The following is a 90,801-nucleotide window of genomic DNA, read 5'->3' as shown; positions in this document are numbered from 1 at the left end:
AGCTACCTCGCCGGTCTCCACCTCCGCGCCGCAATGATCTGGATCGACGACCTGCTCAAGAGCACCCAATGATCACGACATCACACAGGCCCTAGAACCGGCGTCGCAACCTCGTGGAGCCCCTCACCGTCCTACGGTGAGGGGCTCCGTGCGTGCGGGCGTGTAGGTTCGGGGTTCGTCGGGCTCGCCGGGGGTGAGTGGGGGAGTGAGCGGGGGGAAGAGGGAAGGTCATGTCGAGACTGCCAGGATGGCTGGGCCGGCTGGGCGAGAGCCTGAGCCGCATGGGCGAACGCCTTGACGAACGCCGGGCGCGGGCCGAGGCGGACGACGACGACTTGGGCGACCGCGACCACGACCACGACCCCGACCGCCCGTATGGCCCCCCCATCCCCGCCGGCTCCGCCGCCCCAGGCGAGGACGCCGGCCCGAAGGCACCGATTCCGCCGGGCGACGACGACACGGCCGGACCGAAGTCCGCCGACGGCGCCGACTCCGGCCGGTGGCCGGGCCGGCGCGCGCCCGCCCCGCCCGCCGTCCCCGCGCCTCCCGCCTACGCGCCCGCCGTCGCCGCGCGGCCCGAGCCCGCCGACGCCATCCCGTGGGGCATGCGGGTCGCGGCCGAGGCCGGCTGGCGGCTGCTCGTGCTCGCCGGCACGCTGTGGGTGCTGATGAAGGTGATCAGCTCCGTCCGGCTTGTCGTCCTCGCCTTCGTCGCCGCGCTCCTCATCACCGCCCTGCTCCAGCCCACCGTGGCCCGTCTGCGCAAAGCGGGCCTGCCGCGCGGAGTGGCCACCGCCGTCACCGCCGTCTCCGGATTCGTGGTCATGGGGCTGGTCGGCTGGTTCGTGGTCTGGCAGGTCATGGACAACATCGACAACCTCTCCGACCGGGTCAGGGACGGCATCGAGGAGCTCAAGCGCTGGCTGCTCGACTCCCCCTTCCATGTGACCGAGCAGCAGATCAACGAGATCGCGAAGAACCTCAGCGACACCATCGGCGCCAACACCGAGCAGATCACCACCGCCGGACTCCAGGGCGTGACCGTGCTCGTCGAGGCGATCACCGGGATACTGCTCGCCATGTTCTCGACCCTCTTCCTCCTCTACGACGGGAAGAAGGTCTGGAACTGGACACTGAGGCTGCTGCCCGCCCAGGCCCGCCCCGGAGTCGCGGGCGCCGGGCCGCGCGCCTGGCGGACACTGACCGCCTACGTCCGGGGCACGGTCATCGTCGCCCTGATCGACGCCGTTTTCATCGGCCTCGGGCTGTACTTCCTCGACGTCCCGATGGCGGTGCCGCTCGCCGTCTTCATCTTCCTCTTCGCCTTCATCCCGCTCGTCGGCGCCGTCATCTCCGGAGCCCTCGCGTGCGTCGTCGCGCTCGTCACCAACGGGGTCTTCACCGCCCTGATGGTCCTGGTCGTCGTCCTGGCCGTGCAGCAGATCGAGGGCCACGTCCTGCAGCCCTTCATCCTGGGCCGTGCGGTCCGCGTCCATCCGCTCGGCGTCGTCCTCGCGGTCGCGGCCGGCGGGCTGACCGCGGGCATCGGCGGCGCGGTCGTGGCGGTGCCGCTGGTCGCGGTCACCAACACGGCGGTCGGCTACCTCCGCGCGTACAGCACCGAACGGGCCCTGCTCAGCACGCCGGAACCGCGCGGCGCGACGGCGTACGCCGTGGCGCCCACGCCGGCGCCGGGCGCGCGCGACCGGGGTGACGCGTGATCTCCGAACCGGAGCTGGTGGGCGGGACGGCCTTCCCCGCCGGGGAACCCATCCGCCTGGCGCCCCCGGCCGGCGCCCCCGCGGGCGGTGCGCCGACGGCCCGTACGCCCGAACCGGGCGTGCCGGGGCCCCGGCGGCGCTGGCCGTGGGCGCTGGGCGGTGCGCTGCTCGCCTCGGCGGTGTGGGCCGGCGGCCTCTACGCGTACGACCGGTCCCAGGAGGACGGGCCCGACCTCGGCGGATACCGGGCGGTCGAGAACCTCTGCGAGAAGGCCGAGCTCAAGGCGCTCTCGACGGAGCTCGGCAAGAGGTCGGTGGATCCTACGTCGAACGCCCCGACGGCGCGTCACCCCGCCCTCGACAGGGCGCGGTGCACCGTCATCCTGGACTCGCCCGACACCGGCTACTCCGTCGACGTCCAGTACGACCTGCACAGGACGACCGACCCGGGGCCGGAGTTCGAGCCCGGCCTCGGTGACCTCGCGAAGCAGGCCGAGGCCGTGGAGGGCCTGGGGGAACAGGCGTTCGTCCAGAAGCAGCCGGCGGAGTTCTCCGGCGCCTGGATCGCCGTCCTCGACGGTCAGGCGGAGCTGAACATCTGGCTCACCCCGCAGCAGAGCTGGGACCTGGAGAAGAACGAGGCGGTGGAGAGCACACCCAAGGCCGACCTGTCGGGTGTCGAGGCCCTGCTCGTCCAGGACATGAAGGCGCTGATGGCCGCCCTGAAGGAGTGAGGGGCGACGACGGAAGGGCCCGGGGTGCGCACCGCGCCCCGGGCCCTTCCTCGCGTCGTGCGGCCTTACTCGGCCAGCACCGCTTCCGCGTCCAGCGTCACGCCGACCGCCTGGATCACCGAGGCGATCTTGACGGCCTCCTGGATCGTCTCGCGGTCGACACCGGCCTTGCGGAGTACCTGCTCGTGCGAGTCGAGGCACTGGCCGCAGCCGTTGATCGCGGAGACGGCCAGCGACCACAGCTCGAAGTCGACCTTCTCCACGCCCGGGTTGCCGATGACGTTCATCCGCAGACCGGCGCGCAGCGTCCCGTACTCGGGGTCCGACAGCAGGTGCCGGGTCCGGTAGAAGACGTTGTTCATCGCCATGATCGCGGCGGCGGACTTGGCGGCCTGGTACGCCTCGGGCTTGAGGTTGGCCTTGGCCTCCGGCTCCAGCTCGGTCAGCACCTTCGGCGAGCGCGAGGCGATCGCGCAGGCCAGGACGGTGCCCCAGAGCTGCTGCTGCGGCAGCTCGCTGTTGCCGATCACCGAACCGAGGTTCAGCTTCAGGTCCTTGGCGAAGTCCGGTATGGCGGACTTGAGTTCGTCGAGAGCCATGTCAGTTCACCCGTCCTTACTCGCCGGAGAGGAGCGCGACCGGGTCAAGGGTGGTCTCGCCCTTGGTCCAGTTACACGGGCACAGCTCGTCGGTCTGCAGGGCGTCGAGCACCCGCAGGACCTCCTTGGGGTTACGGCCCACGGAGCCGGCGGTCACCATCGTGAACTGGATCTCGTTGTTCTGGTCCACGATGAAGACGGCGCGCTGGGCGAAGCCGTCCTCGCCCTCGACGCCGCAGTCGCGCATCAGCTCGTGCTTGGAGTCCGCGAGCATCGGGAAGGGCAGGTCACGCAGGTCGTCGTGGTCCTTGCGCCAGGCGTGGTGCACGAACTCGGAGTCGCCGGAGACGCCGAGGATCTGCGCGTCGCGGTCGGCGAACTCCTCGTTCAGCTTGCCGAACGCGGCGATCTCGGTGGGGCAGACGAAGGTGAAGTCCTTCGGCCAGAAGAACACCACACGCCACTTGCCCTCGTAGGTCTTGTGGTCGATCTGAGCGAACTCCTTGCCGCTCTCCAGCGACACGCAGGCGGTCAGGTCGTAGGTGGGGAACTGGTCACCGACAGTGAGCACGCGCTCTCCTCGTAGAGGGGGTGGAAGTCCCTTTTGGGGCCTTCCGTGGGGGTTGGACGAGTCACAGCATGGCACGCAGTGCATTGATCAGTGAAATAGCTAGACTGCGGCGTGTTGATTGAAGGTGGTTATCAGTGGGATTCCCGTACACCCCGTACCGAGGCAAGCAGCCCAGCCTTTCCCAGCTCAGGGCGTTCTCGGCGGTCGCCGAGCATCTGCACTTCCGTGACGCGGCGGCGGCGATCGGGATGAGCCAGCCCGCGCTTTCGGGCGCGGTTTCGGCTCTCGAAGAGGCACTCGGTGTCCAGCTCCTCGAGCGTACGACACGGAAGGTGCTGCTCTCGCCCGCCGGGGAGCGGCTCGCGGTGCGCGCCAGGGCCGTCCTGGACGCGGTGTCGGAGCTGATGGAGGAGGCGGAGGCGGCCCAGGCGCCGTTCACCGGGGTGCTGCGGCTCGGCGTGATCCCGACCGTCGCGCCGTATCTGCTGCCCACCGTCCTGCGCCTGGTCCACGAGCGCTATCCGGAGCTCGACCTCCAGGTCCACGAGGAGCAGACGTCCTCGCTCCTGGAGGGCCTCGCGGCGGGGCGCCTCGATCTGCTGCTGCTCGCGGTGCCGCTCGGGGTGCCCGGCGTCACCGAGCTCCCGCTCTTCGACGAGGACTTCGTGCTCGTCACCCCGCAGGGGCACCCGCTGGCCGGCCGCGAGGACATCCCGCGCGAGGCCCTGAAGGAGCTCAACCTGCTGCTTCTCGACGAGGGCCACTGCCTGCGCGACCAGGCCCTCGACATCTGCCGGGAGGCCGGCCGTACGGAGGGGGCGCCCGTCACCACCACCGCCGCGGGCCTGTCCACCCTCGTCCAGTTGGTCGCGGGCGGCCTCGGCGTGACCCTGCTCCCGCGCACCGCGGTGAAGGTGGAGACCGCCCGGGACACCGCCCTGTGCACCGGCCGCTTCACCGACCCGGCGCCCGCGCGGCGGGTCGCCCTCGCCATGCGGACGGGGGCGGCCCGGCACGAGGAGTTCGAGGAGCTGGCGCGCTCGCTGCGGGGTGCGATGAGGCGCCTTCCGGTACGGGTGCTGGGCGCCGGGTCGTGACACCTGCGGTACGCGTGGGGGGCGCCGGTTCCTGAATCCCGACCCGGAACCGACGCCCACGCCTCGCACGCACGGTCGACGGGTTACTCCGTCCGCAGCCCGTCCGCCCGCATCAGACGCCACAGGACCGGCATGCTCAGCAGCGTCACGGCCGCGATCAGCCCGATCCCGACGCCGGCGAAGGGCAGGAAGACCCACCAGTCCAGGACCTCCTGGCCCGTCATCCTCAGCAGGACGGCTCCGAGGCCGAGCCCGCCGGCCACGGCGAGGACGAGACCGAGGGTGATCGGCACCGCCGTCTGCCACAGCACCGACCAGCTCAGCGTGGTGCGCCGGGTGCCGAAGGCGACCAGCGAGGACAGCAGCCGCTTGCGGTCCCTGAGCTGTTCGAGCGTCGTCACCAGAAGCGAGGCCGCCACCAGGAGCATCGTCAGCGTCGAGCCGACGAGGATGCCGGTGCGGACGCTGGCGAACTGCGCGTTCCGCTCGGTGTCCTTCAGTGTGCGGACCCACGACGTCGGGTCGAGCGCCGCGGCCGTGTTCCGTACGTACTCGGCGGCGTCCGGCACGCCCGGGTCGAGCCGCACCATCGCCAGCGCGGCGGGTTCGTCGAGCCGGGACGCGTCGACCGCGGACGGGGTGACGAGGAGCCCGAACTCGTACCTGCCCGTCGGGTCGGGCCGGGAGTCGACGGTCCGCGCGGTGGTCGGGATCCGCCACCGGGGGAGCGTGCCCTTGTGTACCTCCGGATCCCGCAGGACGACCGTGGCGCCCGGCCTCGCGATCCGGGTGACCCGGCTGTCGGGCGGCGCTCCCTGGGCGCCGTGCGCGAGGGCGATGAAGACGTCGCCGTCCGTGCAGGAGGGCAGCGTCGCGTACTCGCGCAGGGAGGCGCAGTCGCCGACCTTGACCGAGGTCAGCGGGGCGTACGACTCGCCCGCCTCCAGGGGTCCCGGCCGCCACACGTACGACGTGATCGTGCCGGAGACACCGCTGACGCCCTCGGTCCGCGAGAAGCGGGCGATCATCTCCCCGGCCTCGTCGCCGTCGCTCGCCTCGGTCTCGGCCACGATCTGGGCCCGCGTGACGTCCTCGCCCGTGGCCAGCGTGAAGTCGTCCTCCATCGCCTGGAAGAGCATCTGGAGCGCGATCGCGCCGGCCGCCGCGACGACGATGCCGCTGACGGCGCGGGCGGCCGTACCGCTGCTCAGCTGAAGCCTGCGGACGGCCAGCTGCCAGGAGACGGGCCCTCCGCGCAGCCGCTTCACGCCCGCCTCGACGAGCCATGGCAGCAGAGTGGTCAGGCCGGTCAGGCAGAGGGTGACACCGGTCGTGACCCCGACGGTGTCGACCGCGGTCCGCGCCGCGTCGACCTCTCCGAAGAGCGGGACGAGCAGGGCCGCGCCCGCCGCCACGAGCAGCAGCCGCCACCACAGCCGGCGGCGGCGCGGCGCGGCCGACCGGACGACGCCGAGCGGCTCGATCCCCACCCCGCGCAGGGCGACGAGGGTGACCGCGACCGAGGCCGCCGGCACCACGGCGAGGACGAGCGCGGCCAGGGCCGGCATCGGCACGACGTCGGACGGGAAGGCGTTGACGTCCCAGATGGTGACCGTCCCCGCGAACTGCCGGGCCACCGCAAAGAGCCCGGCGCCGACCGCGAGGCCCAGGAGCGCCCCGGCGAGGGACTCCCCGGCGGCGATCCGCCGGGTCATGGCCGTGTCCGCGCCGACGAGGCGGAGCGCCGCGAGCCGGCGGTCGCGCTGTTCGCCGCCGAAGCGGACGGCGGTCGCGATGAAGACGAGCACCGGGAGCAGCAGGACGACGCAGGCGACGAGGACGAGGAGGATCAGGAACGCGTTGAACGGTTCCGCGGGCACCGACCAGCCGTAGCGCGACCCGCGTCCGTCGTAGTTGTCGGTGGTGAGGAAGCCGACGTGGGCGACGTAGCGCAGTTCGGCCGGGCCGATCAGGCCGGGGTCGCCGATCGTCCCGACGGCCCGGTAGGGGACCCGTTCCTTGAGGAGGGCCCCCTCGGGGGAGTCGAGCAGCTCGCGCAGCGCGGGCGAGACCAGCATCTCGCCCCGCGCGGGCAGCTTCGCCGTGCCGGGCGGCAGAGGGGTCCTCGTGCCCTCGGGGCGCAGCAGGAGCCCGGTGACGGTGTCGCCCCGGTAGAGCGTGGTCTGCCCGAGGTGGAGGAAGGTGTCGGGGCGGGGGCCGGTCTCCTGCTCGCTGCCGTCGACGGAACGGGTCGCCTCGCGCACCTCCCGCTGGAAGAGCATGCCCGGCAGGGAGGCGGCGGTGAGCAGCAGGGCCACGCCGAAGCCGACACCGAGCGCGGTCAGGAGGGTGCGGAACAGGCCCGAGCGGCCCCCGGTGACCGCGAACCGCGCGCCGAGGGCCAGGTCGTGGGCCCACGTGCGCGGACTCATACCGCCCACTCCGTGTCCCGCACCGCGCCGTCGCGGACGACGACCTCGCGGTCGGAGTAGGCCGCGACGCGGGCCTCGTGGGTGACGAGGACGACGGCGGTGCCGGTGTCCCGGGCCGCGTCGGTGAGCAGTTCCATGACGCGTTCGCCGTTGAGCGAGTCGAGGGCGCCGGTCGGCTCGTCGGCGAAGACGACGCGCGGGGAGCCGACGAGGGCGCGGGCGACCGCGACCCGCTGGCCCTGGCCGCCGGATATCTCGCCGGGACGCTTGGCGGCGACGTCGTCGACCTCCAGACGGGTCAGCCACTCCCGGGCCCTGGCCTCGGCGGCCCGGCGTCGCTCGCCGTTCAGCCGCAGCGGGAGGGCGACGTTCTCGACGCAGCTCAGCTCGGGCACCAGCTGCCCGAACTGGAAGACGAAGCCGAAGTCGGTGCGCCGCAGGCGGCTGCGTTCGGCGTCGGAGAGGGTGGTGAGTTCGCGCCCGTCGTAGGTGACGGTGCCGGCGTCCGGCCGGACGATCCCCGCGAGGCAGTGCAGCAGGGTCGACTTGCCGGAGCCGGAGGGACCCATCACGGCGACGACCTCGCCGGCCCGGACGGCGAAGTCCGCTCCGGAGAGCGCGGGGGTCGGACCGTAGGCCTTGTCGAGGCCCTCGGCGCGGAGCAGGGGAGCGGTGGTCATCGGCGGATCTCCTCGGCGAGCCGGTCGAGACGGGCGGCGGTCAGCTCCAGCCAGCGCAGGTCGGCTTCGAGGTGGAACAGCGCGTGGTCGCAGATCAGCTGGTCGGCGAGGTCGCCGCCCTTCTTGCGCCGGGTGAGGTCGCGCATCAGCCGCAGGTGCTCGGCCCGCTGCACGTCGAGGAGGCCGGCCGCGCCGCGCCCGGTCAGCAGGGCGAGGACGACCTTGGTGTAGAGCGTGGACTGGAGGTACGGCTCCGGCTTCTCGGGCTGCGCCAGCCAGCGCTCGACATCGGTGATGCCGGCCTCCGTGATGGCGTACCGCTTCCGCTCCGGGCCGCCGCCGGCCTCGACGCCGTCCACCACGACCAGCCCGTTCCTCAGCAATCGGGACATGGTCGAGTAGACCTGCCCGTAGTGGAGGGGCCGGTCGTGGCCGAATCTCTCGTCGAAGGCGCGCTTGAGGTCGTAGCCGTGGCGCGGACCGGACTCCAGGAGCCCCAGAAGGGTGTGACCGATGGACATGCCGGTCACTGTACACCCGGTGTATACGCACGGTGTATACCGCCAACGGGGCAGCGTGTGACCGGTGTCGCACAACCATCGCCGTCTCTGGCGCGTCGGTTCCCGTGGAGACAGGTGCTGATTCTCACGTCCGGAAAGACCGGATCGATTGCCCTTTGTCTGCATGAGCGGTGTTAGCTTGCTGAGCTGATTCGGCGCGGACGCCGGGACCGGAACGACGACGAGCGGAGCGACGACGCACATGGGCCGAGCGGACAAACGCCAGGGAAAGAGCGGGCGGATACGCCGTCTCTTCACCTGGAGGAAACTCCTGGGCACGTTCCTCGTCGGCTGCCTGCTCGTCCTGGGAGCCTTCTACGCCGTCTATCTGCTGGTCCCGGTGCCCGTCGCCAACGCCCAGGCCACCATGCAGAGCAACGTCTACAAGTACGCCAACGGCAAGGTCCTCGCCCGTACCGGTGAGGTCAACCGGGAGATCGTCGGCCTGGAGAAGATCCCGACAGGCGTCCAGAAGGCCTTCGTCGCCGCGGAGAACAAGACCTTCTACAAGGACCTCGGGGTCGACATCAAGGGCACCGCCCGCGCCGCCCTGAACACCGTCACCGGCAAGGGCAAGCAGGGTGGCTCGACCATCACCCAGCAGTACGTCAAGAACTACTACCTGGACCAGGACCAGACGGTCACCCGCAAGCTCAAGGAGATGGTGATCGCCCTCAAGGTCGACCAGCGCATGGAGAAGAGCGAGATCCTCGCCGGCTACATGAACACCAGCTACTACGGACGCGGCGCCTACGGCATCCAGGCCGCCGCCCAGTCGTACTACGGTGTCGACGCCTCCAAGCTGACCGTCGCCCAGGGCGCCTACCTCGCCTCCCTGCTCCAGGCCCCCAACCAGTACGACTGGACCTCCGCCACCCCCACCGGCCGCAAGCTGGTCGAGGAGCGCTGGAACTACACCCTCGACAACATGGTCGAGGAGGGCTGGCTGCCGCAGACCGAGCGCGCGGGCCTGACGTTCCCCGTCCCCCAGAAGCCCAAGCCCGCCCCCGGCATGGAGGGCCAGACCGGCTACCTCGTCGAGGCCGCCAACCAGGAGCTGATGCGCCAGGGCATCAGCGAGGGCGACATCAGGGCCGGCGGCTGGACGATCACCCTCAACATCGACGAGAAGAAGCAGAAGTCGCTGGTCAAGGCGGTCGAGCGGCAGCTGGAGGACAAGCTCGACCGCAAGGACGACAAGAAGGACGCCACCGTCCAGGCCGGCGCCACCTCGGTCGACCCGAAGACCGGCAAGGTCCTCGCCCTCTACGGCGGCGTCGGCGCCACCGAGCACTGGATGTCCAACGCCACCCGGCGCGACTACCAGCCCGCCTCCACGTTCAAGCCGATCGTGCTCGCCTCCGCCCTGGAGAACGGCGCCGAGACCCAGGACGGCCGGAAGATCGGCCTCGGCACCGTCTACGACGGCACCAGCAAGCGGCCCGTCGAGGGCAGCGACGTGCCGTTCAACCCGGAGAACGAGGACAACAGGAGCTACGGCCCCGTCACCGTCCAGAAGGCCACCAACAGCTCGATCAACTCGGTGTACGCCCAGATGATCGTCGACGTCGGCCCCGGCAACGTGAAGAAGACCGCGCTCGACCTCGGCCTGCGCGACAGCCCCGACTTCGTCGAGAGCCCCGCGATGTCGCTCGGCACCATGGGCGCCTCCACCTGGGACATGGCCGCCGCCTACGCGACCCTCGACAACCACGGCGTGAAGGTCACCCCGACCATCGTGAAGTCCGCCGCGCACAAGGACCGCGAGGCCGAGCCGGTCAAGGCGATCGGCGAGCGGATCCTCAGCCGCGAGGCCGCCGACACCGTCACCAAGGCGATGACCGGCGTCGTCTCCAGCGGCTCCGGCTTCCGCGCCGCCGGCGACTACGCGGCGGCCGGCAAGACCGGCACCTCGGAGAACAACCGCTCCGCCTGGTTCGTCGGCTACACCCCCGAACTGGTCACCGCCGTCGGCCTCTTCGGCGAGGACCCCAAGGGCGGCCAGGTCACCCTGACCGACACGATCAACCCCGGCCGCGCCAACGGCGGCCGCACCCCCGCCCAGATCTGGGGCGCCTACACCACCGGCGCGCTCGGCGGCGGCTCGGACACCCCGTTCGATCTGGAGACCGGCGACTCGGGCGTCGTCGCCCCGGAGCCCACGCCGTCCCGGACGACCGAGTCCCCGACGCCGACGCCGCCCGCCACGCCGGACACCGACACCCCGGACCCGACCCCGCCGCCGACGCCGACCGCGACGACCCCGCCGCAGCCGACCCGGACGACCACGACGCCGCCGAAGCCGACGCCGTCGACGACGGACGCGACGATCGAACCGCCGGACGGGGGCGGGGAGGACGCCGAGCGCCCGTTCCAGTTCCAGTGACCGGGTGACGACATGACGAAGGCCGGACCCCCGGGGGCCCGGCCTTCGTCATGTACGAGCCCCGTGTACGGGAGCACCGCGTGCGAGAGCCCCGCACGCACCGCGCCGCGGACCTCGCGGTCCTACGGGCGCGTGGCCAGCTCGAACCAGACGACCTTGCCGCCCGAGAGCCGCGTCGCCCCCCACCGCCGGGCCAGCCGGTTCACCAGGAACAGCCCCCGGCCGCCCTCGTCGGTGTCCCGCGCCCGCCGCTGCCGGGGCAGCTGCGGCGAGTCGTCGCCGACCTCGCAGCGCAGCACGTCGGTCCGCAGCAGCCGCAGGGTCACCGGCCGCTCCGCGTACCGCACCGCGTTCGTCACGACCTCACTGATCAGCAGCTCCACCGAGTCCGAGAGCTCCTCCAGGTCCCAGCGCGCCAGCGCCCGCCGCGCGAGCCGCCTGGCCCGCCCCGGAGCCGCGTCCTCCGGCTCCAGGAACCAGTACGCCACGTCGCTGGGCGCGATCCCGTCGAAACGGGCCGCGAGCAGCGCGATGTCGTCGTCCCGGTCGCCCGGGCCGAGCATGTCGAGGACGTCGTCGCAGAGCGCCTCCAGCGGAGGCGAATGGTCGGGCCCGGTCAACTGCGCCGTCGCCGCCAGCCGCTCGCGCAGCTGCTCGATCCCGGTCCACACGTCCCGCAGCCGGGACTCCACCAGCCCGTCCGTGTACAGCAGCAGCGTCGCGCCCGCCGGGGCGTCCAGCTCGACCGCCTCGAAGTCCACCCCGCCCACGCCGATCGGAGCGCCCGGGGGAACCCGGAGCACCTCCGCGCGGCCGCCGAGGTGGAGCAGTATGGGCGGCGGATGGCCCGCGTTGGCGATCGTGATCCGGTGCGAGACCGGGTCGTACACCGCGTACATGCAGGTCGCCATCCGGTCCTGGCCGAGCCGCTGGGCCTGCTCGTCCAGGTGGTGCAGAACCTCCTGCGGCGGCAGATCGAGACCCGCCAGGGTCTGCGCGGTCGTGCGCAGCTGCCCCATGATCGCGGCGGAGGTCATGGAGTGCCCCATGACGTCGCCCACGACCAGCGCCACCCGGCTGCCGGGCAGCGGGATCGCGTCGTACCAGTCACCGCCCACCCGGGCCGTCTCGGCGGCGGGGAGGTAGCGGGAGGCGAGCTTCACACCGGTCGGCTGCGGCAGCGAGTCCGGCAGCATCGTGCGCTGGAGCTCGTCCGCGATGTACGCCTCACGGCCGTAGAGCACGGCCTTGTCGATGCCGAGCGCCGTGTGCGTCGCCAACTGGGCGGCGACCAGGAGGTCGTTCGGCTCGAAGCCCGGACGCTCGGGGCGGCGCAGGAAGACCGCGGCCCCGATGACCCGGCGCCGGCCGCGCAAGGGCGCGAGGATCGCCCGGTGCCCGCCGGGCACCGGGTGGTCGGAGCCGAGCAGCTCGGGCAGCGCGGCCCGGGCGGCCGCGGAGTCGCCGAAGACCGGCCGGACCCCGCGCAGCACCTCGGCGAGGGCGCCGCCGGAGCGCACCTCGCACAGCTCCGCCGCGGGGGTCGGGTCCGGATCGGGGACGAGGACCAGCTCCTCGCCCTCCAGGTCCGTTAAGCGCAGCCGGTCGGTGCGGCGCAGCCGCAGCACGAACGGCGCGACCGGCCGCTCGTCGCCCACCGGGAGAGGGTCGCGCAGATAGACCAGGATCACGTCGGAGAAGGTCGGCACGGTGGCCCGGCACAGGCCGAGCACGATCTCGTCCAGGTCTATGCCGCGCGCGATCCGCCGGGTCGCCGCGCCCACGAACCGCAGCCGGTCACCCTCGCGCCGCGAGGCGGCACCGTCCTGCGCCCCTCCGCCGCCGCCGGGCGCGGGCACCGCGACGGCCGCGGCCGCCGTCGCCGCTTCCTGGCGGGGGCGGGTGCGTTCCTGCGACCGGGCAGCCAGCGGCTGGCGGCCTTCGTGGGAGGTGGGATGCTCCGTCACGCGTGGGATTCCGTCCGTCCGGGCCGGTGGTGCGATGCACTCGCTCTTCTCGCCGATGCCGCGCCTTCACCGGGGATAAACCCCTGGCGGGTACTGGATCCGAAGACCCCGCGAGCAGCGGCCGCGGCAGGGGTCGCGTCACCCGGGCGCACGTCCGGCACGGCTCTCCCCCTCCTGGATGACTTACGGTCAGGTCCTGCGCTGTGCTCAGTGGTTGACACGGCGTTCGGTTGATCACGTCTTGCGGAGGACGATCCTACGTTTGCACCCCGGGGGCGCATCAAGGGTCTCACGGTGCGGTGTGCGCCGGGGTGCGATCCCAGTCCGACGGAAGCTCGGGCACCTGCCAGCGCGGATCCGGACGCCAGTCCTCCCAGCCGTCCGAGAACGGCGCGCCCCACGCCCGGATCAGGTCGACGGCGGCCCGGCCCGCCTCGCGGACCCGCGCGGCCTGCGCGGCGTCCATCAGACCGGCCCGCTGGGCCTGGGCGAACTCGTCCTCGTCCCGCCACAGCCAGCTGCGGTCCGGATAGACGGAGATGTCGAGGAAGTGGTCCTCGGAGTCGATGCCGCCGGACCAGCGGGTGCGGGGCTCCTCGAGGTTCACGTACCAGCTGCGGAACTGCCAGCCGCGGTCCCAGAACAGCCAGACCGACCACGGGTCGGCGGGTCTGGCCAGCTTCAGCACGCCCGTGCCGAACCAGCGCGAGCGGGTGGTGGTGCGCGGGGCGGTGTAGCGGGTGGCGAGGGGCTCCTCGTGGACGGGGGTCCCGTCGGTGAGCACCGGTTTGACGCACTCCGTGCCGGGCGCCATCCAGACGGCGAGCAGCTCGGAGGTGTCCTGGACGACGGTCACCGGCCGGCAGATGTGCACAGCGCCGGAGCCGTTGCCGCGGTAGCGCCAGAGGATGTGCTCCCCCGGCGCCCAGTGCTGGGGGCCGCCCGATCCTGTCATGCGCAGATCTTAGGGGCGAGCCCCCGGCACCGCTGCGGCACAGGTCACGGATGAGTCAGATACGGCTGGGCCGGTTTCAACGGATCCGCGGACCTGCCCGGACACGGCCTAGGGGCGCGTCATGCGCAGGACGTCGAGGGCCTCGTCGAGCTGCTCGACGGTCAGGTCGCCGCGCTCGACGTACCCGCCGGCCAGGACGACCTCGCGGATCGTCCTCCGCTCGGCCAGGGACTTCTTGGCGACCTTGGCCGCCTCCTCGTAGCCGATGTACTTGTTCAGCGGCGTGACGACGGAGGGCGAGGACTCGGCGTACTCCCTGGCCCGCTCGACGTTGGCGGTGATGCCGTCGACCGTACGGTCCGCCAGCAGCCGGGCGGCGTTGGACAGGAGCCGGACCGACTCCAGGAGGTTCTTCGCGATCACCGGGAGCATCACGTTGAGCTCGAAGTTCCCGGCCGCGCCCGCCACCGCCACCGTGGTGTCGTTTCCGGTCACCTGCGCGGCGACCATCAGGACCGCCTCGGGAATGACCGGATTCACCTTGCCCGGCATGATCGAGGAGCCGGGCTGGAGGTCGGGCAGATTGATCTCCGCCAGGCCGGTGCGCGGCCCGGACGCCATCCAGCGCAGATCGTTGGAGATCTTGGTGAGGGAGACGGCGATCGTCCTGAGCTGGCCGGACGTCTCCACCAGGCCGTCCCGGGCGCCCTGCGCCTCGAAGTGGTCGCGGGCCTCGGTGAGGGGGAGGCCGGTGGCGCGGGCGACCTCGGCGATGACCGCGGCCGAGAAGCCGGGTGGCGTGTTGATGCCGGTGCCCACGGCCGTACCGCCGAGGGGCAGTTCGGCGAGGCGCGGCAGGGCGGACTCCAGCCGCTCGATCCCGTACCTGACCTGGGCGGCGTAGCCCCCGAACTCCTGACCCAGGGTCACCGGGGTGGCGTCCATCAGGTGGGTGCGGCCGGACTTCACCACGTCCGCGAATTCGGCCGATTTCCGCTCCAGGGAGGCGGCCAGATGACCGAGGGCCGGGATCAGATCGCGGGTGACGGCGGCGGTCGCGGCAATGTGGATCGAGGAGGGGAAGACGTCGTTGGACGACTGGGACGCGTTCACGTGGTCGTTGGGATGGACGGCCCGGCCCTCCGGGAGGCGCTCGCCGGCCAGGGTGGCGAGCACCTCGTTGGTGTTCATGTTGGAGGAGGTGCCCGAGCCGGTCTGGAAGACGTCGACCGGGAAGTGGTCGTCCCACCGCCCCTCGGCCACCTCGGCCGCGGCGTCCTGGACGGCCCGCGCGATGTCCTCGTCGATCACGCCGAGTTCGGCGTTCACCTTGGCGGCGGCCGCCTTGATCCGGGCGAGGGCCTCGATGTGGGTGCGTTCGAGGCGCTGCCCGGAGATGGGGAAGTTCTCCACCGCCCGCTGGGTCTGGGCGCGCCACTTGGCGTGGGCGGGGACCCGCACCTCGCCCATGGAGTCGTGCTCGATCCGGAAGCCCGCCCGGGGGTCGTCCCGGACGTCGTCCCGGAAGTTTTCCCGGTTGTCACTCGTGTCACTCATGTTTCCCAACCTCCTGTAAAAGCTGAGCACTTGTCTTGTTCCGCCTATTCCCAACGCGCGTACCGACCAGTAGAAACCGTGGGTAACCCCACCTCCAGGAGGCGCAATGAGGCGCACCAGGCTCAGACTCCGCCGGACGATCGCCGCCACGGCCGTGGCCGCCGCGGCCTTCGGAACCATGGCAGCCGCGGCACCCGCCGGCGCGGCCGACACGACCGACGGCACCGCCCGCGTCGCATCCGTACCGCTCCCGCCCGAACTGGAGGCCATCCGCGCCGCCGAGGCCACCAGGATCTACGGCGACCCCGCCGAGCGCCCCCTCGCCGACCGCAGGACCGGCCTGATCTCCCTCGGCGACAGCGAGATCTCCGGGGAGGGCGTCGGCACCTACGAACCGCCGACCAACGGCCCCACCAACTGGTGCCACCGCTCGCCCGACGCCGCCATCCACCGCACCGGCATCCCCGCGGACCTCACGTTCAACGTGTCCTGCTCCGGCGCCTACAGCGGCAACATCAGGATCGGCGGCTCGAAGCAGTACGCCGACGAACTCGTCCAGAGCGACAACCTCGCCATCAAGGCCCGCAACACCCGCGTCAAGATGGTGCTCCTCGTCGCCGGGGCCAACGACGACCTGCAGTTCGGCCCGGTGATGACGGACTGCGTCACGCGGTACCTGACGCTCCAGGGCGCCTGTGAACCCACGTACGCCCCCGGATGGCAGGCCCGCGTCGACGCGCTCGTCCCCAAGGTCGAGCAGACCGTGCGCGACCTGAGGACCGTGATGCGCGACGCCGGATACACCGACGGCGACTACAAGCTCGTCGTCATGGGCTACCCCAGCCCCATCGGCCCCGACTTCCGCGACAACCCGAACTTCCCCGGCAAGCTCGCCTGCGGAGGACTCGGCTACGACTCCGACACCGTCTGGGGCCGCAACACCGCCGTGCCCGCCTTCCAGCGCGGCATGCGCAAGGCCGCCGCGAACACCGGCGCCACCTACCTCGACAACTCCCGGCTCTTCCACGGCCACGAGGTCTGCACGGAGGACCCCTGGGCCCGCGGCCTCTACATCGACCTCTCCAAGCCCGGCACCCCGGACGAGAACTCCGTCCGGCAGTCCTTCCACCCCAACGCCCGCGGTCACGCCGCCTTCGCCTCCTGCCTCACGCAGCTGTACCACTCCGGCCTGCGCGAAGCCGGATGCGCGGACGTGTCCTCGACCGGGAAGGCCACCCTCTTCCCGTACGCCTGGGACGACGTCTACAAGCCGCTGCGGAACGCCGCCACGGGCAACTGCGCCGACGTCAACGCCTCGACCAGCGCCAATGGCACCGGAGTCCTCGGCTGGGACTGCCACGGCGGACGCAACCAGGGGTGGTGGTACGACTCCGCACGCTCCACCTTCCACACGGAACTGACCCAGGACCGCTGCCTGGACGTACCGGGCGCGAAGTACCAGGCCGGCACGGCGGTCGTCCTCTGGAACTGCTCGGGCGCGGCGAACCAGCGGTTCGTACGGGACGGGGCCACGATCCGTCCGGCGGCCGCGACGGGGCTGTGCCTGACCCAGTCGGCCGCGAAGGAGCCGCTGCGGCTCCGGGACTGCGACGGCTCGGCGAACCAGCGGTTCGCGTAGGTCGTACGGGGGGCGCGGCTCGTGCGGGGCGTGGGTCCCGTGCGGGGCGCGTGGCTCGCGGGGCGCGTGGCTCGCGAGCCGAGGCCCCCGTCCGGTGCGGGACGGGGGCCTCGGCGCGGGCGCCCGGTCAGAGGGCCTTGACGCTGGAGCGGGCCAGTTCGTACGCGGGGAGCATCTCGCGGTGCTCCTCGGTGTCGAGTCCGCCGAGGTGCACGATGACCGTGCCCTTCGGGGTGGAGACCGCGAAGGCGCTCTCCTCCTTGGACTCCTCCATCATCTCGTTGTAGACGGTGTACGTGACCTCGACGACGGGCAGCGCGCCCGCCTTCGTCTCCTTGTACGCGACCTTGGTGCTGTTCTCCTCGGCCTTCACGAACCCTTCGAGGGCCGTACGGGCCGCAGCGCCGGGGGCGGTCCAGACGCGCAGGTAGCCGATGTTCCCGGCGGGCTTGGCGTCGATCTCGCAGACCATCGTCGCCGGACCCTGCTTGCCGAGGGCGGCGGCGAGCTCGTCGCCCTCGTCGATCCGGACGGCCTTCGGCTTCCAGTCGGCCGCGAGGCCGAAGGACACGGGCAGAACGCACGCGGTGCCGGGCTCGCCGAGGGACGCGGCGGCCTTGATCCCGGCGGCCTCGGTCCCGGCGGCGGGCGCCTCCTTGACGTCCTGGGTCGGCGCCTTCTCGGTGCCGCACCCGGCGAGCACGCCGACGGCGGCGACGACGGCGAGGGCGGGCGCGAGGGCCCGTGCCCGTATGTGATGTCTCATGGGCGTCAGCCTAATGAGGGTGGGTCAGGCGTCGGGGGAGGGGCTGGTCGGTAGGGGATCGGCGACGAAGGTGCCCTTGCCGTGGACGGTCAGGATCAGCCCCCGCTCACGGAGCACCCGCGCCGCGCGCCGGACCGTCAGGTAGGCGACGCCGTACTCCTCGGCGAGATCCCGCTCGGCGGGCAGGCGGGCCCCGGGGGTCAGCTCTCCGGCCGCGATGCGCGCGGCGATGTGCTCCGCCACGGCGACGTACACCAGTTGCGGACCTTGCGGATCGAACTCGGGAATCGGGGCGCGGTCAGTCACACGACCAACGTAAGCACCGAAGACCTGTGCGAACCATTAGTGAGCTATGCAGAGCTATACATGGCTTGTAGGGTCATCAGGCACGAAGAACCCCGGCGAGGTGGCTAGACCTCCCGGGGCATGGCCACCAACCTCACAGGAGTTGATGACGTGCGGAACCCTATCGCGCGTACCCTCGGCGGGGCCCTGATCCCTGTCATGCTCTGGCTGTTGATGAGGACCCTGCCGCCCACCGGCCGCCACCGCGAGGCCCCGCCGCGCGCCCGGCACGCCGCCGCGCCGCGTCCGTCGCGGGCGCCCCGCGTCGCCGCCCGGCGCTCGCCGTACAGCCGCGAACAGGCCGCGCCTCTCGACGGGGCGCGTTCGCCGCTCGTCCGTCCGTACGTGGCGGCTGCCGCCGGCCGGGCGGCGCAGAGGAAGCGGCGGCGGGTGCTGTGGCTGGCGACGGTGGGGCTCGACGTGGACCACCGGAACATCCACGCGGGTGCCCGATGAGCGGGGGTACGGGCTCCCGCTGCGGAGCGCGTCGTTCGGTGTTCGCCGTGGCGGCCGTGGTGCGGCCGGTGTGTGCCGGGTCGGTCTGCGTCCTCGTGGTGGGACACGAAGGGCCGCACCGCGACCGGGCGGGGGATGCGTGGTGGGTGACGCCGGAGATCGCCGATGCGGTGAGTGTGTCCCTGTTCGCGCGTACGTTCATGGGTGAGGGCGAGCCGCCGGAGCGGGCGGCCGAACCGGAGTTCCGTTCGCCGCGCTGTGTCGTCGGCCGCCACGACCGGTGCCGGGATCACGTTCCCCGCGAGAGCGGGGTCCCGGGGGTACGGCACCTGGTGTGCGGGTGCTTGTGCCACGCGGCGCCCTGAGGGGGGAAGGCATGCCCGGCCTGGAATGCGAGGTGCTGCCCGGGGGACGCGTTGCCGAGACCCTGCATATCGGGTCCCACGGGCAACTTCCCTTGGCCCGCAACGCGCTCTTCGCCGCTATCCATGGGCGCGGACTATGTGCCCACAAGCCCCCGTACGCGAGGCGCATCTCGTCGGACCGGCGGGGGCACCGCAAGAACAATGATGACCCGACTGTCATCCCCGTCCAGGAGGGCACGGCATGACCACCGTAAGAGACATCGACGCCCGCGGCACGCAGCACTGTGAGACGACGGCCCTGGGCGTGTTGTTGCGGCACCAAGGACTTGATCTGTCCGAGCCCATGCTCTTCGGCCTTGGCTCCGGTCTGTCCTTCGTCTACTGGGACAGCAAGAACATGGACTTCCCCTTTCTCGGGGGACGGGTCAAGCCCTTCGACCTGACCGGCAACCTGGCCCTCAGGCTCGGGCTGGAACTCCTGACGCAGGAGACCACTTCACCGCGCAGGGCGTGGGACAACGTGGCGACCGCCATCGACGCCGGCCACCCCGTCGGACTCCAGGTCGACAGCTACTACCTGGACTACTTCGGCTCGAAGGTCCACTTCGGTGGTCACGTCGTCGCCATGTACGGCTACGACGATCACAGGGCCTACCTGGTGGACACCGACCAGCAAGGCGGCGCGGTCTCCACCAGCCTGACCAGCCTCGCCCAGGCCAGGGCCGCGCGAGGCCCGATGACAGCCAGGCACCGGTCCTTCACTCTCACCGCTCCGAACGACCCGCCCGCCCCACATGAGCAGATCGTCCCCGCTATCACCGCCTGCGCCGATGCCTTCCTCAGCCCGCCCATCGCCAACCTCGGATACCGCGGCATCGAGAAGGCCGGCAAGCTGGTACGCACATGGCTCCAGCGCACCGACAACCCGCAGCGGGACCTGCCGCAGGCCGCCCTGCTGATGGAGAAGGCCGGCACCGGCGGCGCTCTGTTCCGCAACCTCTACCGCGACTTCCTCGCCGAATGCACCGATCTGCTCAGCAGCGGCCACCTGCGCACCGGCCACACGCTGTACACCGAGGCAGCCATCCTGTGGACGGAGGTAGCGGCACTGATCAAGAAGGCTGGTGAAGCGGGTGACGCACAGTGCCTCGTCCAGGCCGGCTCGGTCCTTGGCGATCTCTCACGTGTAGAGCGCGAGGCTATGCAGGCGCTGAGCCGCCTGGGGAAGGAGCGGGGAGACCGGTGAGGCGGTCTCACGATCGTGGGCCGTCGCCAGGGTGTGCCGGGCGTCGTCCACGGCCGCGGGCAAGGGGAGAGCCCCCGGCGCGGGCCGGGGGCTCCGAAGGGCGCAGGGGCGTCTCAGGCGAGGCCGGGGCCCCGCACCGGGATGTGCGTGAACGTCGGCTCCGGCGCCGGGTTCTGGAAGAAGTCGTTGCCCTTGTCGTCCACCACGATGAACGCCGGGAAGTCCTCGACCTCGATCTTCCAGACCGCCTCCATGCCGAGCTCCTCGTACTCGACGACCTCGACCTTCTTGATGCAGTCCTGCGCCAGGCGCGCCGCCGGGCCGCCGATCGAGCCCAGGTAGAAGCCGCCGTGGCTGCCGCACGCGTCCGTGACCTGCTTGCTCCGGTTGCCCTTCGCCAGCATGACCTTGGAGCCGCCCGCCGCCTGGAACTGCTCGACGTACGAGTCCATGCGGCCGGCCGTCGTCGGGCCGAAGGAGCCGGAGGCGTAACCCTCGGGGGTCTTCGCCGGGCCGGCGTAGTAGACCGGGTGGTCCTTCAGGTACTGCGGCATCTCCTCGCCGGCGTCGAGGCGCTCCTTGATCTTGGCGTGCGCGATGTCGCGCGCCACGACCAGCGGGCCGGTCAGCGAGAGGCGGGTCTTGACGGGGTACTTCGTCAGCTCGGCGAGGATCTCGTCCATGGGCTGGTTCAGGTCGATCTTCACGACGTCACCCTCCGTGGACAGGTGCTCGTCGGTGGTCTCCGGCAGGAAGCGCGCCGGGTCGGTCTCCAGCTGCTCCAGGAAGACGCCCTCGGCGGTGATCTTCGCGACGGCCTGACGGTCGGCCGAGCAGGACACGGCGATCGCGACGGGCAGCGAGGCGCCGTGCCGGGGGAGGCGGACCACGCGGACGTCGTGGCAGAAGTACTTGCCGCCGAACTGCGCGCCGATGCCGATCTTCTGGGTCAGCTCGAAGACCTTCTCCTCCAGCTCCTTGTCCCGGAAGCCGTGACCCAGCTCCGAACCCTCGGCGGGCAGCTCGTCCAGGTAGTGCGCGGAGGCGTACTTCGCGGTCTTCAGGGCGAACTCGGCCGAGGTGCCGCCGACGACGATCGCCAGGTGGTACGGCGGGCAGGCGGCCGTGCCGAGCGAGCGGATCTTCTCCTCCAGGAACTTCATCATGCTCGCCTCGTTGAGCACGGCCTTCGTCTCCTGGTAGAGGAAGGACTTGTTGGCGGAGCCGCCGCCCTTGGCCATGAAGAGGAACTTGTAGGCGCCGCCGTCGGTCGCGTACAGCTCGATCTGCGCGGGCAGGTTCGAGCCGGTGTTCTTCTCGTCCCACATGGTCAGCGGGGCCATCTGCGAGTACCGCAGGTTGAGCTTGGTGTACGCGTCGTAGATGCCGCGCGAGAGGGCTTCCTCGTCGCCGCCCCGGGTCAGCACGTTCTGGCCGCGCTTGCCCATGACGATGGCGGTGCCGGTGTCCTGGCACATGGGCAGCACGCCGGCGGCGGCGATGTTCGCGTTCTTCAGGAGGTCGAGCGCGACGAACTTGTCGTTGCTCGACGCCTCCGGGTCGTCGATGATCCGGCGCAGCTGGGCCAGGTGGGCCGGGCGCAGGTAGTGCTGGATGTCGTGGATCGCCTCGGCGGCCAGCCGGCGCAGGGCCTCCGGCTCGACCTTGAGGAACGTACGGCCGTCGGCCTCGACGGTGGAGACACCATCGGCGGTCACCAGGCGGTAGGGCGTGGTGTCCTCTCCCAGGGGGAGCAGATCGGAGTACGCAAACTCTGGCATGACGGCAGCCATTCCTCACTCGGCAGACAGCAGCGCCGCCTCCATTGGCGGCGCGTCCTCCAGCGTAGAGCGCGGCCCGGCGGCGGCGTCTGTGAGGTAAGGCTCAGTTCCGGGCGGGTGATGTCCGTGTCGGCCAAGTGATGCTCACGCTGCGTGTCCTTCACCTCGCCTCGGGCGGGGAGTCCACATCGTGTCCGTACGTGGCCTGTGCACCGGCCGCCTCTTCCGTGCCGCCGGGGAGACCTCGATCGCGTACGGGAGCACGACCGATGAGATCTGGGTGGAGACGGGCCGTGGCCGTGGCCGCGGCGGCGCTGCTGTGGGGCGGTTTCGCGCCGCAGGACCACCCCGAACCATGTCTGCGCCTCTGTGCGGGCCCCGACCTGCGACCGGCCGCTCGACGGGGTCGGCGCGGTGGCGGCGGGCTTCGGACACAGCCTGGCCGTCGTCCTGCCCCCGCCGATCTGCGGGTCACGATCACCTCGGACGCGCCCGTGGCGAACGGGGAGGACCTGACGTACGCGGTCACGGTCCGCGACAACGGGCCGACCGCCGCCGACAACGTGGTGCTCGACGACAGCCTCCCCGGCGAGGGGCGGTTCGTCAGTGCCACGCCGAGCAGGGGGACGTGCGCCGTCCTGCCGCCCACCGGGTCGTCGGACACCGTGACCTGCGCGTTCGGCCGCATCGGGCGCAACGCCCAGGCGACCGCGACCATCAGGGTCGCGGTCAGGGCGACGGCGAGGACCGCGATCCCCGACACGGCGACAGCCGGGATCGGCACGCCCGACCCGAACCCGGGTGACAACACCGCGTCACTCCTCACGACGGTGGGCTGAGGGCCCGTCACACCCCCTGCCCCCACCGCCCGTCCCGCTCCTGCCGGAGCCCCGCGAGGCCCCTCCCGCCGCACCCGGCGACGGGAGGGGCCTTTCCCGCGCTCCGGCGGCCCTTTCCACACGGCCCGCGCGGTGGGCTAGTCGCGATCTATCGCGTTTCGCTAAGGTGGTGTCGTGGACCTCGACAAGCAGCCCCAGAAGCCGGTCGCCCCCGCCGAGCCCGCCCCGGCGCCCGCCGCCGTCGGCGACTCCCTGAGGGCCTCGGACGCCGACCGGGACCGGATCGCGGACATCCTCCGGGACGCCCTGGCGGAGGGGCGGATCGACGCCGAGGAGCATTCCGAGCGGATCGACGCGGTCTACCGCGCGAAGACCGTGGGCGAGTTGGAGCCCATCGTCCGCGACCTGCCCGCCGGTGCCCGCCCCCGCCCGGAGCCGGCGTCGGCGTACGCCTACGGTCCCGACGACACCTCGGGCCCCGCGGACAATCTCGTCGCCGTCTTCTCCAGCACCACCCGCAAGGGCCGCTGGCGCGTGAGCCGCCGGACCAACGCCTTCTCCCTCTTCGGGAACATCGAGATCGACCTGACCGAGGCGCTCTTCGCCCAGCGGCTCACCACCATCAACGCCACCTCCATCTTCGGCAACGTCGAGGTGCGGGTCCCGGAGAACATCAGCCTGCGGGGCAACGGCACCGGAATCTTCGGCAACTTCGAGGTCGTGAACCTGGAGGCCGCCGACCCGCAGGCCCCGGTCGTCGTGATCAACGGCTATTCGGTCTTCGGAAACGTCGAGGCCAAGCCCAAGCGCGGCAAGTGGATCACCGACCTCCAGAACCAGCTGCGCAAGCACCTCGGCCACTGACCGGGGGCCGCGGCCGTTCCGCGCCGGCCCGGCGTCGGTCACCGAGCGGGCGCGGTGACGGAGCTGACCGGGGCCGTGCCGGCCCCTGACCGGTCGCCGGGTCGGGGAGCCCCGCGGACGCCGATCCGGGTGACCGGATTCCGACCCTCGGATTCCGCACTCCGGAACTCCCTGGCACGCGGTGCATAGGCGTACGCACAGCGGGTAAGGCTGCTGCATCGTCTCTCGCTCGCGAAGCCGTCGTCAGGAGTAGACCGTGCTGCATCCGCCGCATCAGCCCCTCCAGGTCGCCGCCGTCCCTTCCCAGGCTGCCCCCGCACGGGAGGACGAGGCAGGCCCCTGGCATTCGGAGGCGGTGTGCCGCCGGGACGAAGCCGGACTATTCTTCGCCCCCTCCAAGGAGCCGACCGCCGCCCGGCTCTCGCGGGAGGAGGCCGCCAAGCGGGTCTGCGCCCGCTGCCCGGTGATGGTCGAGTGCCGCGAGCACGCGCTGCTCCAGCCGGAGCCGTACGGCGTGTGGGGCGGGCTGACCGCGGCCGAGCGCCGCGTGGTGCTCGCCCGGCGCCGGCGGCGCGAGGTGGAGCTCAGAAACGCCGCGACGGACCGGATCGCCGCCGCGGGCTGACGGCTCCGGCGGCCCGGCCGTACGAGAAGGGGCGCCCCCACCGCACATGGGGGCGCCCCTCTTCGTGTGTCCGTGCCCTGCGTCCGGCGCTACTTCGCGCGGTCGAAGTCGATCTTGCTGTAGGCGCGCAGCTTCGAGAGCCGGTGCGTCGAGTCGATCTGGCGGATCGTGCCCGACTTCGAGCGCATCACGAGAGACGACGTGGTCGCCGTCTCGGAGCGGTAGCGGACTCCCCGCAGCAGCTCGCCGTCGGTGATGCCGGTGGCCACGAAGAACACGTTCTCGCCGCTGACCAGGTCGTTCGTGGACAGCACCCGGTCGAGGTCGTGGCCGGCGTCGATCGCCTTCTGGCGCTCGGCGTCGTCCTTCGGCCACAGCTTGCCCTGGATCACACCGCCCAGGCACTTGATGGCGCAGGCCGAGATGATGCCCTCGGGCGTGCCGCCGATGCCGAGCAGCAGGTCGACGCCGGTGCCCTCGCGGACGGCCATGATCGAGCCGGCGACATCGCCGTCGGAGATGAACTTGATCCGGGCGCCGGTCTCGCGGATCTCCTTGACGATCCCCTCGTGGCGGGGACGGTCCAGGATGACGACCGTGACGTCCTCGGGCGCCATCCGCTTGGCCTTGGCGACCCGGCGGATGTTGACCGAGACGGGGGCGTTGATGTCGACGAAGTCGGCGGCCTCGGGGCCGGTGACCAGCTTGTCCATGTAGAAGACCGCGGACGGGTCGAACATGGTGCCGCGGTCGGCGGCGGCCAGGACGGCGATCGCGTTCGGCATGCCCTTGGCGTTGAGTGTGGTGCCGTCGATCGGGTCGACGGCGATGTCCACCTCGGCGCCGGTGCCGTCGCCGATGCGCTCCCCGTTGTAGAGCATGGGGGCTTCGTCCTTCTCGCCTTCGCCGATGACGACGACGCCGTTCATCGAGACGGTGGAGACGAGGGTCCGCATGGCGTTGACCGCGGCGCCGTCGGCGCCGATCTTGTCCCCGCGGCCGACCCAGCGGCCGGCGGCCATGGCGGCGGCCTCGGTGACACGTACCAGTTCGAGGGCGAGGTTGCGGTCGGGGGCCTCGGGCGAGACCTCGAGCTCGGACGGCAGATGATGCTCGGTCATCGGAGCGCACCTTTCTGTACGGCGACGGCCGGAATGGAGGGTGCTGCGACTCTATCGGTACGTCGACATATTGAGCAGAGGGGCCCACGTATGAGCGCGGCATCGTGATGCGACCATGGGGGGCGTGGCAGGTATGCGAGGCAGACAGACGGTCCGCGGGATGATTCAGTCCCTTGCGGTGATCTTGGTGGCCGCGGGCGTGATGTATTACTTCATCCCGCACGACGAGGACGCGAACCCGGTCCAGGTGAAGGACTACCGGGTGGAGCTCCTGACGGCCCAGCGGGCGGCGCCTTATCCGGTGCTGGCCCCCGAGGGCCTCGGTGGCGACTGGAAGGCGACGGTCGTCTCGTACAACCGCGAGCAGGGCGACACGTGGCGGCTGGGCTTCCTCGACCCGGACACGCAGTACGTGGCCCTCTACCAGTCGACGTCGGAGCCGAGGAAGTTCGTCCCGGACGTGACGCAGCGGGCCAAGGACTCCGGGAAGACGCAGACGGTGGCCGGTCAGGTCTGGCAGCGCTGGGAGGGCCCCCACTACGACGCCCTCGTGCGCACGGACGGCAAGGCGACGACCGTGGTGACCGGCACGGCCTCGTTCGAGCGGCTGGCGGAGATGGCCGGCTCGCTGCGGGCGGGCAAGGCGGCGTAGACGCGATCCGCCGGTACGGGAAAGGCCCCCGGGCGCGATGCGCTGGGGGCCTTTTCACGTCGGAATCCGGGGCGGAATCCGGGCCGGATCGCGGGGATCCGGGTGGGGTCCGCGGGGGATCCGCGTCGGATCCCGTCGGGCTCAGACGGTGGTGATGACCTCGTCGTAGGCCAGGCGCGGGGAGCGGGGGAACCAGGCGTCCTCGCCCGGCTTGCCGATGTTGACGACCATCAGCGGAGTGTGGTCGTCGTCCAGGAACTCCTTCTGGACGCCGGCGAAGTCGAGGCCGGTCATCGGGCCGGCGGCGAGGCCGGCGGCGCGGACGCCGATGATGAAGTAGGCGGCCTGGAGGGCGGCGTTCAGCAGGGCCGAACCCTCGCGGACCGGGCGCTCGGCGAAGAACATGTCCTTGGCCTGCGGGAAGTGCGGGAGCAGGGCCGGCAGGTCCTCGTGGAACTCGTTGTCGGCGGACAGGATCGCGACGAGCGGGGCGGCGGCGGTCTTGGGCTGGTTGCCCTCGGCCATGTGCTTGATCAGACGCTCGCGGGCCTCGGGGGAGCGGACCAGGGTGATGCGCAGCGGGGTCTGGTTGAAGGCGGTCGGGCCGAACTTCACCAGGTCGTAGATCGCCTGGACCTGCTCGTCCGTCACCGGCTCGTCGGTGAACGTGTTGGCGGTGCGGGCCTCGCGGAAGAGGAGGTCCTGGGCGGCGGGGTCAAGAACGAGAGACATCTGCGTACCTTCCGGACAAGCAAGGGGGTCAAGCGATGCCTCGACCGTACGTCGACGTTTGGTTAATTTTCAACTAAACGAACCGGATAGTGGTCCGGTTCACAGGCGTACGGGAGATTCGTACCCCGGCCGGGTCACCCCTCGTCGTCCGCGGCCTCCGCCGCCAGCGAGGCGTCGAGCCGCGCCCTGGCCCCTTCCAGCCACCGCCGGCACACCTTCGCCAGCTCCTCGCCGCGCTCCCAGAGGGCCAGGGACTCCTCCAGGGTCGTCCCGCCCGCCTCCAGCCGCCGGACGACCTCGATCAGCTCGTCCCGCGCCTGCTCGTACCCGAGCGCTGCCTCTTCCACCGTGCCTGCCATGCGCACCACCCTATGCGTGGGGTCGGACAAGGGATCAGGACCCGTCCGCGTGAGTCTCCTGTGCACCGCCGGCGGCGAGGGGCTCTGAACCCCGCGGCGCGCCGACACGGCGCACCGCGAAGTCGCCGGCCGCCACCCTGGCCCGCAGCTCCTCGTCCGCCGCGACCTCCTCCGGGCTGCGCACCACCGAGCCGTCCGCCCGCTGGAGCACCGCGTACCCGCGCTCCATCGTCGCGGCCGGCGACAGGGCCCGTACCCGCGCGCGGGTGTGCGACAGCTCGGAGTCGGCCCGGTCGAGGAGGTGCCCGAGCGTCCGCCGGCTGCGCGCGAGGAGGGCGTCCAGCTCGTCCTCGCGCAGCTCCACCATCCGCTGCGGATGCTCCATGACGGGCCGCGTCAGCGCGTGGGCCAGCCCCCGCTCCTCGCGTTCGAGCAGCCCCCGCACCGTCCGCAGCGCCCGGTCCCGCAGTCCCCGCACCCGCTCCAGCTCCTCCCCGACGTCCGGTACGACCTTCTTGGCCGCGTCCGTCGGCGTGGAGGCCCGCAGGTCGGCGACCAGGTCGAGCAGGGGCGAGTCGGGTTCGTGGCCGATCGCGGAGACCACCGGCGTACGGCAGTCGGCGACCGCCCGGATCAGCTGCTCGTCGGAGAACGGCAGCAGGTCCTCCACGCTGCCGCCGCCCCGGGCCACGATGATCACGTCCACACCCTCGTGGGCGTCGAGCTCCTTGACGGCCTGGACGACCTGCGGCACGGCCTTCACGCCCTGGACGGCGACGTTGCGCACCTCGAACCGGACGGCGGGCCAGCGCCGCCGGGCGTTCTCCAGGACGTCCCGCTCGGCGGCGGAGGCGCGGCCCGAGACGAGGCCGACGAGCTGAGGGAGGAACGGCAGCGGCTTCTTGCGGTCGAGCGCGAACAACCCCTCGGCGCCCAGGCTCCGCTTCAGCTGCTCCAGGCGGGCCAGCAGCTCCCCGATGCCGACCGGCTTGATCTCCACGGCCCGCAGCGAGAGCTGCCCGCGCGGCGCGTACCACTCGGGCTTGGCGTGCACGACGACCCGCGCGCCCTCGGAGACGATGTCGGCGACGGCGTCGAACACCTGGCGGTAGCAGGTGACGCCGATGGAGATGTCGTGCGACGGGTCCCGCAGGGTCAGGAAGACGACGCCCGCGCCGGGGCGCCGCGACAGCTGCGTGATCTGCCCCTCGACCCACACGGCTCCGAGCCGGTCGATCCAGCGCCCGATGAGCCGGGAGACCTCCCCGACGGGAATCGGCGCTTCGGCGGACGTAGTGAGAGCCATGCGCCGAGACTAGTGGCCCGCTCGGACATCCGAACGGGCCCCGCCCGCCCGCCACGATCGACGTGTCGTTCGCCCGGCCTGAGCGTCACGCTCGTCGCCGTGTCGTTCCCCCCGGCCTGCTCGTCACATCCCCCTGTCGCTCCCCGGCCCGCTCGTCACGTCCGCCCTGTCGCTCCCCGGCTCGTCCGTCACGTCCGCCTTGTCGCTCCCCGGCTCGTCCGTCACGTCCGCCGCGTCGTCCCCTGCACGGCGAGGACCACCAGCCCCACGCCCAGCCACACCACACCCACCAGCTGCGCCGATGTCGCCGCCTCCGCGATCACCGCCACCAGGATCGCCGCGCCCACCACCGGCGCCACCACGTGCTTGAGCACATGCGGGGGCCCCTCCGCCCGCCGTACCGCGAACCAGCCCACCACGCTCGCGTGCAGCAGCACGAACGCCGTCAGCGCCCCGATGTCGACGACCGACACCAGGTGGTCCAGCCCGTCGTCCCGCCGCGCCGCCCACACCGCCGCCACCATCGTCACGGTCGCCGCGACCAGGAGCGCCACCCGCGGCACCCCCGAGTCCGTCCGCGCGAGCGCCCGCGGCAGCCGCCGGTCGCGGCCCATCGCGAAGAGGAGCCTGCCCCCCGCGGCCTGCCCCGCCAGCGCGGCGAACGCCGCGCCGATCGCCTTGGAGACCGCCACCAGGTCGTGCAGCCAGCCGCCCACGGACACTTCCACGGCGTCGTAGAAGGCCGACCCCTGCTTCACCGGCTCGGCCGCCAGCTCCGCCGACGACACCGGTTCGAGGAGCGCCACCAGATACGTCTGGGCGATGAACAGCACGCCGGCGAGCGCCAGACAGAACAGCACCGCCCGCGCGACCTTCGCCGAACCGCCCGTGACCTCCTCGGCGAAGGAGGCGATCGCGTCGAAGCCGAGGTACGACAGCACGGCCACCGACACCGCGCCCAGCACGGCGGCGAGCGAGAACGACACGTCGCCCGTCAGCGGCGACCACCAGTCGCGCCGCGCCCCGTCCCGTACGAGAACGACCACGGCCGAGACGACGAAGACCAGCAGCACCACGATCTCCATCGCGAGCACCGCGAAGCCGACCCGCGCCGCCGCGCGCACGCCCCACAGGTTGAGCAGGGTCGTGATCACCACCGCGATCCCGGTCCAGACCCACCGGTCGACCTCGGGGACCAGTGCCTCCATGGCGATCCCCGCGAACAGGTAGGCCACCGCGGGGATCAGCAGGTAGTCGAGCATCGCCATCCACCCGGCGACGAAGCCGGGGCCCTCGCCCAGACCCTTGCGGGCGTAGGTGAAGACCGATCCCGCCTGCGGGGCGACCCGCACCATCTGCGCGTAGCTGAACGCGGTGAACGCCATGGCGACCGTCGCGACGAGGTACACCAGCGCCACCGCGCCGTGCGACTTCGCGTCGAGCGTGCCGAAGACACCGACCGGGGCCATGGGCGCGATGAAGAGCAGGCCGTAGACGACGAGGTCGCGGAAGCCGAGGGTCCGCCGCAGTCCGGTGTGCGCCGCGACCGGCGGCTCCTGCTGTGATTCCTGCGCCATGCGGCCAGTCTCGGCCACCGAGTCGATCATCCGCCTGACCGACGCGGCCGAAGGGACTCACGTACGCCGACGGGGCGGGCGGGGTGAAGGACGCCCCCGCCGGCCGGCCCCGCGGTCGTTTCCCCGGCCGGCCCGCGGCCCGTCCTGCGCTCCGCCCTCCGTCGTCCGTACGAGTGGCTGTGAGCAGGGCCCTCGAGGCGCGGCCTTACGATGGGCGCATGACTGCTACGCCCGCGACCAACCGCCCGAAGCGTGTCCTGCTCGCCGCTCCCCGCGGCTATTGCGCGGGTGTGGACCGTGCCGTGATCGCCGTGGAGAAGGCCCTGGAGCAGTACGGGTCGCCGATCTACGTCCGTCACGAGATCGTCCACAACAAGTACGTCGTCCAGACGCTGGAGCGGAAGGGCGCGATCTTCGTCGACCAGGCGACCGAGGTGCCCCCGGGCAACATCGTCATGTTCTCCGCGCACGGCGTGGCGCCGACCGTCCACGAGGAGGCCCGGCAGGGCCGGCTCGCGACCATCGACGCGACCTGCCCGCTGGTCACCAAGGTGCACAAGGAGGCCGTCCGGTACGCCGAGGCCGACTTCGACATCCTGCTGATCGGCCACGAGGGCCACGAGGAGGTCATCGGCACCTCCGGCGAGGCGCCCGACCACATCCAGCTGGTCGACGGCCCGGAGGACGTGGCCAAGGTGGAGGTGCGCGACCCCTCCAAGGTCGTCTGGCTCTCCCAGACCACGCTCTCGGTCGACGAGACGATGGAGACGGTCGACGCCCTGCAGAACAAGTTCCCGCAGCTGATCTCCCCGCCGTCCAGCGACATCTGCTACGCCACGCAGAACCGGCAGACCGCCATCAAGGAGCTCGCCGGTCAGGCGGAGCTGGTGATCGTGGTCGGCTCGAAGAACTCCTCGAACTCCATCCGCATGGTCGAGGTCGCCAAGCAGGCCGGCGTGCCGGAGGCGTACCTCGTCGACTTCGCCGACGAGATCGACGAGGCCTGGCTGGAAGGCGTCACGACCGTCGGCCTCTCCTCCGGCGCCTCGGTGCCGGACGTCCTGGTCGAGGAGGTCCTGGTGTGGCTCTCCGAGCGCGGCTACGCCGACGTGGAGGTCGTGAAGACCGCCGACGAGTCCCTGACGTTCTCGCTCCCCAAGGAGCTCCGCAACAAGGACCTGCGTGCCGAGGCCGCCGCGCTCCTCGAGGAGTGAACACCAGGGGGTGTTTCCCCTACCGTTGATTCCATGAACGTCTTCGGAGTGGACATCGGCGGCTCGGGCATCAAGGGCGCCCCCGTGGACCTGGAGCGGGGAGCGCTCACGGAACCGCGCCACAAGGTACTCACCCCACATCCCGCGACACCGGACGACGTCGCGGGATGTGTCGCGGAGGTCGTGGAGAACTTCGGCTGGTCGGGGCCGGTGGGCGTCACCTTCCCCGGCGTGGTGACCGACTCGACGATCCGCACGGCGGCCAACGTCGACAAGAAGTGGGTCGGCGTCGACGCGGGCAGACTGCTCGGCGAGCGCCTCGGGGGCCTCCCGGTGACGGTCCTCAACGACGCCGACGCGGCGGGGGTCGCCGAGATGACCTTCGGCGCGGGCCGGGGCCGCAAGGGCACCGTGATCCTCCTGACGCTCGGTACGGGCATCGGCTCGGCCCTCTTCGTCGACGGGCGGCTCGTGCCGAACACGGAGTTGGGGCACCTGGAGCTGAAGGGGCACGACGCGGAGAAGCGCGCCTCGACGAAGGCGAAGGAGGACGAGGACCTCACCTGGGAGCACTGGGCGACGCGGCGGGTGCAGAAGTACCTCGCGCACGTGGAGATGCTCTTCTCGCCGGACCTGTTCATCATCGGCGGGGGAGTGAGCCGGAAGGCGGACAAGTTCCTGCCGCTGATCGAGGGGATCAGGGCGGAGATCGTCCCGGCGGGCCTGCAGAACGACGCCGGCATCGTGGGCGCGGCGATGGCCTCGAAGGTCCATTAGGGCGTGTGGGGCCGCCGCAGGCTTCTCTACGGGGTCGGGCGGCGGCCCGGAAGCGGGCGGGCGCCGGCGCGCTGCCGGCGCCCCATGTCCCGTACCTTCCGGACGCTGCTGATCAGCCCGGCGACGAGCGTGCCGCCGTACAGCCAGCCGGCGTGGACGGCGAGGGCGGTCACCACGGCCATCGCCTGGCCGCCGAAACCACCGGAACCGCCGGCGATGGGCACGACCCCGACGGCGAAGGCGATGGGGACGCTGATGGGGGCCGTCACGAGGTCGGCGGGGCGCACCCAGAGCGCGGTGAGGGCGCTGACCGGCAGGAACAGGACCCCGAAGACGACCGGGGACCCGTCGAAGAGAAGCCGGTCGAGGAGACCGAGCACCAGCATGACGGCGGAGGCGAAGAGCCCGGCGCCGAGGCCGGTCAGCCGGGGGTGGGGCAGCCGCCCCTGGGCGGCGGTGGCGGGCGGTAGCGGCTTGGCGCGCGCGGGCACGGCGGCGCGCTCCACCCGGCCGCGGCCGGACGGCCCGGGGCGGGCGGCGACGCGGTAGACGGCGGCGCCCTCGACGAGCGCGCCGGGCGGGGTCAGAGGGGTCTGCGGCCGCCGGCGGCCCTGGGGCTGACTGGTCCTGTGCTGCTCCACTCCACCAACGTAGGTCGGGTAGGGGTCGCTCACCGCCGTGAGACACGCCCTTTGGGTGACCTCTCGGCCGATATCGACCGAGAGTCGACGGGGAACGTCCGTCGTCGGCCGGTTCGCCGCGCCCGTAAACTGGGGGATCGGCCCACTGGCCACACCGCGCCCACACCGCATCCACCGCTAGGGAAGTCGCCACCGTGTCGCTCACGATCGGAATCGTCGGCCTGCCGAATGTCGGCAAGTCGACCCTGTTCAACGCCCTGACCAAGAACGACGTGCTGGCGGCCAACTACCCGTTCGCCACGATCGAGCCCAACGTCGGCGTCGTCGGGGTCCCCGACGCCCGCCTGACGAAGCTGGCCGAGATCTTCAGCTCGCAGCGGGTCCTGCCGGCGACGGTCGACTTCGTCGACATCGCGGGCATCGTCCGGGGCGCGAGCGAGGGCGAGGGCCTGGGCAACAAGTTCCTCGCGAACATCCGCGAGTCGGACGCGATCTGCCAGGTCATCCGCGCCTTCAAGGACGAGAACGTCGTGCACGTCGACGGCAAGGTCTCGCCGAAGGACGACATCGAGACGATCAACACCGAGCTGATCCTGGCCGACCTCCAGACGATCGAGAAGGTCCTGCCGCGCCTGTCGAAGGAGGCGCGGATCAAGAAGGACGTGGCGCCGAAGGTCGCGGCGGTCGAGGCGGCGAAGGAGATCCTGGAGAGGGGCGACACCCTCTTCTCGCAGGGCATCCTCCAGGGCTCGGAGAAGGCCGAGCTCCTGCACGACCTGCACCTGCTGACGACGAAGCCCTTCCTCTACGTCTTCAACGTGGACGAGGAGGAGCTGACCGACGACGCCTTCAAGGACGAGCAGCGCGCGCTGGTCGCCCCGGCCGAGGCGATCTTCCTCAACGCCAAGCTGGAGCAGGACCTGGCGGAGCTCGACGAGGAGGACGCCATGGAGCTCCTCCAGTCCGTCGGCGCCGAGGAGCCGGGCCTGGCGACCCTCGCCCGCGTGGGCTTCGACACCCTGGGCCTCCAGACCTACCTCACGGCCGGCCCGAAGGAATCCCGCGCCTGGACGATCAAGAAGGGCGCCACGGCCCCCGAGGCGGCCGGCGTGATCCACACGGACTTCCAGAAGGGCTTCATCAAGGCCGAGGTCATCTCCTTCGCCGACCTGGTCGAAACCGGCTCGGTCGCGGACGCCCGCGCGGCGGGCAAGGCCCGCATGGAGGGCAAGGAGTACGTGATGCAGGACGGCGACGTGGTGGAGTTCCGCTTCAACGTGTGACGTCTCGTCAAGAACTGTGCCCGACCCGCTTGTTGGTGGGTCGGGCACAAGCCTTTGTCCGCAGGAGTCCTCGCCCTCGTAATGAGGGGCAGTGACAGGTCTGGTCGGCGTGAGACCGCCTCAGACCTTGACGACCTCGACGGAAGGGCCGCACAGGAGTGTCAGATCCTCGGGGTCGGACGTGAGGACCGTGACCGGCCGGGGTGCGTTGCGGGCGATGACGGCGAAGGCGGCATCGATGGCGTACTTGTGGCCGTGGAGGTGATGGGCGCGCAGAAGCGCGGCGGCCTGGTCGGTGATCTCCTTGGTGACGTCGTGAACGTCGACGCGGGAGAGGATCCACTTGATACGGGCCGGGTGGATGCGCTCGTAGTCGGCCTCAAGCGTGGTCATGGCGCTGGTGGCGACGCGGATGCCCTCTTCGGAGGCTGCTTGGACCAGGGCCACGACGATACGGTCCTTGAGGTAGAGCTTCGAGAGGCCTTCGCTGTCGAGCAGCAGGGTGCCGGACATCAGGCGGCGGCCCCGCCGACCTGTCGGTGGTCATGGCGTAGCAGGGTGCGGGCGGCTTCGACTTCCTCGCGGGTGAGTTCGTCATTGTCGGTCTCGAAGTCGGCGACGATCTCCCGGAGCTTGTCCATGGCGACCCGTTGTTCGAGGGCTTCGGCTACGTAGGCGGAGAAACCGCCGGGTCCGACGTGGGCGCGTACGGCCTCGGCGAGGTCCTCGGGCAGGCTGATCGAGTACTTCCTGCTACCACTCATGATGTCGATCCTACCAGTGGTGGTAGCCATTCGTGAGGTGAACGGCCCCATGGGCAGACCGGTCGCAATGGAGTCGGCGGGGAGATGCGATCAACGTTCCGCCCCCCCCGAAGTGGCCGAAACACACCTGACGGATTCGCCCCGGTTCGGGGCCGGGCGGCGGGGGTCGTGGGGGTCGCGCGCATAGTCTTCCCGGCCGGGGGAGGGAGCGCCGACCGGGTGAACCGTCGGGCGGTGGTCGCTGACATGACGCGGGCCGCCGGGTCCCTTCGCCGTCTTCGGCCGATTCCAGGGGGGAACCATGATTCACCGACGTACACTCCTGCGCGCCGGCGCCACGGCCGGTGCGGTCGCCGGCCTCGGGGCCGCCGCCGCGCCGTGGGCCGCGGGGGCCGCCGAGGCCCGGACGCCGTGGGGGAGCCTGCGGGCGCGGCTCGGGGGTGAGCTGGTGCTGCCGGGGGACCCGTCGTACGCGACGGCGAAGCAGTTGCAGATGGCGCGGTACGACTCCGTGCTGCCGAGGGGCATCGCGTACTGCGCGAGCGTCGCCGATGTCACGTCCTGCGTGCGCTTCGCGCAGGACCACGGCCTTGCGACGGCCGTCCGCAGCGGTGGCCACAGTCAGGCCGGCTACTCCACCTCGACCGGGCTCGTCATCGACGTCTCCCGGCTGAACGGCGTGCGGCCCGGCGACGGCACCGTGCGGGTCGGGGCCGGTGGCCAGAGCGTCGACATCATCAACTCCCTCGCCCGGTACGGCATCCAGGTCTCGTCCGGGACGTGCCCGACCGTCGCCGTCGGCGGCTGGCTCCAGGGAGGCGGCTTCGGCCTGACCGCCCGCAAGTTCGGCATGGGGGCCGACCGGCTGGTCTCCGCGCGGGTGGTCCTCGCGAACGGCTCCGCTGTGTGCTGCTCGGCCACCGAGCACCCCGACCTGTACTGGGCGCTCCGCGGCGGCGGGGGCGGCAACTTCGGTGTGGTGACGGAGTACGAGGTGCGGCCGGTCCAGGTGCCGTCGGTCGTCCTCTACAACCTCACCTTCGACGGCGGCCAGGCCGTCGAGGTGGTCAGGGCGTGGCAGGAGTGGATAGCCCAGGGGCCCCGCGAACTCGCGGGTGAACTCTTCCTGCTGCTGCCGGAGGACTCCCCCGCCGGCACACCGCCGACCGTGGTCGTCTCCGGCGGGTACCTGGGCTCGCGCGGCGCCTGCGACCAGGTCCTCGACCGGCTCGCCGACGGCCTCGGCCTGCGGCCGGCGAGCCGCGAGGTCGACGAACTGCCCTACCAGCAGGCGCTGATGACCGTCTTCGGCTGCGCGGACCGTACGGTGGCCGAGTGCCACCGGGTGGGGTACTCGCCCCACGCCCGGCTGCCCCGGGAGAACTGGGCGACCTACCGCAACACCTTCTTCTCCCGGCCCTGGACCCGCGCGACCGCCGAGGCGGCGGTCTCCGCCCTGGTCTCGGACCCGGCCCCGGGCCAGTTCCGCTTCCTGGGGCTCTTCGCCTACGGAGGCCGGGTCAACGACCCCGCCCCCACCGACACGGCGTTCGTCCACCGGGACTCGCTCTTCGAAGCGGGCTTCCAGGTCGGCCTCGCCGACGCGGAGCCGGCCCCGGAGCAGCGGGAGCGCGCCCAGTCCTGGGTGGACGCCGGGTACGCGACGCTCGCCGCGGCCTCCGGCGGACGGTCGTACCAGAACTACATGGACCCCGCCCTGACGAACTGGAGGCAGGCGTACTACGGGCAGAACTACCCGCGCCTGCGCGCCGTGAAGCGGTCCTACGACCCGTACCGCTTCTTCCGGTTCCCCCAGTCCGTGGACTGACCCGCCCGCAGCGCAACGGTGGGGTACGGCGCGCCCGCTCCGCGCGGGGGCAGGGCGCGCCAACCGCAGCGGACCGGCGTGGCGTGCCGCTCGGGGCCGCCCGTACGGGGCGGCCGGGCGCCCGACAGGGCGAGGTGGAACAGCGGTGCCACCCGCAGGGCCGGGTTGCCGTACAGCGTCGCCGGGATGAGGAGGTGATGGTCGGCGAGGAGCTCCACCGAGCGCTCGACGAAGGGGAGCGAGCGTTGCAGGCGCAGGGAGAGGTACTCGACCGGCACGTCGGTCCAGTAGGCCCGGCTCAGCTCGGCGAGGACCTCCCGGGCGCCGTACGGAAGGCGGGCGGCCGCCCGGAGCAGGAAGCGTTCGACGTCCAGGTGCGGGCCGCTGAGTTCCTGGAGCCGGTGCTGCCGGTCGGCGAGCCGGACGGCGAAGTCGGCGAGGCTGCGCCCCTGCCACGGGGCGATGCGGCTGCCGAGGGCGCGCAGGGCGAACGGCAGCCCCTCGCAGTAGGAGGCGAGCCGGGCCAGGGGCGCGGATTCGCCCGGGGCCCCGCCCGCGCCCGCGGTCTGGGCGAGGAGCTGGCTCGCCTCGGCCTCGGGCAGTGGTCCGAGGGTGACGGTGGTGACGCTGCCCGGCAGTCCGGTCGTGCGGCAGCGGGAGGTGACCACGACGACGGCGCCGGGGTCCGCGGGCAGCAGCGGCAGCACCTGGCTGGTGCCGGCCGCGTCGTCGAGCAGCAACAGGAGGCGGCGGCCGACGGCCCAGCCGCGGAACACCCGGGCCAGGTCCTCGGTACGGTCGGGCAGGGTGCGCCGGTCGTGTCCGACGGCGGTGAGCAGCCCTTTGAGGGCTTCGGCGGGCGCCTGCGGTGTGCCGTCCTCCTGGTGGAGGGTGGCGTGCAGCTGCCCGTCGGGGAAGCGCTCGCGCAGCCGGTGCGCGACCTGGAGCGCGGTCTCGGTCTTGCCGATCCCGGGCGCCCCGGTGACGGTGACGATCCGGGGGCCCGACGCGGATCCGGGGCCGGTCACGGCGCGCTCGATGGCGGTCAGTTCGTGGTGGCGCCCGACGAAGCCGTCGACGGCGGCGGGCAGCAGGAAGGGGGCGCCGGCGGCGGGAGCGGGGCCTTCGGGGCGGGGCCCGGAGGGCTGGGGGCGGTACGGCTGCGGCCGGTAGGGCTGGGGCGCCCGCTCTCCCTCGCCGTCGAGCACCTCGCGCTGGAGTTCGCGCAGCCGGCCGGAGGGTTCGAGCCCCAGTTGTTCGGACATGGCGCCGCGGAGCTTCGCGTACGCGGAGAGCGCCTCGCCGCGCTGGCCGCAGCGCTGGGCGGCCGTCATGAACTGGGCGCAGAACTCCTCGTGCAGCGGGTGGAGGTAGGTCAGCTCCCTGATCTCCTCCAGGATGGCCTGATGCCGGCCCCGGGAGAGGTCCGCGCTGATGCGCTGTTCCAGGGCGCGGAGCCGGAGGTCCTCGAGACGGGCGGCCTGCGCGGCGAGGACGGGGCCGGTCTCGATGCCCTCCAGGGCGGAGCCGCGCCACAGTTCGAGGCCGCGGCGCAGGGCGGAGGCGCCCTCGCGCGAGTCGCCGCGGCCGAGGGCCGTCTGGCCCTCGCGCAGCCGTCCCTGGAAGTCCGAGATGTCGAGCTGGCCGTCCCGCAGGGGAAGCCGGTACCCGTACGGGTGGGTCTCCAGTAACTCCTGCCCCCTTTCGGGGCTCCCGTCGTCGTGCGGCTCGCCGAGCGCCTTGCGCAGTTGGTAGACGTAGGTCTGGACGGTCTTGCGGGCACGCTTGGGCGGGCTCTCGCCCCACAGCTCGTCGATCAGCAACTCCATGGGGACGACGCGGTCCGCGTGGGTCAGCAGGACGGCGAGGACCCTGCGGGCCATCGGCGCGCTCGGCGTTCTCAGCTCCCCCTTCACTCGTATCTCCATCGGTCCCAGCAGGGCAAAGTGCAGCATCACAACGTCCTCACCGGTCTAAGACTGCGGTCGCGCGACGTCACTTCGCCGGGGCGGGCGGGGGCGCCGCCGGTGACGGCGGTCGCCCCACGCCCTGGCAGGCACGTTTCTGCCCCACTCCGTGCCCTTCCGGCCGACCGTCGCGCACGGTCACGTTCCGTACGAACACCGCCGTACGAATCTGTCATGATGGCGAAATGTCGCCCATGGTGGCGGCCCCGGAAGGGGGCGGCGCCGAAGAGGGTCAGTGCTCGCCACGGATCGACAGGTGGTGGCGGAAGACTCCGCGCGGGTCCCAGGTCGCCTTGACCGCGCGCAGGCGGTCGGCGTTCTGCCCGTAGAACAGCTCCTCCCAGCCCGTCTCCGAGGTGTTCCACTCGGGATCGGCCAGGTCGGCGTCGGGGAAGTTGACGTAACAGCCGGCGTGCTCGTCGCCCGGGACCGGGACGCCGCCCGTCTTGGCGTACAGGTCCCGGTAGAGACGGCGCATCCAGTCGACGGCGGCCTCGTCGCGCTCCGGGTCCTGCCAGGTGTTCATGAAGAACGCCTGGAGCACGGAGTCGCGCTGGACCGAGGCCGTGACGTCGCCCGCGACCGCGTTGATCCGGCCACCGTAGGACTGCAGGGCGATCAGGCTGCTGTCGTGCGGCGGGTTCTCGGCGTCGAGGTGGTCGAAGAGCGTGTCGACCTGCTCGTCGGTCCACCGGCGGCGCAGGAAGGACGACTTCACCTTCTGGCGCCCGACCTCGGCGTCCTGGGCCGCGGCGAGGGCCTTCTTGGCGTCGAGCCAGGGCAGCACCTCGGTGGGCAGGACGACCGGGAAGTCGCCGAGGCCGCGGATGATGTCGGCGGTGTGCGCGGCCAGCAGCCGGTCGGCGTCGGGACGGGTGGCGTCCACGTGCGCGAAGGCGACGGCGCCCAGGGGGGCCTCGCTGCCGGGACCGGGCCGCCCGTTCAGGATCAGACCGCCGAAGAGGGAGGTGTACGGGGAGTCCGGCCCGCTGTTCTCCTCGTGCCAGCGGCCGAAGTTGCCGACGAGGGTGCGCAGCGCCGCCCGGTCCAGCGACTCGCGGGGGAAGAGGACGGTGCCGGTCAGCACGGAGTCCCAGGGGCGGGGCAGCGCGTCGCCCGGCTCGCCGCCGCGGGCGGCCGGCGAGCGGAACCAGTAGCGCGTGACGATGCCGAAGTTGCCGCCGCCACCGCCGGTGTGGGCCCACCACAGGTCGTGGTGCGGGTCCTCGGGGTCGCGGGTGGCGACCACCGCGCGGGCCTCGCCGGAGGCGTCGACCACGACGACCTCCACGGCCAGCAGATGGTCGGCCGCCAGGCCGTGGGCGCGGCTCAGCGAACCGAAGCCGCCGCCGGCGACATGGCCGCCGACGCCGACGGTCGCGCTGTCGCCCGCCGGGAGCGCCACGCCCCAGTTCTCGTACAGGTGGCGGTAGAGGTCGGCGATCCGGACACCGGGCTCGACGGCGAACGCCCCGCGCTCGGTGTCGTAGGACACGCCACGCATCTCGCCCAGGTCGACGACCACCTGGACGGAGGGGTCGCCGGCCACGTTCTCGTACCCGTGACCGCCGCTGCGGACGGCGATGCGGCGGCCGTCGCGGACGGCCTGGCGCACCACGCGGACGACCTCGTCGGTGGAGGTGACGACGTGGAAGGTCTCGGGCCGCGCGGTGAAGCGCTTGTTCAGTCCCCTCCGGGACAGCGCCTCGTAGGCGTCGTCGCCCGGGCGGACGGCGGAGGAGGAGAAGGTCTCTGTCATGACGGTCCTTGCGTCGCGGGGTCGGGGAGCGTCACGGACCGGAGGTCCGTGACGCCCATGGAGAACAGGGGGAGGGAAGCCGGCTCCCCGTGCGCGGGGGATGAGAAGCACGGGGAGCCGGCCGTTCGTCGGGGCCGGGCGGGCGGCCCCTGGTCTCACTCGGCGGCGACGGCCGCCTGGCGCCGGGAGCCGCCCACGACGAAGAGCGTGAGGACGGCGAGCGCGGCACCGATCCACAGCACGCTGGTGGTGGAGATGCCGTCGACGGCGAGGCCTCCGAAGAGCGCGCCGAGCGCGATCGAGAGGTTGAAGGTGGAGACGTACAGCGAGGAGGCGGCCTCGGTGGCGTCCGGGGCGGCGTCGAGGATCCAGGTCTGGAAGGTGACCGGCACCGCGCCGTATCCCAGGCCCCACAGGACCAGGATCGCGCCGGCCGTGAGGACGGAGGTGTCCGCGAGTGCCAGGACGGCCATGGCCACGGTGAGGACCACGGAGATCCCCATGACGGTCTGGCGCAGCCGCTTGGCGATGAGCGCTCCGGCGATGAAGTTGCCGCAGATGCCGGCGATGCCGAAGGTCAGCAGCAGGACGCCGACCATGTTGTCGTCGATGCCGTCGTCCTGGAGGATCGGCCGGACGAAGGTGTAGGCCAGGAAGTGGCCCGTGATGACGAGGAACGTCATGGCGATGCCGATCCGGACGCCCGCGTTGCCCTTGAACACCTTGGGCAGGTCGGCGAAGGTGATGGTCCGCTCGGCCGGGACCTTCGGCATCAGGATCACCATGCAGACCAGCGAGACCAGGCCGAGGATGCCGACGACCGCGAAGGCGGTCCGCCAGCTGCTGAGGTCGCCGATGAACGTACCGGTCGGCACGCCGAGGACGGAGGCGGTCTCGACACCGCCGAAGATGACGGCCGTGGCACGGGGGACGTGCTTCTCGGGCACCAGCCGCAGGGCGATGCCGCCGGCGATCGACCAGAAACCGCCGACGCTGATGCCGACGAGGAACCGGGCGACGAGGACGACGGCGAAGGTGTCCGCGAACGCGGAGGCGAGGTTGGCCGCGCCGACCAGTCCGATCAGGACGGCGAGGACGAGACGGCGGTCGATGCGGCCGGTGGCCACGGTGACCAGCGGCGCCGAGATGGCGGCGACGATGCCGGGGACGGTCACCATCAGGCCCGCGGTGCCTTCCGACACGTCGAGGGCCGTACCGACGGGGGTGAGCAGGCCCACGGGGAGCAGCTCGGAGGTCATCAGGGAGAAGATGCCCAGGGTCACGGCGAGGACGGCGAGCCAGCCCTTCACGGGCGAGCGGTCCCCGCGGGTGGCGGGCGCTGGGGTGTCGACGGAGGTCACGGCTGCAACAGCCCTTCATGAGGATGGTGGTCCACGGCGTGCCAGGGGGCGGGAGCCGCGGGGTCGGCCCCCGCCCCCTGGGAGGGAACTGCGCTCTTACTCGGTGCCGGGGGTCTTGCGCGTGGCGACGTTCATGCGGTTCCACGCGTTGACGGTGAAGATCAGAGCGATCAGCTGGGCGAGCTCCTTCTCGCCGAAGTGCTTCGCGGCCTCGTCCCAGACCGAGTCCGGCACGCCCTCGGGGAGACGGGTCACGGACTCGGTCAGGGCGAGGGCGGCCCGCTCCTGCTCGGTGAACAGGCTCGACTCCTCCCACGCGGAGAGCTGGTAGATCCGCTCCTCGGTCTCGCCCGCCTTACGGGCGTCGGAGGTGTGGTAGTCGATGCAGTACGCACAGCGGTTGACCTGGGAAGCGCGGATCTGCACCAGCTCCAGGAGGACGGGGTCGATGCCGTCGCGGGCGGCGGCGTCCAGGGCGAGGACGGCCTTGAAGACCTTGGGGGCGACGGCGGAGAAGTTCATGCGCTCAGGCACCTGAAAAGTTGTCATGCCATGAATCTAGGAGCGGAAACGGCCCAAGGTATGGTGCATTCTCATGGAAGACTCGTGGGTCAATTCCTCGGAGCCGGGCACCATGGACACGACGGCGGGCCCCACCGACAGTGCGGCGGGCGTCGGCGAACCGGCGGCGGGCCCCGCCGACACGGCGGGTGCTCCCGACGCGGCGGGCCTCAGCGACAGTGGGGCGGACGTCGGTGACACGGCCGCGGGCACGGGGCCGCCCGCCGGGGCCGATCTCCATCTGGAGCTCACCGGTGAGGGAAGTCTGCGCACCCAGCTCATGCACGCGCTGCGTGAGGCCGTACGCTCCGGCCGGCTCCTCCCCGGGACCCGGCTGCCGCCCTACCGCAGCCTCGCCGTCGACCTGGGGATCGCCCGCAACACCGTGGCCGACGCCTACGCCGAGCTGGTCGAGGAGGGCTGGCTCTCCGCCCGGCAGGGCTCCGGCACCCGGGTGGCGCGACGGGCCGTCCCCTCCGAGCCGAAACTCGCCCGCCGCCCGCAGCGCCCCACCCGGCGGCGGAACGTGCACGACCTGCTGCCCAGCTCGCCCGACGCGGCCGCCTTCCCGCGTGCCGCCTGGCTCACGTCCACCCGGCGGGCCGTCGCGGCGGCCCCCAACAGCGCCTTCGGCGTCGGCGACCCGCGCGGCCGGCCCGAGTTGCGCGAGGCGCTCGCGGAGTACCTGGCGCGGGCGCGCGGGGTGCGCACCGAGCCCGACCGGATCGTCATCTGCGCCGGTTTCGCGCACGGGCTGCGGCTCGTCGGCTCCCTGCGCGAGGGCAGGGTCGGGGTGGAGTCCTACGGCCTCGACTTCCACCGGGACGTCCTCGACGAGCCGGAGCCCCGCACGGTCCCGCTGACCGTCGACTCGCACGGGGCCCGGATCGAGGAGCTGCCGGGGACCGGGGCGCGGACGGTGCTGCTCACGCCGGCCCACCAGTTCCCCACCGGCGGGCCGCTGCACCCCGAGCGGCGGGCGGCGGTCGTCGACTGGGCGCGCGCGTCCGGCGGCCTGATCGTGGAGGACGACTACGACGGCGAATTCCGCTACGACCGGCAGCCGGTCGGCGCGGTGCAGGGCCTCGACCCCGACCGGGTGGTCTACCTCGGTTCGGCGAGCAAGAGCCTGTCGCCGGCGCTGCGGCTCGGGTGGATGGTGCTGCCGGGCTGGATGGTCGACGACGTGCTGGCCGCGAAGGGCTCCCGCGAGATGTGGTCGGGGGTCGTCGACCAGCTGACGCTCGCCGACTTCATCGCCTGCGGGGCGTACGACCGGCACCTGCGGCGGATGCGGCAGAGCTACCGGCGTCGGCGCGACCTGCTCGCGAGCACCCTCGCCGAACGCGCGCCGCACATCCGGGTGAGCGGCATCGCGGCCGGCCTCCACGCGGTGCTCGAACTGCCCGAGAACACCGAGGAGGAGGCGATGCGGGCGGCCAAGCGGCAGGGCCTCGCCCTCGACGGGCTGCGTGCCTACCGCCATCCCGACAGCACGATGCCGCCGCGCGACGGCCTGGTGATCGGCTACGGAACCCCGCCTGACCACGCTTTCGCCGCCGCCCTGGACGCCCTGTGCCTCGCCCTCCCGGACCCCGTGCAGGAGGACCGCCCGGGGCCCCCGCCGGTGCGCGGGGGGTGATCCCCGAGGGGGCGGGGGCGGGGCGCCCGCGGGCACGGCCGCCTTCGGTCCGTCCTGCGCGGGTCCGCTTGCCGGCCGTTCGCCGGCCGTCTGTCGGCCCCTGGCCGGTCCGCCCACCGCGCCGGTCTGTGCGCGGCTGGTCCGCCGGCCGTTGGTCGGCCCGTGGCCGGTCGGCCCACCGCCGGTCCGCTCGCCGTCCGTTCGCCGGCCGTCTGTCGGCCCCTGGCCGGTCCGCCCCCCGCCGGTCTGCCCGCGGCCGGTCCCCCCTTCGCGATTCCGCCCCCCGCCGGCCCGCCCGCGAGCACGCCGAAGGCGCCGCCGGGGCCGAAGCCCCGGCGGCGCCGTGGGTCCCGCGAGGGGAGGTGCCGGGCACCTGCCGCTGCTACTCCCCGCCCGGTGTCAGTGCCAGCGCAAGTTCCGACTCCAGGCGGTCCAGGTCGTGGACGTGGCCGTGGGCGGCGATGTGGCCGTCGGGGCGGATCAGGTAGTAGCCGGGGCGGGTGCACAGGCCCTCGCCCGCGGCCGTGCCCGGCGACGGGCGCAGCAGGCGCAGGCGCGGGTGGCGGGCCGTGATGTGGCCCGTCTCCGTCGACCAGCGGGCGTCACCCGTGGGCGGCCGGACCAGCAGCGTCCAGGCCGCCGGGTCCGCCTCCGGGCCCGCGATGCCCAGCGCGAGGGCCGCCCGGCGCGGCAGGACCGCGCCCGGCGCCGCCACCCCCGGGAGACGGCCGCGCCACCGGCAGCTCCCTCCGGAGGGGTGCTGGCCGGCCCGCTCCGCGGTGTAGGCGAGCCGCCGGCCGGCGAGCACCGGGGCGAACAGCCGGGCGGCGGCCCCGGAGCGGTCGAGCAGGGTGAACGCCGTGTCGCGGAGGTTCGCCCACCGGGGCGTCCGCGCCGTCAGGGCGCGGGTGTGCAGATCGGTGTCCCGCACGATGCGCCGGGTCGCCTCCGCCCGCTCCGTGGCGTAGGTGTCGAGCAGCGCCGCCGGAGAGTGGCCGCGCAGCACGGCCGCCAGCTTCCAGGCCAGGTTGTGCGCGTCCTGGAGGCCGTTGTTCATGCCCTGGCCGCCGGCCGGGCTGTGCACGTGCGCCGCGTCCCCGGCCAGGAAGACCCTGCCCCGGCGGAAGTCGGTGGCGCGCCGCGCGTGGACCCGGAAGACGGTCTCCCAGACCGGCTCGGTGAGGGTGACGCCCCGGGGCCCCCGGGTGTCGACGATCTCCTGCATGGCCGCGCGGGACATGGTGCCGCCGTCCGGCATGACCGACAGGAAGCGGAACACCCCGCCGGGCTGGGGCACGACGACCAGGGTGCCGTTCATGGTCTGGTAGTACGCGATCTCGTCCGGCGGCAGATGGCCGTCCACGTACGTGTCGATGAGCGCGAACGCCATCTCGTACGTGTTGCCCTCGAAGCCGATGCCCAACTGCCCCCGCACCGCGCTGCCGGCGCCGTCGGCGCCGACCACGAACGGCACGGCGAACCGCTCCACGGCGCCGTCCCCGTGCTCCAGGACCGCCGTGACGGTGCCGCCGGGCTCGATCCGCCCCGAGAAGTCGACGTCGTCCAGGCAGAGCAGCCGTACACCGCGCTCGACCTTGCCGCCCAGCGTGTGGAGCCGCTCGGTGAGGATGCGCTCCGTTTCGGGCTGGGGCAGCTGGCGGGCCGCCAGGTCCTCGGTGAAGGTGAGGGAGGCGACCGGCCGCCGGTCCGAGAAGTAGCGGAACGCGTGGACGGGGACGGAGACGCGGTGCACCTCCTCGCCCACGCCGAGGTCGGTCAGGATGTCCCGCACCCTCGGCCACAGCGACAGGGCCTTGGGCACCGTCGCGGGCTCGGCGGCGCGGTCGACGATGCGGACGCGGACGCCCCGGCGCAGCAGTTCGCACGCGGTGAGCAGTCCGGTGGGGCCGCCTCCGACGATCAGGACGTCGGCGTCGCCGGCAGTCACGAGCGGGTCCTCCTTCCTGTCCCCGGGCCGTTCCGGGTCATGCCGGGCGCTGTTCGGCGCGCCGGCGCAGCCGGGCCGAGAGCTCGATGCGCTGCACCTTCATCGTGGCGGTGCGGGGCAGCTCCGAGAGCTTCATCTGGACGGGCTCGGCGAGCTGCGGCCACTCGGCGATCGCGGAGCGCCAGCGGTCGAGGTCCAGCGGCAGGTCGTCGCGGGTGGAGACCACCGGCACGCCCTTCTCGCCGGGGCCGGGGACGACGACCAGTTCGGTCAGTTCGTCCAGGCGGCCGAGGACGGTGTCCTCGATCTCCAGGGTGGAGTGGATGCCGGGGATGGAGTCGACCTCGCGGTCGAGCAGGTGCAGACAGCCCTCGTCGGTGCGGTACCCGAGGTCCATGCCTCGCCACCAGCCGCCGTGCACCTGGGTGTCGTAACGCTCCCGCTCGCCGAAGTAGCCCAGCGCCCGGCCGGCGGCCTGCACGTCGATGTAGCCGGGGTTGTCCCGGGTCACCTCCTTGCCGTTGCGGCTCACCAGACGGAACTTGGTGTCGCTCGGGAAGGCGTAGCCCTGGCAGCGGCCGTCGGCGCCCTGGGCGGTGGCGCGGGTGAAGCCGCGTCCGACGAGCGGGCCCGTCTCGCTCTGCCCGTAGATCTGGTAGAAGAGCGGCGAGCTGCGGTCGGTGGCGTGCAGCAGCTTGTGCATGGTGCTGGGGTGGATCGCGTCGAACGTGGTGCTGAAATACTTGACGTTGGCGAGCGGCCGGAGCGGGTGGTCCACCAACTCCTCCCACTCCATGAAGGAGTTGGGGTGGGACTCGATGAACCCCGGCCGGGTCTCGGCCCACAGCTCGGCGGCCTTCTGCGGGTCGGCGTCGTTCATGACGACCATGCGGTGTCCGCGCGGCAGCAGCACGGCGAGCGCGAGCGGCATCCGGGAGTGGACGTACGAGACGTGCAGGGCGACGGTCTCCCGCTCGCGGATCATGTCGAAGAGCTTGGCCTGCGGGCGGTAGCGGCCGTGCAGGGTCCGGGCGGAGTGGACGACCAGCTTGGGCAGCCCGGTCGTGCCCGAGGTGTGCGTCATGAGCGCGGGCAGGTCGGCGTGCGGCACGACCGGCTCCTGCCGGGGCGCGCCGGCGAAGTCGTCCAGGGAGACCGCGCCGGGGCGGGAGCCGGCGACGAGGATCACCTTGCTGGTGATCTCGGCGAGCGGGGCGTCGGCGAAGGCGCCGTCCAGCTTCGCGGCGTCCGTGACGAGATACGGGCTGCCCAGGCGTCGCAGCAGCGCGATCACGCTCTGCGCGTCCAGCGCCGGCGAGAGCTGCACGGGCACGGCGCCTATCCGGGCGACGGCGCTGGAGAGAATGTTGATGTCGAATCCGTTGGACTTGTGCAGGGCGACGTGCTCGCTCCGGCGAATTCCCGCCGCGTACAGCCGGGCGGCCATGTCGTCGATGTGTTCGGCGAGCTGCGCGAATGTCAGCTTCCGCCCGGCGTCCGGGAGAAGATCCATGTCGTGGTCGAGGATGATGAGCTGGTCGCCGTGTTCGACAGCGGCCCGCTCGGCCACCAGGCCCATGTAAAGACCCTTGTCACTGGCCTTGACGGGAAGCATATGTATCGCCCCTCAGGTCGTTTTCCCATTACACCGACGGATGCACTGCAATGAATTCTTCAGAATGGCGGGAGGGAGTTGAAGAGAGCCCGGAGGTATCCGTCAGATATCCGTCCCCCTTCCGCTTTTCCGTCAGGTCGCGGATACCGGCGACCGGGCCGGCGGAGATCCGGAGATCCGACGCCTCGGGGGAGCCGGGCAGGTCGCGGGCCGCCCGGCTCGAACGCACCGGTGAGCAGGCGGCCCCGTGGGGGTCGCGGAGGCGGCCCGCGGCCCTGCCCGGGGTCACGCGGGGCGCGGGACCGCGCGGATCGCGGTGGCGATCTCCACGGTGCGGCGCGCCTGGTACTCGATGGCCGCGAGGTTGTCCTCGTCGACGTTGCCCGGCTCGTTGCGCGAGACGCTGCTGACGCCGTACGGGTTGCCGTTGGTGGCGGTCAGCTGGATCGGGTCGGCGACGCCGGGCGGGACGATGATCGCGCCCCAGTGGTAGAAGGCGTTGTTGAGGGCGAGCAGGGTGCTCTCCTGGCCGCCGTGCAGGGTGGCGGTGGAGGTGAACGAGGACATGACCTTGTTCACCAGGCCGCGCCGGATGTGCAGCGGAAGCGTCTGGTCGATGAACTGCTTGAGCGACGCGGCGGGCAGGCCGTAGCGGCCCGGCGTGCCCCACAGCACGGCGTCGGCCCACTCCAGGTCGTCGAGGGTCGCCTCCGGGATGTCCTGGACGGAGGCGAGGTGCTCGGCCCACGCCTGGTTCCAGGTGTCGTTCTCGGGGACGACGGACGTGGTGGTCAGCTCGGCGGTCCTGCGCAGGCGCACCTCGGCGCCCGCCTTCTCGGCGGCCGCCGCGGCCGCCACGGCGAGCTGGTGGACGTTGCCCTGGGACGAGTAGTAGATGACGGCGACGTTGGTCATGTGCGGGTGCTCCCTCGGGGTTCGGCTCGGACGGCTCGATCCTTGGACGCGACGCGTACCCCGGCCAACAGCCGGCGGGACGATCCGTCAACTGGTGGGACAAGTACGTCAGATCATGCGGACGGGTCCATCAGGTCCGCCGGTCAGGGGCGCGCGCCACGGTCTGGCGCGGCCCGGTCCGCCGCTCAGGACGGTCACGGCGTGGGCGGCGGAGGCGAGGGTGGCGTGCCGGTGCCAGCCGGTGAACGAGCGGCCGGAGAAGTCCCGGATCCCCACGCCGTCGGCGACCTCCTCGAGGTCCCGGTCGACCTGGCGGGTCAGCCGGGCGAGCCGGAGCAGCTCGCCGGAGGTGTGGGAGGTGAGGTCGGTGAGCCAGAGCTCCGCGGGCCACCTGCCGTGCTCGGAGACCCCCATGAGAAGGAGGGGACCCGTGTGCCCGGTCCGGCGGCCGTCGGGGACCAGGGAGGTGCGCAGGGTGATGACGAGGCTGCGGCCGGCCCTGTCCTCGCCGGGGCGCGCACCGGGGTGCCACATGTGCCAGACGGCGGACATGATCTGCTGCGCCGTCATGGCGGCGCCCCGGCGCGGGAAGGCGGGCTCGTCCACGGTGAGCCGGAGGTTGCCGTCGACGCGCAGCAGCATCGGGGTGTCGGCGGCGCGCAGCCGCTGGACGACGGCGGTCACGTCGGTGTGCCGGGCGTCCATGACGACGGGCCGCACCGGCAGCCGGGAGCTGTTGATCAGACCCAGGTACGCCCTGATCGAGCACTGGCCGAGCGTCTCGGGCTCCTCGCTGTCCGGTATGGACGCCTGACGGCGCCTGCGCCGGTCCGCGAGCCAGGCGTGGGGCAGGTACAGCCGCCAGTTCAGCGGGGTGCTCCAGTCGGCCGACGCGGCCCAGACGCCGACCGCCTGCTGGGCGTTGACGACCTGCCCGAGCGTCGGTACGAAGCGCCGTTCCACGCCCACGGACGTCTCCCCGGCCTTGGGGATGATCAGCGGGTGGACGACGTACGCCTCGGGCTGCGCGACCCGTTCCACGTGCTGGGCCAGGGCGCGCCGTACCGGCACCCAGTCCCATGTGGAACCGGCGATGAAGTGGTGCAGGCTCTGTTCCTCGGCGTCGCCGCCGAAGAGCGTGGCGATGTTGCGGATGGACTTGCGCCCCTCGGCCTCCAGCAGGCCGCGCACGTAGCGCATCCCCTTGACCCGCTGGTCGCTGCGCGGCATCGAGGAGAACAGCTCCGCTCCCAGCTCCGCGAGGACCGCGTCACCGGCCCTGGCGCGCCCCCCACCCCCGAGTCTCGCGTCTTCCCCGATGGGGTCGGCGTGCAGCAGCATCGTGCCATTCATGGACTTCCCCCTGTTCGTGGCGCTGTGGTCGGCGTGGAGCGTCACACGGGCGGACCAAGAGGGGGACAAGGATCGGCATATGCACAGCCCAGCGCCGTTGACCGGGCGGTCGGGCGCGCGGGCGCGGGACCGTCCGTCGGGCCGCTGACCGGCCACGACGCGGCCGGCGCCGACCAGGGCGGGCACCCGTTCCCGCCGGGAACGAGAACGCGCGCCGGGACGGCACCCCGCCCCCGGGGCAGGGGCAGGCGCCGTCCCGGCGCACGCGCGGCCGTGACGTGGGGCGTGCTCAGCGCACGTGGGTGGCCCGCGGCCGGGCCGTACGGGCGGTGGCCTCCTGGGCGCGCCCCCGCCGTCCGTACACCGTGAGCAGCACGAGCACGCACAGGGCGTAGAAGCCGACGAAGCAGAGGAACGCGATCTCGGCGTTCCCCGAGGCTCCTTGGTACGACGAGCGGAAGGCGAGGTTGATGGCGACTCCGCCGAGTCCGCCGACGGCGCCCGCGATGCCGATCACCGCGCCGGAGACGCGGCGCGCGCGGGCGAAGGCCGGCTGGGCGTCGGCGCCGGAGGTGATGGCGTCCTCCGCCTCCCGGGCGAACACGGCGGGGATCATCTTGTACGTCGAGCCGTTGCCCATGCCGCTGAGGACGAACAGGGCGGTGAACCCGGCGATGAACAGGCCGGCGGACCCGGAGCGGGAGGCGACCAGCAGCACGAGCGTCCCGGCGGCGAGTCCCAGGAAGTTCCAGAGCGTGACGCGGGCGCCTCCCCAGCGGTCGGCCAGGCGGCCGCCGAGCGGGCGGGCGAAGGAGCCGAGCAGCGGGCCGAGGAAGGTGACGGACGCGGCCTGTTGGGGAGTGGTCCCGAACTCGTTCTGGAGGACGAGGCCGAAGGCGAAGCCGTACCCGATGAAGGAGCCGAAGGTGCCGACGTACAGCAGGGAGATCCACCAGGTGTGACGGTGGGCGGCGGCCTCCTTCAGGGCGCCGGGTTCGGCGCGGACGGCGTCGACGTTGTCCATCTTCACGGCGGCGAGCAGGGCCACGAGGACGATGAGCGGCAGATAGGTGCCCACCACGTACGACGGGTGGGTGTCGCCGACGGTGACGATGACCAGCAGGCCGAGCAGCTGGACCGCGGCGACGCCGAGGTTGCCGCCGCCCGCGTTGATCCCGAGGGCCCAGCCCTGGTGCCGCTGGGGGTAGAAGGTGGTGATGTTGGTCATCGACGAGGCGAAGTTGGCCCCGCCGACGCCGGCCGTGGCGCCGATGAGCAGGAAGACCCACAGGGGTGTGCCCGGGCGCTGGATGAAGACGAACGCGAGCCCGGCCGGCACGAGCAGCACGGCGGAGGCGAAGACGGTCCAGTTGCGGCCTCCGAATCGGGTCACCGCGTAGCTGTACGGCAGTCGCAGCAGGGCGCCGACGAGAGTGGGCACCACCACGAGGAGGAACTTCTCGCCGGGGGCGAAGTCCATGCCGATGTCGGGCGACATGAAGAGGACGAGGACCGACCACAGGCTCCACACGGAGAAGCCGATGTGCTCGGAGAGGACGGACATCAGCAGGTTGCGGCGGGCGATCTTCTTGCCGGTGCTTTCCCAGAACTCCGTGTTCTCCGGGTCCCAGCCCTCGATCCACCGCCCGGAAACGGACAGTCGGGTCGTCATGTCTGATCGGTCTCCTCGGGGTCGGCGGCGTGGTTCCCGGTCCACGGGTTCCGGTGCGCCGCCGGGGAAGGGGGGTGCGGCGGCCGACCGGGCGGCGGCGGGCGCCGCCGCTCCGGTGCGGACCGTCGCCCTACTGCGCGGCGGGTCCCTCGGCGGTGAGGAGACGGGCCAGCTCAAGGCGCTTGATCTTGGTCGTGGCGGTCTGGGGCAGGTCCTCCAGACGCCACTGCACGGGGTCGCCCATCGGGGGCAGGCCCGCCACGGCCGACTTCCAGGTGACCTGGTCCAGCGGCTTGTTGTCGCGGGTGCACACCACCGGGACGGGAGTGCCGTCCGCGCCGGGGATGATGATGACCTCGACGAGGTCCGGCAGCCGGGTGAAGAGCTTGTCCTCGATCTCGAGGGTGCTCTGCACACCGGGGATCTCGTCGACCTCGCGGTCGAGCAGGTGCAGACAGCCGTACTTGGTGCGGTAGCCGACGTCGCCCATGCGCCACCAGCCGTTGTTGACCTGCTTCTCCCAGCGGTGGTGCTCGCCGAGGTAGGTGACGATCCGGCCGTCGCTCCTGACCTCGATGAAGCCGGGGTTCTCCTTGGTGGGCTGGTTGCCGTCGCGGCTGACGACCCGCACTCCGGTCATGCCGGGGAAGGGCATGCCCACACAGCGCCCGTTGAAGTCGGCGCCGTCCTTGAGGGAGTACGTACGGGCCGCGATCGGGCCGACCTCGCTCTGCCCGTACGCCTGCGCGAAGCGGCGGCCCGAGCGGTGGGACCCCTGGAGCAGCCGGTTGACGGTCCGGGGGTGGATGGCGTCGAAGGTGCTGGAGAAGTACTTGACGTTGGCGAGCGGTCCGCGCGGGTCGTCGGCGAGCACCTCCCAGCGCAGGAAGGTGTTCGGGTGGGCCTCGATGAAGCCGGGCGGCACCTGGGCGAAGAGATCGCCGACGGTCTCGGGGTCGTCCTCGCGGAGCACGATCAGGGGGTGGCCCTGCAGGATCGAGATCGGCATCGCGGTGAACATCCGCGAGTGCACGAACGAGACGTGGACCGCGACGGGTTCGCTGCGGCGGACGCCGGCAGCGACGATGGTGGCCTGCGGGCGGTAGCGGGCCTGGAAGCTCTTGCCGGTGTGCACGGCCAGCTTCGGGGTGCCGGTGGTGCCCGAGGTGTGCGTGATCAGCGTGGGGTGCTCGGCGGGCATGGAGACCGCCGGCACGCGCGGGACTCCGGCCAGCGAGGCGAACGTCGTGGTGCCGGGGTACTCGCCGGAGGCCAGCAGCACCTGCCGTGAGAGCTCGTGCACCTCGGCCGGCAGGGACGTGTCCAGCTTCTCCTGGTCGGTCACCAGGAAGGGACGGCCCACCCGGCGCAGCAGCTCGGCGACGGTCTCGCCGTCGAGCTTCGGCGACAGCAGGACCGGGATGGCGCCGATCCGCGCCACGGCGCAGGCGAGGAGGGAGATGTCGAAGTTGTCGCTCTTGTGCACGACGACGTGGTCGCCCGGGCGGACCTGCACCGACCACAGCCGGGAGGCGAAGTCGTCGATCAGGCCCGCGATCTCGGTCAGCGAGGCGCGACGGCCGAGGCCGGGCGCGATGTCGAGGTCGTGGTCGAGGATCACGAAGTTCGCCGGGTGCCGGGCGGCCGCACGGTCGAACAGCGTGCCCAGGCGAATTCCCTTGTTTCCTATGCGCTGGAGAAACATCTACCCGCTCTCTCGTCCTGGAGTGGAAGGAGTGGGGGCCGATATTCCGGCCCCGCTTACTTCACTGCTTTTCGATGATGTTCTTGATCAGGCCGAGGGTCACGGCGAGGTCCTCCTCCAGCTTGGCGCCCCAGTCGATGATGAACTTCTCGCGCCCGGCTTCGTCGAGATCGGCGACGATCTTGTGAATTCCGGCGGTGGCTTTACCCATCCGGAAATGGTGGGTGAGCACGGAACCGTCGCCGTCGGCGGCGATGTCGAAGCCCCAGATCGACTCCTGGTCCTCACGGGCGTGCGTGAGCATCATCCAGCGGAAGGTCCGCCCGGGCTCCGCGGCGGTGATCCGGGCCTCGGTGTACCAGGTGCCGCGGATCAGCGGGGCCCAGGCCACCACTTCCTCGGCGCGCAGGTTCTCGCCGCGGAAGATCGCGCCGACCGTGGACGGCTCCCCGGACACCCACTCGCCGCCCTTGCACTCGGGGCTCCACTCGGCGCTGCGGGGCAGGTCGCTGACGACCGCGTACACCTGCTCGGGGGTCGCGGAAATCCCGATGTCGGCGCGAAGCTCGAACAGGGGGGACTTTTCGATGATGGAATTCGTCATGCCAAATATCCTGACCGGTGGCCGCGGACGGGGTCAACGACGGGAAAATGATCCGTCAAGTCCTGTGGATAGCGGCAATCGATTCTCGCCGACATGAATACGGGGCTCGATATCGGAGGGTGGACAGCGGATATGCCCGCCGGAGCTCCTCCGTCGAGGAATTACTCCGGCGGGCTCGTCCCGCGCGCGGACAGCCGCTTTTTTCGGCCGTACGGACGCTTTCGTCCGGGCCGTTGTCCGAGTCCGGCCGGAGGCCGTCAGGCGGTCACGTGCTCACGTGCTCACGCGCTCACGCGCTCAGGCCGTCACGCGGTCAGGCCGCCAGGTCCGCGACGCGCAGCACCAGCTTTCCGCGGACCTTGCCCTCCTCGAGCCGGCGATGGGCCTCGGCGGCGGCCTCCAGGGGGAGCACCTCCACGGCGCGGGGCCGCAGCAGCCCGTCGGCGAGCAGGCGGCCGATGTGGGTGGCCGCCTCGGTGAGTTCACCGGCGAGGGCGTGCGAGATGGCGAAGCCGTGGACCGAGCGGTCCATCAGGTACAGGGGCCCAGCGGGCAGCACGGGCCGGGTCCGCAGCCCGGCGAGGACGACGATCCGGCCGCGCGAGGCGAGCAGGTCGACCGCCGTCTCCAGGTCGTTGCGGCCGGAGGTGTCGATGGACAGGTCGACGCCGTGCGGGGCGGCCTCCCGGATCCGGCCGGGCACGTCGGGGTCCCGGTAGTCGATCACGTGCCGGGCGCCGAGGTCGCGGCAGTACTCCGCGTCCCGGGCCGAGGCGACGGCGACGACCCGGGCACCGGCCTGGGCCGCCATCACCACGGCGGCGCTGCCGACGTTGCCGGCGGCGCCCAGCACGAGCACGGTCTCGCCGGCCCGGACCCGGCCGTGGGTGAACACGGCCAGGTAGGCCGTGGAGGCGGGGTGGGAGAGGGCCACGGCGTCGACCGGGTCGACGCCGTCGGGCAGGTGGTACAGCCGGTCAGCCGGTACCACGACCTGCTCGGCGGCGGCGCCCTGGCGCCCGGCGTGGCCGAGACTGCTGCACCAGACCCGGTCGCCGGGCCGGAACCCGGGCGCGCCGGGCCGGGCCGCGGCGACCCTGCCGACGGCGTCACGGCCCACCACGAACGGGAAGGTCAGGGGCGTACGCCAGGCCCCTGACCGTACGAAGGTGTCCACGTGGTTGACGGCGGTCACCTCGACGTCGACGAGCACGTCACCGGGACCGGGCTGAGGCGGGGGCAGTTCACCGAGCTTGATGAGATCCGGTGAACCGAGCTCTTCGATGTGGGCGGCACGCATGCTCCGGATTCTCGCCGCGCTCCGCCGCCTCGCCCATGGTCCCGGCCCCGCCCGGTCCAGGGTCCGTCATCTCCTCGCCCCGCTTCCGTCAAGTCGCGCGGTGCCGACGGCCGCGGGGGAGCGCCCGGCATCGGCGTGCCCGCCGTGAGGGCCGTCGGTCAGGTGGACGTCATCGGGGTGTCCGGGGTGAGGGCCGCCGCCAGTCGCTGGGCGATGATCTCGGCCTTGTTCCCGTCGGGGGTGGTGGCCGTCTTCGTGACGGACACCGCGAGCGCGAGGCGCTTGGACGGGAGGTAGGCCTGGATGGCCGCGTACCCCGAGAAGGAGGGGTTCTGGATGATCCAGCCGTTGACCACCAGGACGCCCAGGCCGAAGTGCACGGCCGGTGTCTGCGGCAGGCAGACCGTGGCCGGGCAGGTGGGTGTCGTGTGGCCGAGGCCCACCGTGCCCGGGTCGAGCAGGGTGCGGTAGGAGCGGGGAGAGAGGAGCTCGCCGCTGCCGACGGCCTGCGCCGAGCGGGCCAGGTCGCAGATGTGGGTGGTGATGACCGCGCCCGGAGCCGTGGTCCACGACGGGTTCCAGAAGGTGGACTCCTCGTAGAGGCCGCGTTCGGCGGTGAAGGCGTGCAGCGCCGGCCGCGGGATCTCGGGGGTGAAGTTGTTCCGGGTGTCGCGCAGGCCGAGCGGGCCGGTGACCCGCTGCTTCATGAGGAGGTCGAAGCGGGTGCCGGTGATCTTCTCGAGCGCGTCGACCAGCAGCACGTAGTTGGCGTGCGAGTAGCTCCAGTTGGTGCCCGGCTCGTACCAGAAGGGGTGGCTGAGGGAGTAGCCGACCAGCTCCTTCGGGGTCCACTGGCGGAACGGGTGCGCCTCCAGCTCGGCGAGGAACGCCGGGTCGGTGACGTAGTCGTGGAGGCCGCTGGTGTTCGTGGCCAGCATCCGCAGGGTGATCCGGTCGGCCTTGGGCAGATCGGGCAGCCAGCGCTCGACGGTGTCGTCGAGACCGACCTTCCCCTCCTCGACCAGCTGGAGCAGGATCGCGCCGACGTACGAGAAGGCGACCGAACCGGCGCGGAAGTGCATGTCCGGCTCCGCCGGCACGCCGGTCATGGACTCGCCGAGCGCGTCGGTGACCACATCGCGCCCGTCGACGGTGACCCGCAGTTCCACGGCCTTCAGTCGGAACTCGTCCTTGGCCCGGCGGGTGATGTCCAGGATCTCGCGGGCCTCGGCGCCGAGGGGGCCCTTGGTCCGCACGCAGTCGCGGTCGCCGCCGCGACCGCCGTCCGTGCCGCCGCTTCCGGCGAACGTGGGCGCGGCCGAGGTGGCCTGGAGCGTGACGGCGAGGACCGAGAGGAGAGCGGCGGAGAGCAGGGCCCTGCGGGCGCGCGTGCCCGGGCGCATGCGCGGGCGTGCTTGGAGGGGGGTGCGTGTCATGCCTCGCACTATGGAGGGAGGAGGAGCGCAAACAAGGGCAAAACGCTTCTTCATCCCCCGGCCCCGCCCATGTGGGGCAAGCGGAGGGCCTTTGCCCCTGCGGCGGCGTCAGGTCGCCGGCAGCAGGCCGAGCTGGTCCATGAACTCCATCTGGTCGAAGTAGAGCCGGTAGCTCACGATGCGGCCGTCCCTGACCGTGGCCAGGTCGACGCCGCGCATCGTGACGTGTTTGTCCGTCGCCGGCAGTGTCTCTCCCGTGGGGAGGGCGATGGGGCCGGTGTTCCGGCCGCTGAAGATGCCCTCGTCAATGGCGGTGTCGCCGGCCTCGTAGACGTGCAGGGACGTGTACGTCGCCTCCGGCATGGCGTCCGTCACCGTGCGCCAGTACGCGACGATCGCCTCGCGCCCCCGCATCTCGCCGCCGTCCGGTGTGTACGCCACGGCGTCCTCGGCGAAGAGGTCGGCGAGCGCGTCCAGGTCCGGCTTGGTGGTGATGGCGGCGGTGAGGCGCTCCATCAAGGTGCGTGCCTCTCCCATGATCCACCTCCCTGGTGGGGATCCGGGTGGTCCGTGGTCCGTCCTCCCATTTTCCCACCGAAAGCCGGGTGCCGTGAGGTGGAGGCGGAGGCATTCTGGATCTTGACGGCATCGCGGCGGCCCGGCCATGTGTGAGGCGGCCCCCGTGACGGCGTGACCGCATGGCGACGACGTGACCGCGTCGCGACGACGAACGGAGACCACCCATGTCGTACCCCGAGCCCCGGTACCACGGCGAGACGGGGGAGGTCAGCGCCTCCTTCCGCCCCGCCGACGCCCCGGCCGAACTCACCGTCGCCAACGGCACGGAGACCCGCTATCTGGCCACCACCGCCTCCACCGGCGGGGAGTTCGGCCTCTACCGCGTCGTCATGACGCCCAAGGCCGGCGGGCCCGGCACCCACTTCCACAAGACGATCTCCGAGAGCTTCTTCATCCTGGACGGGACCGTCCGCCTCTTCGACGGCGACCGGTGGGTGGACGCGCGGAGGGGCGACTTCCTCTACGTGCCCACCGGGGGGCTGCACGCCTTCCGCAACGAGTCCGACGACCCCGCCTCCTTCCTGATCCTCTTCGCGCCGGGCGCGCCTCGCGAGGAGTACTTCGAGAAGGTCGGAACGGTCGCGCACATGACGGACGAGGAGCGGGCGGAGTTCTTCGCCAAGCACGACACCTACTGGACCGACTGAGCCGGTGCGCCTGCTGGACCGTCCGGACCGACCGAGCTGGTGCGCCTACCGGACCGGCGGAGCCGGGGCGCCCGCCGCGAGGCCCGTCTTGGCGCCCGCTCCGCACAGCGGCACGACGCTCTCCCCCGCGCGCGGCGCAGCCCGTACCGCCGCCCAGCAGGCGACCCCGGTGGCCTCGACGAAGAGCCCGCGCCGCGCCAGGTCCCGCTGCGCCGACCTGATCTGCTCCTCCGTCACGGTCAGGAAGGTCCCGCCCGACGCGCGTACCGCCCGCAGGACGGCGCGGCCGCGGGGCGGGGCGGTGATGGCGATCCCCTCCGCGAGGGTGGGCCGGGCGGGCGCCGGGGCGGCCGGCTCCTCGTCGCCCGCGTGGAAGGCCGTGGCGAGCGGGGCGACCGCCTCGGCCTGGACGGCGACCAGGGCCGGGCGGCGGTCGACGAGACCGTGCCCGTGCAGCTCGTCCACCGCGAGCGCGGCGCCCAGGAGCAGGGTGCCGTTGCCGACCGGGAGGACGAGCGTGTCCGGGAGTCTGCCGCCGAGGTCCTCCCAGAGTTCGTACACGTACGTCTTGGTGCCGTGCAGGAAGTGCGGGTTGTAGACGTGCGAGGCGTAGAAGGCGCCGGGCTCGTCCGCCGCCGCGCGGGCGGCCCGCGCCGTGGCCTCGCGGTCGCCGGGCACCAGTGTGAGGCGCGCCCCGTGGGCCCTGATCTGCTCCAGCTTCTTGGGTGACGTGCCCTGCGGCACGAGGACGCGGCAGTCGAGCCCGGCCCGCGCGCAGTACGCGGCGATCGCCGTGCCCGCGTTCCCGCTGCTGTCCGCCACGACATGGCCGAGACCGCCGCCCCCGGCGAGACGGAGGGCGAGCTCGGCGAGCATGACCGCGCCGCGGTCCTTGAAGGAGAGCGTCGGCATGAGGAAGTCGACTTTGGCCGAAACACCGTCGGTGAGCGGGACGAGGGGGGTGCGGCCCTCGCCGAGGGTGACGGCGGGCGCGTGCGTCGCGAGCGGCAGTGCCTCTTCGTAACGCCACAGTGAATTCACGCGTGACGCCAGGGACGTGAGTGAGACCGGCCCGCTCGTGAACGAGAGATCCCAGGGACCGCGGCACCGCGGACAACACCAGGTGAGGGCGTCGGCGGGGGCGTGAACCTGGCAGCGGGGGCACACATAGGCCGTCATGGGCGCAGCATGACAGCCGCGTGATCCCTGTGTGACGGGGCGCTCGGAGGCCTTGTGGGATTCCTATGGATCCGTCAATCTTTCGCTCGGCAGCCGGATGTACGACACGGCGAGGACACGTCCCGGTGCCCCCGCATGCCGTGTTGTCATGCACCTGCCGTACCCCCACAGCAGCGCACCACCAATGAGGAGGACCCCTCACATGTCCGTGATGCGTGACTCGCGGCGCAGACTCGCCGCCGCCAGCGCCATAGCCGTCGCCGCTCTGGCCCTCGGCACCGCTTCCGCCCTCCCGGCCTCCGCGGCCGCGGCCGCCCCGGAAGGTGTCATCCAGAACGCCGGAGCCCCCGGCACGGTGACCGGCAGCTACATCGTCACCCTCGACGAGTCCGCGCAGGCGGAGACGGCGAAGGGCCGCGCGGTCGCGGCCGAGTACGGCGCCACGATCAAGAAGACGTACACCTCGGCGCTGAACGGCTACCACGTCGAACTCTCCGAGGCCCAGGCGAAGAAGCTCGCCGCGGACCCGGCCGTGAAGTCCGTCGTGCAGAACCGTGTCTTCAAGGTCAGCGGTACGCAGCCGTCCCCGCCGTCCTGGGGCCTGGACCGGGTCGACCAGCGGGCTCTCCCGCTGAACCAGAGCTACACCTACCCGGACACCGCGGGCCAGGGCGTCACGGCGTACATCATCGACACCGGCGTCCGCATCTCCCACAGCGACTTCGGCGGCCGTGCCGCCAACGGCTACGACGCCATCGACAACGACAACGTCGCCCAGGACGGCCACGGCCACGGCACGCACGTCGCCGGCACCGTCGGGGGCAACGCCTACGGCGTGGCCAAGAAGGCGAAGATCGTCGGCGTCCGCGTGCTCGACAACCAGGGCTCCGGCACGACCGCGCAGGTCGTCGCCGGCATCGACTGGGTGACCCGGAACGCCGTGAAGCCGGCCGTCGCCAACATGAGCCTCGGCGGTGGCATCGACTCGGCCCTCGACACGGCCGTGCGCAACTCGATCGCCTCGGGCGTCACGTACGCGGTCGCGGCGGGCAACGACAGCTCCAACGCGTCCAACTACTCGCCGGCGCGTGTCACGGAGGCGATCACCGTCGGCTCCACGACAAACACCGACGCCCGCTCCAGCTTCTCCAACTACGGCACCGTGCTCGACCTGTTCGCCCCGGGATCCTCCATCACCTCGGCCTGGAACAGCAGCGACAGCGCCACCAACACCATCTCCGGTACGTCGATGGCGACCCCGCACGTGGCCGGCGCCGCCGCCGTCTACCTGGCGGACAACCCGACGGCGACCCCGGCGCAGGTCTCGACCGCGCTGACCGGCGCCGCCACCCCGAACGTGGTGACCAACCCCGGCACCGGCTCGCCGAACAGGCTTCTCTTCGTCGGAGGCGGCGGCACCACCCCGCCCCCCGGCAAGAAGTTCGAGAACACCGCGGACTACGCCATCGCCGACAACGCGACCGTCGAGTCCCCCGTCACCGTCAGCGGTGTCACCGGCAACGCGCCGGCCGCCCTGCAGGTGCCGGTGAACATCGTCCACACCTACATCGGTGACCTCCAGGTCCAGCTGATCGCCCCCGACGGCACGGCCTACACCCTGAAGGGCTACGGCACCGGCGGCAGCGCGGACAACATCAACACCACCTACACCGTCAACGCCTCCTCCGAGGTCGCCAACGGCACGTGGAAGCTGCGGGTCAGCGACAACGCGAACTACGACACCGGGAAGATCGACTCCTGGGCGCTGCAGTTCTGAGCGGCGGCGCACGACCGTACGACACGGCGCCGACGCAGGGGGCGGGACCGTACGACACGGCGTCTGACGCACGGCGCACGACAGAACGACACAGCGCATGACGAAGAGGCGGTCGCCCACCGGGCGGCCGCCTCCTCGTCATGCCGGGACCCGCCACCCGCCCTTCGGCCCCGCCGCCCGGACCACGTACGATGCGCCCGCCCGTTCGTGTGTTCGTATCGCCGGTCCAACAGGAGTGCCGTACTCGTGGAGTCCCTTCCTCCGCCCCAGGATTCCCCGCCCCCGCGGCAGGACTGGCCCGCGCCCGGCACCGGTCCGGTCCACCCGGGACCGTACGGCCCCGGTCCGCACGGTCCCGGTCCGCACGGTCCCGGTCCGTTCCCGCCCGGTCTCCACGGCGCTCCCTTCCCGGCCGGCCCCGGGCCCCACGCCGCGCCGCCGGCCGTCACCAGCGGACTGGCCATCGGCTCCCTGGTCTCCGGCATCCTCTGCTGCCTCCCGCCCCTCGGCCTCATCCTCGGACTGCTCGCCCTTCCGCGGATCAGGAAGAGGAACCAGACGGGCAGGGGCCTCGCGATCGCCGGTATCGCCCTCTCCGTGACCAGCTGCCTGCTCCTGACCCTCGGCCTCGTGACGGGCGGCTTCGGCAAGGCATGGAGGAGCGTCGAGGAGGGCGTGGAGGGCATGGAGGGAGCGTCCCGCTCCCCGTCCACGTTCACCCTGCGCCCCGGCGACTGCTTCGACGTCGACGGCGACCTCGAAGCCCTCGACACGGAGGTCGAGGTGGTGGACTGCGCCGGCGCGCACGAGGGCGAGGTCACCGGCACCTTCCTGATCGCCGGATACACGTCCTGGCCGGGCGACACGCCGGTCGACGGGATCGCGTGGGACCGCTGCGAGCGGATCGGTCACGCGTACGCCATGGACTCCTGGGCCCTTCCGGAGGACGTCTGGACGTACTACTACGTCCCCACCAGGGCCAGTTGGCGGACCGGCGACCGGAACGTGACCTGCGCGCTCATCACCGACGGCGCGCCGGTCGAGGGGTCGCTGCGCAACGACGAGACGATGCTCGACGCCGACCAGGTCCACTTCCTCAAGGCCCTCAACGCGGTCGACCTCGCCCTGTTCGACGAGCCGGACGCGGACGCGGACGAGGACCTGGCGGCCAACACCGCCTGGGCGGCCGGGGTGCGCACCGCCCTCACCGCCGCGAGCGCCGACCTGAAGGGCCATCGCTGGCCGCGGGGCTCGGCCGCCCCGGTGGCCGACCTGGCCAAGGAACTGGACAAGGCCGCCGCGGAGTGGGGCGAGCTGGCGGCGGCGGCCGACGCCGACGCCTTCGGTGAGCGCTACGACACGGCCTACGACCTGACCATCTGGGGGTCGGAGGTGGACGCGCGCACGGCCCTCGGGCTGGCCGACGAGGGCGGCTCCGGGGACGGCGAGGGCGGCTCCGAGTCGGGCGAGTCCGTCTGAGGCGTGGCCCGGTCGCGGACGCGCGAGGGGGCCGGGCATCCCCCCGGGAGACCCGACCCCCTGCCGTGCGTCACGCGCCTTAGCGGCGGTTCAGCCCCCGGTCCACGGACGTGATCAGCTCACCGTCCGGTGTGTCGCCGTCCAGGGACCAGAACATGGCGCCTCCGAGCCCCTTGGCGCGTACGTAGGCGGCCTTGGTGCGCAGCACCTGCGGGTCGTCGTACGTCCACAGCGTCGTCCCGTCGAACAGCCACGCGTGGCCGTTCCGCGCGTCGCGGTGCACGGTGTACGTCCCCGAATCGGCGAGCTTCTTCAGGGCCTTGTAGTCCTCGTAGCCGTTCGCCCAGGTCGCGGGGGCCGGGCCGGTGGCCGGCTGGCCGAGCCCGTTCCCGCCGCCGGTGACGCCCGTCCAGCCCTGGCCGTAGAACGGCATGCCGACGACGAGCTTGCGTGCGGGCGCGCCGCGCCGCAGCCAGTCGCCGACGGTCTGGTCGACGCTGAAGTCGTTCCTGGCGAAGAGGGCCGACTGCTGCGCCGTGGTGGACTCCCAAGGGCCGTGGAAGTCGTATCCCTGGAGGTTGACGAAGTCCAGGTCGCGCATGATCTTGCGGACCTCGAAGCCCGCGTCGATCTTGGCGGGCGCGGTGGGGACGAACGCGGTCAGCTCGTAGTGCTTCCGCTTCGCGCCGCGCCGCTCGGCCTTCGCGTACGCGTCGAGCTGGGTGCGGAACTCCCGTACGAGAGCGGTGAAGTTCTGCTTGTCCTCCGGGCGGAAGACGGTGTCGACGTCACCGGCCGATCCTGGCCACTCCCAGTCGAGGTCGATGCCGTCGAAGAGACCGGCGGCGGCTCCGGCGCCGCCCCGGGCGCCGTCGACGGGCAGGTCGCCCTTGATGTAGAGGTCGATGCAGGAGGAGACGAACGCCTTGCGTGAGGCGGGGGTGCGGGCGGCGTCCGAGAAGTGCGTGGACCAGCTCCAGCCGCCCAGCGAGATCATGACCTTGAGGCCGGGATGCTTGGCCTTCAGCTCGCGCAGCTGGTTGAAGTTGCCGGCCAGGGGCTGGTCGGCGGTGTCGGCGACGCCGTCGACGGAACCGGCCGCGTCGAGCGGGCGTACGTAGTCGGCCCAGGCGTCGGCCTCGCCGGGGGTGTTTCCGGTGAAGCACCGGCCCTCGGGACTCACGTTGCCGAAGGCGTAGTTGATGTGGCTCAGCTTGGCCGCCGTACCGCTGGTCTCCAGATCCTTCACCTGGAAGTCGCGTCCGTAGACGCCCCACTGGGTGAAGTACCCGACGCGCTTGTACGACGTGCCGCCGTGGCCGCGGTCGTCGGCCTGGGCGGCCCGGGGCGCCTGGGAGGTGAGGGATCCGGAGGAGGCGGGGGCCCGGCCGCCCGGGGCCGCGCCCGCGGCGGGCGCGAAGGCGGCCACCAGACCGAGGGAGACGGCGGCGATCGTCAGCCGGGCAAGGGGAGTTCGACGCATGAGGCTCGTTCCTGTGCGTGTGCCGGAAGGGAGCTGTGCTCACAGGAAAGTATTGGTCTGGACCAATGGGGTCAAGAGGTTCGGCGGATCCCGCGGCTATACCTGGGGTAAGGGCGTCCGTAAAGGCAAATCATCACTTCGAGTGAAACTTTGGCCCATGCTTGCGGGTGGACACCCACGGTTGTCAGTCTGTAGCTGTCCGTCAACCTGAGGGGAGTGTCCAGTGACGTTCGGTGAGCAGCCCGCCTATCTCCGCGTGGCGAGCGATCTCCGACAGAAGATCGCCAATGGCTCGCTGCCGCCGCACACCCGACTGCCCTCGCAGGCGCGCATCCGCGAGGAGTACGGCGTCTCGGACACGGTCGCGCTGGAGGCCCGCAAGGTGCTGATGGCCGAGGGTCTGGTGGAGGGCCGCTCCGGGTCGGGGACATATGTGCGGGAGCGGCCGGTGCCGCGCCGGATCGCCCGGTCCGGATACCGCCCGCCGTCGGGCGCCAGCCCCTTCCGTCAGGAGCAGGCCGCCGAAGGGGCGCGCGGGACCTGGGAGTCCAGCAGCGAGCAGGAGCCGGCGAGTGCGGGCGTGGCCGCCCGGCTCGGCATCGAGCCGGGGGAGCGCGTGATGCGCACGCGGTACGTCTACCGCGACGGGGGCGAGCCGATGATGCTCTCCACCTCCTGGGAGCCGCTCGCGGTCACCGGCCGGACGCCCGTGATGCTTCCCGAAGAGGGTCCGCTGGGCGGCTGCGGGGTCGTCGAGCGCATGGCCGCGATCGACGTGGTCGTCGACAACGTCGTGGAGGAGGTCGGGGCCCGCCCCGGCCTGGCCGAGGAGCTCGCGGCGCTCGGCGGCGTGCCCGGCCATGTGGTGATGGTCGTCGAGCGGACGTACTACGCCTCGGGCCGGGCGGTCGAGACCGCCGACGTGGTCGTCCCGGCCGACCGCTACCGCGTCGCCTACCACCTGCCGGTGCGCTGACCGACTCACCGAGGGGCGCCCCTCGGCGGCGCCCTTGCTCCGGGGCTCCGTCGTGGTGGCCGCCTCTGGCGGGGCGCCGCTGCGCGGCCGCCGGGTGCGGGGCTGTTTGTGGGTGTCCCGCTCCTGGCCACCGCCCGGAGCCGCTCCTCCCGTCGGCGCGCCGCCCTCCGGGTCGCGGGGCCGCTCGTGGCAGGGGCGCCTCGCTCCTGGCGTCCGGGGGCCGCTCCCTCCGCCGGCGTGCCGCTCTCCGCCGACGGACCGACCACCGGTCATGGGCCGACCGCGACGGCGCTCCTCCCCGGGGGCGGCCGTCCCCTCTCCGCGGCCTCGCATCTTTCCGACCCCTCGCATGAAATCCGGACATCGCCGCCCGCTCCCTCCTGCCCGCGCCGGTCCGTTCGTCACGCTGCGCCAGGGAGCCGGCCGCCCCTCGCCCTCCTCGGAAAACCCGAGGCCGCGCGGCTTTCCCGCCGACGGAGCCGCGCGTTCCCCCGCCCCGCCCCCTCAGAACGCCCCGAGTCGCCCTTTCGTCGGTTCCCGGCCGGATTCGTACCTCTTCGTGAAAACCCGTATCCGCTGTGTAAAGGTCAGGCGTAAGCTCAGGCATATGCGGATTGCGGTTTCCTGGAGATCCTTCGAGACATCCGTACCGGCGGAGGGAGAAGCCCGATGACCGACAGTGGTCCTGTCCTTCCTTGGCTGGTCATACGGCAGGACGACAACGGCAACCGCTACCGCGTCGGCCGGTACGCCACTCAGGACGAGGCCCGGAAGATCGCCGACAGCCTCGACGCCAGCGGACACAAGCAGCTCTACTGGGTGGAGCGCATCGGCCAGCCCGCCCTCTGACCCGCCGGGATACGCTCCCGCCCATGACACAGGACAGCGCGGACCGCGTGATCGTCGTCGCCGGAGCCGTGTACGACCGGGGGCGGCTGCTGGCCGCGCGCCGCAGCGCCCCCGCCGAACTCGCCGGCCGCTGGGAACTGCCCGGCGGCAAGCTGGAGCCGGGGGAGAGCGCCGAGGAGGCCCTCGTCCGGGAGCTGCGGGAAGAGCTCGGCGTCGAGACCGAGGCCGGCGAGCGCATCCCGGGCGAATGGCCCCTGAAGCCCGGCTACGTCCTCCAGGTGTGGACCGCCCGGCTGCTCTCCGGCGAGCCGCGCCCTCTGGAGGACCACGACGAACTGCGCTGGCTCGCACGGTACGAACTCGACTCCGTCGACTGGCTCGACCAGGACCGGCCCGCCGTCGCCGAGGCAGGGCTGCGGCTCCCGGCCGCCCCGGCGGACGGTGTGTGCGGCTGAGAGGCCGGGACGCCGAGGGTCCGGGGGCGCACCCCGGCTCAGGGGCCGGCTCGCACGGCCGGGATCCCGCGCCGCCGCGCGACCTTCCGTACGCCGTTCGTGCCACCATGCGCCCCCGGGTACCATCCCGCGATAGCTCGCCCCGAATATCGGGTATGTGCTGATTAACCCCCTGAAATAGGACGTGGGCCTTCCTGCTGATGCTGGGTTGGGGAAGTGATCGGGCGTGATCGACACCGAAGGCGACTGCGCCGAGTGGAGCTTTCCGGCGGAGGCCAATGCCGTGCGCACCGCCCGCCACGCGGTGCGCGACACGCTCCGGGTCTGGCGGCTGGACTCGGTGATCGGTGATGTCACGGTCCTGCTGGTGAGCGAGCTGGTGACCAATTCACTGCGCTACGCCTCCGGGCCCATCGGGGTGCGGCTGGTCCTGCTCCACGCCGACGGCGACGGCGCCGCCCACCACTCCGGGCTCCTCGTGGAAGTCTCCGATCCGCTTCCGGATCCGCCCACCGAACGTTCCGCCGGACCCGACGACGAGGGCGGCCGCGGCCTCCAGCTCGTGGCCTGTTCCGCTCGCCGTTGGGGGACCCGCAAGGGCAGGACGGGCAAGACAGTGTGGTTCGAGCTGGCTCTGCCTGGTTAGAAGACGGGTGGGACGACGATCAACGGGGGCTCGGCTCGAAATGAACGAGACCACCCTGTGATCGTGAACGTCGTGCCGTCGGGGGCCGTAGTGCTGAATACTGCGGGCATGGCCGGTCCGGTGCGGTGAGCTGGAGGGGACGGTCGCGTGAGCGAGATACCTGAGTCGGCGAGCGGCGTCGTGTGGCAGAGCAGCCCGCCCGGCTCGATCTATGACTACATCCGGGTCGCCTCCTTCTCGATAGGGCCCGACGGGCTCGTCGACCAGTGGAGCCGACGGGCCGTCGACCTCTTCGGCGTGCCCGCCCAGGAGGCGATGGGCAAGGACCCGGTGGAGGCCTTCATGCCCGCCGGCCTGCGGGAACGCGGTCGGCGCCGGGTCGCGGAGGTCCTCGACGGCAAGGAGTGGACGGGCCTCGTCCCGTTCCGTATCCCCGGCCGGCAGCGCTCCGAGGGAATCGCCGAGATGTACGTCATGCCCAGCGAGACGTCCGCCGGGGAGCGGGCCGCGCTGTGCATCGTCGTCGATGTGCGGGCCCTGCGGCGCATCGAGACGGACCTCGCCGCCTCGCAGGCCATTTTCGGCCAATCGCCTTTCGGTTTCCTCCTGTTCGGTACCGACCTCACCGTGCAGCGCGCCAACCAGCGCTTCGCCACCGTCTTCGGGGGCTCGGCCGACGACCACCGGGGCCGTACCGTCCACGACTACCTCTCACGCCCCGAGGCCGAGCGGATGACCGCCGCCCTCCAACGCGTGCTGGAAACCGGCGAGTCCGTCACCGAACTGCAGATCGTCGGCGCGGCCCCCGGATCCACCGACCGGCGGCACTGGGCCATCAACCTCTACCGCGTCCACAGCGGCACCGGCCGCCCCATCGGCGTCGCCGGGCTCGGCATCGACGTGACCCGTCGGCACAACGCCGCCCGCGAGGCCGCCAACGCCCGCCGCAACCTGGCCCTCCTCAACGAGGCCGGCGCCCGCATCGGCAACTCCCTGGACCTGGAGGCCACGGCCCGCGAACTCCTCGACGTCGCCGTGCCCGGCTTCTGCGACCTTGCCTCCGTCGACCTCTACCAGGGGCTGCTGACCGGCGACGAGGCCCCGCCCGGACGGTGGGGGAGCTCCCACGACGTGGGCTACGGAGCGGGCAGCGCCGAACTGCGGCGGGTCGCCTTCGCCAGCGCCGTCTCCGACACCCCCACCCGGGCTCCGCTGGGGGCGCCCGGGTCCAGCGGCGGCTGTTGCGGCACCGACACCGTCGAGGTCGGATCCGTCCACCGCTACCCCTTCAACTCGCCCTGCGCGGGCGCCCTGCGCACCGGACGCCTGCGGACCATGCCCGGCCAGGAGGGCGGCCTCGTCCAGTCCACCCTCGTCGTGCCGATGGTCGCGCACGACACCGTCGTCGGCCTCGTGCAGTTCTCCCGGACCAAGGGCAGTGAGCCGTTCGGCGAGCGCGACCGGGCCCTCGCCGTCGAACTGGCCGCGCGCGCCGCGGTGTGCATCGACAACGCCCGCCTCTACCGCCGTGAACACGAACGCGCCCTGATCCTCCAGCGCAGCCTGCTCCCGCCCGGCGACCCGGAGGCAGCGGGCCTCGACATCGCCTGCCGCTACCTCCCCGGCACCGCCGCCACCGAGGTCGGCGGCGACTGGTTCGACGTCATCGAACTCCCCGGGCACCGCACCGCCCTGGTCATCGGCGACGTCATGGGCCGCGGTCTGCGCGCCGCCGTCGCCATGGGAGAACTGCGCACCGCCGTGCGCACTCTGGCCCAGCTCGACCTCGAACCCGCCGAGGTCCTCTCGCACCTCGACGAGATCGCCCGCGGCCTGGGCGCCCCGGCCGGCGCCCAGCAGAGCGGCCGCGCCCACAAGGCCCGCGGGCCCGAACTCTCCGAGGTCTACCTCGCGACCTGCGTCTACGCCGTCTACGACCCGGTCACCCGGCGCTGCACCTTCGCCAACGCCGGCCACCTGCCCCCGGTCCTCGTCGAACCCGGCGAGCAGGCGCTCCTGCTGGACGTGCCCCCGGGCATGCCGCTCGGGGTCGGCGGCGAACCCTTCGAGGAGGTGGAGGTCGACATCCCGGAAGGCTCGCTGCTCGCCCTCTACACCGACGGGCTCGTCGAGTCCCGCGACCAGACCCTCGACGACGGCCTCAAGGCCTTCCGCAGCGCGCTCGCCGACCCGGCGCGCCCGCTCGAGGACGTCTGCGACCACGTCCTGACCACGCTGGACACCTCGCACGGCGAGGACGACATCGCGCTCCTCATGGCGCGGATCCAGGGGCTTCCCACCGAGGCGGTCGGCGACTGGCGGCTGCCGAGGGAGCCCCGCTCGGTCGGCCGGGCCCGTGAGCTGGCCCGCGCCCAGCTCACCGCGTGGGACCTCGACGCCCTCGTGGACACCGTCGAGCTGCTCGTCAGCGAGCTGGTCACCAACGCCCTGCGGTACGGCGAGGGCGAGATCAGGCTGCGGCTGCTGCGCGACCGCACCCTGGTCTGCGAGGTCTGGGACGCCGGCCTGGTCCAGCCGAGGCGCCGCCGGGCCCGGGACACCGACGAAGGGGGCCGGGGGCTGCAGCTCGTCGGGCTGCTCAGCGCCGCCTGGGGCTCGCGCCGCACCCCCCGGGGCAAGACGGTGTGGTTCGAACTGCCCCTGCCGGACGGCGACGGAGCGGCCGAGCCGACGGTGGAGCAGCTTCTGAGCATGTTCTGACCGTCCGCGCGGCTCGCGGCAGCCGACGACGCGCCACCCTGGCTCCCGGGCCGGCGCTTCCGCCGTGCCGACCGCCTCACCCGGGGCCGGCGCCCCAGCCGTGCCCGCGCCGGGCCTCCCGCCCGCGGCAGCCGACGACGCGCCCGCAGGCCCCCGCGCGCGGCGGCACGTCAGCCCTTGAGCGCCGCGAGCCGGGCCTCGATCTCCGCGCTGTCGCCCAGCGCGTCGAGCTGCTCGAACTGCGCGTCCAGCGAGGACGCGGCCAGCTCCTGCTTGCCCATCGCCTTCGCCTCCTCGCGGCGCACCTTGTCCTCGAAGCGGCTCAGTTCGCTCGTCGGGTCCAGGACGTCGATGCTCTTCACCGCGTCCATCATCCGGTTCTGCGCCTGGGCGGACGCGGCCCGGGCCACCAGCTCGTCGCGCTTGGCCTTCAGCTCGCCGAGCTTCTTCCCCATCTGGTCCAGGCCGGCCTTGAGCTTCTCCACCACCTCGGTCTGGGAGGCGATCGTCGGCTCGGCCGTCCGCGCCTCCTTCTCCGCCTGCAGCTGGCGGCCCAGCGCCACCTTCGCCAGGTTGTCGAACCTGTCCGCGTCCGCCGTCCGCCCGTCGGCCCGCAGTCCGTCCGCCTTGCGGCTCGCGGCCAGCGCCTTCTCTCCCCACTCCTTCGCCGCGTCGACGTCCTCCTGGTGGTCCTGCTCCATCAGCCGCAGATTGCCGATGGTCGCCGCGACGGCCTCCTCCGCCTCCGCGATGTTGCTCGTGTAGTCGCGGATGAGCTGGTCGAGCATCTTCTGCGGGTCCTCGGCCTGGTCGAGGAGGGCGTTGATGTTGGCCTTCGCCAGCTGGGCGACACGGCCGAGGATCGTCTGCTTGGTCATCTTCCTTCTCCTTGCGCGATGAGGTCGACAGGTCAGAAACGGCCGCCGCCGCCCCGCCGGCCCCGGGTTCCCCCGCCGCCGAAGCTGCCGGGCCCGCCCCCGCTGCCCCCGCCGAAGCCCCCGCCTCCGAGTCCTCCGCCGAAACCCCCGCCGAACCCTCCGCCCCCGCGTCCGCCGCCGAACAGTCCGCCGAGGATGATCCCGCCGAGCACCGCGCCGCCGAGCCCGCCGCCCGCCCCTCCCGGACCGGCGACACCGCCGCCCACCGCGCCGCCCAGGCCGTCCGGGTTCCCGTACGTACGGACGTCCTGCTCGGCCGCGTCCTGGGCCCGTCGCGCCAGCGCGTCCGCCTGCCGGGCCTCCGCCAGCGCGCGCTGCGGATCCTCGGCGGCGGCGAGCGCCTCCGCCTCCTCCAGCCGGCGCTGGGACTCGGCGAGGCGGGTACGGGCCTCGCTGCCCACCGCACCGCGGTGCGTCGTGATGTAGTCGGCGGCCGCGCCGATCGCCGAACGGGCCGTCAGCATCGCCTGGTCCAGGAGCGCCCTCGCACGCCGTGACCCCGACTCCCGCTCCCGCGCGCCCTCCAGCGCCTCGTCGAGCGCCCCGTCGGCCTCCTCGACCCGGCGGAGCGCTTCGATCGGGTCGTAGCGGCCCGCCTCGACCACCCGCCGGACGTCGGCGACCACGGACTCCGCCCGGGCGATACGGCCCCGCAGATCGGCGGTCGAGACGCCCTCGGCCGTGCCCTGGAGCAGGCCCCGGGCGTCGGCGAGGTCGGCCTCCGTCTCGCTCAGCGCCGTCGGCAGCTTCCCGACCGCCTCGGCCAGCTCCCGCGCCCGCCGGTCCACCGCCTCGCTCAGCCGCGCCGCCTGGTCCACGGCGCTCTCCGCGGCCCTGATGTGCACGGCCGCGGCCCCGTTGTCACCCACCTCGACGGCCTCCCGCGCCCGCTCCAGGTTGGCGGTCGCGAACCCCAGGCGGTCCTTGGCCTGCTCGACGCCGCTCGCGACGGGCGAGGCCGCCGACTCGGCGTACCGACCGCGCATCGCGGTCAGCGCCGCCTCCGCCGTGCCGGCCCGCCCGGTCTGCTCGCGGCACGCGGCCTCGACCGCCGCCAGGGCCTCGGGGGCACGGCGCTCCAGGTCCCGCAGCCGGTCGAAGTCCTCGGACTCCCCGTCGAGGCGGGCGTTCGCCTCGCCGCACCGCCGGACGATCTCCTCCAGCAGGGAACGACGGGTCGCGTCGTCCTCCGGGAACGCGTCGTCGAGCTGCTGCCGCAGCCGGAACGCCGCCGTCAGCTCCTGCCGGGCGAAGGCCACCGCCTCGGTGAAGGGAGCGACCGCCTCCTCGCCGAACTGGGCGGCCGCGAAGCCCAGTTCCTCCTGGCTCGTGCGCAGGGCGTCGTCGGTGGCCACCAGGGTCCGCCGCGTCTGGCCGTCGAGGTCGTGGAGCGACGGCGTGGCCGGTTCCTTCGCCCCGCCCGTACTCCCCGCCCAGCCCTGACCGTCCCAGCCGGCCCCGCCCGCGCCGCGTCCGCCCGCCGCTGTCGTACGGGTCGCGGTGCGCCGTCGGCGCCTGGTGTACGCGTACGCCGCGACGGCCCCCGCGCCGCCGACGAGCACGACCGGGAGGATCAGGTCCGCGGTCCAGCCGCTTCCGCCGTCCGCCCCTCCGGGGTCCGCGACGCCAGGGGTGATCGCGGGCGTGGGCACCGGCTGTCCGGCGAGCACGGCGTCGAGGCCGTCCGCCGCGCCGATCGCCGCCCCCGCCCAGTCGTTCTGCCGCAGTGCGGGCTCGACGGCCGTCCGCGCCACGTCGTCGAGCTGAGCCTGGGTGAGACGGGAGTCAGGGTCGGCCGAGTAGCCGTACAGGCGGTCGTGCGTGGCGACCGCGAGCAGGACGTCGTCGACGCCCAGGCCGTTGCGGACCGCGGTGGCGTCGGCCCAGCTCTGGGCCGGGCGGCCGGAGAAGTCGCGTACGTAGACGACGAAGAGCTGCACGCGCCGGTCGTCGTAGAGCCGGTCGAGGGCCTGCGTCACCGCGCTCCGGCGGTCGTCCAGCGCGCCGACGGTGTCGGTGACCTGCCCCTCGCGGGACAGCACGACGGGGTCGTCGGCGCGGGCGCCGGGAACGGCGGGCACGACCAGCCACCACGCCGCCACCAGCACCGCGAGAAGCGCTCGGGTGGCCATTCGCGTCACATGGGGAGGTTATGTCCCGATCTATTCGCCCGCGACCGGGCGGAACCCCGCCCCTTGGGCAGGGCGTCACTGTCAGTGGCCGCCTCTACGGTGGTGAGCAGAGGACAGCGATCTTGGGGGCACGGGTGAGCGGACGTCTACGCGGCTGGTGGCGACGTGGGCGGTGGGTCGTCCTCGGCCTCGTCCTGCTTCTGGTCCTCCCCCCGGCCGGCAGCGCGCTCGTGTTGCGACTGAACTACACGGGAGACCTCCAGCCCGGGACGCAGACGCGGGGCAAGGACGCGATCTGGCTGGGACACGCCTGGGTGGACGGCCGGAAGAAGGACGCCGACCTCGCGGCGTTCGCCGAGCGGATCAAGGGGACGGGGATACGCGACCTCTACGTCCACGCGGGCCCTCTGGAGCACGACGGCACCCTCCCCGCCGACCGCTACCCCCGGGCGAAGTGGCTGATCGAGAACGCGCACCGGACGATGCCGGGCATACGCGTCCAGGCGTGGCTGGGGGACATCCTCGCCACCGAGGGCCCCGAGGGGCTGCGCCTGGAGGACGCCGCGTCCCGGGCCGCGGTGGTCGGCTCGGCCCGGCAGGTCCTGGACGCCGGCTTCGACGGCGTGCACTTCGACCTGGAGCCGCTGCTCTCGGACGACCGGGACTACCTCTCCCTCCTCGACGACCTCGGCGAGCTGACCCGCGCCCGCAACGCCCCGCTCTCCGTCGCCGCCCACCAGATCGACCCGCTGCCCGCCCTGCACTCGGTGAACGGCGCCGTCAGCGGCAGCGAGAAGTGGTGGTCGCAGGAGTTCTTCGGCGAGGTCGCCCGCCGGGTCGACCAGATCGCCGTCATGTCGTACGACACCTGGATGCCGCTGGAGGGGATGTACGGCGGCTACGTCGCCCAGCAGACCAGCCTCGCCCTGGAGGTCACGCCCGAGACCACCGACCTGCTGATGGGCCTGCCCTTCTTCCACGAGGACGACCTCGGTCACCATGAGTCGGCGGAGACCGTCGAGGCCGCGGTCCGCGGCACCCGGCTGGGTCTGGGGCGCACGGACCGCGACCGCGCACGCTTCGGCGTCGCGCTCTACGTCGACTTCGCGGCCCGGGAAGGGGACTGGGCGGCGTACCGCGAGGGCTGGCACTGATCCGCGTCCCGTCCCGGCCCTGATTGGGCCGCACGGGTGGGGTTGCGTCGCCGCCCCGCCGTGTCGCCGACACCGCCCCGGGTCCGTCCTCTTCAGTGGATGGCAATAGGTGTGATCATCGCCCAATGCCATAAAACCGGACGAAGGGGTACAAGTCATGTCCCAGGTCGGCGCCCCTCGCGGGAGGACATGCTCCAGGAGCCCCCGCTCGCGCACGCTCGGTTCCGTCGCCACCCTCACCAGTGCGATGCTCGCCGTCTCCGTGCTGGCGGGATGCAGCTCCGACGACGAGGCCGAGTCCCACCCGGTCGCCGCCCCGGACCACGCGCCCGCCGCCCGCGCCCTGATCGACGACGGCGGGACGCTGCGCTGGGCCGTGGACGCGATGCCGGCCACGCTCAACGCCTTCCAGGCGGATGCCGACGGATCGACCACGCGCATCGCCGGAGCCGTCCTCCCCTCCCTCTACACCCTCGACGGACGAGGCCGGCCGCAGCGCAACCCGGACTATCTGGAGTCGGCGCAGATCGTCGAGACGGAGCCGAAGCAGGTCGTCCTCTACAAACTCAACCAGCAGGCGGTCTGGAGCGACGGCCGCGAGATCGGCGCGCCCGACTTCGTCGCACAGTGGCGCGCGCTGAGCGGCCGCGACACCGCCTACTGGACCGCCCGCAACGCCGGCTACGAGCGGATCGAGAAGATCGAGCGCGGCAAGGACGACCTGGAGGTGCGGGTCACCTACGCCAAGCCGTACGCCGACTGGCAGTCCCTCTTCACCCCTCTCTATCCGAAGGAGGTGATGGGGTCCCCCGACAGCTTCAACGACGGCGCCCGGACCGCCCTCAAGGCGACCGCAGGACCGTTCCTGCTCGGGCCGCTCGACCGGGAGGCCGGCACCGTCACCCTCTCCCGCAACCCCCGCTGGTGGGGTCAGCCGGCCAAGCTGGACAAGCTGGTCCTGCGGGCGGTACCCCGCGCCGACCGGGTCACGGCGATGGCCGCGGGCAACCTCGACCTGGCCGAGATCGACCGGTCCGCCGCCGACCGCATCGCCCTGGCCGGCAAGGACGCCCGGGCCGGCCGCAGCGGCAGCCAGCCGCTTCTGCACGGGCCCGGCGCCGCGATCACCCCGTCGGCGGCCCTGAAGTCCTGGGCACTCGCGCACGGCTCCGACGAGGAGCGGGCCGCGACGGTCCAGGCGGCCCGTGAGAAGAACCGGCAGGCCATCGCGCGGTACGCGACGGAGCAAGGGGCCCTGAGCGTGTTCGAGGTGCGCAAGTCCCTGGAGCCCGTCTACACCCAGCTCTCACTGAACGGCGAGTCGGGCCCGCTCGCCGACGAGCGGGTGCGGCGGGCGGTGGCCCGCGCGATCGACCGCCAGGAGCTGGCCGAATTCGTGCTCAAGCCGTTCGGGCTGCCGGCCCACCCTCCCGGCAGCCATCTCGCCCTCGCCGGACAGGCGGCCTACAAGGACAGCAGCGACGCCCTGGGCGACCAGGACACCGCCGAGGCGCGGGCGCTCCTCGCCGACGCGGGCTGGGTGCCGGGCGGTGCGAACAAGAAGCCCGCGGGGACCAAGGCCGGCAGCGAGGCGGAGAAGAAGGGGACGGCCCCCGCGAAGGCGGACACCGGGACGAAGCCGACGGCGACGAAGCCGGAGGAGAAGAACCCGGAGAAGAAGCGGGAGGAGGCGGCGGTCCCGGTCGAGGGCGTGCGGCCCGCGGCGGGCAGGTCCGGGGCCGCGAAGCCCGGGGACGACGTCGCCTCCGACGACGGCCTCTACATCGTCGGCGACGACAAGCCCGGCGGTACGGCGGCGGCCCCCGCGGACGGCAAGGCGGGCGCGCCCGCGCTCACCGCCACGGGCCCCGGGAGCGGCGTGGACATCCTGGCCCCCGCCCCCGGCGCCGCCCTGCAGAACACGGCCCTGCTCCGCCAGGCCGCCTCCCTCGGCTCCCCCCGGCGCGACACCGGCGCCGGTCTCACGTCCGAGGCCAGGGCCGGACAGTCCGACCGGGCCGCGACCACCGACAAGGGCGTCGCCGGCGCCTACGCCCCGCGCGGCACCGCCGCCCCGGCCGTGCCCGCGGCCGCCGTCCAGCCGCTCGGCAAGGACGGGAAGGCGCTCAGCCTCCGCTTCGTCCTCCCGTCCGGGCCGGGCTCGGAGACGCTCCGGGCGGTCGGCGACAAGATCGTCCAGATGCTCGACGTCGTGGGCATCCGCACCACGGTCACGAAGGTCTCCGACGACAGCTTCTTCAAGGACCACGTCGCCTCCGGCGAGTACGACCTGGCGCTCTACTCCTGGCCGGCGACGGCCTTCCCGGCCACCGACGCCCGGCCCATCTTCGCCAAGCCCGAGCCGGCCTCGGACGGCTCGCTCCTGGTCGAGCAGAACTACTCCCGCGTCGGCACCGACCGCATCGACCAGCTGTTCGACCAGGCGGTGGCCACGCTGAACGAGAAGGAGGCCCGGGAACTGGTCCGCCAGGCCGACGCCCGGATCTGGGCCGCTGCCGGATCGATTCCCCTCTACCAGCGCCCCCAGCTCGTCGCGGCCAGGAACAACGTCGTGAACGCGGGCGCCTGGGGCTTCGCCACACCGCGCTACCAGGACATCGGGTTCAAGAAGCGCGAAACGACCAACGGCGCGGAGCGCAACACCGAGAAATAGAAGAAAGAGCAGGTCACAACCTCAGATGCAGCTCAAGTTCCTTGCCCGCCGGCGACCCCGGCGGGCAGGATCACCTGCGGCCCCTTGACCCGGGCGGTTTGTATCCGCACCTCCGCACCCCCAGTGCACCGGCACCACCAGCGCCTCGGCACCACCGAGCCGCGCATGGGCACCACCGAGCAGTGCAGAACGGCACCACCGAACAGTGCAGAACGGCACCACCGAGGCAACCCAAAACCTCCAGTAGAACCTCTCGAATCCGGTCGGGGAAGCCCCTTGCGCGGCAGCCCCGTACCATAGGACGTAGCCGTGGCGCGTCCGCCCGGCGGGCGTAAGAGGAACTGACGCCGCATCCCACGATCCGAGAGAAGCGCAAGCACCCATGCCCACGCGCCACGACATCCGTAACGTCGCCATCGTCGCCCACGTCGACCATGGCAAGACGACCATCGTCGACGCCATGCTCAAGCAGGCCGGTGCCTTCGCCGCCCACCAGCACCTCGACGACCGCATGATGGACTCGAACGACCTGGAGCGTGAGAAGGGCATCACGATCCTCGCCAAGAACACGGCGGTGAAGTATCACCCCAAGGACGGCGGGGCCCCGATCACGATCAACATCATCGACACCCCCGGCCACGCCGACTTCGGTGGCGAGGTCGAGCGCGGTCTGTCGATGGTCGACGCGGTCGTCCTCCTCGTGGACGCCTCCGAGGGTCCGCTGCCGCAGACCCGCTTCGTGCTGCGCAAGGCGCTCCAGCAGCGCCTGCCCGTCATCCTCTGCATCAACAAGACGGACCGCCCGGACTCCCGGATCGACGAGGTCGTCAACGAGACCTACGACCTGTTCCTCGACCTGGACGCGGACGAGGACCAGATCGAGTTCCCGATCGTCTACGCCTGCGGCCGTGACGGCGTCGCGTCGCTGACCAAGCCGGAGGACGGCACGGTCCCGGCCGACTCCACCAACCTGGAGCCGTTCTTCTCCACGATCCTCGAGCACGTCCCGGCCCCGGTGTACGACGAGGAGGCGCCGCTCCAGGCGCACGTCACCAACCTGGACGCCGACAACTTCCTCGGCCGTATCGCGCTGCTCCGCGTCGAGCAGGGCGAGCTGCGCAAGGGCCAGACGGTCGCGTGGATCAAGCGGGACGGCACCATCTCCAGCGTCCGCATCACCGAGCTGATGATGACCGAGGCGCTCACCCGCAAGCCGGCCGAGGTCGCCGGCCCCGGTGACATCTGCGCCGTCGCCGGCATCCCCGACATCATGATCGGCGAGACCCTGGCCGACCCGGAGAACCCGATCGCGCTGCCGCTGATCACGGTCGACCAGCCGGCGATCTCCATGACCATCGGTACGAACACCTCGCCGCTCGTCGGCCGCGGTGGCACCGGCAAGGGCGCGGACGCCAAGTCCGCGGTGAAGGACCGCAAGGTCACCGCCCGCCAGGTGAAGGACCGTCTGGACCGTGAGCTGATCGGTAACGTCTCGCTCCGCGTCCTCGACACCGAGCGTCCGGACGCCTGGGAGGTCCAGGGCCGTGGTGAGCTGGCGCTCGCCATCCTGGTCGAGCAGATGCGCCGCGAAGGCTTCGAGCTGACCATCGGCAAGCCGCAGGTCGTCACCAAGCTCGTCGACGGCAAGGTCCACGAGCCGGTCGAGCGTCTGACGGTCGACGTCCCCGAGGAGCACATGGGCGCGGTCACGCAGCTCATGGGCGTCCGCAAGGGCCGCATGGACAACATGTCGAACCACGGCTCCGGCTGGGTCCGCATGGAGTTCGTGGTCCCGTCCCGCGGCCTCATCGGCTTCCGTACGGAGTTCCTCACCAACACCCGCGGTACGGGTATCGCGCACTCGATCCACGAGGGCCACGAGCCGTGGTTCGGCACCCTGACGACCCGTAACAACGGCTCGCTCGTCGCCGACCGCGCGGGCGCCGTCACGGGCTTCGCGATGACCAACCTGCAGGAGCGCGGCGTGCTGTTCGTCGACCCCGGCACCGAGGTGTACGAGGGCATGATCGTCGGCGAGAACTCGCGCGCCGACGACATGGACGTCAACATCACCAAGGAGAAGAAGCTCACCAACATGCGCTCCTCCTCGGCGGACTCCTTCGAGGCGATCGTCCCGCCGCGCAAGCTGTCCCTGGAGCAGTCCCTGGAGTTCTGCCGCGACGACGAGTGCGTCGAGGTGACCCCGGAGGCCGTGCGCATCCGCAAGGTCGTTCTGGACCAGAAGGAGCGCGGCCGCACCGCGTCGCGCGCCAAGCACAACTGAGACAGAACTGCGTCTTCCGCTTATAACACGCCGGATGACGCCGTCTCACCGAGAGGCCCGGGCCCCCGCAGACACTGTGGGGGCCCGGGCCTTTCGTCAAGTTGTTTTCGTGGGCGCCCTGTCCGGATATCGGCCGTCGCTCTCCGGAACGTGTGTTAACGGTCCGTTTCGCGGGTGTCTGTCTGTGATCGCTTTGTCCGGATTTCGGGCTCAAGGCCCTTGGTGATGTTGCCAAAACGAGACCGCTTAAGTGTGGTTTACAGCCCTGACGTACTTAATAGTTGGCTCCATCGAGCTCGGGTCAATGGGTCACGCACTGTGGGGAGTGCCGACTCACGAGCACACTCGGGGTACTTGAGTGCATCGCCGTCAGGGGTGTCGGCGAACTCGGAGTACCCCTCTTGTAGTGACTAGTGGACTCATGAGGAGGAACCCATGCGCGGTGCCAAGAGCGCCAAGTGGGTAACGGGCGCGATCGTCGTCGCCCTGGCAGCGACCGCCTGTGGCGGGGGTAAGAGCGACGGCGGCAGTGACGCCAAGGGCGCTGTGGACCCGAACGGGATTTACTCCGTCGAACTGGGCGAGCCGGAGAAGCTTCTCCACACCGGCGACACGATGGAGTCCAACGGCTCCCTCGTCATGTCCGGCCTGTTCTCGACCTTGGTCGACTACAAGGCCGACGGCTCGCTGGAGATGATCAACGCCGAGTCGCTCACCACCACGGACTCGAAGACGTGGACCGTCAAGCTCAAGCCGGGCTGGACCTTCCACGACGGCACCCCGGTGACCTCGAAGTCCTACGTGGACGCGTGGAACTGGAACGCCAACGTCAACAACGCCATGGGCCTTGCCTCCTGGTTCTCCGACATCAAGGGCTTCGAGGCTCTGCACCCGGAGAAGGAAGGCGCCAAGCCGACCGGGGACAAGCTCGCCGGCCTGAAGATCGTCGACGACAACACCTTCGTCGTCGAGCTGAAGAGCGCCGTTCCGGCCTTCGGTCACAAGCTCGCCTACATCCCGTTCGCGCCGCTGCCGGCGTCGTTCTACGCGAACCCGAAGGCCGCCGGCGAGAAGCCGGTCGGCAACGGTCCCTACAAGTTCCAGTCGTGGGACCACAAGAAGCAGATCAAGATCGTTCGTTTCGACGCCTACAAGGGCCCCAACAAGGCCAAGAACGGCGGCGTGACCTTCAAGAACTACACCGGCCTCGAGGCGGCGTACGAGGACCTGAAGTCGGGCAACCTCGACGTCCTGCGTCAGGTCGGTCCGAAGGACCTCCCGGTCTACCACCAGGACCTCGGCGAGCGTGCCGTGGACGCGGACCACTCGGCCATCCAGTCCATCGCGGTCGCGTTCTACGCCGACCAGTGGAAGAAGCCGAAGCCGGTCGACGTCAAGGTCATCCAGGGCCTCTCCATGGCCATCGACCGTGCCACCATCACCAAGACGGTGCTGCAGGGTACGCGTGAGCCGGCGACCGGCTGGGTCGCCAAGGGTGTTCTGGGCTACCAGGAGAACGCCGCGGGCGACGTCACCAAGTTCGACCCGGCCAAGGCCAAGGAGCTCATCAAGGCCGGCGGTGGCGTCCCGAACAACGCCATCACCATCCAGTTCAACGCCGACGGCGGCCACAAGGAATGGGTGGACGCTGTCTGCAACAGCATCACCCAGTCCGTGGGCGTCAAGTGCACCGGCGACAGCAAGCCGGACTTCCAGGCCGACCTGGCTGCTCGCAAGAGCAAGCAGGTCAAGTCGATGTACCGCTCGGCCTGGTCGCTGGACTACCCGATCAACGGCAACTTCCTCAGCGACCTGTTCCGTACGGGCGCTGCGGGCAACCAGGGTGGCTTCTCGAACAAGGAGCTGGACGCCAAGCTCACGGCCGCCGAGAGCGCCCCGACGCTCGACGAGTCCGTGAAGCTGTTCCAGGAGGTCGAGAAGGACCTGGTCGACCTCATGCCGTCGATCCCGCTCTGGTACTACAAGGTCAACGCTGGCTACGGGGAGAAGGTTTCCGGCGTCAAGTACGACCAGGCCGGTGACCCGATCCTGCACGACATCGAGGTCAAGAAGTAACCACCCAGCGTAGTCCGCACGCCGGTGCGGGGCCGACGGCCGTCGGCCCCGCCCGGTGCCTTACGCAGTGGCTGGGGGGCCCTTCCACGGCATCCGCGCACCCGATCAGGGACGCGCGGAGCCGAGGGAGGGCCCGTCCGGCTGCCGCTGTGACATTTCAACGGAGGCATGATGGGGCGCTATGTCGCACGACGACTGCTCCAGATGATCCCGGTCTTCTTCGGGACAACCCTGCTGATCTTCCTCATGGTCTACAGCCTGCCCGGCGACCCCGTGGCGGGTCTGTTCGGTGACAAGGGCGCGGATCCGGCGACCCTGGCGAAGATCAGGCATGAGCTCGGGCTCGACCAGCCGCTGCTCAAGCAGTACTGGGACTACATGACCAACATCATCCTGCACTTCGACTTCGGCAACCAGATCCGCAACGGTCGCCCGGTCACCGAGGTGCTGGGTGACGCGTTCCCCATCACGCTGCAACTCGCGGCCCTGGCCTTCGCGTTCGAGCTCATCTTCGGCATCGGTCTCGGCGTCATCGCCGGTCTCCGCGCCGGCCGCCTGGCGGACAACGCGGTGCTGATCTTCACCCTGCTGATCATCTCGATCCCGGTCTTCGTCCTCGGCTTCATCATCAAGATGGTCTTCGCCTTCCAGCTCGACTGGATCGCGCCGAACGTCAGCACCGAGCAGAAGTGGTCCGAGCTGATCGCCCCCGCCATCGTGCTCGGCGGTCTGTCCCTCGCCTACGTCGCCCGGCTCACCCGGACCTCCATGGCGGAGAACCTGCGCGCCGACTACATGCGTACGGCCATCGCCAAGGGTCTGCCGAGGCGCCGGGTCATCGGTGTCCACCTGATGCGCAACTCGATGATCCCCGTCGTCACCTTCCTGGGCACCGACATCGGCGCCCTGATGGGCGGCGCGGTCGTCACCGAGGGCATCTTCAACGTCAAGGGCGTCGGCGGTCTCATCTACGAGTCGATCACCCGGCGTGAGGGCACCACCATCGTCGGCCTCGTCACCATCCTGGTGCTGGTCTACCTCGCCACCAGCCTGCTCATCGACCTGCTGTACGCGGTCCTGGACCCGAGGATCCGTTATGCCTGACGTGACCAAGACCGCAGCCACGGCCGTCGAGGACGCCATCGCACCTCCCTCCGCGGCGGAGCCGGCCCCGCAACCGAAGACGGAGAAGGCGCGCTCGCTCTGGGGTGACGCCTGGGCGGACCTGCGTCGCAACCCGTACTTCATCGTGTCGTCGGTGCTGATCCTCTTCCTGCTGCTGATCGCCGCCGTGCCCTCGCTGTTCACCAGCGCCTCGCCCACCGCGGGCGACCTCGTGCACCACTACCTGGGCCAGCCCGAGCTCAGCAAGATCGGTTCCGATGGCTGGCTGGGATACGACGGTCAGGGACGCTCGGTATACGCCCGAGTGATCCACGGGACCCGTGCGTCGGTCATCGTCGGCATAGCCGTCACGCTGATCGTCACGATCATCGGCAGCATCATGGGCATGATCGCCGGCTACTTCGGCGGCCTGACCGACGCGATCCTGTCCCGGGTCACCGACATCTTCTTCGGTATCCCGTTCCTCCTCGGCGCCATGGTCGTCCTGCAGTCCTTCACCGAGCGCACGATCTGGGTGGTCGTCTTCGCCCTGGCGTTCCTCGGCTGGACCCAGATCACCCGCGTCATGCGCGGCGCCGTGATCACGGTCAAGCAGGCGGACTACGTCCACGCCGCCAAGGCCCTCGGCGCCGGCACGATCCGGATCCTCTTCCGGCACATCCTGCCCAACGCCATGGCTCCGGTGATCGTCGTCGCGACCATCGCGCTCGGCGGCTACATCTCGGCCGAGGCGACCCTGTCCTACCTTGGCCTCGGCCTCTCGTCGCCCATCGTCTCCTGGGGCGTCGACGTTTCCGCCGGTGTCCAGCAGATCCGAGTGGCGCAGCACATCCTGCTGTGGCCCTCGATCATGCTCAGCATCACCGTTCTGGCGTTCATCATGCTCGGCGAAGCCGTCCGCAACGCCCTCGACCCCAAGCTGCGCTGAGGAGGGCGTAAAACGTGACGACCATCGACAAGACGGCGACCGTTCCGGCGCCGCGAGACGGCGACGACCACAACGGGCCCCTGCTCGAAGTCCGCGACCTGCACGTGGAGTTCCACACCCGAGACGGTGTGGCCAAGGCGGTCAACGGTGTCAACTACTCCGTGGACGCGGGCGAGACGCTCGCCGTGCTCGGCGAGTCCGGCTCCGGCAAGTCCGTCACCGCGCAGGCCATCATGGGCATCCTCGACATGCCGCCCGGCCGGATCCCGCAGGGCGAGATCCTGTTCCGCGGCGAGGACATGCTGAAGATGTCCTACGAGGAGCGCCGGCGGATCCGCGGCCGGAAGATCGCCATGATCTTCCAGGACGCGCTGTCCTCCCTCAACCCGGTCCTCAACGTCGGCTACCAGCTCGGCGAGATGTTCCGGGTGCACCACGGCCTCTCCAAGAAGGAGGCCAAGGCCAAGGCCGTCGAGCTGATGGACCGGGTCAAGATCCCCGCCGCCGCGGCGCGGGTGAACGACTACCCCCACCAGTTCTCCGGCGGTATGCGCCAGCGCATCATGATCGCGATGGCGCTCGCCCTGGAGCCCGACCTGATCATCGCGGACGAGCCCACCACGGCGCTCGACGTGACCGTCCAGGCCCAGGTCATGGACCTCCTCGCGGAGCTCCAGCGGGAATACAACATGGGCCTGATCCTGATCACCCACGACCTCGGCGTCGTCGCCGACGTCGCGGACAAGATCGCGGTCATGTACGCGGGCCGGATCGTCGAGACCGCCCCGGTCCACGAGCTGTACAAGCGCCCCGCCCACCCGTACACCCGGGGCCTGCTCGACTCGATCCCGCGCCTGGACCAGAAGGGCCAGGAGCTCTACGCGATCAAGGGCCTGCCGCCCAACCTGCTCCGCGTGCCCACCGGCTGCGCCTTCAACCCGCGCTGCCCCAAGGCCGACGACATCTGCCGCACCGAGATCCCGGCCCTCGCGCCGGTCTCCGAGCGGGACGGCACGGAGCTGCCCGGCCGCGGCAGCGCCTGCCACTTCTGGAAGGAGACGATCCATGGCTGAGCTCGGCAAGAAGGACGAAGCCGTGGACGCGACCCCGAACGTCACCGACGTGGAGACGGTCGACGCGGCCACCGAGGCGGAGGCCGTAGCCGCCATCGAGGCACCGGTCGAGCGCGGGGAGCCGATCCTCCAGGTGCGCAACCTGGTCAAGCACTTCCCGCTGACCCAGGGCATCCTCTTCAAGAAGCAGGTCGGCGCGGTCAAGGCCGTGGACGGGGTCTCCTTCGACCTCTACCAGGGCGAGACCCTCGGCATCGTCGGCGAGTCCGGCTGTGGCAAGTCCACCGTCGCCAAGCTGCTGATGAACCTCGAGCGGGCCACCGCGGGCGAGGTCTTCTACAAGGGCCAGGACATCACCCGGCTGTCCGGCCGCGCGCTGAAGGCCGTGCGCCGGAACATCCAGATGGTGTTCCAGGACCCGTACACCTCGCTCAACCCGCGCATGACCGTGGGTGACATCATCGGCGAGCCCTTCGACATCCACCCCGAGGTGGCCCCGAAGGGCGACCGGCGCCGCAAGGTGCAGGAGCTGCTCGATGTGGTCGGTCTGAACCCCGAGTACATCAACCGCTACCCGCACCAGTTCTCCGGCGGCCAGCGCCAGCGCATCGGCATCGCCCGCGGCCTCGCGCTCAACCCGGAGATCATCATCTGCGACGAGCCGGTCTCGGCCCTGGACGTCTCCGTCCAGGCGCAGGTCATCAACCTGATGGAGAAGCTGCAGGACGAGTTCAACCTGTCCTACGTCTTCATCGCGCACGACCTGTCGATCGTCCGGCACATCTCCGACCGGGTCGGCGTGATGTACCTCGGCAAGATGGCCGAGATCGGTACGGACACGCAGATCTACGACCACCCGACGCACCCCTACACCCAGGCGCTGCTGTCGGCGGTCCCCGTCCCGGACCCGGAGGCCCGCGCCCACCGCGAGCGGATCATCCTCACCGGTGACGTCCCCTCGCCGGCCAACCCGCCGTCGGGCTGCCGCTTCCGCACCCGCTGCTGGAAGGCGGAGGAGAAGTGCTCCGTCGAGGTGCCGCTCCTCGCGGTCCCCGAGCGCTTCCAGGGCCAGGACACCCCGGCGGCGCACGAGTCCGCGTGCCACTTCGCCGAGGAGAAGGCGATCCTGGTCAGCTGACCAGGGCGGCCTGAGCCGATCAGGTGACAGCGAGCCCCCGGTGCCCTTCACGGCGCCGGGGGCTCGCCGTGTTCGTACGGACGCGATAGACGTGCATAGGGGCGCAAATGGGGTGATATTGGGGCCTACGTGAGACCCAGGACATTCAGGAGGCACCTCATGCGCGGAGCCACGCACGCCAAGTGGGCCGCACTGGCCGCGGCCGTCGCCCTCGCGGCGACAGCCTGCGGCGGCGGAAGCGACAGCGGCGGCAGTGGCGCCGACGGGACCGTGAGCTCCTCGTGGGGAGACCCGCAGAACCCGCTCGAACCCGCCAACACCAACGAGGTGCAGGGCGGCAAGGTCCTCAACATGATCTTCCGCGGGCTCAAGAAGTACGACCCGAAGACCGGCGAGGCCCAGGACATGCTCGCCCAGAAGATCGAGACGACCGACTCCACCAACTTCACCATCACGGTCAAGGACGGCTGGACCTTCTCCAACGGCGAGAAGGTCACCGCCAAGTCCTTCGTCGACGCCTGGAACTACGGCGCCCACCTGAAGAACAACCAGAAGAACGCCTACTTCTTCGGCTACATCGAGGGCTACGAGCAGGTCCACCCTGAGAAGGGGCAGCCGACGGCCGAGACCATGTCCGGCCTGAAGGTCGTGAACGGCCAGACGTTCACGGTGAAGCTCACCCAGAAGTTCTCCACCTTCCCCGAGACCCTCGGCTACGCCGCCTTCGCCCCGCTGCCCCAGGCGTTCTACACCGACCACGACGCCTGGCTCGCCAAGCCCGTCGGCAACGGCCCGTACACCGTCGACTCGTACTCCAAGGGCTCGCAGATGGCCCTCAAGCGGTGGGACGCCTACCCCGGCACCGACAAGGCGCAGAACGGCGGCGTGACCCTCAAGGTCTACACCGACAACAACACCGCCTACACCGACCTGACGGCCGGGAACCTCGACCTCGTCGACGACGTGCCCGCCTCCCAGCTCAAGAACGTCCAGGCCGACCTGGGCGACCGCTACATCAACGTCCCCGCCGGCATCATCCAGACGCTGTCCATCCCGTTCTACGACCCCGCCTGGAACAAGCCCGGCCAGGAGAAGCTCCGCCAGGGCATCTCCCGGGCCATCAACCGGCAGCAGATCACCGACACCATCTTCCAGAAGACCCGCACCCCGGCCGTCGACTGGACCTCCCCGGTCCTCGGCGAGGACGGCGGCTACAAGAACATCTGCGGCGACCTCTGCGTGTACGACGCCGCGGCGGCGAAGCAGCTCGTCGCCGAGGGCGGCGGCATCCCCGGCGGCACGATGAAGATCTCGTACAACGCCGACACCGGCTCCCACAAGGAGTGGGTGGACGCCGTCTGCAACTCCATCAACAACGCGCTGGGCAACAACCGGGCCTGCGTCGGCAACCCCGTCGGCACCTTCGCCGACTACCGCAACCAGGTCACCACCCAGAAGCTCAAGGGCCCCTTCCGCGCGGGCTGGCAGATGGACTACCCGCTCATCCAGAACTTCCTCCAGCCGATGTACTACACCAACGCCTCCTCCAACGACGGCAAGTACACGAGCCCGGAGTTCGACAAGCTCGTCGACCAGGCCAACGCCGAAACCGACACCGCGAAGGCCGTCCAGCTGTTCCAGCAGGCCGAGGAGGTCCTCCGCGACGACATGGGCGCGATCCCGCTCTGGTACCAGAACGGCAGCGCTGGCTACTCGGAACGGATCTCCAACGTCGCGCTCGACCCGTTCAGCGTGCCCGTCTACAACGAGATCAAGGTCAACTGACGCAAGGGCAGCGGCGTACGGCCCGGCGACTTCCCCCACGCCGGGCCGTACGCCTTCCCCCCACCCCCCGGAGCCCCCCATGGGTCGTTATGTGATCCGGCGTCTGCTGCAGATGATCCCGGTCTTCTTCGGCGCCACCCTGCTGATCTTCCTGATGGTCAACGTGATGGGCGACCCCATCGCCGGACTCTGCGGCGACCGCGCCTGCGACCCGGCCACCGCCGCCCAGCTGCGGGCGGAGTTCGGCCTCGACAAGCCGGTCGTCCAGCAATACCTGACCTACATGGGCAACGTCTTCACCGGCGACTTCGGCACCGCCTTCAACGGCCAGCCGGTCACCGAGCTGATGGCCAACGCCTTCCCGATCACCATCCGCCTCACCCTCGTCGCCATCGTCTTCGAGATCCTCATCGGCATCACCCTCGGAGTCCTCACCGGCCTGCGCCGCGGCCGCCCCGTCGACACCGGCGTGCTGCTGCTGACCCTCGTCGTCATCTCCGTGCCGACCTTCGTCACCGGCCTCCTCCTCCAGCTCCTCCTCGGCGTCAAATGGGGCTGGATCAAGCCGGCCGTCTCCCCCGAGGCCCCCCTCGGCGAACTCATCGTCCCCGGCCTCGTCCTCGCCTCCGTCTCGCTCGCCTACGTCACCCGGCTCACCCGGACCTCCATCGCCGAGAACAAGCGCGCCGACTACGTCCGCACCGCCGTCGCCAAGGGCCTGCCGCGCCGCCGGGTCGTCACCCGCCACCTGCTGCGCAACTCGCTCATCCCCGTGGTCACCTTCATCGGCACCGACATCGGCGCCCTCATGGGCGGAGCCATCGTCACCGAACGGATCTTCAACATCCACGGCGTCGGCTACCAGCTCTACCAGGGCATCGTCCGCCAGAACACCCAGACCGTCGTCGGCTTCGTGACCGTCCTCGTCCTGGTGTTCCTGCTGGCCAACCTGCTCGTCGACCTCCTGTACGCCGTCCTTGACCCGAGGATCCGCTATGCCTGAGTCATCCGAGCAACCCGAGCCGAACGAGCCGTACGACCACGGCCGCGCGATCGCCCACACCGGCGCCGGCGGCGGGACGGACCTCGCCATGGACGAGGCCGAGACCCTGGAACGCGGCCCCTCGGCCGCCACCGAGGGACAGGCACCGAAAGACCCCCAGGGCAGACCGCGCTCCCTGTGGTCCGACGCCTGGCTCGACCTGCGCCGCAACCCCGTCTTCATCCTCTCCGCCCTGGTGATCCTCTTCCTCGTCGTCATCTCCATCTGGCCGTCCCTCATCACCTCGGGCGACCCCCTCGACTGCGATCTGGCCAAGGCCCAGGAAGGCTCGCAGCCCGGACACCCCTTCGGCTTCAACGGCCAGGGCTGCGACGTCTACACCCGCACCGTCTACGGCGCCCGGACCTCCGTCAGCGTCGGCGTCCTCGCCACCCTCGGCGTCGCCCTCCTCGGCTCCGTCCTCGGCGGCCTGGCCGGCTTCTTCGGCGGGTTCTGGGACGCGATCCTCTCCCGGCTCACCGACGTCTTCTTCGCCATCCCGGTCGTCCTCGGCGGCCTCGTCCTGCTGTCCGTCGTCACCAGCAACACCGTCTGGCCCGTCATCGGCTTCATGGTGCTCCTCGGCTGGCCACAGCTCTCCCGGATCGCCCGGGGCTCCGTGATCACCTCCAAGCAGAACGACTACGTCCAGGCGGCCCGCGCGCTCGGCGCCTCCAACTCCCGCATGCTGCTCCGCCACATCGCGCCCAACGCCCTCGCGCCCGTCATCGTCGTCGCCACCATCGCGCTGGGCACGTACATCTCACTGGAGGCGACCCTGTCCTTCCTCGGCGTCGGCCTCAAACCGCCGACCGTCTCCTGGGGCATCGACATCTCCTCCGCCTCCCAGTACATCCGCAACGCCCCGCACATGCTGCTCTGGCCGGCGGGAGCGCTGGCCATCACCGTGCTGGCGTTCATCATGCTCGGCGACGCGGTGCGCGACGCCCTCGACCCCAAGCTGAGGTAGGCGCCCATGCTGCTCGAAGTCCGCGACCTGCACGTGGAGTTCCACACCCGGGACGGAGTGGCCAAGGCGGTCAACGGCGTCGACTACTCCGTGGACGCGGGCGAGACGCTCGCCGTGCTCGGCGAGTCCGGCTCCGGCAAGTCCGTCACCGCGCAGGCCGTCATGGGAATCCTCGACGTCCCGCCGGGAAAGATCACCAGCGGCGAGATCCTCTTCCAGGGCCAGGACCTGCTCACGCTCAAGGAGGAGGAGCGGCGCAAGGTCCGCGGAGCCAAGATGGCCATGATCTTCCAGGACGCGCTCTCCTCCCTCAACCCCGTGATCAGCGTCGGCGACCAGCTGGGGGAGATGTTCCAGGTCCACCGGGGCATGTCGCGAAAGGACTCCCGCGCCAAGGCCGTCGAGCTGATGGACCGGGTCCGCATCCCCGCCGCGAAGGAGAGGGTCGGCCAGTACCCGCACCAGTTCTCCGGCGGCATGCGCCAGCGCATCATGATCGCGATGGCCCTCGCCCTCGAACCCGAACTCATCATCGCCGACGAGCCCACCACCGCCCTCGACGTCACCGTCCAGGCCCAGGTCATGGACCTCCTCGCCGAGCTCCAGCGCGAACTCCACATGGGCCTCATCCTCATCACCCACGACCTCGGGGTCGTCGCCGACGTCGCCGACAAGATCGCCGTCATGTACGCCGGCCGCATCGTCGAACACGCCCCCGTCCACGAGATCTACAAGGCACCCGCCCACCCCTACACCAAAGGGCTGCTCGAATCGATTCCGCGCCTCGACCAGAAGGGCTCGGAACTCTTCGCCATCAAGGGCCTGCCGCCCAACCTCCTCGCCATCCCGCCCGGCTGCGCCTTCAACCCGCGCTGCCCCCTGGCCCGCGACCGGTGCCGCACCGACGTGCCACCGCTCTACGCCGTGACCGAGTCCCCGGTGCCGCGCACGAGCGCCTGCCACTACTGGAAGGAATGCCTCCATGGCTGAGGTGCGGGGCGAGGCGATCCTCCAGGTCCGGGACCTGCACAAGCACTACCCGCTGACCCGGGGCATCGTCATCAAGAAACAGGTCGGCGCCGTCAAGGCCGTCGACGGGGTCTCCTTCGACCTCAAGGCGGGCGAGACCCTCGGCATCGTCGGCGAGTCCGGCTGCGGCAAGTCCACCGTGGCCAAGATGCTCGTCAACCTCGAACGCCCGACGTCCGGATCCATCGCCTACAAGGGCGAGGACATCACCACCATGTCCGCCAAGGCCCTGCGCGCGGTCCGCCGCAACATCCAGATGGTCTTCCAGGACCCGTACACCTCGCTCAACCCCCGCATGACCGTCGGCGACATCATCGGGGAACCGTACGAGATCCACCCCGAGGTCGCCCCCAAGGGCTCGCGGCGCAAGAAGGTCCAGGACCTCCTCGACGTCGTGGGCCTCAACCCCGAATACATCAACCGCTATCCGCACCAGTTCTCCGGCGGCCAACGGCAGCGCATCGGCATCGCCCGCGGCCTCGCGCTCCAACCCGAGATCATCGTCGCCGACGAACCCGTCTCGGCGCTCGACGTCTCCGTCCAGGCCCAGGTCGTCAACCTCCTGGACCGGCTCCAGACCGAATTCTCCCTGTCGTACGTCTTCATCGCCCACGACCTGTCGATCGTGCGCCACATCTCCGACCGCGTCGGCGTCATGTACCTCGGCCGGATCGTCGAGATCGGCACCGACACCGAGATCTACGACCACCCCACCCACCCCTACACCCAGGCCCTGCTCTCCGCCGTCCCCGTCCCCGACCCCGAGGCCCGCGCCCACCGCGAACGCATCATCCTCACCGGCGACGTACCCTCCCCGGCCAACATCCCGTCCGGCTGCCGCTTCCGCACCCGCTGCTGGAAAGCACAGGAACGCTGCGCCCTGGAAGTCCCGGCGCTGGCGGTACCAGCGGTCTTCCGCCTGACGGACTCCCCGGCCGCGCACGACTCGGCCTGCCACTTCGCGGAGGAGAAGCACGTCGTGCCGACGGAGGACGACCAGGAGTAGACGAGACACCGTCAGCACCCTTAACGCGGCGGCAACTCCACCGACCCCGCTCCGATATACGGACACGGCACCCTCGACAACGTACGGCCGTGCGGGTGCCGTAGGCCGCCCCGGACGCACACGCGTCCGGGGCGGCCTTCCCTTTTTTGGGGGCTCGGTTCGCCTCCGGGCGCTTTGTGCGGGTGTCGACGGTCGATCGTGCTCGGCCGCTCGTTCCTCGCTGCCTGTGCGCGTTCTCCCTTTCGACACCCGCGCGCCCTTCGGCTCACTCGCCCCCTTTCCCTGGCTCGGTTCGCCTCCGGGCGCTTTGTGCGGGTGTCGACGGTCGATCGTGCTCGGCCGCTCGTTCCTCGCGGCCTGTGCGCGTTCTCCCTTTCGA

At 71.5% G+C, this 90,801-nt stretch carries 74 protein-coding genes; 37 read left to right on the top strand and 37 right to left on the bottom strand.

Annotation, left to right across the window (positions count from 1 at the left end; genetic code table 11):
* Nucleotides 1–230: 230 nt before the first annotated feature.
* On the top strand, nt 231–1,721 hold the full coding sequence (locus tag ACZ68P_RS32515) for an AI-2E family transporter (RefSeq protein ID WP_471012548.1): 1,491 nt from the start codon (nt 231–233) through the stop codon (nt 1,719–1,721).
* The gene (locus ACZ68P_RS32510) at nt 1,718–2,455 is read left to right on the top strand and encodes a hypothetical protein (protein WP_471012546.1); all 738 of its coding nucleotides are present in this window, start codon (nt 1,718–1,720) and stop codon (nt 2,453–2,455) included. Before ACZ68P_RS32515 ends, ACZ68P_RS32510 begins: the two co-directional genes overlap by 4 nt.
* A 65-nt stretch (nt 2,456–2,520) precedes the next feature.
* On the opposite strand, the gene ACZ68P_RS32505 is transcribed toward ACZ68P_RS32510, so the two are convergent.
* Together ACZ68P_RS32505 and ACZ68P_RS32500 are read right to left on the bottom strand one after the other, a co-directional pair.
* The gene (locus tag ACZ68P_RS32505) at nt 2,521–3,054 is read right to left on the bottom strand and encodes an alkyl hydroperoxide reductase (RefSeq protein ID WP_471012545.1); all 534 of its coding nucleotides are present in this window, start codon (nt 3,052–3,054) and stop codon (nt 2,521–2,523) included.
* A 16-nt stretch (nt 3,055–3,070) separates the two neighbouring features.
* Nucleotides 3,071–3,625, bottom strand: a complete 555-nt coding sequence (locus ACZ68P_RS32500; protein WP_365714362.1) for a peroxiredoxin — start codon at nt 3,623–3,625, stop codon at nt 3,071–3,073.
* Nucleotides 3,626–3,759: 134 nt separating this feature from the next.
* On the opposite strand from ACZ68P_RS32500, the gene ACZ68P_RS32495 reads away from it, so the two are divergent.
* Nucleotides 3,760–4,722, top strand: a complete 963-nt coding sequence (locus ACZ68P_RS32495; RefSeq protein WP_471012543.1) for a LysR substrate-binding domain-containing protein — start codon at nt 3,760–3,762, stop codon at nt 4,720–4,722.
* 83 nt (nt 4,723–4,805) lie between these two features.
* Here the strand turns inward: ACZ68P_RS32495 and ACZ68P_RS32490 are convergent, their stop codons facing one another.
* Genes ACZ68P_RS32490 through ACZ68P_RS32480 form a run of 3 tightly spaced genes read right to left on the bottom strand, consistent with a single transcriptional unit; the run spans nt 4,806 to nt 8,355 of the window.
* Complete coding sequence (locus tag ACZ68P_RS32490) at nt 4,806–7,154, bottom strand: FtsX-like permease family protein (RefSeq protein ID WP_471012542.1); 2,349 nt, start codon at nt 7,152–7,154, stop codon at nt 4,806–4,808.
* Nucleotides 7,151–7,834 (bottom strand): ABC transporter ATP-binding protein, encoded by a 684-nt coding sequence (locus tag ACZ68P_RS32485; RefSeq protein ID WP_471012540.1) that lies wholly within the window; start codon nt 7,832–7,834, stop codon nt 7,151–7,153. Before ACZ68P_RS32485 ends, ACZ68P_RS32490 begins: the two co-directional genes overlap by 4 nt.
* Nucleotides 7,831–8,355, bottom strand: coding sequence for a PadR family transcriptional regulator (locus ACZ68P_RS32480; protein WP_471012539.1), 525 nt, complete (start codon nt 8,353–8,355; stop codon nt 7,831–7,833). The genes ACZ68P_RS32485 and ACZ68P_RS32480 overlap by 4 nt, the downstream gene beginning before the upstream one ends.
* 241 nt (nt 8,356–8,596) lie before the next feature.
* On the opposite strand from ACZ68P_RS32480, the gene ACZ68P_RS32475 reads away from it, so the two are divergent.
* Complete coding sequence (locus ACZ68P_RS32475) at nt 8,597–10,780, top strand: transglycosylase domain-containing protein (RefSeq protein WP_471012538.1); 2,184 nt, start codon at nt 8,597–8,599, stop codon at nt 10,778–10,780.
* 122 nt (nt 10,781–10,902) lie between these two features.
* On the opposite strand, the gene ACZ68P_RS32470 is transcribed toward ACZ68P_RS32475, so the two are convergent.
* The 3 genes from ACZ68P_RS32470 to ACZ68P_RS32460 form a co-directional block, all read right to left on the bottom strand.
* Nucleotides 10,903–12,747 carry a SpoIIE family protein phosphatase gene (locus ACZ68P_RS32470; RefSeq protein ID WP_471012537.1) on the bottom strand — a complete coding sequence of 615 codons (1,845 nt, stop codon included), beginning with the start codon at nt 12,745–12,747 and terminating at the stop codon, nt 10,903–10,905.
* A gap of 289 nt (nt 12,748–13,036) precedes the next feature.
* Nucleotides 13,037–13,702, bottom strand: a complete 666-nt coding sequence (gene fomD, locus ACZ68P_RS32465; protein ID WP_471012535.1) for a cytidylyl-2-hydroxypropylphosphonate hydrolase — start codon at nt 13,700–13,702, stop codon at nt 13,037–13,039.
* Nucleotides 13,703–13,810: 108 nt separating this feature from the next.
* On the bottom strand, nt 13,811–15,259 hold the full coding sequence (locus tag ACZ68P_RS32460; protein ID WP_471012534.1) for a class II fumarate hydratase: 1,449 nt from the start codon (nt 15,257–15,259) through the stop codon (nt 13,811–13,813).
* A gap of 106 nt (nt 15,260–15,365) precedes the next feature.
* Here ACZ68P_RS32460 and ACZ68P_RS32455 point away from each other — a divergent pair, with 106 nt between their 5' ends.
* On the top strand, nt 15,366–16,898 hold the full coding sequence (locus ACZ68P_RS32455; protein ID WP_471012533.1) for a ricin-type beta-trefoil lectin domain protein: 1,533 nt from the start codon (nt 15,366–15,368) through the stop codon (nt 16,896–16,898).
* Nucleotides 16,899–17,025: 127 nt separating this feature from the next.
* Here ACZ68P_RS32455 and ACZ68P_RS32450 read toward each other — a convergent pair whose 3' ends face one another.
* Both ACZ68P_RS32450 and ACZ68P_RS32445 read right to left on the bottom strand, forming a co-directional pair.
* Nucleotides 17,026–17,664 carry a lipoprotein gene (locus ACZ68P_RS32450; protein WP_471012532.1) on the bottom strand — a complete coding sequence of 213 codons (639 nt, stop codon included), beginning with the start codon at nt 17,662–17,664 and terminating at the stop codon, nt 17,026–17,028.
* Nucleotides 17,665–17,688: 24 nt separating this feature from the next.
* Entirely contained in the window at nt 17,689–17,970 is a 282-nt protein-coding gene (locus ACZ68P_RS32445) for a GntR family transcriptional regulator (protein ID WP_471012530.1), read from the bottom strand.
* Nucleotides 17,971–18,120: 150 nt separating this feature from the next.
* On the opposite strand from ACZ68P_RS32445, the gene ACZ68P_RS32440 reads away from it, so the two are divergent.
* A complete protein-coding gene (locus tag ACZ68P_RS32440) occupies nt 18,121–18,465 on the top strand; it encodes a hypothetical protein (protein WP_471012529.1) in 345 nt (114 codons plus the stop codon).
* 606 nt (nt 18,466–19,071) lie between these two features.
* Nucleotides 19,072–20,076, top strand: coding sequence for a BtrH N-terminal domain-containing protein (locus tag ACZ68P_RS32435; RefSeq protein WP_471012527.1), 1,005 nt, complete (start codon nt 19,072–19,074; stop codon nt 20,074–20,076).
* A 113-nt stretch (nt 20,077–20,189) separates the two neighbouring features.
* Here ACZ68P_RS32435 and ACZ68P_RS32430 read toward each other — a convergent pair whose 3' ends face one another.
* Nucleotides 20,190–21,857, bottom strand: a complete 1,668-nt coding sequence (locus ACZ68P_RS32430; RefSeq protein ID WP_471012525.1) for a fumarate hydratase — start codon at nt 21,855–21,857, stop codon at nt 20,190–20,192.
* A gap of 140 nt (nt 21,858–21,997) precedes the next feature.
* Here ACZ68P_RS32430 and ACZ68P_RS32425 point away from each other — a divergent pair, with 140 nt between their 5' ends.
* The 3 genes from ACZ68P_RS32425 (at nt 21,998) to ACZ68P_RS32415 (ending at nt 24,185) form a co-directional block, all read left to right on the top strand.
* The gene (locus tag ACZ68P_RS32425; protein WP_471012523.1) at nt 21,998–22,696 is read left to right on the top strand and encodes a DUF11 domain-containing protein; all 699 of its coding nucleotides are present in this window, start codon (nt 21,998–22,000) and stop codon (nt 22,694–22,696) included.
* A 174-nt stretch (nt 22,697–22,870) separates the two neighbouring features.
* On the top strand, nt 22,871–23,560 hold the full coding sequence (locus tag ACZ68P_RS32420; protein WP_471012521.1) for a DUF1707 SHOCT-like domain-containing protein: 690 nt from the start codon (nt 22,871–22,873) through the stop codon (nt 23,558–23,560).
* 256 nt (nt 23,561–23,816) lie between these two features.
* Nucleotides 23,817–24,185, top strand: coding sequence for a WhiB family transcriptional regulator (locus ACZ68P_RS32415; RefSeq protein WP_365714377.1), 369 nt, complete (start codon nt 23,817–23,819; stop codon nt 24,183–24,185).
* Nucleotides 24,186–24,274: 89 nt separating this feature from the next.
* On the opposite strand, the gene glpX is transcribed toward ACZ68P_RS32415, so the two are convergent.
* Complete coding sequence (gene glpX, locus ACZ68P_RS32410; protein ID WP_365714378.1) at nt 24,275–25,306, bottom strand: class II fructose-bisphosphatase; 1,032 nt, start codon at nt 25,304–25,306, stop codon at nt 24,275–24,277.
* Nucleotides 25,307–25,421: 115 nt separating this feature from the next.
* Between glpX and ACZ68P_RS32405 the strand changes: the two genes are divergently transcribed.
* The gene (locus tag ACZ68P_RS32405; protein WP_471012520.1) at nt 25,422–25,958 is read left to right on the top strand and encodes a DUF4245 domain-containing protein; all 537 of its coding nucleotides are present in this window, start codon (nt 25,422–25,424) and stop codon (nt 25,956–25,958) included.
* A gap of 141 nt (nt 25,959–26,099) precedes the next feature.
* Here the strand turns inward: ACZ68P_RS32405 and ACZ68P_RS32400 are convergent, their stop codons facing one another.
* From ACZ68P_RS32400 to ACZ68P_RS32385, 4 genes are all read right to left on the bottom strand, one after another.
* The gene (locus ACZ68P_RS32400; RefSeq protein WP_471012519.1) at nt 26,100–26,690 is read right to left on the bottom strand and encodes a malonic semialdehyde reductase; all 591 of its coding nucleotides are present in this window, start codon (nt 26,688–26,690) and stop codon (nt 26,100–26,102) included.
* A 134-nt stretch (nt 26,691–26,824) separates the two neighbouring features.
* Nucleotides 26,825–27,049 (bottom strand): exodeoxyribonuclease VII small subunit, encoded by a 225-nt coding sequence (locus ACZ68P_RS32395; RefSeq protein WP_365714381.1) that lies wholly within the window; start codon nt 27,047–27,049, stop codon nt 26,825–26,827.
* Between the two features lie 34 nt (nt 27,050–27,083).
* Nucleotides 27,084–28,355: an exodeoxyribonuclease VII large subunit gene (xseA, locus tag ACZ68P_RS32390; protein ID WP_471012517.1), complete on the bottom strand. Its 1,272-nt coding sequence runs from the start codon at nt 28,353–28,355 to the stop codon at nt 27,084–27,086.
* Between the two features lie 221 nt (nt 28,356–28,576).
* Nucleotides 28,577–29,932, bottom strand: a complete 1,356-nt coding sequence (locus ACZ68P_RS32385; RefSeq protein WP_471012516.1) for an APC family permease — start codon at nt 29,930–29,932, stop codon at nt 28,577–28,579.
* Nucleotides 29,933–30,150: 218 nt separating this feature from the next.
* Here ACZ68P_RS32385 and ACZ68P_RS32380 point away from each other — a divergent pair, with 218 nt between their 5' ends.
* Together ACZ68P_RS32380 and ppgK are read left to right on the top strand one after the other, a co-directional pair.
* On the top strand, nt 30,151–31,146 hold the full coding sequence (locus ACZ68P_RS32380; protein ID WP_471012514.1) for a 4-hydroxy-3-methylbut-2-enyl diphosphate reductase: 996 nt from the start codon (nt 30,151–30,153) through the stop codon (nt 31,144–31,146).
* A 33-nt stretch (nt 31,147–31,179) separates the two neighbouring features.
* Entirely contained in the window at nt 31,180–31,923 is a 744-nt protein-coding gene (gene ppgK, locus ACZ68P_RS32375) for a polyphosphate--glucose phosphotransferase (protein ID WP_471012512.1), read from the top strand.
* Between the two features lie 26 nt (nt 31,924–31,949).
* On the opposite strand, the gene ACZ68P_RS32370 is transcribed toward ppgK, so the two are convergent.
* Nucleotides 31,950–32,564 carry a DUF6542 domain-containing protein gene (locus tag ACZ68P_RS32370; protein WP_471012510.1) on the bottom strand — a complete coding sequence of 205 codons (615 nt, stop codon included), beginning with the start codon at nt 32,562–32,564 and terminating at the stop codon, nt 31,950–31,952.
* Between the two features lie 194 nt (nt 32,565–32,758).
* Here ACZ68P_RS32370 and ychF point away from each other — a divergent pair, with 194 nt between their 5' ends.
* Nucleotides 32,759–33,847 carry a redox-regulated ATPase YchF gene (gene ychF / locus ACZ68P_RS32365; RefSeq protein ID WP_365714385.1) on the top strand — a complete coding sequence of 363 codons (1,089 nt, stop codon included), beginning with the start codon at nt 32,759–32,761 and terminating at the stop codon, nt 33,845–33,847.
* A gap of 120 nt (nt 33,848–33,967) precedes the next feature.
* Here ychF and ACZ68P_RS32360 read toward each other — a convergent pair whose 3' ends face one another.
* Both ACZ68P_RS32360 and ACZ68P_RS32355 read right to left on the bottom strand, forming a co-directional pair.
* Nucleotides 33,968–34,360, bottom strand: coding sequence for a DNA-binding protein (locus tag ACZ68P_RS32360; RefSeq protein ID WP_471012508.1), 393 nt, complete (start codon nt 34,358–34,360; stop codon nt 33,968–33,970).
* A complete protein-coding gene (locus ACZ68P_RS32355) occupies nt 34,360–34,611 on the bottom strand; it encodes a hypothetical protein (RefSeq protein ID WP_471012506.1) in 252 nt (83 codons plus the stop codon). The genes ACZ68P_RS32360 and ACZ68P_RS32355 overlap by 1 nt, the downstream gene beginning before the upstream one ends.
* A gap of 301 nt (nt 34,612–34,912) precedes the next feature.
* On the opposite strand from ACZ68P_RS32355, the gene ACZ68P_RS32350 reads away from it, so the two are divergent.
* Nucleotides 34,913–36,439 carry an FAD-binding oxidoreductase gene (locus tag ACZ68P_RS32350; RefSeq protein ID WP_471012505.1) on the top strand — a complete coding sequence of 509 codons (1,527 nt, stop codon included), beginning with the start codon at nt 34,913–34,915 and terminating at the stop codon, nt 36,437–36,439.
* Here ACZ68P_RS32350 and ACZ68P_RS32345 read toward each other — a convergent pair.
* The 4 genes from ACZ68P_RS32345 to ACZ68P_RS32330 form a co-directional block, all read right to left on the bottom strand.
* On the bottom strand, nt 36,394–38,394 hold the full coding sequence (locus ACZ68P_RS32345; protein ID WP_471012504.1) for an AfsR/SARP family transcriptional regulator: 2,001 nt from the start codon (nt 38,392–38,394) through the stop codon (nt 36,394–36,396). The genes ACZ68P_RS32350 and ACZ68P_RS32345 overlap by 46 nt on opposite strands.
* Before the next feature lie 244 nt (nt 38,395–38,638).
* On the bottom strand, nt 38,639–40,165 hold the full coding sequence (locus tag ACZ68P_RS32340) for an FAD-binding oxidoreductase (protein ID WP_471012502.1): 1,527 nt from the start codon (nt 40,163–40,165) through the stop codon (nt 38,639–38,641).
* A 155-nt stretch (nt 40,166–40,320) separates the two neighbouring features.
* Nucleotides 40,321–41,526: an MFS transporter gene (locus ACZ68P_RS32335; RefSeq protein ID WP_471012501.1), complete on the bottom strand. Its 1,206-nt coding sequence runs from the start codon at nt 41,524–41,526 to the stop codon at nt 40,321–40,323.
* Between the two features lie 96 nt (nt 41,527–41,622).
* Nucleotides 41,623–42,075 (bottom strand): carboxymuconolactone decarboxylase family protein, encoded by a 453-nt coding sequence (locus tag ACZ68P_RS32330; protein ID WP_365714390.1) that lies wholly within the window; start codon nt 42,073–42,075, stop codon nt 41,623–41,625.
* Nucleotides 42,076–42,121: 46 nt separating this feature from the next.
* Here ACZ68P_RS32330 and pdxR point away from each other — a divergent pair, with 46 nt between their 5' ends.
* Nucleotides 42,122–43,729: a MocR-like pyridoxine biosynthesis transcription factor PdxR gene (pdxR, locus tag ACZ68P_RS32325; protein ID WP_471012500.1), complete on the top strand. Its 1,608-nt coding sequence runs from the start codon at nt 42,122–42,124 to the stop codon at nt 43,727–43,729.
* A gap of 382 nt (nt 43,730–44,111) precedes the next feature.
* On the opposite strand, the gene ACZ68P_RS32320 is transcribed toward pdxR, so the two are convergent.
* From ACZ68P_RS32320 to ACZ68P_RS32275, 10 genes are all read right to left on the bottom strand, one after another.
* On the bottom strand, nt 44,112–45,677 hold the full coding sequence (locus ACZ68P_RS32320; RefSeq protein WP_471012498.1) for an FAD-dependent monooxygenase: 1,566 nt from the start codon (nt 45,675–45,677) through the stop codon (nt 44,112–44,114).
* A gap of 37 nt (nt 45,678–45,714) precedes the next feature.
* Nucleotides 45,715–47,292, bottom strand: coding sequence for a class I adenylate-forming enzyme family protein (locus ACZ68P_RS32315; protein ID WP_471012497.1), 1,578 nt, complete (start codon nt 47,290–47,292; stop codon nt 45,715–45,717).
* 285 nt (nt 47,293–47,577) lie between these two features.
* Nucleotides 47,578–48,207, bottom strand: a complete 630-nt coding sequence (locus ACZ68P_RS32310; protein ID WP_365714393.1) for an NAD(P)H-dependent oxidoreductase — start codon at nt 48,205–48,207, stop codon at nt 47,578–47,580.
* Between the two features lie 108 nt (nt 48,208–48,315).
* Complete coding sequence (locus ACZ68P_RS32305; protein WP_471012552.1) at nt 48,316–49,548, bottom strand: IS701 family transposase; 1,233 nt, start codon at nt 49,546–49,548, stop codon at nt 48,316–48,318.
* A 301-nt stretch (nt 49,549–49,849) separates the two neighbouring features.
* Nucleotides 49,850–51,232 carry a nitrate/nitrite transporter gene (locus ACZ68P_RS32300; RefSeq protein ID WP_471012495.1) on the bottom strand — a complete coding sequence of 461 codons (1,383 nt, stop codon included), beginning with the start codon at nt 51,230–51,232 and terminating at the stop codon, nt 49,850–49,852.
* 130 nt (nt 51,233–51,362) lie between these two features.
* Nucleotides 51,363–52,937 carry a class I adenylate-forming enzyme family protein gene (locus tag ACZ68P_RS32295; protein ID WP_471012494.1) on the bottom strand — a complete coding sequence of 525 codons (1,575 nt, stop codon included), beginning with the start codon at nt 52,935–52,937 and terminating at the stop codon, nt 51,363–51,365.
* Between the two features lie 61 nt (nt 52,938–52,998).
* Nucleotides 52,999–53,541: an SRPBCC family protein gene (locus ACZ68P_RS32290; RefSeq protein WP_471012492.1), complete on the bottom strand. Its 543-nt coding sequence runs from the start codon at nt 53,539–53,541 to the stop codon at nt 52,999–53,001.
* A 313-nt stretch (nt 53,542–53,854) separates the two neighbouring features.
* Nucleotides 53,855–54,841 (bottom strand): NADPH:quinone reductase, encoded by a 987-nt coding sequence (locus tag ACZ68P_RS32285; protein ID WP_471012491.1) that lies wholly within the window; start codon nt 54,839–54,841, stop codon nt 53,855–53,857.
* Nucleotides 54,842–54,999: 158 nt separating this feature from the next.
* Nucleotides 55,000–56,277, bottom strand: a complete 1,278-nt coding sequence (locus ACZ68P_RS32280) for a serine hydrolase domain-containing protein (protein ID WP_471012488.1) — start codon at nt 56,275–56,277, stop codon at nt 55,000–55,002.
* Between the two features lie 108 nt (nt 56,278–56,385).
* Complete coding sequence (locus ACZ68P_RS32275; protein ID WP_471012487.1) at nt 56,386–56,814, bottom strand: ester cyclase; 429 nt, start codon at nt 56,812–56,814, stop codon at nt 56,386–56,388.
* 206 nt (nt 56,815–57,020) lie between these two features.
* On the opposite strand from ACZ68P_RS32275, the gene ACZ68P_RS32270 reads away from it, so the two are divergent.
* The gene (locus ACZ68P_RS32270; protein WP_471012485.1) at nt 57,021–57,503 is read left to right on the top strand and encodes a cupin domain-containing protein; all 483 of its coding nucleotides are present in this window, start codon (nt 57,021–57,023) and stop codon (nt 57,501–57,503) included.
* 45 nt (nt 57,504–57,548) lie between these two features.
* Here the strand turns inward: ACZ68P_RS32270 and ACZ68P_RS32265 are convergent, their stop codons facing one another.
* Entirely contained in the window at nt 57,549–58,682 is a 1,134-nt protein-coding gene (locus ACZ68P_RS32265; protein ID WP_471012484.1) for a threonine synthase, read from the bottom strand.
* A gap of 202 nt (nt 58,683–58,884) precedes the next feature.
* On the opposite strand from ACZ68P_RS32265, the gene ACZ68P_RS32260 reads away from it, so the two are divergent.
* Complete coding sequence (locus ACZ68P_RS32260; protein WP_471012482.1) at nt 58,885–60,459, top strand: S8 family peptidase; 1,575 nt, start codon at nt 58,885–58,887, stop codon at nt 60,457–60,459.
* A gap of 246 nt (nt 60,460–60,705) precedes the next feature.
* Nucleotides 60,706–61,938, top strand: a complete 1,233-nt coding sequence (locus ACZ68P_RS32255) for a DUF4190 domain-containing protein (protein ID WP_471012480.1) — start codon at nt 60,706–60,708, stop codon at nt 61,936–61,938.
* Between the two features lie 79 nt (nt 61,939–62,017).
* Here the strand turns inward: ACZ68P_RS32255 and ACZ68P_RS32250 are convergent, their stop codons facing one another.
* On the bottom strand, nt 62,018–63,421 hold the full coding sequence (locus ACZ68P_RS32250) for a glycoside hydrolase family 18 protein (protein WP_471012479.1): 1,404 nt from the start codon (nt 63,419–63,421) through the stop codon (nt 62,018–62,020).
* A 223-nt stretch (nt 63,422–63,644) separates the two neighbouring features.
* On the opposite strand from ACZ68P_RS32250, the gene ACZ68P_RS32245 reads away from it, so the two are divergent.
* The 5 genes from ACZ68P_RS32245 to ACZ68P_RS32225 all read left to right on the top strand — a co-directional run bounded on the left by ACZ68P_RS32245 (nt 63,645) and on the right by ACZ68P_RS32225 (nt 69,068).
* Nucleotides 63,645–64,397, top strand: coding sequence for a GntR family transcriptional regulator (locus ACZ68P_RS32245; RefSeq protein WP_471012478.1), 753 nt, complete (start codon nt 63,645–63,647; stop codon nt 64,395–64,397).
* Between the two features lie 669 nt (nt 64,398–65,066).
* Nucleotides 65,067–65,246, top strand: coding sequence for an SPOR domain-containing protein (locus tag ACZ68P_RS32240; protein WP_365714407.1), 180 nt, complete (start codon nt 65,067–65,069; stop codon nt 65,244–65,246).
* Nucleotides 65,247–65,269: 23 nt separating this feature from the next.
* Nucleotides 65,270–65,701: a (deoxy)nucleoside triphosphate pyrophosphohydrolase gene (locus ACZ68P_RS32235; RefSeq protein ID WP_471012474.1), complete on the top strand. Its 432-nt coding sequence runs from the start codon at nt 65,270–65,272 to the stop codon at nt 65,699–65,701.
* 226 nt (nt 65,702–65,927) lie between these two features.
* A complete protein-coding gene (locus ACZ68P_RS32230) occupies nt 65,928–66,347 on the top strand; it encodes an ATP-binding protein (protein WP_471012472.1) in 420 nt (139 codons plus the stop codon).
* A gap of 147 nt (nt 66,348–66,494) precedes the next feature.
* On the top strand, nt 66,495–69,068 hold the full coding sequence (locus ACZ68P_RS32225; RefSeq protein WP_471012469.1) for a SpoIIE family protein phosphatase: 2,574 nt from the start codon (nt 66,495–66,497) through the stop codon (nt 69,066–69,068).
* A 170-nt stretch (nt 69,069–69,238) separates the two neighbouring features.
* On the opposite strand, the gene ACZ68P_RS32220 is transcribed toward ACZ68P_RS32225, so the two are convergent.
* Both ACZ68P_RS32220 and ACZ68P_RS32215 read right to left on the bottom strand, forming a co-directional pair.
* On the bottom strand, nt 69,239–69,946 hold the full coding sequence (locus ACZ68P_RS32220; RefSeq protein WP_471012468.1) for a PspA/IM30 family protein: 708 nt from the start codon (nt 69,944–69,946) through the stop codon (nt 69,239–69,241).
* 32 nt (nt 69,947–69,978) lie between these two features.
* Nucleotides 69,979–72,138 carry a TPM domain-containing protein gene (locus ACZ68P_RS32215; protein ID WP_471012551.1) on the bottom strand — a complete coding sequence of 720 codons (2,160 nt, stop codon included), beginning with the start codon at nt 72,136–72,138 and terminating at the stop codon, nt 69,979–69,981.
* A gap of 134 nt (nt 72,139–72,272) precedes the next feature.
* Between ACZ68P_RS32215 and ACZ68P_RS32210 the strand changes: the two genes are divergently transcribed.
* The 13 genes from ACZ68P_RS32210 (at nt 72,273) to ACZ68P_RS32150 (ending at nt 90,422) form a co-directional block, all read left to right on the top strand.
* Complete coding sequence (locus ACZ68P_RS32210; protein WP_471012466.1) at nt 72,273–73,292, top strand: glycoside hydrolase family 18 protein; 1,020 nt, start codon at nt 72,273–72,275, stop codon at nt 73,290–73,292.
* Nucleotides 73,293–73,449: 157 nt separating this feature from the next.
* On the top strand, nt 73,450–75,966 hold the full coding sequence (locus tag ACZ68P_RS32205; RefSeq protein WP_471012465.1) for an ABC transporter family substrate-binding protein: 2,517 nt from the start codon (nt 73,450–73,452) through the stop codon (nt 75,964–75,966).
* 382 nt (nt 75,967–76,348) lie between these two features.
* Nucleotides 76,349–78,250 carry a translational GTPase TypA gene (typA, locus tag ACZ68P_RS32200; protein WP_471012463.1) on the top strand — a complete coding sequence of 634 codons (1,902 nt, stop codon included), beginning with the start codon at nt 76,349–76,351 and terminating at the stop codon, nt 78,248–78,250.
* Between the two features lie 435 nt (nt 78,251–78,685).
* On the top strand, nt 78,686–80,326 hold the full coding sequence (locus tag ACZ68P_RS32195) for a peptide ABC transporter substrate-binding protein (RefSeq protein ID WP_471012461.1): 1,641 nt from the start codon (nt 78,686–78,688) through the stop codon (nt 80,324–80,326).
* 171 nt (nt 80,327–80,497) lie between these two features.
* Complete coding sequence (locus tag ACZ68P_RS32190) at nt 80,498–81,430, top strand: ABC transporter permease (protein ID WP_471012549.1); 933 nt, start codon at nt 80,498–80,500, stop codon at nt 81,428–81,430.
* The gene (locus ACZ68P_RS32185) at nt 81,423–82,379 is read left to right on the top strand and encodes an ABC transporter permease (RefSeq protein ID WP_471012460.1); all 957 of its coding nucleotides are present in this window, start codon (nt 81,423–81,425) and stop codon (nt 82,377–82,379) included. Before ACZ68P_RS32190 ends, ACZ68P_RS32185 begins: the two co-directional genes overlap by 8 nt.
* 14 nt (nt 82,380–82,393) lie before the next feature.
* On the top strand, nt 82,394–83,452 hold the full coding sequence (locus tag ACZ68P_RS32180; RefSeq protein WP_471012459.1) for an ABC transporter ATP-binding protein: 1,059 nt from the start codon (nt 82,394–82,396) through the stop codon (nt 83,450–83,452).
* The gene (locus ACZ68P_RS32175) at nt 83,445–84,590 is read left to right on the top strand and encodes an ABC transporter ATP-binding protein (protein WP_471012458.1); all 1,146 of its coding nucleotides are present in this window, start codon (nt 83,445–83,447) and stop codon (nt 84,588–84,590) included. Before ACZ68P_RS32180 ends, ACZ68P_RS32175 begins: the two co-directional genes overlap by 8 nt.
* 159 nt (nt 84,591–84,749) lie before the next feature.
* Nucleotides 84,750–86,375 (top strand): peptide ABC transporter substrate-binding protein, encoded by a 1,626-nt coding sequence (locus ACZ68P_RS32170; RefSeq protein ID WP_471012456.1) that lies wholly within the window; start codon nt 84,750–84,752, stop codon nt 86,373–86,375.
* Between the two features lie 79 nt (nt 86,376–86,454).
* A complete protein-coding gene (locus ACZ68P_RS32165; protein WP_365714421.1) occupies nt 86,455–87,378 on the top strand; it encodes an ABC transporter permease in 924 nt (307 codons plus the stop codon).
* Entirely contained in the window at nt 87,371–88,387 is a 1,017-nt protein-coding gene (locus ACZ68P_RS32160; RefSeq protein WP_471012453.1) for an ABC transporter permease, read from the top strand. Before ACZ68P_RS32165 ends, ACZ68P_RS32160 begins: the two co-directional genes overlap by 8 nt.
* Before the next feature lie 6 nt (nt 88,388–88,393).
* A complete protein-coding gene (locus ACZ68P_RS32155; protein WP_365714423.1) occupies nt 88,394–89,377 on the top strand; it encodes an ABC transporter ATP-binding protein in 984 nt (327 codons plus the stop codon).
* The gene (locus tag ACZ68P_RS32150) at nt 89,370–90,422 is read left to right on the top strand and encodes an ABC transporter ATP-binding protein (protein WP_471012452.1); all 1,053 of its coding nucleotides are present in this window, start codon (nt 89,370–89,372) and stop codon (nt 90,420–90,422) included. The genes ACZ68P_RS32155 and ACZ68P_RS32150 overlap by 8 nt, the downstream gene beginning before the upstream one ends.
* Nucleotides 90,423–90,801: the final 379 nt, after the last annotated feature.

It is taken from the genome of Streptomyces sp. NPDC036822, from assembly GCF_055609145.1.
This window is presented reverse-complemented; position numbering and strand designations above follow the sequence as displayed.

Coding starts and splice junctions, on each gene's coding strand:
- ACZ68P_RS32515 (WP_471012548.1), top strand. CDS start 231: ATGTCGAGACTGCCAGGATGGCTGGGCCGGCTGGGCGAGAGCCTGAGC.
- ACZ68P_RS32505 (WP_471012545.1), bottom strand. CDS start 3,054: ATGGCTCTCGACGAACTCAAGTCCGCCATACCGGACTTCGCCAAGGAC.
- ACZ68P_RS32490 (WP_471012542.1), bottom strand. CDS start 7,154: ATGAGTCCGCGCACGTGGGCCCACGACCTGGCCCTCGGCGCGCGGTTC.
- ACZ68P_RS32485 (WP_471012540.1), bottom strand. CDS start 7,834: ATGACCACCGCTCCCCTGCTCCGCGCCGAGGGCCTCGACAAGGCCTAC.
- ACZ68P_RS32480 (WP_471012539.1), bottom strand. CDS start 8,355: ATGTCCATCGGTCACACCCTTCTGGGGCTCCTGGAGTCCGGTCCGCGC.
- ACZ68P_RS32475 (WP_471012538.1), top strand. CDS start 8,597: ATGGGCCGAGCGGACAAACGCCAGGGAAAGAGCGGGCGGATACGCCGT.
- fomD (WP_471012535.1), bottom strand. CDS start 13,702: ATGACAGGATCGGGCGGCCCCCAGCACTGGGCGCCGGGGGAGCACATC.
- ACZ68P_RS32460 (WP_471012534.1), bottom strand. CDS start 15,259: ATGAGTGACACGAGTGACAACCGGGAAAACTTCCGGGACGACGTCCGG.
- ACZ68P_RS32455 (WP_471012533.1), top strand. CDS start 15,366: ATGAGGCGCACCAGGCTCAGACTCCGCCGGACGATCGCCGCCACGGCC.
- ACZ68P_RS32450 (WP_471012532.1), bottom strand. CDS start 17,664: ATGAGACATCACATACGGGCACGGGCCCTCGCGCCCGCCCTCGCCGTC.
- ACZ68P_RS32435 (WP_471012527.1), top strand. CDS start 19,072: ATGACCACCGTAAGAGACATCGACGCCCGCGGCACGCAGCACTGTGAG.
- ACZ68P_RS32430 (WP_471012525.1), bottom strand. CDS start 21,857: ATGCCAGAGTTTGCGTACTCCGATCTGCTCCCCCTGGGAGAGGACACC.
- ACZ68P_RS32425 (WP_471012523.1), top strand. CDS start 21,998: ATGCTCACGCTGCGTGTCCTTCACCTCGCCTCGGGCGGGGAGTCCACA.
- glpX (WP_365714378.1), bottom strand. CDS start 25,306: ATGACCGAGCATCATCTGCCGTCCGAGCTCGAGGTCTCGCCCGAGGCC.
- ACZ68P_RS32405 (WP_471012520.1), top strand. CDS start 25,422: ATGGGGGGCGTGGCAGGTATGCGAGGCAGACAGACGGTCCGCGGGATG.
- ACZ68P_RS32400 (WP_471012519.1), bottom strand. CDS start 26,690: ATGTCTCTCGTTCTTGACCCCGCCGCCCAGGACCTCCTCTTCCGCGAG.
- ACZ68P_RS32395 (WP_365714381.1), bottom strand. CDS start 27,049: ATGGCAGGCACGGTGGAAGAGGCAGCGCTCGGGTACGAGCAGGCGCGG.
- xseA (WP_471012517.1), bottom strand. CDS start 28,355: ATGGCTCTCACTACGTCCGCCGAAGCGCCGATTCCCGTCGGGGAGGTC.
- ACZ68P_RS32385 (WP_471012516.1), bottom strand. CDS start 29,932: ATGGCGCAGGAATCACAGCAGGAGCCGCCGGTCGCGGCGCACACCGGA.
- ACZ68P_RS32380 (WP_471012514.1), top strand. CDS start 30,151: ATGACTGCTACGCCCGCGACCAACCGCCCGAAGCGTGTCCTGCTCGCC.
- ppgK (WP_471012512.1), top strand. CDS start 31,180: ATGAACGTCTTCGGAGTGGACATCGGCGGCTCGGGCATCAAGGGCGCC.
- ACZ68P_RS32360 (WP_471012508.1), bottom strand. CDS start 34,360: ATGTCCGGCACCCTGCTGCTCGACAGCGAAGGCCTCTCGAAGCTCTAC.
- ACZ68P_RS32355 (WP_471012506.1), bottom strand. CDS start 34,611: ATGAGTGGTAGCAGGAAGTACTCGATCAGCCTGCCCGAGGACCTCGCC.
- ACZ68P_RS32350 (WP_471012505.1), top strand. CDS start 34,913: ATGATTCACCGACGTACACTCCTGCGCGCCGGCGCCACGGCCGGTGCG.
- ACZ68P_RS32345 (WP_471012504.1), bottom strand. CDS start 38,394: ATGCTGCACTTTGCCCTGCTGGGACCGATGGAGATACGAGTGAAGGGG.
- ACZ68P_RS32340 (WP_471012502.1), bottom strand. CDS start 40,165: ATGACAGAGACCTTCTCCTCCTCCGCCGTCCGCCCGGGCGACGACGCC.
- ACZ68P_RS32330 (WP_365714390.1), bottom strand. CDS start 42,075: ATGACAACTTTTCAGGTGCCTGAGCGCATGAACTTCTCCGCCGTCGCC.
- pdxR (WP_471012500.1), top strand. CDS start 42,122: ATGGAAGACTCGTGGGTCAATTCCTCGGAGCCGGGCACCATGGACACG.
- ACZ68P_RS32315 (WP_471012497.1), bottom strand. CDS start 47,292: ATGCTTCCCGTCAAGGCCAGTGACAAGGGTCTTTACATGGGCCTGGTG.
- ACZ68P_RS32310 (WP_365714393.1), bottom strand. CDS start 48,207: ATGACCAACGTCGCCGTCATCTACTACTCGTCCCAGGGCAACGTCCAC.
- ACZ68P_RS32305 (WP_471012552.1), bottom strand. CDS start 49,548: ATGCTGCTGCACGCCGACCCCATCGGGGAAGACGCGAGACTCGGGGGT.
- ACZ68P_RS32300 (WP_471012495.1), bottom strand. CDS start 51,232: ATGACGACCCGACTGTCCGTTTCCGGGCGGTGGATCGAGGGCTGGGAC.
- ACZ68P_RS32295 (WP_471012494.1), bottom strand. CDS start 52,937: ATGTTTCTCCAGCGCATAGGAAACAAGGGAATTCGCCTGGGCACGCTG.
- ACZ68P_RS32290 (WP_471012492.1), bottom strand. CDS start 53,541: ATGACGAATTCCATCATCGAAAAGTCCCCCCTGTTCGAGCTTCGCGCC.
- ACZ68P_RS32285 (WP_471012491.1), bottom strand. CDS start 54,841: ATGCGTGCCGCCCACATCGAAGAGCTCGGTTCACCGGATCTCATCAAG.
- ACZ68P_RS32280 (WP_471012488.1), bottom strand. CDS start 56,277: ATGACACGCACCCCCCTCCAAGCACGCCCGCGCATGCGCCCGGGCACG.
- ACZ68P_RS32275 (WP_471012487.1), bottom strand. CDS start 56,814: ATGGGAGAGGCACGCACCTTGATGGAGCGCCTCACCGCCGCCATCACC.
- ACZ68P_RS32270 (WP_471012485.1), top strand. CDS start 57,021: ATGTCGTACCCCGAGCCCCGGTACCACGGCGAGACGGGGGAGGTCAGC.
- ACZ68P_RS32265 (WP_471012484.1), bottom strand. CDS start 58,682: ATGACGGCCTATGTGTGCCCCCGCTGCCAGGTTCACGCCCCCGCCGAC.
- ACZ68P_RS32260 (WP_471012482.1), top strand. CDS start 58,885: ATGTCCGTGATGCGTGACTCGCGGCGCAGACTCGCCGCCGCCAGCGCC.
- ACZ68P_RS32250 (WP_471012479.1), bottom strand. CDS start 63,421: ATGCGTCGAACTCCCCTTGCCCGGCTGACGATCGCCGCCGTCTCCCTC.
- ACZ68P_RS32240 (WP_365714407.1), top strand. CDS start 65,067: ATGACCGACAGTGGTCCTGTCCTTCCTTGGCTGGTCATACGGCAGGAC.
- ACZ68P_RS32235 (WP_471012474.1), top strand. CDS start 65,270: ATGACACAGGACAGCGCGGACCGCGTGATCGTCGTCGCCGGAGCCGTG.
- ACZ68P_RS32220 (WP_471012468.1), bottom strand. CDS start 69,946: ATGACCAAGCAGACGATCCTCGGCCGTGTCGCCCAGCTGGCGAAGGCC.
- ACZ68P_RS32215 (WP_471012551.1), bottom strand. CDS start 72,138: ATGGCCACCCGAGCGCTTCTCGCGGTGCTGGTGGCGGCGTGGTGGCTG.
- ACZ68P_RS32205 (WP_471012465.1), top strand. CDS start 73,450: ATGTCCCAGGTCGGCGCCCCTCGCGGGAGGACATGCTCCAGGAGCCCC.
- typA (WP_471012463.1), top strand. CDS start 76,349: ATGCCCACGCGCCACGACATCCGTAACGTCGCCATCGTCGCCCACGTC.
- ACZ68P_RS32195 (WP_471012461.1), top strand. CDS start 78,686: ATGCGCGGTGCCAAGAGCGCCAAGTGGGTAACGGGCGCGATCGTCGTC.
- ACZ68P_RS32190 (WP_471012549.1), top strand. CDS start 80,498: ATGGGGCGCTATGTCGCACGACGACTGCTCCAGATGATCCCGGTCTTC.
- ACZ68P_RS32185 (WP_471012460.1), top strand. CDS start 81,423: ATGCCTGACGTGACCAAGACCGCAGCCACGGCCGTCGAGGACGCCATC.
- ACZ68P_RS32175 (WP_471012458.1), top strand. CDS start 83,445: ATGGCTGAGCTCGGCAAGAAGGACGAAGCCGTGGACGCGACCCCGAAC.
- ACZ68P_RS32170 (WP_471012456.1), top strand. CDS start 84,750: ATGCGCGGAGCCACGCACGCCAAGTGGGCCGCACTGGCCGCGGCCGTC.
- ACZ68P_RS32165 (WP_365714421.1), top strand. CDS start 86,455: ATGGGTCGTTATGTGATCCGGCGTCTGCTGCAGATGATCCCGGTCTTC.
- ACZ68P_RS32160 (WP_471012453.1), top strand. CDS start 87,371: ATGCCTGAGTCATCCGAGCAACCCGAGCCGAACGAGCCGTACGACCAC.
- ACZ68P_RS32155 (WP_365714423.1), top strand. CDS start 88,394: ATGCTGCTCGAAGTCCGCGACCTGCACGTGGAGTTCCACACCCGGGAC.
- ACZ68P_RS32150 (WP_471012452.1), top strand. CDS start 89,370: ATGGCTGAGGTGCGGGGCGAGGCGATCCTCCAGGTCCGGGACCTGCAC.